Source organism: Ruegeria sp. CRTD044 (assembly GCF_059613485.1).
Window position 1 is genome coordinate 1 of the sequence record NZ_JBXWSP010000002.1, and the last position, 107,778, is coordinate 107,778.

At 62.1% G+C, this 107,778-nt stretch carries 131 protein-coding genes and 1 tRNA gene; 60 read left to right on the forward strand and 72 right to left on the reverse strand.

All coding sequences use genetic code 11. From position 1 onward, the window contains the following. The 3 genes from AC2FNL_RS00185 to AC2FNL_RS00195 form a co-directional block, all read right to left on the reverse strand. Nucleotides 1-122, reverse strand: a 122-nt coding sequence (locus tag AC2FNL_RS00185; protein WP_496819923.1) for a GTP-binding protein, incomplete at its 3' end; no start/stop codon positions are given. Nucleotides 123-238: 116 nt separating this feature from the next. After that, nucleotides 239-829: a hypothetical protein gene (locus tag AC2FNL_RS00190; RefSeq protein WP_093965311.1), complete on the reverse strand. Its 591-nt coding sequence runs from the start codon at nt 827-829 to the stop codon at nt 239-241. A 97-nt stretch (nt 830-926) separates the two neighbouring features. Next, nucleotides 927-3,275: a DNA topoisomerase IV subunit A gene (locus tag AC2FNL_RS00195; RefSeq protein ID WP_093965309.1), complete on the reverse strand. Its 2,349-nt coding sequence runs from the start codon at nt 3,273-3,275 to the stop codon at nt 927-929. Nucleotides 3,276-3,474: 199 nt separating this feature from the next. Here AC2FNL_RS00195 and AC2FNL_RS00200 point away from each other — a divergent pair, with 199 nt between their 5' ends. The 6 genes from AC2FNL_RS00200 (at nt 3,475) to AC2FNL_RS00225 (ending at nt 7,845) form a co-directional block, all read left to right on the forward strand. Further along, complete coding sequence (locus tag AC2FNL_RS00200) at nt 3,475-4,098, forward strand: SH3 domain-containing protein (RefSeq protein ID WP_254432992.1); 624 nt, start codon at nt 3,475-3,477, stop codon at nt 4,096-4,098. A gap of 68 nt (nt 4,099-4,166) precedes the next feature. Continuing rightward, nucleotides 4,167-4,994 carry an SDR family NAD(P)-dependent oxidoreductase gene (locus AC2FNL_RS00205; RefSeq protein ID WP_496831597.1) on the forward strand — a complete coding sequence of 276 codons (828 nt, stop codon included), beginning with the start codon at nt 4,167-4,169 and terminating at the stop codon, nt 4,992-4,994. A gap of 80 nt (nt 4,995-5,074) precedes the next feature. Further along, nucleotides 5,075-5,278: a twin transmembrane helix small protein gene (locus AC2FNL_RS00210; RefSeq protein ID WP_093965306.1), complete on the forward strand. Its 204-nt coding sequence runs from the start codon at nt 5,075-5,077 to the stop codon at nt 5,276-5,278. After that, complete coding sequence (locus AC2FNL_RS00215) at nt 5,279-5,851, forward strand: cob(I)yrinic acid a,c-diamide adenosyltransferase (protein ID WP_093965304.1); 573 nt, start codon at nt 5,279-5,281, stop codon at nt 5,849-5,851. Between the two features lie 306 nt (nt 5,852-6,157). Continuing rightward, nucleotides 6,158-6,916 (forward strand): electron transfer flavoprotein subunit beta/FixA family protein, encoded by a 759-nt coding sequence (locus tag AC2FNL_RS00220; RefSeq protein ID WP_093965302.1) that lies wholly within the window; start codon nt 6,158-6,160, stop codon nt 6,914-6,916. Next, entirely contained in the window at nt 6,916-7,845 is a 930-nt protein-coding gene (locus tag AC2FNL_RS00225) for an electron transfer flavoprotein subunit alpha/FixB family protein (protein WP_093965301.1), read from the forward strand. The genes AC2FNL_RS00220 and AC2FNL_RS00225 overlap by 1 nt, the downstream gene beginning before the upstream one ends. A gap of 49 nt (nt 7,846-7,894) precedes the next feature. On the opposite strand, the gene AC2FNL_RS00230 is transcribed toward AC2FNL_RS00225, so the two are convergent. Then, a complete protein-coding gene (locus tag AC2FNL_RS00230) occupies nt 7,895-8,722 on the reverse strand; it encodes a DUF6473 family protein (protein WP_496831600.1) in 828 nt (275 codons plus the stop codon). A gap of 166 nt (nt 8,723-8,888) precedes the next feature. Here AC2FNL_RS00230 and AC2FNL_RS00235 point away from each other — a divergent pair, with 166 nt between their 5' ends. Continuing rightward, complete coding sequence (locus AC2FNL_RS00235) at nt 8,889-9,764, forward strand: 3-hydroxybutyryl-CoA dehydrogenase (protein WP_496831602.1); 876 nt, start codon at nt 8,889-8,891, stop codon at nt 9,762-9,764. 56 nt (nt 9,765-9,820) lie between these two features. Here the strand turns inward: AC2FNL_RS00235 and AC2FNL_RS00240 are convergent, their stop codons facing one another. From AC2FNL_RS00240 to AC2FNL_RS00270, 7 genes are read right to left on the reverse strand one after another with little or no spacing between them, the layout of a single operon-like run. Then, entirely contained in the window at nt 9,821-10,720 is a 900-nt protein-coding gene (locus AC2FNL_RS00240; protein ID WP_170342633.1) for a lysophospholipid acyltransferase family protein, read from the reverse strand. A 41-nt stretch (nt 10,721-10,761) separates the two neighbouring features. Then, entirely contained in the window at nt 10,762-11,031 is a 270-nt protein-coding gene (locus AC2FNL_RS00245; RefSeq protein WP_093965295.1) for an HPr family phosphocarrier protein, read from the reverse strand. Nucleotides 11,032-11,048: 17 nt separating this feature from the next. After that, nucleotides 11,049-11,441, reverse strand: coding sequence for a PTS sugar transporter subunit IIA (locus AC2FNL_RS00250; RefSeq protein ID WP_093965293.1), 393 nt, complete (start codon nt 11,439-11,441; stop codon nt 11,049-11,051). After that, entirely contained in the window at nt 11,438-12,319 is an 882-nt protein-coding gene (gene rapZ / locus AC2FNL_RS00255; RefSeq protein ID WP_496831605.1) for an RNase adapter RapZ, read from the reverse strand. The genes AC2FNL_RS00250 and rapZ overlap by 4 nt, the downstream gene beginning before the upstream one ends. Further along, nucleotides 12,316-12,786, reverse strand: a complete 471-nt coding sequence (locus tag AC2FNL_RS00260) for an HPr kinase/phosphorylase (RefSeq protein ID WP_496831607.1) — start codon at nt 12,784-12,786, stop codon at nt 12,316-12,318. Before AC2FNL_RS00260 ends, rapZ begins: the two co-directional genes overlap by 4 nt. Before the next feature lie 3 nt (nt 12,787-12,789). Beyond that, entirely contained in the window at nt 12,790-14,502 is a 1,713-nt protein-coding gene (locus AC2FNL_RS00265) for an ATP-binding protein (protein WP_496831609.1), read from the reverse strand. Nucleotides 14,503-14,537: 35 nt separating this feature from the next. Continuing rightward, nucleotides 14,538-15,242 carry a response regulator transcription factor gene (locus AC2FNL_RS00270; RefSeq protein ID WP_093965290.1) on the reverse strand — a complete coding sequence of 235 codons (705 nt, stop codon included), beginning with the start codon at nt 15,240-15,242 and terminating at the stop codon, nt 14,538-14,540. Nucleotides 15,243-15,588: 346 nt separating this feature from the next. Between AC2FNL_RS00270 and AC2FNL_RS00275 the strand changes: the two genes are divergently transcribed. The 3 genes from AC2FNL_RS00275 to AC2FNL_RS00285 all read left to right on the forward strand — a co-directional run bounded on the left by AC2FNL_RS00275 (nt 15,589) and on the right by AC2FNL_RS00285 (nt 18,428). Continuing rightward, entirely contained in the window at nt 15,589-17,187 is a 1,599-nt protein-coding gene (locus AC2FNL_RS00275; RefSeq protein ID WP_496831611.1) for a phosphoenolpyruvate carboxykinase, read from the forward strand. A gap of 348 nt (nt 17,188-17,535) precedes the next feature. Then, nucleotides 17,536-17,853 carry a hypothetical protein gene (locus tag AC2FNL_RS00280; RefSeq protein ID WP_254920234.1) on the forward strand — a complete coding sequence of 106 codons (318 nt, stop codon included), beginning with the start codon at nt 17,536-17,538 and terminating at the stop codon, nt 17,851-17,853. 32 nt (nt 17,854-17,885) lie between these two features. Next, the gene (locus tag AC2FNL_RS00285) at nt 17,886-18,428 is read left to right on the forward strand and encodes a hypothetical protein (RefSeq protein ID WP_254920233.1); all 543 of its coding nucleotides are present in this window, start codon (nt 17,886-17,888) and stop codon (nt 18,426-18,428) included. A gap of 4 nt (nt 18,429-18,432) precedes the next feature. On the opposite strand, the gene AC2FNL_RS00290 is transcribed toward AC2FNL_RS00285, so the two are convergent. Continuing rightward, nucleotides 18,433-19,197 (reverse strand): sulfite exporter TauE/SafE family protein, encoded by a 765-nt coding sequence (locus AC2FNL_RS00290; RefSeq protein WP_093965287.1) that lies wholly within the window; start codon nt 19,195-19,197, stop codon nt 18,433-18,435. A 144-nt stretch (nt 19,198-19,341) separates the two neighbouring features. Between AC2FNL_RS00290 and AC2FNL_RS00295 the strand changes: the two genes are divergently transcribed. The 3 genes from AC2FNL_RS00295 to AC2FNL_RS00305 all read left to right on the forward strand — a co-directional run bounded on the left by AC2FNL_RS00295 (nt 19,342) and on the right by AC2FNL_RS00305 (nt 22,225). Next, entirely contained in the window at nt 19,342-21,033 is a 1,692-nt protein-coding gene (locus AC2FNL_RS00295; protein WP_496831614.1) for an acyl-CoA dehydrogenase family protein, read from the forward strand. Nucleotides 21,034-21,279: 246 nt separating this feature from the next. After that, nucleotides 21,280-21,807, forward strand: a complete 528-nt coding sequence (locus AC2FNL_RS00300) for a hypothetical protein (RefSeq protein WP_496831616.1) — start codon at nt 21,280-21,282, stop codon at nt 21,805-21,807. Nucleotides 21,808-21,832: 25 nt separating this feature from the next. Further along, a complete protein-coding gene (locus tag AC2FNL_RS00305; RefSeq protein ID WP_093965282.1) occupies nt 21,833-22,225 on the forward strand; it encodes an META domain-containing protein in 393 nt (130 codons plus the stop codon). Here the strand turns inward: AC2FNL_RS00305 and recO are convergent. Beyond that, nucleotides 22,209-22,934, reverse strand: coding sequence for a DNA repair protein RecO (recO, locus tag AC2FNL_RS00310; RefSeq protein ID WP_496831618.1), 726 nt, complete (start codon nt 22,932-22,934; stop codon nt 22,209-22,211). The two genes, AC2FNL_RS00305 and recO, sit on opposite strands and share 17 nt — an antisense overlap. A gap of 159 nt (nt 22,935-23,093) precedes the next feature. Between recO and trhA the strand changes: the two genes are divergently transcribed. After that, nucleotides 23,094-23,741, forward strand: coding sequence for a PAQR family membrane homeostasis protein TrhA (gene trhA / locus AC2FNL_RS00315; RefSeq protein ID WP_093965280.1), 648 nt, complete (start codon nt 23,094-23,096; stop codon nt 23,739-23,741). A 7-nt stretch (nt 23,742-23,748) separates the two neighbouring features. On the opposite strand, the gene AC2FNL_RS00320 is transcribed toward trhA, so the two are convergent. After that, nucleotides 23,749-24,078 carry a DUF1491 family protein gene (locus AC2FNL_RS00320; protein WP_093965279.1) on the reverse strand — a complete coding sequence of 110 codons (330 nt, stop codon included), beginning with the start codon at nt 24,076-24,078 and terminating at the stop codon, nt 23,749-23,751. After that, entirely contained in the window at nt 24,075-24,983 is a 909-nt protein-coding gene (gene era / locus AC2FNL_RS00325) for a GTPase Era (protein WP_496831621.1), read from the reverse strand. The genes AC2FNL_RS00320 and era overlap by 4 nt, the downstream gene beginning before the upstream one ends. Nucleotides 24,984-25,144: 161 nt before the next feature. Here era and AC2FNL_RS00330 point away from each other — a divergent pair, with 161 nt between their 5' ends. Next, on the forward strand, nt 25,145-26,527 hold the full coding sequence (locus AC2FNL_RS00330; protein WP_496831623.1) for a multicopper oxidase family protein: 1,383 nt from the start codon (nt 25,145-25,147) through the stop codon (nt 26,525-26,527). A gap of 102 nt (nt 26,528-26,629) precedes the next feature. Here the strand turns inward: AC2FNL_RS00330 and rnc are convergent, their stop codons facing one another. The 9 genes from rnc to folK all read right to left on the reverse strand — a co-directional run bounded on the left by rnc (nt 26,630) and on the right by folK (nt 33,721). Next, nucleotides 26,630-27,310 (reverse strand): ribonuclease III, encoded by a 681-nt coding sequence (gene rnc / locus AC2FNL_RS00335; RefSeq protein WP_170342656.1) that lies wholly within the window; start codon nt 27,308-27,310, stop codon nt 26,630-26,632. After that, on the reverse strand, nt 27,307-28,143 hold the full coding sequence (gene lepB / locus AC2FNL_RS00340) for a signal peptidase I (RefSeq protein ID WP_496831625.1): 837 nt from the start codon (nt 28,141-28,143) through the stop codon (nt 27,307-27,309). Before lepB ends, rnc begins: the two co-directional genes overlap by 4 nt. Before the next feature lie 32 nt (nt 28,144-28,175). Further along, nucleotides 28,176-28,622 (reverse strand): holo-ACP synthase, encoded by a 447-nt coding sequence (gene acpS / locus AC2FNL_RS00345; protein ID WP_093965271.1) that lies wholly within the window; start codon nt 28,620-28,622, stop codon nt 28,176-28,178. Then, complete coding sequence (locus tag AC2FNL_RS00350; RefSeq protein ID WP_170584928.1) at nt 28,619-29,065, reverse strand: ABZJ_00895 family protein; 447 nt, start codon at nt 29,063-29,065, stop codon at nt 28,619-28,621. Before AC2FNL_RS00350 ends, acpS begins: the two co-directional genes overlap by 4 nt. Before the next feature lie 37 nt (nt 29,066-29,102). Continuing rightward, nucleotides 29,103-29,849 carry a pyridoxine 5'-phosphate synthase gene (locus AC2FNL_RS00355; RefSeq protein WP_496831628.1) on the reverse strand — a complete coding sequence of 249 codons (747 nt, stop codon included), beginning with the start codon at nt 29,847-29,849 and terminating at the stop codon, nt 29,103-29,105. Continuing rightward, nucleotides 29,842-30,540 (reverse strand): DUF2062 domain-containing protein, encoded by a 699-nt coding sequence (locus AC2FNL_RS00360; RefSeq protein WP_170366279.1) that lies wholly within the window; start codon nt 30,538-30,540, stop codon nt 29,842-29,844. Before AC2FNL_RS00360 ends, AC2FNL_RS00355 begins: the two co-directional genes overlap by 8 nt. Nucleotides 30,541-30,556: 16 nt before the next feature. Continuing rightward, nucleotides 30,557-32,689, reverse strand: coding sequence for a RelA/SpoT family protein (locus AC2FNL_RS00365; RefSeq protein WP_093965265.1), 2,133 nt, complete (start codon nt 32,687-32,689; stop codon nt 30,557-30,559). A gap of 26 nt (nt 32,690-32,715) precedes the next feature. Next, nucleotides 32,716-33,069 (reverse strand): DNA-directed RNA polymerase subunit omega, encoded by a 354-nt coding sequence (gene rpoZ, locus AC2FNL_RS00370; protein WP_093965263.1) that lies wholly within the window; start codon nt 33,067-33,069, stop codon nt 32,716-32,718. Nucleotides 33,070-33,163: 94 nt separating this feature from the next. Further along, nucleotides 33,164-33,721, reverse strand: coding sequence for a 2-amino-4-hydroxy-6-hydroxymethyldihydropteridine diphosphokinase (folK, locus tag AC2FNL_RS00375; RefSeq protein WP_170342677.1), 558 nt, complete (start codon nt 33,719-33,721; stop codon nt 33,164-33,166). A 148-nt stretch (nt 33,722-33,869) separates the two neighbouring features. Between folK and AC2FNL_RS00380 the strand changes: the two genes are divergently transcribed. From AC2FNL_RS00380 to AC2FNL_RS00405, 6 genes are all read left to right on the forward strand, one after another. Continuing rightward, complete coding sequence (locus AC2FNL_RS00380) at nt 33,870-34,442, forward strand: LabA-like NYN domain-containing protein (protein ID WP_093965260.1); 573 nt, start codon at nt 33,870-33,872, stop codon at nt 34,440-34,442. 200 nt (nt 34,443-34,642) lie between these two features. Further along, nucleotides 34,643-35,593, forward strand: coding sequence for a 4-hydroxy-3-methylbut-2-enyl diphosphate reductase (gene ispH / locus AC2FNL_RS00385; protein ID WP_496831632.1), 951 nt, complete (start codon nt 34,643-34,645; stop codon nt 35,591-35,593). Next, nucleotides 35,590-36,042 carry a DUF3429 domain-containing protein gene (locus AC2FNL_RS00390; RefSeq protein ID WP_496831634.1) on the forward strand — a complete coding sequence of 151 codons (453 nt, stop codon included), beginning with the start codon at nt 35,590-35,592 and terminating at the stop codon, nt 36,040-36,042. The genes ispH and AC2FNL_RS00390 overlap by 4 nt, the downstream gene beginning before the upstream one ends. Further along, complete coding sequence (locus tag AC2FNL_RS00395; protein WP_496831636.1) at nt 36,039-36,623, forward strand: class I SAM-dependent methyltransferase; 585 nt, start codon at nt 36,039-36,041, stop codon at nt 36,621-36,623. The genes AC2FNL_RS00390 and AC2FNL_RS00395 overlap by 4 nt, the downstream gene beginning before the upstream one ends. Further along, complete coding sequence (gene rnhA, locus AC2FNL_RS00400) at nt 36,616-37,083, forward strand: ribonuclease HI (protein ID WP_170462023.1); 468 nt, start codon at nt 36,616-36,618, stop codon at nt 37,081-37,083. Before AC2FNL_RS00395 ends, rnhA begins: the two co-directional genes overlap by 8 nt. Then, nucleotides 37,080-37,703 (forward strand): trimeric intracellular cation channel family protein, encoded by a 624-nt coding sequence (locus AC2FNL_RS00405; RefSeq protein WP_496831637.1) that lies wholly within the window; start codon nt 37,080-37,082, stop codon nt 37,701-37,703. The genes rnhA and AC2FNL_RS00405 overlap by 4 nt, the downstream gene beginning before the upstream one ends. Here the strand turns inward: AC2FNL_RS00405 and AC2FNL_RS00410 are convergent. Genes AC2FNL_RS00410 through def (AC2FNL_RS00435) form a run of 6 tightly spaced genes read right to left on the reverse strand, consistent with a single transcriptional unit; the run spans nt 37,700 to nt 40,728 of the window. Beyond that, nucleotides 37,700-38,260 (reverse strand): DinB family protein, encoded by a 561-nt coding sequence (locus AC2FNL_RS00410; protein ID WP_496831639.1) that lies wholly within the window; start codon nt 38,258-38,260, stop codon nt 37,700-37,702. The genes AC2FNL_RS00405 and AC2FNL_RS00410 overlap by 4 nt on opposite strands. A 57-nt stretch (nt 38,261-38,317) precedes the next feature. After that, nucleotides 38,318-38,554 (reverse strand): GlsB/YeaQ/YmgE family stress response membrane protein, encoded by a 237-nt coding sequence (locus AC2FNL_RS00415; protein WP_093965248.1) that lies wholly within the window; start codon nt 38,552-38,554, stop codon nt 38,318-38,320. A 1-nt stretch (nt 38,555) separates the two neighbouring features. Continuing rightward, nucleotides 38,556-38,792: a hypothetical protein gene (locus tag AC2FNL_RS00420; RefSeq protein ID WP_005981317.1), complete on the reverse strand. Its 237-nt coding sequence runs from the start codon at nt 38,790-38,792 to the stop codon at nt 38,556-38,558. After that, nucleotides 38,792-39,712, reverse strand: coding sequence for a methionyl-tRNA formyltransferase (gene fmt / locus AC2FNL_RS00425; RefSeq protein WP_496831641.1), 921 nt, complete (start codon nt 39,710-39,712; stop codon nt 38,792-38,794). The genes AC2FNL_RS00420 and fmt overlap by 1 nt, the downstream gene beginning before the upstream one ends. Before the next feature lie 6 nt (nt 39,713-39,718). Further along, nucleotides 39,719-40,213, reverse strand: a complete 495-nt coding sequence (gene def / locus AC2FNL_RS00430; protein ID WP_170454026.1) for a peptide deformylase — start codon at nt 40,211-40,213, stop codon at nt 39,719-39,721. Then, a complete protein-coding gene (def, locus tag AC2FNL_RS00435; RefSeq protein ID WP_496831644.1) occupies nt 40,210-40,728 on the reverse strand; it encodes a peptide deformylase in 519 nt (172 codons plus the stop codon). The genes def (AC2FNL_RS00430) and def (AC2FNL_RS00435) overlap by 4 nt, the downstream gene beginning before the upstream one ends. Before the next feature lie 94 nt (nt 40,729-40,822). On the opposite strand from def (AC2FNL_RS00435), the gene AC2FNL_RS00440 reads away from it, so the two are divergent. After that, complete coding sequence (locus AC2FNL_RS00440) at nt 40,823-41,995, forward strand: MalY/PatB family protein (protein WP_496831646.1); 1,173 nt, start codon at nt 40,823-40,825, stop codon at nt 41,993-41,995. Between the two features lie 20 nt (nt 41,996-42,015). Here the strand turns inward: AC2FNL_RS00440 and AC2FNL_RS00445 are convergent, their stop codons facing one another. After that, nucleotides 42,016-42,369 (reverse strand): hypothetical protein, encoded by a 354-nt coding sequence (locus AC2FNL_RS00445; RefSeq protein WP_093965240.1) that lies wholly within the window; start codon nt 42,367-42,369, stop codon nt 42,016-42,018. Between the two features lie 214 nt (nt 42,370-42,583). Between AC2FNL_RS00445 and AC2FNL_RS00450 the strand changes: the two genes are divergently transcribed. Further along, entirely contained in the window at nt 42,584-43,573 is a 990-nt protein-coding gene (locus AC2FNL_RS00450; RefSeq protein ID WP_496831648.1) for a glutathione S-transferase family protein, read from the forward strand. Here the strand turns inward: AC2FNL_RS00450 and AC2FNL_RS00455 are convergent. Then, complete coding sequence (locus AC2FNL_RS00455) at nt 43,555-43,917, reverse strand: response regulator transcription factor (RefSeq protein ID WP_093965237.1); 363 nt, start codon at nt 43,915-43,917, stop codon at nt 43,555-43,557. The genes AC2FNL_RS00450 and AC2FNL_RS00455 overlap by 19 nt on opposite strands. A 182-nt stretch (nt 43,918-44,099) precedes the next feature. Between AC2FNL_RS00455 and cobD the strand changes: the two genes are divergently transcribed. From cobD to AC2FNL_RS00470, 3 genes are read left to right on the forward strand one after another with little or no spacing between them, the layout of a single operon-like run. Continuing rightward, on the forward strand, nt 44,100-45,065 hold the full coding sequence (gene cobD / locus AC2FNL_RS00460; protein WP_496831651.1) for a threonine-phosphate decarboxylase CobD: 966 nt from the start codon (nt 44,100-44,102) through the stop codon (nt 45,063-45,065). Next, nucleotides 45,062-45,982 (forward strand): adenosylcobinamide-phosphate synthase CbiB, encoded by a 921-nt coding sequence (gene cbiB, locus AC2FNL_RS00465; RefSeq protein WP_496831653.1) that lies wholly within the window; start codon nt 45,062-45,064, stop codon nt 45,980-45,982. Before cobD ends, cbiB begins: the two co-directional genes overlap by 4 nt. Nucleotides 45,983-45,996: 14 nt before the next feature. After that, a complete protein-coding gene (locus AC2FNL_RS00470; protein WP_496831655.1) occupies nt 45,997-47,160 on the forward strand; it encodes a lytic murein transglycosylase in 1,164 nt (387 codons plus the stop codon). Nucleotides 47,161-47,164: 4 nt separating this feature from the next. Here the strand turns inward: AC2FNL_RS00470 and AC2FNL_RS00475 are convergent, their stop codons facing one another. The 5 genes from AC2FNL_RS00475 to AC2FNL_RS00495 form a co-directional block, all read right to left on the reverse strand. Continuing rightward, complete coding sequence (locus tag AC2FNL_RS00475; protein ID WP_496831657.1) at nt 47,165-47,662, reverse strand: P-loop nucleotide/nucleoside kinase family protein; 498 nt, start codon at nt 47,660-47,662, stop codon at nt 47,165-47,167. A 45-nt stretch (nt 47,663-47,707) separates the two neighbouring features. Next, entirely contained in the window at nt 47,708-48,070 is a 363-nt protein-coding gene (locus tag AC2FNL_RS00480; protein WP_496831659.1) for a hypothetical protein, read from the reverse strand. A gap of 54 nt (nt 48,071-48,124) precedes the next feature. Next, nucleotides 48,125-51,580, reverse strand: a complete 3,456-nt coding sequence (locus AC2FNL_RS00485; protein WP_496831661.1) for a chromosome segregation SMC family protein — start codon at nt 51,578-51,580, stop codon at nt 48,125-48,127. Between the two features lie 137 nt (nt 51,581-51,717). Beyond that, the gene (locus tag AC2FNL_RS00490) at nt 51,718-52,122 is read right to left on the reverse strand and encodes a hypothetical protein (protein WP_496831663.1); all 405 of its coding nucleotides are present in this window, start codon (nt 52,120-52,122) and stop codon (nt 51,718-51,720) included. A 44-nt stretch (nt 52,123-52,166) separates the two neighbouring features. Beyond that, entirely contained in the window at nt 52,167-53,360 is a 1,194-nt protein-coding gene (locus AC2FNL_RS00495; protein ID WP_496831665.1) for an aminotransferase-like domain-containing protein, read from the reverse strand. Between the two features lie 159 nt (nt 53,361-53,519). On the opposite strand from AC2FNL_RS00495, the gene AC2FNL_RS00500 reads away from it, so the two are divergent. Continuing rightward, a complete protein-coding gene (locus AC2FNL_RS00500; RefSeq protein ID WP_093965224.1) occupies nt 53,520-54,296 on the forward strand; it encodes an FCD domain-containing protein in 777 nt (258 codons plus the stop codon). A gap of 13 nt (nt 54,297-54,309) precedes the next feature. Here AC2FNL_RS00500 and AC2FNL_RS00505 read toward each other — a convergent pair whose 3' ends face one another. From AC2FNL_RS00505 to AC2FNL_RS00540, 8 genes are all read right to left on the reverse strand, one after another. Continuing rightward, nucleotides 54,310-55,548: a glycosyltransferase gene (locus AC2FNL_RS00505; protein WP_496831667.1), complete on the reverse strand. Its 1,239-nt coding sequence runs from the start codon at nt 55,546-55,548 to the stop codon at nt 54,310-54,312. Nucleotides 55,549-55,650: 102 nt separating this feature from the next. Next, nucleotides 55,651-56,451 (reverse strand): FkbM family methyltransferase, encoded by an 801-nt coding sequence (locus tag AC2FNL_RS00510; protein ID WP_093965221.1) that lies wholly within the window; start codon nt 56,449-56,451, stop codon nt 55,651-55,653. Further along, on the reverse strand, nt 56,448-57,269 hold the full coding sequence (locus AC2FNL_RS00515) for a hypothetical protein (RefSeq protein ID WP_496831670.1): 822 nt from the start codon (nt 57,267-57,269) through the stop codon (nt 56,448-56,450). The genes AC2FNL_RS00510 and AC2FNL_RS00515 overlap by 4 nt, the downstream gene beginning before the upstream one ends. 255 nt (nt 57,270-57,524) lie before the next feature. Continuing rightward, nucleotides 57,525-58,085: a F0F1 ATP synthase subunit B gene (locus AC2FNL_RS00520; protein WP_093965218.1), complete on the reverse strand. Its 561-nt coding sequence runs from the start codon at nt 58,083-58,085 to the stop codon at nt 57,525-57,527. 5 nt (nt 58,086-58,090) lie between these two features. Further along, entirely contained in the window at nt 58,091-58,642 is a 552-nt protein-coding gene (locus AC2FNL_RS00525; protein ID WP_093965216.1) for a F0F1 ATP synthase subunit B', read from the reverse strand. Nucleotides 58,643-58,728: 86 nt separating this feature from the next. Further along, nucleotides 58,729-58,953, reverse strand: a complete 225-nt coding sequence (locus AC2FNL_RS00530) for a F0F1 ATP synthase subunit C (RefSeq protein WP_005981269.1) — start codon at nt 58,951-58,953, stop codon at nt 58,729-58,731. 69 nt (nt 58,954-59,022) lie between these two features. After that, the gene (locus tag AC2FNL_RS00535; protein WP_093965215.1) at nt 59,023-59,778 is read right to left on the reverse strand and encodes a F0F1 ATP synthase subunit A; all 756 of its coding nucleotides are present in this window, start codon (nt 59,776-59,778) and stop codon (nt 59,023-59,025) included. A gap of 2 nt (nt 59,779-59,780) precedes the next feature. Then, entirely contained in the window at nt 59,781-60,113 is a 333-nt protein-coding gene (locus tag AC2FNL_RS00540) for an AtpZ/AtpI family protein (protein ID WP_093965213.1), read from the reverse strand. A 231-nt stretch (nt 60,114-60,344) separates the two neighbouring features. Between AC2FNL_RS00540 and AC2FNL_RS00545 the strand changes: the two genes are divergently transcribed. Continuing rightward, entirely contained in the window at nt 60,345-60,680 is a 336-nt protein-coding gene (locus AC2FNL_RS00545; RefSeq protein WP_093965326.1) for an ArsR/SmtB family transcription factor, read from the forward strand. On the opposite strand, the gene AC2FNL_RS00550 is transcribed toward AC2FNL_RS00545, so the two are convergent. From AC2FNL_RS00550 to AC2FNL_RS00565, 4 genes are all read right to left on the reverse strand, one after another. Continuing rightward, nucleotides 60,677-61,090, reverse strand: coding sequence for a universal stress protein (locus AC2FNL_RS00550; protein ID WP_093965211.1), 414 nt, complete (start codon nt 61,088-61,090; stop codon nt 60,677-60,679). The two genes, AC2FNL_RS00545 and AC2FNL_RS00550, sit on opposite strands and share 4 nt — an antisense overlap. Before the next feature lie 74 nt (nt 61,091-61,164). Beyond that, nucleotides 61,165-61,434: a hypothetical protein gene (locus tag AC2FNL_RS00555; RefSeq protein ID WP_141138530.1), complete on the reverse strand. Its 270-nt coding sequence runs from the start codon at nt 61,432-61,434 to the stop codon at nt 61,165-61,167. 57 nt (nt 61,435-61,491) lie between these two features. Then, nucleotides 61,492-62,406, reverse strand: coding sequence for a DMT family transporter (locus tag AC2FNL_RS00560; RefSeq protein ID WP_093965208.1), 915 nt, complete (start codon nt 62,404-62,406; stop codon nt 61,492-61,494). Then, complete coding sequence (locus AC2FNL_RS00565) at nt 62,403-63,281, reverse strand: LysR family transcriptional regulator (RefSeq protein ID WP_496831674.1); 879 nt, start codon at nt 63,279-63,281, stop codon at nt 62,403-62,405. The genes AC2FNL_RS00560 and AC2FNL_RS00565 overlap by 4 nt, the downstream gene beginning before the upstream one ends. 121 nt (nt 63,282-63,402) lie before the next feature. On the opposite strand from AC2FNL_RS00565, the gene AC2FNL_RS00570 reads away from it, so the two are divergent. Continuing rightward, nucleotides 63,403-63,984, forward strand: coding sequence for an FMN-dependent NADH-azoreductase (locus AC2FNL_RS00570; protein ID WP_170366227.1), 582 nt, complete (start codon nt 63,403-63,405; stop codon nt 63,982-63,984). A 73-nt stretch (nt 63,985-64,057) separates the two neighbouring features. After that, complete coding sequence (locus AC2FNL_RS00575; RefSeq protein WP_496831676.1) at nt 64,058-64,798, forward strand: aspartate/glutamate racemase family protein; 741 nt, start codon at nt 64,058-64,060, stop codon at nt 64,796-64,798. Here the strand turns inward: AC2FNL_RS00575 and AC2FNL_RS00580 are convergent, their stop codons facing one another. Further along, complete coding sequence (locus AC2FNL_RS00580; RefSeq protein WP_496831678.1) at nt 64,799-65,329, reverse strand: prolyl-tRNA synthetase associated domain-containing protein; 531 nt, start codon at nt 65,327-65,329, stop codon at nt 64,799-64,801. Nucleotides 65,330-65,587: 258 nt separating this feature from the next. On the opposite strand from AC2FNL_RS00580, the gene ffh reads away from it, so the two are divergent. The 10 genes from ffh to trmD are packed head-to-tail and all read left to right on the forward strand — an operon-like array spanning nt 65,588 to nt 71,907. Next, nucleotides 65,588-67,096, forward strand: a complete 1,509-nt coding sequence (gene ffh / locus AC2FNL_RS00585) for a signal recognition particle protein (protein ID WP_170343386.1) — start codon at nt 65,588-65,590, stop codon at nt 67,094-67,096. Further along, nucleotides 67,097-67,705, forward strand: a complete 609-nt coding sequence (locus tag AC2FNL_RS00590; protein WP_496831681.1) for a GNAT family N-acetyltransferase — start codon at nt 67,097-67,099, stop codon at nt 67,703-67,705. After that, a complete protein-coding gene (locus AC2FNL_RS00595; RefSeq protein ID WP_496831683.1) occupies nt 67,702-68,253 on the forward strand; it encodes a GNAT family N-acetyltransferase in 552 nt (183 codons plus the stop codon). The genes AC2FNL_RS00590 and AC2FNL_RS00595 overlap by 4 nt, the downstream gene beginning before the upstream one ends. Then, complete coding sequence (locus AC2FNL_RS00600; protein WP_093965195.1) at nt 68,250-68,546, forward strand: chorismate mutase; 297 nt, start codon at nt 68,250-68,252, stop codon at nt 68,544-68,546. The genes AC2FNL_RS00595 and AC2FNL_RS00600 overlap by 4 nt, the downstream gene beginning before the upstream one ends. 41 nt (nt 68,547-68,587) lie before the next feature. Then, nucleotides 68,588-68,986, forward strand: coding sequence for a 30S ribosomal protein S16 (gene rpsP, locus AC2FNL_RS00605; protein WP_480729139.1), 399 nt, complete (start codon nt 68,588-68,590; stop codon nt 68,984-68,986). Nucleotides 68,987-68,998: 12 nt separating this feature from the next. Continuing rightward, nucleotides 68,999-69,634, forward strand: coding sequence for a 5,6-dimethylbenzimidazole synthase (gene bluB / locus AC2FNL_RS00610; RefSeq protein ID WP_496831686.1), 636 nt, complete (start codon nt 68,999-69,001; stop codon nt 69,632-69,634). A 6-nt stretch (nt 69,635-69,640) separates the two neighbouring features. Further along, nucleotides 69,641-69,790, forward strand: a complete 150-nt coding sequence (locus AC2FNL_RS00615; protein WP_170342739.1) for a hypothetical protein — start codon at nt 69,641-69,643, stop codon at nt 69,788-69,790. Further along, the gene (gene rimM / locus AC2FNL_RS00620; protein WP_093965189.1) at nt 69,783-70,286 is read left to right on the forward strand and encodes a ribosome maturation factor RimM; all 504 of its coding nucleotides are present in this window, start codon (nt 69,783-69,785) and stop codon (nt 70,284-70,286) included. The genes AC2FNL_RS00615 and rimM overlap by 8 nt, the downstream gene beginning before the upstream one ends. Beyond that, entirely contained in the window at nt 70,283-71,101 is an 819-nt protein-coding gene (locus AC2FNL_RS00625) for a hypothetical protein (protein ID WP_170342742.1), read from the forward strand. The genes rimM and AC2FNL_RS00625 overlap by 4 nt, the downstream gene beginning before the upstream one ends. Beyond that, a complete protein-coding gene (trmD, locus tag AC2FNL_RS00630) occupies nt 71,098-71,907 on the forward strand; it encodes a tRNA (guanosine(37)-N1)-methyltransferase TrmD (RefSeq protein WP_170342744.1) in 810 nt (269 codons plus the stop codon). The genes AC2FNL_RS00625 and trmD overlap by 4 nt, the downstream gene beginning before the upstream one ends. Here trmD and AC2FNL_RS00635 read toward each other — a convergent pair. Beyond that, nucleotides 71,904-72,707, reverse strand: coding sequence for a glycoside hydrolase family 25 protein (locus tag AC2FNL_RS00635; protein WP_170583174.1), 804 nt, complete (start codon nt 72,705-72,707; stop codon nt 71,904-71,906). The two genes, trmD and AC2FNL_RS00635, sit on opposite strands and share 4 nt — an antisense overlap. A 395-nt stretch (nt 72,708-73,102) precedes the next feature. Between AC2FNL_RS00635 and rplS the strand changes: the two genes are divergently transcribed. Beyond that, on the forward strand, nt 73,103-73,486 hold the full coding sequence (rplS, locus tag AC2FNL_RS00640) for a 50S ribosomal protein L19 (RefSeq protein ID WP_093965183.1): 384 nt from the start codon (nt 73,103-73,105) through the stop codon (nt 73,484-73,486). Between the two features lie 11 nt (nt 73,487-73,497). Beyond that, nucleotides 73,498-73,719 carry a 50S ribosomal protein L31 gene (gene rpmE, locus AC2FNL_RS00645; protein ID WP_093965180.1) on the forward strand — a complete coding sequence of 74 codons (222 nt, stop codon included), beginning with the start codon at nt 73,498-73,500 and terminating at the stop codon, nt 73,717-73,719. A 64-nt stretch (nt 73,720-73,783) separates the two neighbouring features. Here rpmE and AC2FNL_RS00650 read toward each other — a convergent pair whose 3' ends face one another. Continuing rightward, nucleotides 73,784-74,104: a Dabb family protein gene (locus AC2FNL_RS00650; RefSeq protein ID WP_093965179.1), complete on the reverse strand. Its 321-nt coding sequence runs from the start codon at nt 74,102-74,104 to the stop codon at nt 73,784-73,786. 25 nt (nt 74,105-74,129) lie between these two features. Then, nucleotides 74,130-75,017 (reverse strand): AEC family transporter, encoded by an 888-nt coding sequence (locus AC2FNL_RS00655; protein ID WP_496831690.1) that lies wholly within the window; start codon nt 75,015-75,017, stop codon nt 74,130-74,132. A gap of 218 nt (nt 75,018-75,235) precedes the next feature. Here AC2FNL_RS00655 and AC2FNL_RS00660 point away from each other — a divergent pair, with 218 nt between their 5' ends. After that, entirely contained in the window at nt 75,236-76,045 is an 810-nt protein-coding gene (locus AC2FNL_RS00660) for a division plane positioning ATPase MipZ (protein WP_496831692.1), read from the forward strand. Here the strand turns inward: AC2FNL_RS00660 and AC2FNL_RS00665 are convergent. Further along, nucleotides 76,042-77,274: an adenylate/guanylate cyclase domain-containing protein gene (locus AC2FNL_RS00665; protein ID WP_496831694.1), complete on the reverse strand. Its 1,233-nt coding sequence runs from the start codon at nt 77,272-77,274 to the stop codon at nt 76,042-76,044. The two genes, AC2FNL_RS00660 and AC2FNL_RS00665, sit on opposite strands and share 4 nt — an antisense overlap. A gap of 59 nt (nt 77,275-77,333) precedes the next feature. Then, nucleotides 77,334-77,786, reverse strand: coding sequence for a MarR family winged helix-turn-helix transcriptional regulator (locus AC2FNL_RS00670; protein ID WP_496831696.1), 453 nt, complete (start codon nt 77,784-77,786; stop codon nt 77,334-77,336). 56 nt (nt 77,787-77,842) lie between these two features. On the opposite strand from AC2FNL_RS00670, the gene hmgA reads away from it, so the two are divergent. The 7 genes from hmgA (at nt 77,843) to AC2FNL_RS00705 (ending at nt 84,466) form a co-directional block, all read left to right on the forward strand. After that, nucleotides 77,843-79,198 (forward strand): homogentisate 1,2-dioxygenase, encoded by a 1,356-nt coding sequence (hmgA, locus tag AC2FNL_RS00675; protein WP_496831698.1) that lies wholly within the window; start codon nt 77,843-77,845, stop codon nt 79,196-79,198. A 41-nt stretch (nt 79,199-79,239) separates the two neighbouring features. Beyond that, nucleotides 79,240-80,496 carry a fumarylacetoacetase gene (gene fahA, locus AC2FNL_RS00680; protein WP_496831700.1) on the forward strand — a complete coding sequence of 419 codons (1,257 nt, stop codon included), beginning with the start codon at nt 79,240-79,242 and terminating at the stop codon, nt 80,494-80,496. A gap of 10 nt (nt 80,497-80,506) precedes the next feature. After that, a complete protein-coding gene (locus AC2FNL_RS00685; RefSeq protein ID WP_005981205.1) occupies nt 80,507-81,457 on the forward strand; it encodes an MBL fold metallo-hydrolase in 951 nt (316 codons plus the stop codon). A gap of 134 nt (nt 81,458-81,591) precedes the next feature. Then, nucleotides 81,592-83,202 carry an FAD-dependent oxidoreductase gene (locus AC2FNL_RS00690; protein ID WP_496831702.1) on the forward strand — a complete coding sequence of 537 codons (1,611 nt, stop codon included), beginning with the start codon at nt 81,592-81,594 and terminating at the stop codon, nt 83,200-83,202. A gap of 5 nt (nt 83,203-83,207) precedes the next feature. Beyond that, nucleotides 83,208-83,399, forward strand: coding sequence for a DUF2783 domain-containing protein (locus AC2FNL_RS00695; protein ID WP_005981201.1), 192 nt, complete (start codon nt 83,208-83,210; stop codon nt 83,397-83,399). Further along, nucleotides 83,396-84,034 (forward strand): maleylacetoacetate isomerase, encoded by a 639-nt coding sequence (maiA, locus tag AC2FNL_RS00700; protein ID WP_496831704.1) that lies wholly within the window; start codon nt 83,396-83,398, stop codon nt 84,032-84,034. The genes AC2FNL_RS00695 and maiA overlap by 4 nt, the downstream gene beginning before the upstream one ends. A gap of 90 nt (nt 84,035-84,124) precedes the next feature. Further along, nucleotides 84,125-84,466, forward strand: coding sequence for a DOPA 4,5-dioxygenase family protein (locus tag AC2FNL_RS00705; protein ID WP_496831706.1), 342 nt, complete (start codon nt 84,125-84,127; stop codon nt 84,464-84,466). On the opposite strand, the gene AC2FNL_RS00710 is transcribed toward AC2FNL_RS00705, so the two are convergent. Next, complete coding sequence (locus tag AC2FNL_RS00710; protein WP_496831708.1) at nt 84,463-86,091, reverse strand: acyl-CoA synthetase; 1,629 nt, start codon at nt 86,089-86,091, stop codon at nt 84,463-84,465. The genes AC2FNL_RS00705 and AC2FNL_RS00710 overlap by 4 nt on opposite strands. A 222-nt stretch (nt 86,092-86,313) precedes the next feature. Between AC2FNL_RS00710 and AC2FNL_RS00715 the strand changes: the two genes are divergently transcribed. Further along, nucleotides 86,314-87,705 (forward strand): aminotransferase family protein, encoded by a 1,392-nt coding sequence (locus AC2FNL_RS00715; protein ID WP_170366190.1) that lies wholly within the window; start codon nt 86,314-86,316, stop codon nt 87,703-87,705. Nucleotides 87,706-87,825: 120 nt separating this feature from the next. Here AC2FNL_RS00715 and AC2FNL_RS00720 read toward each other — a convergent pair whose 3' ends face one another. The 6 genes from AC2FNL_RS00720 to AC2FNL_RS00745 form a co-directional block, all read right to left on the reverse strand. After that, nucleotides 87,826-88,602 (reverse strand): methyltransferase domain-containing protein, encoded by a 777-nt coding sequence (locus AC2FNL_RS00720; RefSeq protein WP_496831710.1) that lies wholly within the window; start codon nt 88,600-88,602, stop codon nt 87,826-87,828. 231 nt (nt 88,603-88,833) lie between these two features. Then, on the reverse strand, nt 88,834-89,475 hold the full coding sequence (locus AC2FNL_RS00725) for a LamG domain-containing protein (RefSeq protein ID WP_496831712.1): 642 nt from the start codon (nt 89,473-89,475) through the stop codon (nt 88,834-88,836). A gap of 244 nt (nt 89,476-89,719) precedes the next feature. Continuing rightward, on the reverse strand, nt 89,720-90,085 hold the full coding sequence (rplT, locus tag AC2FNL_RS00730) for a 50S ribosomal protein L20 (RefSeq protein ID WP_093965154.1): 366 nt from the start codon (nt 90,083-90,085) through the stop codon (nt 89,720-89,722). Nucleotides 90,086-90,099: 14 nt separating this feature from the next. Then, on the reverse strand, nt 90,100-90,300 hold the full coding sequence (gene rpmI, locus AC2FNL_RS00735; RefSeq protein ID WP_005981143.1) for a 50S ribosomal protein L35: 201 nt from the start codon (nt 90,298-90,300) through the stop codon (nt 90,100-90,102). Between the two features lie 181 nt (nt 90,301-90,481). Then, nucleotides 90,482-92,035: an alanine/glycine:cation symporter family protein gene (locus AC2FNL_RS00740; protein WP_496831715.1), complete on the reverse strand. Its 1,554-nt coding sequence runs from the start codon at nt 92,033-92,035 to the stop codon at nt 90,482-90,484. Nucleotides 92,036-92,049: 14 nt separating this feature from the next. Continuing rightward, the gene (locus tag AC2FNL_RS00745) at nt 92,050-92,487 is read right to left on the reverse strand and encodes a universal stress protein (RefSeq protein WP_093965150.1); all 438 of its coding nucleotides are present in this window, start codon (nt 92,485-92,487) and stop codon (nt 92,050-92,052) included. Between the two features lie 189 nt (nt 92,488-92,676). Here AC2FNL_RS00745 and AC2FNL_RS00750 point away from each other — a divergent pair, with 189 nt between their 5' ends. Continuing rightward, nucleotides 92,677-93,162 carry an Lrp/AsnC family transcriptional regulator gene (locus AC2FNL_RS00750; RefSeq protein WP_093965149.1) on the forward strand — a complete coding sequence of 162 codons (486 nt, stop codon included), beginning with the start codon at nt 92,677-92,679 and terminating at the stop codon, nt 93,160-93,162. A 2-nt stretch (nt 93,163-93,164) separates the two neighbouring features. On the opposite strand, the gene pyk is transcribed toward AC2FNL_RS00750, so the two are convergent. Beyond that, the gene (pyk, locus tag AC2FNL_RS00755; protein WP_170342769.1) at nt 93,165-94,610 is read right to left on the reverse strand and encodes a pyruvate kinase; all 1,446 of its coding nucleotides are present in this window, start codon (nt 94,608-94,610) and stop codon (nt 93,165-93,167) included. Between the two features lie 117 nt (nt 94,611-94,727). Between pyk and AC2FNL_RS00760 the strand changes: the two genes are divergently transcribed. The 3 genes from AC2FNL_RS00760 to AC2FNL_RS00770 all read left to right on the forward strand — a co-directional run bounded on the left by AC2FNL_RS00760 (nt 94,728) and on the right by AC2FNL_RS00770 (nt 96,177). After that, entirely contained in the window at nt 94,728-95,465 is a 738-nt protein-coding gene (locus AC2FNL_RS00760) for an N-formylglutamate amidohydrolase (protein ID WP_170342771.1), read from the forward strand. A gap of 86 nt (nt 95,466-95,551) precedes the next feature. Beyond that, nucleotides 95,552-95,791, forward strand: a complete 240-nt coding sequence (locus AC2FNL_RS00765; RefSeq protein ID WP_005981131.1) for a DUF6868 family protein — start codon at nt 95,552-95,554, stop codon at nt 95,789-95,791. 71 nt (nt 95,792-95,862) lie between these two features. Continuing rightward, nucleotides 95,863-96,177 (forward strand): DUF1244 domain-containing protein, encoded by a 315-nt coding sequence (locus AC2FNL_RS00770; RefSeq protein ID WP_496831719.1) that lies wholly within the window; start codon nt 95,863-95,865, stop codon nt 96,175-96,177. Between the two features lie 42 nt (nt 96,178-96,219). Here AC2FNL_RS00770 and AC2FNL_RS00775 read toward each other — a convergent pair whose 3' ends face one another. The 3 genes from AC2FNL_RS00775 to dgcN form a co-directional block, all read right to left on the reverse strand. Continuing rightward, a complete protein-coding gene (locus AC2FNL_RS00775) occupies nt 96,220-97,080 on the reverse strand; it encodes a D-amino-acid transaminase (RefSeq protein ID WP_496831721.1) in 861 nt (286 codons plus the stop codon). A gap of 11 nt (nt 97,081-97,091) precedes the next feature. Next, entirely contained in the window at nt 97,092-98,057 is a 966-nt protein-coding gene (dgcA, locus tag AC2FNL_RS00780) for an N-acetyl-D-Glu racemase DgcA (protein ID WP_496831723.1), read from the reverse strand. A 72-nt stretch (nt 98,058-98,129) separates the two neighbouring features. After that, entirely contained in the window at nt 98,130-99,131 is a 1,002-nt protein-coding gene (dgcN, locus tag AC2FNL_RS00785) for an N-acetyltransferase DgcN (protein ID WP_496831726.1), read from the reverse strand. A gap of 293 nt (nt 99,132-99,424) precedes the next feature. Here dgcN and AC2FNL_RS00790 point away from each other — a divergent pair, with 293 nt between their 5' ends. Beyond that, nucleotides 99,425-100,387, forward strand: coding sequence for an L-malyl-CoA/beta-methylmalyl-CoA lyase (locus AC2FNL_RS00790; protein ID WP_496831728.1), 963 nt, complete (start codon nt 99,425-99,427; stop codon nt 100,385-100,387). A gap of 56 nt (nt 100,388-100,443) precedes the next feature. Here the strand turns inward: AC2FNL_RS00790 and AC2FNL_RS00795 are convergent, their stop codons facing one another. Together AC2FNL_RS00795 and AC2FNL_RS00800 are read right to left on the reverse strand one after the other, a co-directional pair. Continuing rightward, nucleotides 100,444-101,019: a PA14 domain-containing protein gene (locus AC2FNL_RS00795; RefSeq protein ID WP_170342782.1), complete on the reverse strand. Its 576-nt coding sequence runs from the start codon at nt 101,017-101,019 to the stop codon at nt 100,444-100,446. 119 nt (nt 101,020-101,138) lie between these two features. Beyond that, entirely contained in the window at nt 101,139-101,591 is a 453-nt protein-coding gene (locus AC2FNL_RS00800) for an Lrp/AsnC family transcriptional regulator (RefSeq protein ID WP_170342784.1), read from the reverse strand. 72 nt (nt 101,592-101,663) lie between these two features. Between AC2FNL_RS00800 and AC2FNL_RS00805 the strand changes: the two genes are divergently transcribed. After that, a complete protein-coding gene (locus AC2FNL_RS00805) occupies nt 101,664-102,260 on the forward strand; it encodes a LysE family translocator (RefSeq protein ID WP_496831730.1) in 597 nt (198 codons plus the stop codon). A 121-nt stretch (nt 102,261-102,381) separates the two neighbouring features. After that, complete coding sequence (locus AC2FNL_RS00810) at nt 102,382-103,344, forward strand: acetyl-CoA carboxylase carboxyltransferase subunit alpha (protein WP_093965129.1); 963 nt, start codon at nt 102,382-102,384, stop codon at nt 103,342-103,344. Between the two features lie 4 nt (nt 103,345-103,348). Here the strand turns inward: AC2FNL_RS00810 and AC2FNL_RS00815 are convergent, their stop codons facing one another. From AC2FNL_RS00815 to AC2FNL_RS00825, 3 genes are all read right to left on the reverse strand, one after another. Continuing rightward, the gene (locus AC2FNL_RS00815) at nt 103,349-104,488 is read right to left on the reverse strand and encodes a lytic murein transglycosylase (RefSeq protein ID WP_496831732.1); all 1,140 of its coding nucleotides are present in this window, start codon (nt 104,486-104,488) and stop codon (nt 103,349-103,351) included. Between the two features lie 112 nt (nt 104,489-104,600). Continuing rightward, nucleotides 104,601-105,248, reverse strand: coding sequence for a GntR family transcriptional regulator (locus AC2FNL_RS00820; RefSeq protein WP_093965127.1), 648 nt, complete (start codon nt 105,246-105,248; stop codon nt 104,601-104,603). A 30-nt stretch (nt 105,249-105,278) separates the two neighbouring features. Beyond that, nucleotides 105,279-105,974, reverse strand: coding sequence for a M48 family metallopeptidase (locus AC2FNL_RS00825; protein WP_496831734.1), 696 nt, complete (start codon nt 105,972-105,974; stop codon nt 105,279-105,281). A 100-nt stretch (nt 105,975-106,074) separates the two neighbouring features. On the opposite strand from AC2FNL_RS00825, the gene AC2FNL_RS00830 reads away from it, so the two are divergent. Together AC2FNL_RS00830 and AC2FNL_RS00835 are read left to right on the forward strand one after the other, a co-directional pair. Beyond that, nucleotides 106,075-106,395, forward strand: a complete 321-nt coding sequence (locus AC2FNL_RS00830; RefSeq protein WP_093965124.1) for a TIGR02300 family protein — start codon at nt 106,075-106,077, stop codon at nt 106,393-106,395. A gap of 144 nt (nt 106,396-106,539) precedes the next feature. After that, nucleotides 106,540-106,615, forward strand: a tRNA-Ala gene (locus AC2FNL_RS00835). 41 nt (nt 106,616-106,656) lie between these two features. Here AC2FNL_RS00835 and AC2FNL_RS00840 read toward each other — a convergent pair. Then, nucleotides 106,657-107,658 carry an ester cyclase gene (locus tag AC2FNL_RS00840; protein ID WP_496831736.1) on the reverse strand — a complete coding sequence of 334 codons (1,002 nt, stop codon included), beginning with the start codon at nt 107,656-107,658 and terminating at the stop codon, nt 106,657-106,659. Nucleotides 107,659-107,778: the final 120 nt, after the last annotated feature.

The following is a 107,778-nucleotide window of genomic DNA, read 5'->3' on the forward strand; positions in this document are numbered from 1 at the left end:
GCCTTGAAGTCGCCGAAATACTTGGTGATTGCTGCGGTCAGCGTCGTCTTGCCGTGGTCAACGTGGCCAATCGTGCCAATGTTGACGTGCGGTTTTGTACGCTCAAACTTTTCCTTTGCCATTCCTCAGGCGCCCTTTTGCGATTTGGGGGACCCTTGGTCCCGTGGTTACATCTGCGCGCGCGAGATATTTGGTTCAAAGCGGAAAATCAAGCACATCCTGAGGGGAATCCTCAAAACTATGCCGGGTTTTGTATCGCCTGTCCGGATTCAATCGGTTGGATCAGGCCAGGGCGCAGGTCGAACCAACCGTTTTCCTTGTGCTCTTCAGCCAGCCATTCCTCGACGCGGTCCGCCACTTTCAGTGCCAAACCGCTCATCTGCTCTTCCTTGGTGCGTTCGTTGCCCGAGCCCTTCAGAGCGCTGCCACCGGTCGTATCTTCGAGGACCTGGAACTGCTTGCCCTTGGCCAGAAACTGTTTCTTGCCGACATCGTAAACGTTGACCAGGACGATCGCTGTGCTTTTGGGGTTGTAGATCACCGGAATGCCGGGAGGCGCCAGCATATAGCCTTCGAGGCTGATCCCGATGTCATACTCCTGCGAGCCCTGATAGCGACCAAGGCGGATATCGACGGCCTTCTGGATCGCTTCGGTCCATTCCTGGGGCGTCGCGTCCCGAGACACCGGCCCCTGGACGGCCTTGTCGGCAAACGCATAGTTCACGCGCAACTTGAATTCGCCCAGATCTTCCGGCTCTTCATAGAGTTGCGTCTGCGTGCAGGCGCCCACCAGGGCCAGTCCGGTAATCAGGGTCAAAATGCGCAGCATTGTCTCGTCTCGATAGGCCTGTTTTTCTTTGATCTAGCGCACCGATGCAGCTTGTGCCAAGCCGTATCGGCAGATTTCCACCGTGGTCGGCGCAAGATCACGAGAACTTGTAATCGCGCGGGAACCCATAGGGCGGTTTTTTTCCGACGCTTGCGCGCTTTGCCAGCCATTGAGACATATCTGCCTCATGCCGCGTCTTGTCGCCGCCCATTGACCATTTCAGACCGTCCTCCCAGTTGAACGTTGTCAGGTCGGACAGGCCGCCATCCAGCTCCAGCGTGCCCTGGCGCCCACGAGCCATGTTGTATTTCTGCAGACGCACGCCCTTGCCACGCGTCATCTCGGGCAGTTCGGAGACCGGGAACACCAGAAACTTGCCGTTCTGTGATACCACAGCGACGTGATCGCCCTCGATCGGCTTGCAGATCACCGCACGCTCGTCATCCTTGACGTTCAGCACCTGTTTGCCGTTGCGGGTCTGGGCCAGCACCTCGTCCTCGGGCACCATGAACCCGTTGCCAGCATCCGAAGCAACCAGAAGTTTGCGCCCCGGTTTGTGGATCAGGATGTCGACGATCTGTGCCTCGTTGGGCAGATCGACCATCAGGCGCAGCGGCTCACCCATTCCCCGGCCACCGGGAAGGTTCGCGGCGCTGACCGTATAGACCCGCCCGTTCGATGCGAAGACCAGCAGCCGGTCGGTGGTTTCCGCGTGGAAGATGAACCGCGGCCCGTCGCCGTCCTTGAACTTCAGCTCGCGGTTCAGATCGATATGGCCGGTCATGGCGCGGATCCAGCCCATCTGCGAGCAGACGACCGTAATCGGCTCTTTGTCGATCATCGCCTCAAGCGGCACGTCCTCGACCTCGCCTGCTTCGGCAAAGCGGGTGCGACGCGCGCCGCCCTCATACTCCTTGCCGAAGGTCTTCTTGGTCTCTTTCAGCTGTTCAGCGATCTTGGCCCATTGCAGACCCTCATCCGCCAGCAGATCCTCAAGTTCTGCGCGCTCTTCCATCAGTGCGTCACGCTCGCGCACCAGTTCCATCTCTTCGAGACGACGCAGGCTGCGCAGGCGCATGTTCAGAATCGCGTCGACCTGAACTTCGGACAGTTCGCCCTCGCCCGGTTTGGGCGAGACATAGTCGGCCTCGCTGGTGGCGCGCACATGATCGATGCCCCAATTCTCGCGCATCAGCGCGGCTTTGGGGTCGTCGTCATAGCGGATGATATCGATCACCCGGTCCAGATTCAGGAAGGCAACAATGAAGCCCTCCAATACCTCAAGCCGGTGGTCGATCTTGGCCATCCGGTGACGCGAGCGGCGCAGCAGCACCTCTTGCCGGTGATCGAGGAAGGCGCGCAGCACCTCCTTCATCGAACAGACCTTGGGCGTCACCCCGTCGATCAGCACGTTCATGTTCAGGCTGAACCGCACCTCGAGATCCGAGTTGCGATACAGCATGTTCATCAACACCTCGGGGTCCACGTTCTTGGAGCGCGGCTCGAGGATGAGGCGGATGTCGTCGGCGGATTCGTCGCGCACATCGCCCAGGATCGGGATCTTCTTGGTCTGGATCAGCTCGGCGATCTTTTCGATCAGCTTGGATTTCTGAACCTGATACGGGATCTCGGTGACCACGATCTGCCACTGGCCGCGGCCCAGATCCTCGACCTCGTATTTGCAACGCAGCCGGAACGAGCCGCGCCCGGTGCGATAGGCCTGCGCGATATTCTCGGCCGGTTCGACGATGACGCCGCCCGTCGGGAAATCGGGCCCCGGCACATAGTTCAGCAGCGTGTCGTCACGCGCGTCGGGCGTCTTGATCAGATGCAGGCAGGCGTCGCACAGCTCGGCAATGTTGTGCGGCGGGATGTTGGTCGCCATGCCCACGGCAATGCCTGAGGCGCCATTGGCCAGAAGGTTCGGGAACTGTGCCGGCAAGACGACCGGTTCGGTCAGCGTGCCGTCATAGTTGTCGCGGAAATCGACGGCGTCCTCGTTCAGCCCCTCCAGCAACGCCTCGGCAACGATGGTCATCCGCGCCTCGGTGTAGCGCGAAGCCGCCGGGTTGTCGCCGTCGATATTGCCGAAGTTGCCTTGCCCGTCGACCAGCGGGTAGCGGACGTTGAAATCCTGCGCCAGGCGCGCCATTGCGTCATAGATCGCGGCGTCTCCGTGCGGGTGATAGTTACCCATCACGTCACCCGAGATCTTGGCCGACTTGCGGAATCCGCCCGAGGAGCTGAGTCGCAGCTCGCGCATGGCGTAGAGGATTCGCCGGTGAACCGGCTTCAGACCGTCGCGCGCATCGGGCAGCGCGCGGTGCATGATGGTGGACAGCGCATAAGTCAGATAACGCTCGCCAATTGCCCGCCGCAGCGGTTCGGCCACCTCGCCTCCGGCGTCGGGGGCCTCCATGTTGGGGTCGTCGATCGTGTCGTTCATAGATGATGTGATACGACGCCCGGCGCGCGTGGTAAAGCAACCAAGGCATATTTTGCTGGGGACAAGTCGCGGTTTTTGCAACAGGGGGAGCCAACCCGGCGATTTCCCCCGATTTTCGACTCGGGACCCGAACTATGGTAGGATCCCAACAATTGAATGCTGCCTTTTTCTTGTTGTTATGATTACCGGGGGATGCGCCATGACGCGCCTTATGCTTGTTACTTTTGCCATGCTCGGCTGGTTCTTCTACGTCATGAGCGGTGGGTCCGAATTCGAACCGCGCGGCACGCGCGCCGAGGCACCACCCGTCGTTGCGGCGGCTGAGAAACCCGAGCCCAGGCCACTGGTCCCCTCCCCGGCAACCGAACTTGTGACGAAGGTGGCCCTGCGCCCCGCCAAGCCGTCCGAACCCAAGCCGGAACCGATCCCAGCAGCCGATGCCGTCGATACCGAGGCGTTGCTGGCGCAGATCGCCGCCGGTCTGAATTCTGATCTGTCCAGTTTCGACAATACCGGCGGTACCTTCTCGCTGGCGTCGCTGGATGAAAACGCGGCCGTCCAGGTTCTGGACACCGAGTCCGAACCGGAAGCAGCAGCCCCTGCACCGTCAGAGCCGCCGAAAGACATTCGTATCGTGTCCGGCACCCGCGTCAACATGCGCGATGGCCCCGGCACGATCTATCCGATCATCGGCAAAGCGCGGATGGGTCAGCAGGTCGAAGTTCTGAGCGAGTCCGGAACCGGTTGGCTGCGCCTGCGCGTGTTGCCCGAGCAACAGGTTGGTTGGATTTCCTCCTCGTTGATCCGAAAAAGCACAAATTGACGTGATGCCGTCATTGCCGGAGGCCGATCCTCGCAATAGTTTTTGCCGAGGACGACTTTGGGGCAGACATGCAGAAATCCATCCTCATCACCGGATGCTCATCCGGCATTGGTCTGGACGCGGCACACGGAATGCGTGCGCGCGGCTGGCGTGTGTTTGCCGCCTGCAGACATCAGCGCGATTGCGACAGGCTGAGGGCTCAAGGCTTTGACAGCCCAAGAATCGACTATACCGATGCCGAAACGATCACCTCGGGATTGGCCACTGTTCTCGAAGCAACGGGCGGCACATTGGACGCGCTGTTCAACAACGGTGCCCATGGGCTGCCCGGCGCGATCGAAGACGTGCCCACCGACGGGTTGCGCCATATCTTCGAGACCAATGTTTTTGGCTGGCACGAACTGACCCGCCAGGTGATACCCGTCATGCGTGCGCAGGGCCACGGCCGCATCGTGCAGAACTCGTCGGTATTGGGTTTGGTTGCCTTTCCCTGGCGCGGCGCCTACGTCGCCACGAAATACGCTATCGAAGGCCTGACCGACACGATGAGGCTGGAGCTGCGCGGCACCGGCATCAAAGTGGTGCTGATTGAACCCGGTCCCATCACCTCTAAACTGCGCGAGAAGGCCATCCCGGTTTTTGAACGGTTCATAGATTGGGAAAACTCGGCCCTGCGCGACAAGTATGAGGAGTCGCTGCTCAAACGTCTGTACGAAGACTCGGGCCCCGACCGATTCGAGCTGCCGGCGTCTGCGGTAACCGACAAACTTGCCCGCGCGCTCGAGGCAAAGTCGCCCAAGGCTCGATACTACGTGACCACACCGACCTATATCGCGGGTTATTTGCGCCGCATTCTGCCAACGGGTACGATTGACCGCATCCTTTCGGGTATCTGAGACGAAATTACCCGTTCGCTTTCGCGGGCCGCCCCGCTAGATGGAGCGGCAAGGATACAACAAATGCGGACGGTGAGTTCATGGACCTTCTAATGGGTGTACTTCTTTTGGCGATGGCGGCGGTCGTCGTTGTTCTGGCCATCGGCATATCCAATTTCGGCAAGGGCGGCATGGCGGCTGCCAAGAAAAGCAACAAGATGATGCGGCTGCGCATCCTGTTTCAATTCATTGCCGTGGTGCTGATCGTGCTCTACGTCTATCTGCGTGGACAGGGAGTGCAGTAGATGGTCGTTCTGAACAAGATTTACACCCGCACCGGCGACGACGGCAAAACCGCGCTTGGCAATGGCGAACGGGTTGCGAAGTATTCGGGCCGCGTGGCGGCCTATGGCACGGTGGACGAACTGAACGCCTTTGTCGGCGTGGCCCGCACCGAGGCCGAGGGCGAGGTCGACGCGGCGCTCGCACGCATCCAGAACGATCTGTTCGACCTGGGCGCTGACCTTTGCCGCCCCGACATGGAAAAAGATGCCGAGGCCGACTACCCACCCCTGCGGATCGCCCCGGCCCAGATCGATCGTCTGGAATCGGAAATCGACGCGATGAATGCGGACCTCGAGCCGTTGCGCAGCTTCATCTTGCCGGGCGGATCAAAGCTGGCGGCGCATCTGCATGTCTGCCGCACGGTCTCGCGGCGCGCCGAGCGACTGTCTGTCGAACTGACCAACATGGAACCGGTGAACGAGGCCGCGGTGAAATACCTCAACCGCCTCAGCGACTGGTTCTTCGTGGCAGCCCGTTGCGCCAACAATGGCGGCCGCGATGACGTCTTGTGGGTTCCGGGCGCGAACCGCTGAAAGCGCCACAACGTCCAGTGTGTGGCGACCGGAAGGGCGAAGCCCCCGCCCGAAAGGCGGTCGGGAACCGCTGAAACCCGAGCTTCGTGAACGCGTTTTCGCACCATCCGGCGCGGCAAAACCGCCCATCGGCTGGGTAACAATCTTTCGTTCCTTCACGTCAAAAAGCGTGAAACGCGACGTCCCCACGACATGACGTGACGATTTTGCCCTGTCCCGACGCCCCGCAAGGCGCTATCTAGGCCGACGAGAGCATTGGTGGAGTCGCATTGCGGCTTGCCGTTTTTGTAAGGAGCGTACGCAAAAATGAAGGTACTTGTGCCTGTCAAGCGCGTGATCGACTACAACGTGAAAGTTCGCGTCAAAGCGGACGGCAGCGGTGTTGATCTCGCCAATGTCAAAATGTCGATGAACCCGTTCGACGAGATTGCCGTCGAAGAGGCGATCCGCCTGAAAGAAGCCGGCAAGGCCGAAGAGGTCGTGGCCGTTTCGATCGGCGTCAAGCAGGCGCAGGAAACGCTGCGCACCGCGCTGGCGATGGGTGCAGACCGCGCCATCCTGGTGGTCGCGGCGGATGACGTCCACCAGGACATCGAACCGCTGGCCGTCGCCAAGATCCTGGCCAAGGTGGTCGAGGAAGAGCAGCCCGGACTGGTTCTGTGCGGCAAGCAGGCAATCGACAACGACATGAACGCCACTGGCCAGATGCTGTCGGCGCTGCTGGGCTGGAGCCAGGGCACTTTCGCGTCCGAACTGGACATCGAAGGCGACACCGCCAAGGTCACGCGTGAAGTTGACGGCGGCCTGCAGACCATCAGCGTCAAGATGCCGGCCATCATCACCGTCGACCTGCGCCTGAACGAGCCGCGCTATGCGTCGCTGCCTAACATCATGAAGGCCAAGAAAAAGCCGCTGGACGAAAAAACCGCCGCCGATTACGGCGTCGACGTCACGCCGCGCCTCGAAGTCGTCAAGACCGAAGAGCCGCCGGCACGCGCCGCCGGCATCATCGTGGGCTCGGTCGACGAGCTGGTCGGGAAACTCAAAGAAGCGGGGGCTGTGTAATGGCTGTACTTCTGCTTGCCGAAGTCAACAATGGCGAACTGGCGATGGACGCAACCGCCAAGGCGGTCACCGCTGCCAAGCAGCTGGGTGATGTGACCGTTCTGGCCGCGGGCGGCTCGGCCGCCGCTGCCGGCGAAGCCGCCGCCAAGATCGACGGCGTGTCCAAGGTTCTGGTCGCTGAAGACCCGTCGCTGGGCCACCGTCTGGCCGAATCGACCGCCGCGCTGATCGTCAGCCTGGCCGACGGCTATGAGCATATCGTGGCGCCCGCCACCACCGACGCCAAGAACGTAATGCCGCGCGTGGCCGCGCTGCTGGACGTCATGGTGATCTCGGACGCGTCCGGCGTCGTTGACGGCTCGACCTTCGAGCGCCCGATCTACGCGGGCAACGCGGTCCAGACCGTCAAGTCGAACGACCCCAAGAAGGTCATCACCTTCCGTACGTCGACCTTCGACGCCGCCGGCGAAGGCGGCTCGGCCCCGGTCGAGACCGTATCGGTCGGTGAAAACCCCGGCCTGTCGGAATGGGTCGAGGACAAGGTCGCCGAAAGCGACCGCCCCGAGCTGACCTCGGCCAAGGCAGTGGTGTCGGGCGGCCGCGGCGTCGGCTCGGAAGAAGACTTCAAGCTGATCGAAGCCCTGGCCGACAAGCTGGGTGCCGCGGTTGGTGCGTCGCGTGCGGCAGTCGACTCGGGCTATGCCCCGAACGACTGGCAGGTGGGTCAGACCGGCAAGGTCGTTGCACCCGATCTGTACATCGCGGTTGGCATTTCGGGTGCGATCCAGCACCTGGCCGGCATGAAGGATTCGAAGATCATCGTCGCGATCAACAAAGACGAAGAAGCTCCGATCTTTCAGGTCGCCGATTACGGACTGGTCGCGGACCTGTTCCAGGCCGTGCCGGAGCTTACCGAAAAGCTGGGCTGACGGTCCTTCTTTTCGAGAACTCAAGGCCCGCCAAATTGGCGGGCCTTTTTCATTCGAGGTCTCGGATCGCGGACAGTAAACGTTCGGCAATGGCCCGGTGCGTGGCTGGCCCGATCATATATTCCGCCATCGGTTGCTGCATCGTGCCGAACAGCATGTCCTCAAGATCATCCGAAGCACCTGAAGGGCGCACCGTCATCTTCACGGTTGCCACCCCTCCATCCGACACCCCATCAATCATAGCCTGTGTAATTGGCACCGGATCAGATACCCCCCGCACATCCAGCCCGACTGCCGCGCTGTGATCCCAGTCCAGCCACAGCAGCAGAATCCGGCTGGTGACGTTGTCCAACAGGGTGCGAAGCGCCTCTGCCCAAGCCCGCCGCAACTCGGCGGCCACCACTTCGAACCGTGCATCCGAAAAGGCCGACAACCTGGACATAAGATGCCGCACAAAATGAACGTCGGCGAAGTCAACTTCGGGGTACAAGGCGGAAAGGTCCGAGGTCGCCTCGAGCACCCGATCATTGCGTCGGAGATGAACACGGTAGAACCGGTTGGACTGGTTCAGCGCCGATGGCAGTTGCAGAACGCAAACCTCGGCGCCATTCATCAGGCTCAGAATTTCCGGATCCCGCGCCAACCCCTCGGCACCTGTGAACAGACTGCCCAGATTCAGACACTGCATTTCCAGCCGCTGCTCCAACACGGCAGGAAAGGGAGAATCGACGAACCGACCGAATGTCTCGGTGCTGCCGACGCAGGCCACATATGGTACCTGCAACGCTCGCTTTGGTCCGCGAAACCACAATTTTGACGCCCCGTACCGGCAGACGGATTCCTCGACACCAGTCGCGCCCGACTCATGATAACTCATGTCAGCCACCCATTTTCTTCACCCAATCGCCATTCTGCGGCCTTAGGTGTTTAGAAAACTCTAATGTGCGCATTTGAAGCGAATTGGACCGGTCCCAACCCCTTGCCGCGCAACCCGGACTGCCGATAATGTCCCCCCTGAACCTTGATGCGGAAGGCAGTTCAATATGGACGTGAAATCAGTCGGAGTAATCGGCGCGGGCCAGATGGGCAACGGAATCGCCCATGTGATGGCGTTGGCAGAGTATAACGTTCTGCTGAACGACATCAGCCAGGATGCGCTGGATGCTGCCATTGAAACGATCAAGGGCAACCTGGCTCGTCAGGTGTCACGCGGCAAGATCGGTGACGACGAGATGCAGGCCGCACTGCAGCGGATCAAGACCACGCTGAACCTTCCGGAGATCGGCCAGACGGACCTCGTGATCGAAGCCGCGACCGAGCGTGAGGCCATCAAGCATGCGATTTTCGAGGATCTGCAGCCGCATTTGCAGGCTCACACGATCCTGACGTCGAACACCTCGTCCATTTCGATCACAAGGCTTGCCAGCCGGACGGATCGGCCGGAGCGGTTCATGGGGTTCCACTTCATGAACCCGGTTCCTCTCATGCAATTGGTCGAGTTGATTCGCGGTATCGCCACCGACGAAGAAACCTTTGCTACCTGCAAGGCCGTGGTGGATCGGTTGGGCAAAACCGCCGCCAGCGCCGAGGATTTTCCGGCCTTCATCGTGAACCGCATCCTGATGCCGATGATCAACGAGGCCGTCTATACTCTGTATGAAGGGGTCGGCAGCGTTCAGTCGATCGACCAATCCATGAAGCTGGGCGCCAATCATCCCATGGGCCCGCTGGAACTGGCCGATTTCATCGGGCTGGACACCTGCCTGGCCATCATGAACGTCCTCCATGAAGGGTTGGCGGATACAAAGTACCGCCCCTGCCCTTTGCTGACGAAATATGTCGAGGCCGGCTGGCTGGGCCGCAAGACCGATCGCGGGTTTTATGACTACCGTGGCGAGGTTCCGGTCCCGACGCGCTAAGCCGTCAAGGGACCGAGCCGCTCGCCCGCGATATTTTCGCGCCAATGAACGGTGGATCAGGCTTGCGGTGACTGCCCCAAGGCCAGCGTGTGTTTTCTGAGCCAGGCCATGAATCCGCGCGGGTCGCGTTCGAGCAGTTTCATGTCCTCGTCCGAAATCGGCTCTCCGATTACCGGGCCGATCGGTTTGTTGCAGGACCGGACGATCTCATGCAGCAGAAGTCCCTGACGCAGAATTGCCGATAGTTTGTTGGCAATCTGGTACCAGCGTGAGTTGCTGCCGGGGAAGTAGATGGGCAGGACCTTAGCACCGGATCGCCGGATCATCTTGGCTGTGAACACGTTCCATTCGCGTTCCTGAGCGGGGCCGAACCAGGTGTCGGAAGACATCACCACCCCGGATGGGAACAGCGCGACGACACCACCGTTCTTGAGGTGCTCCATCGCTTTGCCCCGCATCTCGAGCATCTTGCTTTGGGCTTCGGGGTCATGTGGAAACGGGACCGGGATCATGAACGAGGTCGCGGCCTCATCCAGCCCGGTCAGAACCGAGCGGGTCAGGATACGGTAGTCCTGGCGCACCCGTCCGATCAACTCGGCCAGGATCATGCCGTCCACCATCCCATGCGGGTGATTGGCTACCACCACAACGGGCCCCTCTTTCGGAATGCGCGCAATCTGGTGTTCGGGCGTGGTCAGGTCGATTCCCATGATACCCAGGGCACCACCCCAGAATTTCTGGCCGCGATACTTTTCATTCTGCTTTTCGAACTTGTTGACCATGCGCAGAATGGTCAGCTTGCCTGTGCACCATTCGATCGCCTTGATGGCCGTCGAGGTCCAGGCGTCGTCAAACGAATTTGCGTAGGTCAGCGTGCGGCGGTCGTAGATTTCGCCCGCTTCCGCGGTCTCGGCCACCACCGTGTTGGTCTTGGTATCGTGCGTGGTTTCCGCCAATTCCTGGTCTTCCCGTTCTTGTTTCGTGGCAGTGCCCTGCGTCAGAAACCTTCGCCGAACTTGTCGTTCACCAATGCTTCCAGCGCGACTGCCAGCGCCTCAGCATCCGGCCCGGACGTTTCGACGTCAATAGTCGTTCCACGCGAAGCCGCCAACATCAAAAGGCCCATAATGCTGTCACCCGACGCGGACATTCCGTCTTTGGACACTTCGGCGCGGGCGTCAAACCCTTCAACCACCTCGACCAGTTTGGCTGAAGCGCGCGCGTGCAAGCCCTTTTCGTTGATTATTTTCAAGCTTTTGGTGGCCATATTCAATCGATCCGATGTCAGTCCAATGTCACATTTTGCGCATTGATGTACTTTCGTCCAGCCTCCATGGCCCTACGGACGGCGTCCCCGACCGGAAGTTGGCGGCTTTTGGCCAGTTTGATCAGCATCGGAAGGTTGGCGCCGTAAAGAATTCTGCGGTCCTGCGGCGCACAGGCGCGCAGGCTGAGATTCGAGGGGCTGCCCCCGAACAGATCGGTCACGACAACAACTCCGTCGCCGACATCCACAGCATCCGCGGCCCGGCAGATTTCGGCCTGCTTTTCCTCGCGATCATGATCGGCGTCGATCGACACTGCCACAAGGCCGGGTTGCTTGCCCACGACGTGCTGCATGGCCGCCAGGTATTCCTGGGCCAATCCGCCATGCGCCACGATTACAATTCCGATCAATCCGGCCTCACATTCAACGATCGACGTTCCATCTCGCGGTGTCTAATTGCCACCGGCTGCCCCTGCTCTGCAAGGGCTTTTGCGACCGCTTCGACCATCGCGACCGAGCGGTGTTGACCCCCGGTACAGCCAAAGGCGACCGATAGGTGCGTTTTGCCCTCGGCCTTGAAGGCGGGCAGCAGAGACAGCAACAGTTCCACCACCCGTTCGAAAAAGGCGGCATAGTTTGTGTCAGCCTGAACATAGGACGCAACCTCCGGATTGCGACCATCAGCCTCGCGCAGTTCCGGACGCCAATAGGGATTGGCCAGAAATCGGCAATCGAACACCATGTCCAGACCCAGCGGCAGCCCCCGTTTGTAGGAGAAGGACTCGATTGAAACGGCCAGATGCCGGCCCCCTTCCGCCGCGAACCAGCGTTCGACCTCGGATCGCAGCTGGTGCACGTTGAGCACGCTGGTATCGATCAGAGTGTCGGCGATCTCGCGGATCGGCTCCAACAATTCCTTCTCCTGACGGATACCGGTTTCGGGGCTGGCATCGGTTGCGACCGGATGGCGGCGCCGGGTTTCCGAAAATCGGCGCAAAAGCACTTCGTCGCTGCAGTCCAGATAAAGCGTAGACAAGTCCACCTGGCTCATCCGGCCCAGTTTGGCGACCAATTCGATAAAACCGATGGTCGAGAAATCACGATTGCGGGCATCGATCCCCAACGCCATCGGCCGGGAAGGATCCGCGCCCTCCATCAAGCGCAGCAACATGCCCATCGGCAAGTTATCGATGGCCTCATAGCCCAGATCCTCGAGCACATGAATCGCCGTCGACCGGCCCGCGCCCGACGGACCTGTCACCAGAACGATGCGCGTTTGTGCTGTCATGTGCTTGGCCATTGCGGATCGACGCGCCCCATTTTCATCAGTTGAACAAGTGCTGATGCCAAGTTGGGGACGCCAGCGGCTCGAAGCAAGGGAACAGGATGTCCCAGGACAAGAACCTGTCGCGGCTCCGGCAGTCGCTGGGCTTCCACCTGATCCAGATCCACGATCCATTCCAACGGTACGGGGCCGCAGGCCGTGGCGCGCAGGAGGCCGACGCCGCGGGCTTCGACCAATCCACGGATCTGCGGGACCGCATCCGCCATCACCCGGTCGCCCGACAGGGTTAAATTCACACGATCATCGGCGACCAGGTCCCCGCCGAAACCCATCATCTGCAATGCAAGTGCCGATTTTCCGGCCCCGGACGGCCCCGAAATCAGGGCGCCGCGGCCAGCAACGGCAACGCATGTAGCGTGCACGCTGACCGGATCATCGCTGGGCATCTCGGGAAGGCGCAAAGCGCACATCGCCTAAAGGGGAAGACCCACGACAAACCGCGCACCTTGCGGGTCCGACGTGATGTCCGCCTCGGTCGGGCGGATGTTCTCGGCCCAGATGACGCCACCGTGGGCCTCGACAATCTGTTTCGAGATCGCCAGTCCAAGGCCCGAGTTGTTGCCGAAATGCTCGGCCGGGCGCTGCGAGTAGAAGCGCTTGAAAACCTTGGTCAGGGCCTGGTCCGGAATACCGGGGCCGGTGTCTTCGACAACAACCAGAACCCGGTTTTCGCGTTGGCGCACCCAAACGCGGATCGCGTCGTTTTCCTCGCAGAAGGAGATGGCATTTGTGATCAGGTTCACGAAAACCTGCGCCAGACGGGCCTCGAGGCCGTTTATGACGATGGGCTTGGACGGCAAATCCGTGATGTAGTCGATCCCCTGCGACCGGGCATCTTCGCCCAGGTACTGACTGATATTGCCAATCAGCTTCAGAAGATCGAAGGGCTGCTCCTGCTCTTTGACCAGTTCAGCATCCAGGCGGGACGCATTCGAGATGTCGCTGACAAGGCGGTCCAACCGGCGGACATCGTGCTCGATGACGCCCAACAGTTTCTCACGTTGATCGTCGCGCTTGACCATTCGCAGCGTACCGACGGCCGATTGCAGGCTGGCCAAGGGGTTCTTGATCTCATGTGCGACATCAGCCGCGAACTGTTCGTTGGCGTCTATCCGGTTGTAGAGCGCCGTCACCATTCCCCGCAGCGCCCGGCTAAGCCGACCAATCTCGTCTGGTCGGGCGCTCAGGTCGGGGATGCGGATTCGTCCGGGATTGACCCCGGTACCACGGTCCTTGCCCATTTCGGCCGCAGCGGCCAGATCCGCCAGCGGGTTCGCGATGGTCGAGGCCAGCACAAGGCTGAGACCCACCGAGACCAGCAGGGCAACGACAAACATCTGCAGAATGCGCTCCTGCTCTTTCCGAGCCAGTGCGTCGATTTCTCCGGCGGGGCCGGCCATTGCGACAGCCCCCACAGGGGCGCCATCCAGAACGATCGGCGACGCCGCCACAATCACGGTGTCTCCGGCCGCGTCAGACACGGCGTGAACCTGCATGTGGCCGTCCAGCGCGTTTGGTATGATGTCCTGAACCCGCTGTGCCAGCGTCGGCGCCTCGGTTTCAGATCCGGTGGTGAAAACCGAATACAGACCATTCCAGACGGCGGTCAGGGCATCAGAGATCAATGTGCTGCCAGTCGGAACATCCGCTTCGGCCTGAATCAGGCCCGGCAATTCCGCCACGGTCGAGGAACCGCGAGTCCAGCCGATCAACGTGCCGGTGCTGTCATAGACGAATACTTCGCCGCCTTCGGGGATGCTCAGCCCGGCAAGGGTCGCCTTGACGTTAAGGTCAGAAGCGTCCCGCGATCCGGCAACCTGGCGTAGCTGGGCCTCGAAGACGTTGCTGACCAGTTGCGCATCGCCGATCAGGTCCCGCGCCGTTTGCTGGACCCTCTCTTTTCGGGTGTCGTCCAGGTAAAGTAGCCCCGCGACCAGGATCACCAAAGCAATCAGGTTGAACGTGATGATCTTGCGCGCCAGCGGCGAGTTGCGCAGCGTGAACAGGGTACGCCGCGATCGCCGCGCGCGCAGCTCGGCCGACTCGGGGTCTTGCGGGATGACCCAATCATCACCCAGAACGACGTCACCGTCGCGCAACTCGCTGGATTGCTCGGTGTCACGCACGAAACAAATTCACCTTTGCAGAAAGCCGGGCCGGCTTATTCCTCGTTGTAACGGTACCCGATACCGTACAGCGTTTCGATAGCCGAAAACTCGGGATCAGCCGCACGCATCTTCTTGCGTAGACGCTTGATGTGGCTGTCGATGGTCCGGTCGTCGACATAGACCTGATCATCATATGCGACATCCATCAGCTGATCGCGGCTTTTTACGAAACCGGGGCGCTGCGCCAAGGCCTGCAGCAGCAGGAATTCCGTGACCGTCAGGGAAACATCGGCTCCCTTCCAGCTGACCGCATGACGCAGCGGGTCCATGCGCAGGTCGCCGCGCTCCATCACCTTTGCGTCCCCGGTGGTTGCAGCCGACGCATCCCCGTCGGTCGCTTCCTGACGGCGCAGCAGCGCACGGATGCGTTCAACCAGAAGGCGTTGAGAGAACGGCTTTTTCACGTAGTCATCGGCGCCCATGCGCAGGCCCAGAACCTCGTCGATCTCATCGTCTTTCGAGGTGAGGAAAATCACCGGCATCTGGGTTTTCTGCCGCAGCCGCTGCAGCAGATCCATTCCGTCCATGCGGGGCATCTTGATGTCCAGAACCGCCATATCCGGCAGTTTCTTGTTGAACGCATCAAGGGCTGCCTGCCCGTCATTGTAGGTTTCGACCTCGAACCCTTCGGCCTCGAGCGTCATGGATACAGACGTCAGAATGTTCCGATCGTCATCCACCAGTGCAATCTTAGACATCGGGCTGCCCCTTTACCTGCTCACTCACGATATATTTTTGCTTTTTGTAGGGCATTCTTGGCTTTTTTAAGGCCGCGAATCAATCCGGATGTACGAATCGCGCCACATTGTTCACGATCCTGCGACAAAAAGGTCGTCCTGCGCTTCCGAAAGTGCCCGGGTTTTCCGACCGGAAAATCTTGGTTGCGCTAAACCCGGCCTTGGTTGCGCTAACTGTGCCAAACCGTCCTGTTCATGCCCTAAACGGCCGTGATATGAGGCCCTTATTCGTCGGACTAACCGGCACTACGCCTCATGAGCGCAGACGGCCCCAACCGCCGCAGCGCCGCCACAGGAGAAGACACGAATGACATTTGGACGGGTAAACCCGCAGTTCCGCCTCGAAGATCAAGGCATCGAGGGGCTGGGCAATGTCTATTACAACTTGATGGAGCCGGCGCTGATTCAGAAAGCGCTCAAGCGGAATGAAGGCACGCTGGGCAATGGCGGAGCGTTTCTGGTGTCCACCGGCAAGTTCACGGGCCGGTCCCCCAAGGACAAGCACGTTGTCCGGACCGAAAGCGTGGCGGAAAGCATCTGGTGGGAAAACAACGCGGAAATGAGCTCCGATGGCTTTGACGCGCTGTACGCCGACATGCTGGCCCATATGAAAGGCAAGGACTATTTCGTTCAGGATCTGGTTGGCGGCGCGGATCATGCCTATGCGATCAATGTGCGCATGGTTACGGAACTGGCCTGGCACAACCTTTTCATCCGGCACCTGCTGCGTCGCCCGGACCGCGAGGACCTGGACGAATTCATCGCAGACTACACCATCATCAACTGCCCCAGTTTTCAGGCGGACCCGAAAAAGCACGATTGCCGCAGCGAAACGGTGATCGCGCTGAACTTTGACCGCAAACTGATTCTCATCGGCGGCACAGAGTATGCGGGCGAGAACAAGAAATCCGTGTTCACGCTTCTGAACTACCTGCTGCCGGAAAAAGGCGTGATGCCGATGCACTGCTCGGCCAACCATGCGGTGGGCAACCCAGTCGACACCGCCGTGTTCTTCGGCCTGTCCGGCACCGGAAAGACCACGCTTTCGGCTGATCCGGCGCGTGTTCTGATCGGCGACGACGAGCACGGCTGGTCGGATCGCGGGACCTTCAACTTCGAAGGCGGATGCTATGCCAAGACCATAAATCTGAGCGCCGAAGCGGAACCCGAGATCTACGCGACCACGTCGAAGTTCGGCACGGTGATCGAGAACATGGTCTTCAATCCCGAGACCCTGGAACTGGATTTCAACGATGACAGCCTGACCGCGAACATGCGGTGCGCCTACCCGCTGGAATACATCTCGAACGCCTCCAAGACGGCGCTGGGCGGGCACCCGAAAAACATCATTATGCTGACCTGTGATGCCTTTGGCGTCCTGCCTCCGATCGCCCGGCTGACCCCGGCGCAGGCGATGTACCACTTCCTGTCGGGCTTCACCTCGAAGGTTGCCGGAACCGAACGCGGCGTGACCGAGCCGCAGCCGACCTTCTCGACCTGCTTCGGCGCCCCGTTCATGCCGCGCCGCCCCGAGGAATACGGCAAGCTGCTGCGCAACAAGATCGCCCAGCACGGCGCGACATGCTGGCTGGTCAATACCGGCTGGACCGGCGGCGCATACGGCGTTGGCAGCCGGATGCCGATCAAGGCCACGCGTGCCCTGCTGACCGCCGCATTGGACGGGTCGCTGGCCGATGCCGAGTATCGCAAGGACGCCAATTTCGGCTTCGACGTTCCGGTGACGGTCCCTGGTGTGCCCGAAGTTCTGCTGGATCCGCGCCGCACATGGGACGATCAGGCCGCATTCGACCGGCAAGCCGAAAAGCTGGTGCAGATGTTCGCCGAGAACTTTGAACAGTACCTGCCCTTCATCGACGAAGACATCAAAGCGGTCGCAATCGGTTGAACCGACATGCAGGGGCGCGGTTGCGGGCCCCTGCGCGCACAATAACGGGTCCTTGCAGTTATTTGTTCTTCCTGCAGTTGTAATGTGACATTGGCATGAACAAATTCGTTGCCCGCCTAAAAATCATGCAGTAAATCAAGGACCCATTACAAGGAAATAGCCCGGCGCAAAATGCACCGGGCCGAGACTGAAAAAACCTTTGGGCAGCTCGCGCGCGGACACTCACACTCGCAAGATGAGCAGCCTAATCAAGGCGGTAGTGTATTATCAAGGGGATGGGTGTCAACATGAGATATGCCGCGCGATAGGCGACTATCATGGGTCATTTGACCAAGCGGATATCAATTCGTGGCACTGGTAAAATCAGGAATGGAAATGACCGAGATCTCGAAACTGGCGGAACTGCGCAAGTTGATGCAGAGCATGGAACGCACGTTGGGGCTCGAAGAGCTTTCTCCGGTAGAGCGTGACATTTATTACGCGGCCGAAGAGCTGTCGAAAGACACGCGCGAAGTCCGGACCTATGGCCTGATCGAGCACACACTGGTGCAAAGCGTTTCGCGCCCGACCTTCTTCCGCGCCCTCAAGTCGCTGGTACAGAAGGGCTACTTGTCCCAAAGCGGAAACGCCAACCGGGGACGGTATGTCGTCAACGCCCCGCGTTGACCGCTGAGCAGACCTAAAAGAAGCATGGCATTATGCGATCGTGGGCCTCTGACACGTTTTTTGCTTCGTTGGCCTATATCGGCGCATCGTTTCTGACCTTTTGGGTTCTGATGCCCATGCAGAACGTGTTCTTTCCAGAGTACCCCAGCCGCGCCAGCCTGTTATTTCTTCCGCACGGCGTGCGGGTCCTTGCGGCGTGGCTCTTGGGGTGGCGTGCGATACTTGCCATGCTGCCCGGTGTCTTTCTGGTTTTCGCGACACTCGGTGGCTCGGACGTTTTCCTGACAAGCCGCCTGCTGGCCATTTTGATCGCGGTCACGACGGCCCCGGCCATATTCTATTTGTTGAAATGGCTGGGGTGGGATCTGTTTCCCGCCGCTGATCGGGCGCCCTGCTGGGCCTGCATCATGGGGGTCGGGGTCATCACGTCAATCCTGGTGTCCGGCCTGACCAACCTGGCTTTTGGCAGCGCGACGGCCGAGTACTTTGCCTTTTTGATCGGCGATCTGTCGGGGCTGCTGTTCTTGATGTTCGGACTGTTTTTTGCCTTCCGCTATTTTGAGCCCAAGGGTTGAGCTTTCAACCGAACACCCCCCTGCGCAGCAAGTTCGCACCTGCGATCATCAGAACCAACAAAGTCGCCTTGCGGAACGTGGCCTGATCAATCCGATCATGCATCCGCAACCCCAGCCACATGCCGGCCAAAGCCGGAAGGGTCAGTGCAGCCGAGAACGGCACGGTTTCAGCCCGCAACACGCCTGATCCAATATGCGCCACGACCAGAGCCAAAGCTCCCAAGCCATAGATCACGCCCTGAATGCGCAATTGTTCGGATTTGGGGGTATTCAGCGCAGTCAGATAGGCAACGGTCGGAGGTCCCCAAACGGCTGATATGCCGCCAATGAACCCGGTAACCGCACCGACCGCGGCCTCGATCTTTGGCGATTGCTCAGACAGGCTCAGTTTCACGCCCAGCAGTTGGATCGTGGCAAAGAACGTGACGGGAATTCCGATCATCAGAAGGAAAGCCTGCGATGGAACCAAGCTGATCAGCTGAGCGCTCCCCAGCAGAAAGACCAGCCCGACGGAAAGAAAGACCCGGAACTGCCGGATCGAAGACATCGCTGCCGCGCGTCCTTCTCTCAAGGCCTGGATCCCGTTCGTCACAACCGTTGGCAGGATCAGCCCGGCCAGCGCAAGCTGGGGCGGCAGCATCATGCTGAGCCCTGAAATCAGGACCATCGGCATGGCGAAACCGACCATGCCTTTCACCGCTCCGGCCAGAAAGGCGACCGCGAACGCAAGGCAGAGTTCGGGCAGGGACATCAAAGAAAACAGATCCATTTCCCCTACATATCACCGCAGAATTTCTCTGCACCGCAAAATTCGTTACGTAATTTTTGGACTTTTTCGACGCTATTTGTGTATTTTTGTTGCGCTGCACGTGCAGCATGATATGACCAGACGACCCAGCAAAGGACGTGATTCATGGCCCATGACGGACAAGATATGACGAACATGACTTCTCAGCCGGTTCTGCCTGATCTTCTGACCCGGACGGGGGCCGCGCTGCCAGCGGTTCAGTCCGTCTTTGACCGGGCGCGCGATGCGGTGCGCGAGATGGTCTCGGCCGAGGGTCGCGTCTCGGGCGCTTTGGTCGAGGCGAACCAGACCGCCGCGCATGGGCTGGCCTGGCTGGCCACATACAACCAGTCGCTGCAGCAGATGCAGAAATGGGCCGAGGCGCTGGACGCCCAGGGCAAGTTCGGCGAGATGGAGCAGTTGCTGCACCAGATCGCCTTTGGCGAATATCTGCACCAGGTCGCCGGCGGCATCCCGATGAACCAGGGCGAGGTCGTGCGCCTGCAGGATCTGGGGCTGGGTTGGGATGCGCTGTCGGGCTTCCAATGCGCCGAGGTGCAAACTCTGATGGCACGTGCCAACAGCCAGGCCGCGCGCAGCCGACTGGTTCAGCTGATGCAAGACCAATCCGGGGCCACCATGTTCGGCGCCTCGGGCCTGGACGAAGAGCTCGAGATGATCCGCGAGCAGTTCCGCCGCTATGCGCTGGATCGGGTCGAGCCAAACGCCCATGAATGGCACCTGAAGGACGAGCTGATCCCGATGGAAATCATCGAGGAACTGGCCGAGATGGGCGTATTCGGCCTGACCATCCCCGAGGAATATGGCGGGTTCGGCCTGTCCAAGGCGTCGATGTGCGTCGTCTCCGAAGAACTGTCGCGCGGTTACATCGGCGTCGGCAGCCTGGGCACCCGGTCCGAGATCGCGGCCGAGTTGATCATCGCGGGCGGCACCGACGACCAAAAGGCCCAATGGCTGCCCAAGATCGCCAGCGCCGAGATCCTGCCCACCGCCGTGTTCACCGAACCCAACACCGGCTCGGACCTTGGCAGCCTGCGCACCCGCGCGGTCAAGGACGAAAACGGTGACTACAAGATCACCGGCAACAAGACCTGGATCACCCATGCCGCACGCACCCATGTTATGACACTGTTGGCACGCACCGATCCCGAAACCACCGATCATCGTGGGTTGTCGATGTTCCTGGCCGAAAAGACGCCCGGCACCGACGACAACCCCTTCCCAACCCCCGGCATGACCGGCGGCGAGATCGAGGTGCTGGGCTATCGCGGCATGAAGGAATACGAGCTGGCCTTCGACGGGTTCCACGTCAAGGGCGAGAACCTGCTTGGCGGTGAGGAAGGCAAGGGCTTCAAGCAGCTCATGGAAACTTTCGAATCCGCGCGTATCCAGACCGCCGCCCGCGCCATCGGCGTGGCCCAAAGCGCACTGGACATCGCCATGCAATACGCGCGGGAGCGCAAGCAATTTGGCAAGGCCCTGATCAACTTCCCGCGCGTGTCGGGCAAGCTGGCCATGATGGCGGTCGAAATCATGATCGCGCGCCAACTGACCTATTTCAGCGCCTGGGAGAAGGACAACGGCCACCGCTGCGACCTCGAGGCCGGTATGGCCAAGCTGCTGGGCGCGCGCGTCGCCTGGGCCGCGGCCGACAACGGGTTGCAGATTCACGGCGGCAACGGCTTTGCCCTTGAATACAAGATCAGCCGGGTGCTGTGTGACGCCCGCATCCTGAACATCTTTGAAGGTGCCGCCGAGATCCAGGCGCAAGTCATCGCGCGGCGTCTGCTGGCCTGAGCGCCCGCCCGTCGCGGTTTCCCCAACTTGACCCGGCCCAGCGCCGGGTCTTTTCTTTTCTGGCAAGCCAAAAGCGCCGAGTGACCAGATCTGCCCTGATTATTTCACCCAACCGGACCCGCCGGACACATTGGCCGGGAAAATTCCCCCTTGGGTCCCGGCACAGGTTTCGGCTAAGTAGCGGTCGAACCGCATCATGCTGCGCCGCGGCTACGCAGATGCCGAACCTATCTTTGCGGAGTGACCATGGCGCGCCTTCTGATCCTTGTTCTTGGCCTGTTGCTTGCAGGATGCAGCACGCCGTCCGGCACGACCTCGGGCGATGTTGCCGGTCTGACCCGCGCCATTCAGAACCTCGGCCCTGATGTCGATCCGCAGGAAGCGGCCCGCGCGGCGCAGATCGCCCATGACTATGCGCTGCAGCTGAGGACCGAGTACCGGGTCACCGACCCGGCGATCATTCACAACGCCAAGGTCATCAACGGCTTTCGCGAACGCGGGCTGTGCAATGACTGGGCCGAGGACATGCTCAAGCGGCTGCGGCAAGAGAATTTCCGCACGCTGGACCTGCACTGGATCACCTCGCCGCCAACCCCGTTCCGCATCATCCACCATTCCGCCGCGATCAGCGCCAGGGGCGACGGCCCCTATGACGCGATCGTGCTGGACGGCTGGCGCAACGGGGGTGACCTGTTCTGGGCGCCGGTGCGCGAGGACACGCGCTATAACTGGCGCCCTCGGATGGAGGTACGCGCCGAACTGCTGGCGCAATGACGCCAAGTCGCGATAGAAAGCCCTCATGCTGCGTCTGATCCTGATCCTGCCCGCCCTTGCCCTGTTGCAATGCGACCGCGACGAAAGTGTCGCCGCCTACGGCGCGGCCGACCGCACCTGGGTGCTGCAGGAAGTCAACGGCCAGCCCTATGAGGCCAGCGCCCTGCTGCGCTTTCCCGAAGACGGCAGGATTGCCGGAAACGCACCCTGCAACAGCTACTCGGGCACATTGACCGCGCCCTATCCGTGGTTCGAAATCACCGACCTGACCGCCACCCGTGCCGCCTGCGCCGGGCTTGAGGCCGAAGGATTCTATTTCGCCGCGCTGCTGGCGATGACGCAGTCCGAGGTGTCGGGCGACGTGCTGATCCTGCGCAACGAGGACGGGTACGAGATGGTTTTCAAAGCCGCCGAGTGAACTGATCCACAAAGCGGTCGCGGGCCTCGGGCAGCGGCGTGTGACCCAGCGATGGCGCCACGCGATGCGCCAGGAAATAGCCGGTCGTGCGCAGCCCGGCGGCGATCTCGCCATCCGGGGCGGCCCCCTGCCCGCGCAGCACCGGCGGCAGAGGCAGCAGCCGGTCGGCCCAATCCCCGGCGCCTTCGGCACTGACCGCCCGGCCGGTCTTAGGCGAGACATAGGCCAGCCCTTCGGTGGTGCCGGTCACGGCGCAGCGGGTCAGGTCCAGCCCAAAGCCCAGTTCTTCAAGCAGGGCCAGCTCCCAGCGCAGGTAAGCCAGCGGCCAGATCTCGTCCTGGCCCAGCAGATCCATCAGCTGTTCCGTCTGCCAATAGATGCCGGGGTGCGGTTCGCGTTCGGGCAGGCAGAAGGACAGCAGCGCCACGACCGCGTTCAGCCCCGACAGCGCCAGCCGCCCCGAAAACGCCGCCGCCGCGCGCGAGCGCAGCGGCTCGACCTGGAAGGTGCCGATATGTTCCTGCAATCGCGCCCGCCACAGCACGTCCAACTGCGCGCCGGGTTGCAGGATGGGCGCGATCTTGCGGCTGGCACCCCCGCGCACCACGCCCGCATGTCGGCCATGGGTTTCGGTGAACACCTCGATGATGGCCGCGGTTTCGCCGTGGCGGCGGGCGGTCAGAAGAATGCCATGGTCGCGCCAGTCCATGCGGGGCCCTTGGGTTGCCTTGAGGTCGCGTCGGACCGCGACGGTAGAGCGCGGCGCGGCAAGAAGCAAATTCAATCGAAGGACGCCGACTGACGTGTCGGAATTGTGGACTTGGACCCAGGGCGATATTACCCAGAACAGGCAGCCACGAGACCAGACATGACCGACGCGACCTTTCCCAGTTTCAACCCTGCCTTCCGCCGCGCGGACATGACGGTGCATTCAGTGGGCCTGGCGTTGATCTTGATTGCGGGCGGCTTGCTGGTGGCTAAGGCGGCAACCCATCTGCAAGCCGCGCTGGTGGCCGCCGTCGTGGTTTACGTCCTGTGTGCGCTGGCGTCGAACCTGGCGTCCTGGGCCTATCACTTTCTACCGCTGCACGAGCAGCGAACACTGCTGCGGCGCATCGACCACGCCGCGATCTATCCCAGCATTACGGGCACCTTCACGCCATTCTTCGTTCTGGCTGGCACGCCCTGGACCCTGGGTCTGCTGGTGGTGTGCTGGGCGCTGACGGCGGTGGCGGTCTGGAACAAGATCACCAACGAGACGGTGAAATCTCGCTGGTCAACCGCATCCTATCTGGGGTTGGGCGCGCTGGGGCTGCTGGCCCTGCCCGACCTACGGGGCGTACCGGTGGCGACGTTGTGGTGCATTCTGGCCGGGTCCGGCTGCTATGTGATCGGAACCGCGTTCTACGCCCGCAAGACGCTGCCCTACCGCTACGCGATCTGGCATATCTGGGTGAACCTGGGCGGGATCGCCATGTTCGCGGGCGTCTGGCTGGCGCTGTCGCCTTTGTGGTAAGGCAGCCCTAGTCCAGCCCCTCTTCGTTCAACAGATGCCGGCCTTGCCGGTCTTCGACCTCGATCACCCAGAGGTCGGGGTCAAAGCTGCGCTGACGGGCGATGGCCTCGTCCACCTCGGCCTCGGGACCTTTGGCCAGCTCGATCCATTTGCGCGCGCCGCTGAGCAGGTCGAAGCTGCGCTGAAAGGCGGTGGCATTTCCGTCGAGCGTGTTGAGCTTGACCAGAACCGCGCCGGCAGTGTCGTCGCCATGGCTTACGACGTAGGCGGGGATCTCGTGCAGGCGCAGCCGGGCCAAGTAGGCGTGGACCCAGAACTCGGCCGTCAGCCGGGTCATGCGTTGCCGTCTTTGAAATCCAGCCCCATTTCCGAGTAGCGCTCGGCCTCTTCCAGCCAGTTGGGCCGGACCTTCACCTGCAGGAACAGGTGGACCTTGCGATCAAGGAATTCCTCCAACTCGGCCCGGGCGGCCTGGCTGACGGCCTTGATCGTCTCGCCGCGCTTGCCCAGCACGATGCCCTTGTGGCCGTCGCGCATGACATAGATGATCTGGTCGATCTTGGCCGAACCATCCTTGCGCTCTTCCCAGTTCTCGGTCTCGACCGTCAGCTGATAGGGCAGTTCCTGATGCAGCCGCAGGGTCAGCTTCTCGCGCGTGATCTCGGCCGCGATCATGCGCAGCGGCAGATCGGCGATCTGGTCTTCGGGGTAGAGCCAGGGGCCTTCGGGCAGATGCTGTGCCAGCCAGACACGCAGGTCCTCGACGCCGTGGCCCTTCTCGGCCGAAATCATGAAGGTTTCGGCAAAGGGGAAGCGGTCATTCAGGTCGCGGGTAAGAGACAGCAGCGCGGGGGCTTCGACCCGGTCGATCTTGTTGATCGCCAGCGCCACCTTGCGGCCCTGCGCGATCTCGGACAGGCCATCCAGGATGCGCTCGACGCCTTCGGTGATACCGCGATGCGCTTCGACCATCAGCACGATGATGTCGGCATCGGCCGCGCCGCCCCAGGCCGCCGCGACCATCGCGCGGTCAAGCCGGCGGCGGGGTTTGAACAGGCCGGGCGTGTCGACGAAAACCAGTTGCGATTCGCCCTCCATGGCGACGCCGCGAATGCGCGCGCGCGTGGTCTGCACCTTGTGCGTCACGATCGAGACCTTGGCCCCGACCATGCGGTTCAGAAGGGTGGATTTGCCTGCATTGGGCTCTCCGATCAGGGCGATGAATCCGGCGCGTGTCGTCATTGTGTGGTGATCCTGTTTTCAAGTGCGCATCCCTATCGCAGAAAGGCACAGCGGGCCAGAGGCATTTGTCGCATTGCCGGGCCGGTACGGGAATGGCAGGATAGGCGCACAGGCCAAGCCGATCCCAGCCAGGCCGCAGACCCGCATCTTGAGGATCAGGCATGAGACGACGGGAGTTTCTTTTATCGGGCGGCGCCGCAATGGGGGCCGCAGGCTTGGGTGGACTTGCATTCGCGTCCAATAGCTCCGATCAGGAACTGGTGGTTCAAAGCGCCAGCTACATGTTTCGGGACCAGCCTACGCAAGGAATGGTCAGCCTGAGCCCCGACGCTCCTCCGCCCATCCATTTTGGACGTCAGGGTGAAGCGATGAGACTGACGGTCAAAAACACTCTGTCCGACTATACCTCGATGCACTGGCACGGGATGCGCATCCGCAATGATATGGATGGCGTGCCTTATCTGACGCAGATGCCGCTGGGAGAGAACGAAAGCTTCACCTACGAGTTCACACCCCCAGATGCCGGAACCTACTGGTATCACCCGCACTGCATGACGATGGAGCAGATGGCGCACGGTCTGACCGGAGTGATGGTCATCGCCGAGCCTGAAGACGTCGGGTTCGACAGCGAGCAAGTGATCAACCTGCGGGACTTTCGCCTGGACGAGAGGGGGGCATTTCTGCCCGCCTACACCCAGCGGGGCGCGGCCAGAGCCGGAACTTTCGGCAATTTGCAGACCGCGAACTGGCACCAGCACCCAATCTATGATCACGCAGCCGGCAGCCTCGTGCGGCTGCGACTGCTCAATTCGGACACGGCCCGGATCTACAAGTTGCACCTAACGGACGGAAACGCGCAGGTCATCGCGTGGGACGGTCACCCGGTCACCGCCGAACTACCGATGCCGAGTGCCGACGATCCCCTGCTGTTGGGCCCCGGTCAGCGTGTGGATTTTGCCGTTGCGATGCCAGACGGCGAAGGGGCACAGGTCGATCTTGTGGCCAAACTGCCCGGTCAGCCCTTGAGGACGATGGCCAGCCTGCGATCGGTCGGGCAATCCGCGAGTCGAGACCTGAGAGAACTGAAGCCTTTGCCGAAGAACCCGGTCGCCCTGCCCGATCTCAGCAACGCTCAGGTGCACGAATTCGTCTTCGGATGGACGCCAGAAGGTGAACTGCCGGACAATGGGTTCTGCGGGTCTCTTGGATACAATTTCTGGTCCATCAACCGGGTTCCCTGGTCCGGAGATGCTTCCTCGGATGTCGGGCCATTGGCGACGCTGGAACTGGGCAAAAGCTACGTCTTGAGGCTGCGCAATGTATCTCCGAACCTGCATCCGATCCATCTGCATGGACTCGTCTTTGTGCCGTTGCGATCAAACCTGCGAGAGTTGCCGCCGCTGATGACGGACACCATGCTGTTGTTGAAGGACGAGGTCGTGGAAATCGGGCTGGTCGCAGACAATCCGGGTGACTGGGCCTTTCACTGCCATGTGATCGAACACCAGAAGACCGGGCTGACCGGGTTCCTGCGGGTCGTTTGAGCCGCAAGGTCTAGCCGTTGCAGACGCGGTTCGTGATAGGTGGCCAGCCATCGCGGACATTCCCGGACAGATGAAGAGCAGGTAACGCCGCGATCGAAGAGATCAGCTTGTCAGACGATCCAGCAGAGCCTGCGCGGCCGCCTGTTCCGCCTGACGTTTGGAACCGGCCGTTGCTTGGGCCTCGGATCCGTCCTGCAGCCGGGCCGCGATGGTGAAAACGGGGGCGTGATCCGGACCGCTTCGTGAAATCTCGACATAGGCGGGCGGTTTCTGCCCGCGCGCCTGCGCCCATTCCTGAAGCGATGTCTTGGCATCGCGCGCATCCGCTTCGACCGTGTGAATCCGGTCACCCCACAGCGACAGGATCACTTTCTGCGCGGCCTCAAAACCGGCATCGCGATAGACCGCAGCGATAACTGCCTCCATGGCGTCGCCCAAAAGCGCCTGCTTGCGGCGCCCGCCCGACAGCATCTCTGACCTACCCAGCTTCAGAACCGCGCCGATATCGATCTGGCGGGCAACGTCGGCACAGGTTTCCTTGCGCACCAATGCGTTGAAACGGGGGGCCAGTTGGCCTTCAGTGGCCTTCTGGTCCGCTTCGAGCAAGGCGGTGGCCATCACAAGCCCCAGCACACGGTCACCCAGAAACTCGAGCCGCTGGTTGTCCGGACGTGTCGAAGACGAGACCGAACCATGGGTCAATGCCCGAACCAGTAGTTCAGGGTTGGAGAACCTGTGTCCAAGGCGTTTTTCGAACGCCTTCATGTCGGCCGAAAGCTTCAATTGACCGCCTTGAAGAACCGGTCACCGCGCCAGGTCCAGAAGAACAGCATCGAACGCCCGGCGGACGAGAACATGATGCGGTCGGCTCGACCGATCAGGTTTTCATAAGGAACGTAGCCGACGCCGCCTGCGACCTGTGGCACGCGGCTGTCACTGGAATTGTCACGGTTGTCGCCCATGAAGAAGTAGTGCCCTTCCGGCACGGTGTAGACACCCGTGTTGTCGGTACTCTGATTGCCGATATTCAGGATTTCATGCGACACGCCGCCCGGCAGCGTTTCGATCATCCGGGTCTTTTCACAGGTACCGCCGACGCCGACCGGGCCATTTTCACAGCGCGGCCGAAGGCGCTGAGGCCCTTGCGGCTCGGCGATTTCGGTAAAAGTGCCATCCCGGGTCTGCTTGGCTTCGGTGCCGTTGATGTAAACCACGCCATCCTTGATCTGAATTTTGTCTCCGGGCAAGCCGATCAGGCGCTTGATGTAGTCGCGCCCCGAAACCGGATGGCGGAACACGATGACGTCGCCACGCTCGGGCTCGCCGCCCAGCAGTCGGGTATTGTCGCCCCCCATCCAGCCGCAGATGTCTTCGGCATCGACATCGAGGCCGACGCTAGGGATGATCAGGCTGGGGCAGGACGCGTAGGAATAGCCGTAGGCCATCTTGTTGACGAACAGGAAATCACCGATCAGCAGCGTGGGTTTCATCGACCCCGACGGAATCCAGAACGGCTGAAAGAACAGAGTGCGGAAAACGCCCGCGATCAGCAGGGCATAGACGATTGTCTTGATCGTCTCCCAGATGGCGTTTCCGGATTTGGCTTGCTCGGCCATACTGCTCTCCAGTCCTTGCTCGGCTCGGGGGGTTACATGCGGCGCGGTCGCGGGGGTGTCAAGGCCGCCGCGTCGGGATCACCAAGCGGGCGGGCCTCGATCACCACGAAGGCCTGCGCCCATGGATGATCGTCGGTCAAGGTGACGTGGATGATCGCCTCGTGTCCTTCGGGCGTCATTTCCTTCAACCGTTCCGCGGCCCAGCCGGTCACATGCATGACGGGCTGACCGGTGCGCAGATTGGTGACAGCCATGTCCTTCCAAGCGATGCCCATGCGCAGCCCCGTGCCCAGCGCCTTGGAGCACGCCTCTTTCGCGGCCCAGCGCTTGGCGTAGGTTCCGGCCGTATCCCGCCGGCGCTCGGCCTTGCGCTGCTCGGTCTCGGTGAAGACACGGTTGCGGAACCGGTCACCGAACCGATCGAGCGTGCCCTGAATGCGCTCGATATTCGCAAGATCCGTACCGATGCCGAGTATCATGAGTTCGACTCTTTCTTTGCCCTTTCAAGAGCCTTGAACGCCGACCGGGCGCCCACCCACAGGAATAGCCGCGAAATGAGAAATGCCACGACAAAGGTGATCGTGAAACCGATCACCAAAAAGTTCACCGGGATACCGGCCAATCCCTCGGACATGCCCGGAACGACAAGAAAGAACAGCCCAGCCATGACAAGGTTGGTCAACATGCCGACGACGCCCATCCATAGTGCGGCGCTCCACATGTCGCCGCTGCCCGGCATGGTCTGGTGCGTCTGAACCTGTCGGTGTCCTTCGAAAGTCGCGGCGGCCAAAAAGGGGATGAACGGCAGGAAACTGCTGGACAAGTCAATTCCGAACACCGCCGAAACGCCAAACAATACAGCCGGGACCGCAATCGATGTGATTACGAAGACGACAAGAAACCTGGGAATGTTCAAGCGCATCGGGAGATCCAGAAGAAGGAGGCTTCAAGGCAGCGGATCATTGGCGCGCCTCATCCATCAGGCGGCGCATTTCCTGAATCGCTGGGGTGAGACCCCGGAAGATGGACTCGCCGATCAGGAAATGGCCAATGTTCAACTCGCGCACTTCGGGGAAGGCGGCAACGGGCTGGACCGTGTCATAGGACAGGCCATGGCCGGCATGCACTTCGAGGCCCAGCGAATGGGCAAAGGCAGACATCTTGCGCAGCGCCTCCAGTTCGCGTTGCGCGTCGTCCACCCGACCCTCGGCATGGGCGTCGCAATAGGCACCAGTGTGCAGCTCGATCACTTCGGCGCCGATGCGATGGGCGGCCTCGATCTGCTTGGGGTCTGCGGCGATGAAGATCGACACCCGGCAACCGACGTCACGAAGGGGCGCGATGAAATGCGCCAGACGGTTTTCCTCACGCGCGACTTCCAGGCCACCTTCGGTGGTACGTTCCTCGCGCTTTTCGGGGACGATGCAGACCGCGTGCGGCTTATGGCGCAGAGCGATCTTCTGCATCTCAGCCGTAGCCGCCATTTCAAAGTTCAGCGGAACCGACAGAACCTCCATCAGCCCGTCGATATCGGCATCCGAGATATGCCGCCTGTCTTCGCGCAGGTGCGCGGTGATGCCGTCGGCCCCGGCCTCTTCGGCAAGCTTTGCGGCGCGAAGCGGGTCGGGATAGGCGCCGCCACGGGCGTTGCGCACGGTGGCGACATGGTCGATATTCACGCCCAGGCGCAGAGGGGTGTCAGACATCCTTCGAATCCTTTTTTCTCGCGTCGCCCGAGCCTATCGGGTTTGGTCGGGGAACGGCAGAGCTTGCTTCGGCCAAGCGTTTGATTTCTTCGAACTTCGCCTTGATCTTTGCGCGGCGCCGCATCTGATAGGTTCGGATCACCGGCAGGCTGATATAGGTGCAGATCACGCCAGCCACGATGCCGGGAATGATGCCGCCAATCATGTAGGGAAAGAACACGTCGTCATAAAATTGGGACAGCCCGTGCCAATCAGCGACACGATCGGAAAACATCGCCAGGAAGTTATCCTTGAGGTCCCCCATCGCGCTGGCAAATTTGCCCATCAGTCCCTTGGTGTCACCCTCTTCGTATTCGGTGCCCAGCAGGAAATGCCCAGTTTGCAGGCAGACCACGCCGATCGGAACGTAGGTCAACGGGTTGCCGAAGAACGTGCCGCTCAACGCGGCAAGGATGTTGCCGTTCAGCAGCCGGGCCAAGACCGCGGCAACCAGAAAATGAAGGCCGTAGAAAGGAGTGAAGGACGCGAACACCCCGGCCCCGACCCCACGGGCAATGCGCTCGGGCGAGTCCGGAAGACGACGGACACGGTGTTTGACATAGTGGAAGGCGCGGGTCCAACCGCCGCGAGGATAGACCAACTCGGACAGGACCTGGAGTACCGAGCGGCGATCACGGCGCTTGAAAACCACTCCTGATCACCCCTTCTCAGCCAGCTGCGACCGCAGCGCTTGTCATGTCCCGGTACCGTTCGACTGCAGCCACGTCACTTTCCGCCTCGAGCATCAGCATCAGCGAATGCAGCTGTTCAAGATCCCGCACCTCGATACTGATCAGCAGACGATAGAAATCAGGCTTCCGGTCCACGAATTCCAGGTTCGAGATATTGGCCTTTTTCTCGCCGATCAATGTGCAAATACGTCCCAGCACGCCGGCGTCATTACCGATGGTCAGTTCCAACGTGGCGCCGTAAGCGGCCGGATGCGTGCCGGTATGCCAGTGAAGATTCACCCACCGTTGCGGCTGATCCTCGAATTCGGCAAGGCGATCGCAATCGATGGAATGCACCACCACGCCCTTGCCCCGAGACGTGATGCCCACGATGCGTTCGCCCGGCAAAGGCTGGCAGCAAGGCGCGCGTTCAAACCCCTGCCCCGGCTCAAGCCCGATCACGGCGCGACGCAAGGGGATTGCTTCGCCCTCGTCGCGGGTCAGGTCGGGATAGACCGCGGCCACCACATCATGGGCGGTCAGTTCGGCACTGCCGACGCGGGCCAGCAACTCATCGCTGTTCTTGATGCGCAGGTGTTTGGCGGCGGTTTCCAATGCCTTGTCGGTCGCCTTGCGGCCGACATGCTCGAACCCCGCGCGGACCAGTTCGCGCCCCAGTTTGATGAACCGTTCACGGTCAACCTCGCGCAGGGCGCGGCGGATGGCGGTGCGGGCCTTGCCAGTCACCGCAATCTCGAGCCACGTAACCTGCGGGGTCTGGCCGTCGGCGGTGATGATGTCGACCGATTGGCCATTCTTGAGCCGCGTCCACAGCGGCACGCGAATACCGTCCACCTTGGCCCCGACACAGGCATGGCCGATGCGCGTATGGATCGCGTAGGCGAAATCGATCGGGGTCGCACCACGCGGCAGTTTCACCACATCGCCTTTGGGGGTGAAGCAGAAGACCTGGTCCGAATACATCTCGAGCTTGACCGCCTCGAGGAAATCTTCGTGGTCTTCCTCGGTATCGAACTGCTCGGTCAGGTTGGCGATCCACTTCGCCGGATCGACCGCAAAGGGGTTTTCCGTCCGCACACCGTCACGATAGGACCAGTGCGCGGCAACACCGGTCTCGGCGACGTCATGCATCTGACGGGTACGGATCTGCACCTCGACCCGCTTGCCGTCACGGCCCGAGACCGTTGTATGGATCGACCGGTAGCCGTTCGATTTCGGCTGGCTGATATAGTCCTTGAACCGTCCCGGCACCGCGCGCCAGCGCTGGTGGATGGCCCCAAGGGTGCGATAGCAGTCTTCTTCGGTCTGGGTGATGATGCGGAAGCCATAGATGTCGGACAAGCGAGAGAAGCCCTGATCCTTCTCCTGCATCTTGCGCCAGATCGAATAGGGTTTCTTGGCGCGACCAAAGACTTCGGCCTCGATCCCCGCTTTCTCAAGCTCGTGCCGCATGTCACCGGTGATCCGGTGAATCACGTCACCGGTTTCGCGCTGCAGCGTGATGAAGCGGCGGATGATCGACTGGCGGCCTTCGGGATTGAGGACGCGGAACGCCAGGTCCTCAAGCTCTTCGCGCATCCACTGCATACCCATCCGGCCGGCCAGCGGCGCGTAGATGTCCATCGTTTCGCGCGCTTTCTGCACCTGCTTTTCGGGGCGCATTGCCTTGATCGTGCGCATGTTGTGCAGCCGGTCGGCCAGCTTGACCAGGATCACCCGCAAGTCCTTGGACATGGCCATGAACAGTTTGCGGAAGTTTTCCGCCTGCTTGGTTTCGCGACTGGAGAGCTGCAGGTTGGTCAGCTTGGTGACGCCGTCCACAAGCATCGCCACCTCGTCGCCGAACAGCTCGGCGATCTTGGAATAGCTGGCCTTGGTGTCCTCGATCGTGTCGTGCAGCAGCGCGGTGATGATCGTGGCATCGTCCAGACGCTGTTCGGTCAGAATGGCGGCGACTGCGACGGGATGCGAAAAATAGGGCTCGCCCGAATGCCGGAACTGCCCTTCATGCATCTGCAGTCCGAACTCGTAGGCCCGGGCGATGCGATCTGCATTTGTCTTGGGGTTGTAGTTGCGGACCAGCGCAATCAGGTCTTCAACAGAAATCATCCGGTCCGCACCTTCGCTTGCAGGGCTTACCCCTGCCCCTGGGCCTCCATCAGGGCACGCAGGAGTTTCTCTTCGGACATGTCGTCATCTGCCGGCTTGTCCGACTCTGCACCCATCAACAGCGCCATCTGATCTTCTTCGGGCTCGTCGACCTCGATCTGGGTCTGGTTGGCCTCGATCAGACGTTCACGCAGCTCGTCCGCCGTCTGGGTTTCTTCTGCAATCTCGCGCAGAGACACGACGGGGTTCTTGTCGTTGTCACGGTCAACGGTGATCGATCCGCCAGTCGAAATCTCGCGCGCACGATGGGCGGCAAGCATCACCAGTTCGAACCGGTTCGGTACCTTGTCTACGCAGTCTTCGACCGTCACGCGGGCCATGAGGCGCTCTCCACAAATGAATCCGTGTCAGGAAGGGGTTTATCTAAGCGCGAATCTCTGCCTTGACAAGCGGGAAATGCCCAGCATTGGCGGCTCAGAGAGGGGTTACGGCGGCAACCTCGTCCGCAGGCAGCTGTCCGATCATTTCCCGGACGGTCAAATCCAGCACCGGATGGCGCCAATCGGGCGCGACGTCAGCCATTGGAACCAGCACGAATGCCCGGTCCTGCAGGCGCGGGTGCGGCACTATCAGTTGTTCGGGCGCGGATCGCACCTGCTGGTCCATCGGCAAATCCAACCAGCGGCGGTATCCGTCCAGGTCCGGCAGAACGCGGTCGTCCCAGCAGACAAGATCAAGATCGAGTGTGCGCATACCCCAACGCTGAACCCTGGCGCGGCCGAACTCGGCCTCGACCTCGTGCAGCAGGTCCAGAACACCGCGCGGATCCAGTTCCGTCTCGATCACAGCGGCTGCGTTCACGTAGTCCGGGCCGGCGCCCGCAGGGAAGCAGGGGGTCGAAAACAGCCGGCTTTTGGCCCGAATCACCAGCCCCTTGGCCTCCATGACCTCGAGAGCCTGCGCGAGTGTCACCTTGGGCCCGTTTCCTCTCAAGGTGAGATTTGCCCCCAACGCCACGACCACTTTTGACATGGATTTGACCACTTTTATCCCCGTATTCCGTTCAGAGAATACTTGCGATACAGGTCAAATAGCCTATTTTAAAGGCATCAATGCGCGAATTTATTTTTTTCACTCACAGACACCTCCGCGCGTTGAGCGATACCGGAAGGACAAATTAATGTTTTACAAGGACGAACGGCTTGCGCTGTTCATCGACGGCTCGAATCTGTACGCCGCCGCAAAAGCACTGGGGTTTGACATCGATTACAAGTTGCTTCGCCAGGAATTCATGCGTCGAGGCAAGCTTCTCAGAGCCTTCTACTACACAGCGCTGCTAGAAAACGACGAATACTCACCGATCCGTCCGCTTGTCGATTGGCTGCATTACAATGGCTTCACCATGGTGACCAAGCCGGCCAAGGAATACACCGACAGCATGGGGCGCCGTAAGGTCAAGGGGAACATGGACATCGAACTGACTGTCGATGCCATGGAGCTTGCGCCGCGCGTGGATCATATCGTGCTGTTTTCGGGTGATGGGGATTTCCGCCCGCTGATTGCCAGCCTGCAACGTCAGGGCGTGCGCGTTTCGGTCGTCTCGACCATCCGCAGCCAGCCGCCGATGATTTCGGACGAGTTGCGTCGACAGGCCGACAATTTCATCGAGCTTGACGACCTGCGCGACGTGATCGGACGCCCTCCACGGGACGTGTCCGATGAACCGCGCACGGTAGCCGTCGCAGGAAAATAAGAACTCCGCCATCCACCACTCACACATGTGGAGCAATCGCGCGGTCAGGACTTTTTGTCCTGGCCGCGCTTCTTTAATCAAGAACCCGTGCTCAAACGGGTATTGGCTAACAGGACTTCATGTCAGCATGATGACAAAGCTGTCCTGACTGGACCAACAGGTGGAAAAGCCTTACCTGTCCCTTTCAAGGAGACAGACGCATGACCAAGCCCCCCCTGACCCTGTATCTGGCCGCCCCGCGCGGGTTCTGCGCCGGTGTGGACCGCGCGATCAAAATCGTGGAAATGGCCTTGCAGAAATGGGGCGCCCCGGTCTATGTCCGGCACGAGATCGTGCACAACAAGTTCGTCGTAGACGGGCTGCGCGCCAAGGGAGCCGTCTTTGTCGAAGAGCTGGACGAATGCCCCGATGACCGGCCGGTGATCTTTTCCGCCCACGGCGTGCCCAAGTCGGTGCCCGCCGCCGCAGCCGCGCGCGAGATGATCTATGTCGACGCCACCTGCCCGCTGGTGTCCAAGGTCCATATCGAGGCCCAGCGCCACGCCGAGGCCGGGTTGCAGATGATCATGATCGGGCACAAGGGCCACCCTGAAACCGTCGGCACCATGGGCCAGCTGCCCGAGGGCGAAGTTCTGCTGGTGGAGACGGTTGACGATGTGGCCAGGGTGCAGGTCCGCGACCCTGAAAAACTGGCCTTCGTCACCCAGACCACGCTGTCGGTGGACGACACGCGCGACATCGTGGCTGCGCTGCAGGACCGGTTCCCGGCCATCGTCGGCCCGCACAAGGAAGACATCTGCTATGCCACCACCAACCGCCAGGAGGCGGTGAAAACCGTCGCACCCAAGTCAGATGCGCTGCTGGTGGTGGGCGCGCCCAACTCCTCGAATTCGCGCCGCCTGGTCGAGGTGGCGTCCAAGGCGGGCTGCACCTATGCCCAGCTGGTGCAGCGGGCCTCCGACATCGACTGGCGCGCGCTCGACGGGATTTCCAGCATCGCCCTCACCGCCGGGGCTTCGGCGCCCGAGGTCCTGGTGAACGAGGTGATCGACGCCTTCCGCGATCGCTATGACGTGACCGTCGAAACCGTCGAGACCGCCACCGAGAATGTCGAGTTCAAGGTGCCCCGCATTCTGCGCGTGCCCGCATGAGCGGCATCCCCCGCGCACCATTGATTCTGGGCCTGGCCGGTCTGATCCCCTTTGTCTGGGGCGCGCTGACCTACCTGAGCGGAGACCTGAACGACTGGGGCAGCCGCGCGCTGGGTCCCCGGTTCGTGGGGCCCTATGTGCAGCTGTTTTATGGCGCGGTAATCCTCAGCTTCATGTCCGGCGTTCTATGGGGTTTTTCCACCAAGACCGCGGGCAGCCGGGCGGCTCTGTGTTATGGGCTGTCGGTTCTGCCGGCGCTGTGGGCGTTCTTCACCACCGGCGGCGGGCCGGTCGACGCGGGTACCAACCTGATGATCGGCTTTGCCGGGCTGCTGGTGCTGGACGCGCTGTTCTGGTCTTGGGGCCTGACCCCGCGCTGGTGGATGAAACTGCGGCTGCTGCTGAGCGCCGTTGTACTCGCCTGCCTGGCCGTTGGAGTATTCCTGTGAGCGACAAACGAACCATCGACGCCTACACAACCCGTGTGGACGACTATCTGAAAGTGCCGCTGCCGCCCGAACAGATCGAGGCGCGCGCAGCATTCGCGCAGGCGGTCGGCGACGGGCTGGTGCTGGATCTGGGGTCGGGTCCGGGTTCGGACAGCGGTTTCTTTCTGCGCCAGGGGCTGCGGGTTCGGGCGCTGGACGCCACACCGGCCTTTGTCGAACACGCCCGCGCAAATGGCGTGGACGCGCATCTGGGCACGTTCGACGACGTGACCGAAACGGCCGAATACGATGGGGTCTATGCCAGCTTTTCCCTGCTGCACGCCCCGCGCGCCGATTTCCCGCGACACCTGGCCGCCATCCACCGGGCCCTTAAGCCGGGCGGCGTGTTCTTTCTGGGCCTCAAACTGGGCACCGGAGAGCATCGCGACGAACTGGACCGCTACTACACCTATTTCTCGCGCCCCGAGATCGAGACCGCGTTGATCGAGGCCGGGTTCGTCATTGACCGTGTCACCACCGGTATGGGAAAGGGGCTGGCCGGATCGTATGACGGTTTCATTCTGGTGCTGGCCCATGCCTGATCTGTTTGCCTATACCGATGGCGCCTGTTCCGGCAATCCCGGCCCCGGAGGCTGGGGCGTGCTGCTGCGGGCGATGGATGGAGAAACCGTCCTGAAAGAGCGCGAGTTGAACGGCGGCGAAGCCGAGACCACCAACAACCGGATGGAGCTGCTGGCCGCGATCAGCGCGCTCGAGACACTGGAGCGGCCCTCGAAAATTACCATTGTAACCGATAGCGCCTACGTGAAAAACGGGGTGACCGGCTGGATTCACGGGTGGAAGCGCAACGGCTGGAAGACCGCAAGCAGGAAACCCGTCAAGAACGTGGACCTGTGGCAGCGGCTGGACGAAGCCCAACAGCGCCATGACGTGACCTGGGAATGGGTCAAGGGCCATGCTGGCCACCCCGAAAACGAACGCGCAGATGAGTTGGCGCGCGCAGGCATGGCCCCGTTCAAGCCGAAAAAGGCCCGCACATGAGCGGGCTGGCCCTGCTGGACTATGCCTCGGTTCTGGTCTTTGCGCTGACCGGGGCGCTGGTGGCCAGCCGGGCACAGCTGGATCTTGTGGGGTTTGCCTTCATCGCCTGTCTGACGGCGGTGGGCGGTGGCACGGTGCGTGATCTGCTGCTGGATCGGCACCCCGTCTTCTGGGTGGGCCAACCTGACTATATCCTGATCGCGGTGGCGGCGGCGGTGGTCGTGTTCTTCACCGCGCATCTTGTCGAAAGCCGCTACAACTGGTTGGTCTGGCTGGACAGTTTCGCGCTGTCGATCGCCGTGGCCGCGGGAACGGGCGCGGCGCTGGCGCTGGGTCAGTCGGGCGTGATCGTGGTGTTGATGGGTGTGACCACCGGCTGCCTTGGCGGGCTGATGCGCGACGTGGTCTGCAACGAGGTGCCGCTGGTGCTCAAACAGGGCGAGCTTTATGTCTCGTGCGCTTTCACCGGTGCGATGGTGGCCGTGGTGGCCACCCGTCTGGGGCTGGAGACGCTTCTGGCGCTGGGCCTGTGCGCGCTGTCCTGCTGGGCGCTGAGGGCCGGATCGCTCCTGTTCGGCTGGCAGTTGCCGGTCTACAAGGCGCGCCCGCCGCGGAGCTAAAGGCCCTGCCAGACCTCTTCCTCGGTCAGGTTCAGAGATGTGAAATCCTCGGCCCGCAGCGATCTGTCAGCCTCCCACTCCATGAAGAACTCATCCAGTTGCGGCGGAGCGATCATAGTGCCCGAAAGCATCGAATGGACTTGTCCCCGATGATGAATCTGGTGCTGCAGCAAGTGCAGGATCGTGCGGTCGTACCGCTCGACTTGGACCACGTCCCCACGTGGAATCCTGACGCGTGCAGTTTCATCCAAAACCTTCTCATCGCGGCAAACATCCACAAAACGTTGGTCGATGGCGCGCTGGTGCGCCGAAAGCTCGGGCAATTCGGGATAGGGAGTTTCCGGGTCGAAGGCGTTCAATCCCATTGGCCGGCCTTCCAGTGCGGTGACGTAGAAAAGATCAACCGTGTAAATGTGATTGAGAGTCTCGATGATGGACGGGAAGAAACCAGTACGGTGCTTCGCCAGTTCCTCGGGGGGCACTTGCGCGCAAGCCTCCAGAATTCGGTGGTTGGCCCATGCGTTGTTATAAGCTTGTGGCAAGAAATAGTTTTTCATTTCCGATGCCTAGTTGATTGCCAAAGCACTGTCTAGCGTGGCCTGCGACCTGCCGCATTAACGCCGGAAATAGGTCTTCCAGAGCCAGATCAGCAGCAGCGCGCCCAGCACCGCGCCGACGAATCCGGGCATCCAGCCCATGACCGTCAGCAAGGCGCGCATGATCAGCCCGCCCACCACGGCCCCGGCGATGCCGATCAGCAGGGTGGTGGGGATGTCCGCCTCGATCCGCATCAGGCGGGTGGCCAGAAATCCGGCCGCGGCGCCGATGACGATCAAGGCAAGGACGGGCATCTCATTTCCTCCAATGCGTGGGCACGATGATCAAGGCCCCCACCGACGAGATCACCGCATCCAGCCCCGGCGGTCCAAAGCTGATACCGAACATGATGCGGATGAAATAGAACAGGAACGCCCCACCCACGCAGATGATGATGGATTGCAGATAACCGTTGTGGGTAAAGCCCGTCACCTCGGACAGATAGCCGACGATGCCGGCAATCACTACGGTGCCCATCATCACCATGAACATCAGGACGTCTCCGAGTCGAGGCGGGTTCCGGCCGGGATCGGCCAGCCCCGCAGAAAAGTTTCCCTATCCTGCGCCGCCTTGCCCGCCCGTTGCAAGCGCAGCAGCTCGACCGCGCCGGTGCCGCAGGCCACGCGCAGCGCGTCGTCCAGCACCTCGCCCGGCACACCCTGCCCGTCCGACAGGCGCGAGGCGAGCAGCTTGACGCGCTCGCCCTCGATCTGAGTCCAGGCGCCGGGAAAGGGCGACAGGCCACGAATCTGGCGATCGACATCGACGGCGGGGCGCGACCAGTCCACGCGGGCCTCGGCCTTGTCGATCTTGGCGGCATAGGTCACGCCGACCTCGGGCTGCGGTTCGGGGGTCAGCTCGGGCAGGCGGTCCAGTACCTGCACGATCAGATCGGCGCCCATCGCCGACAGGCGGTAATGCAGCTGGGCGGTGGTTTCCTCGGGTCCGATCGGGGTGGCCTGACGCAGCAGGACGGGGCCGGTGTCCAGACCGGCCTCCATCTGCATGATGCAGATGCCGGTCTCGGCATCGCCCGCCATGATCGCCCGGTGGATCGGCGCGGCCCCGCGCCAGCGCGGCAGCAGGCTGGCGTGGATGTTCAGGCAGCCATGCCGGGGCGCGTCCAGAATCGGCTGCGGCAGGATCAGCCCATAGGCCACGACCACCGCCACATCGGCCTTCAGCGCGGCAAAGGCGGCCTGTTCCTCGGGCGATTTCAGCGTGGTGGGATGACGCACCGGCAGGCCCAGCGCCTCGGCGCGGGCATGCACCGGCGTGGGCCGGTCCTTCTTGCCGCGACCGGCCGGGCGCGGGGGCTGGCAATAGACGGCGACGATCTCGTGCCCGGCCTGCACCAGCGCATCCAGCACCGGCACCGAAAACTCGGGCGTTCCCATGAAGATGACGCGCATGCCGCCTTACCCCGCCTTTTTCGCCTTGCGCAGCAGCATGTCGCGTTTGACCTTGCTGAGACGGTCAAAATACATCCTGCCGTTCAAATGGTCGATCTGGTGCTGCACGCTGGTGGCTTCGATGCCGACGAAATCGCGTCGGTCAATCTCGCCTTTTTCATTGAGGAATCGGACCGTCACCGCACGCGGACGTTTGATCTTGGCCGACACGCCCGGCAGGTTCGGGCTCGCCTCGTCATGCTCGCGCAGCTCGATCGAGCTGTGCAGGATTTCGGGGTTGGCCAAGCGCACCGCGCGGCCACGCTCGGTCGAGCCGTCCACGACCGCCAGCCGCAGCATCACACCGATCTGGGGCGCCGCCAGGCCGACGCCGGGCATCGCCTCCATCGTGTCGATCATGTCGTCCCAGATGGCGCGGATCTCGTCGGTGATCTCGGTCACCGGCTCGGCCTTGGTGCGCAGGCGCTTGTCGGGCCACGGCAGGCAGGGACGGACGGTCATGCGCGGGCCAGCTCACGCTTGAGCTTGACCATCTTGCGCGTGATCATCTGCCGTTTCAGCGGCTTGAGATAGTCGATGAACAGCTTGCCGTTCAGGTGGTCGATCTCGTGCTGCACGCAGGTGGCCCAGAGACCGTCGAAGGTTTCGCGCTGCGCGTTGCCGTTCTGGTCCATCCAGGCGACCTCGACCTCGGCCGGGCGGGTGACCTCGGCGAACTGATCGGGGATCGACAGGCAGCCTTCCTCGTAGACACTGGTTTCGTCCGAGGCCGAGATGATCTCGGGGTTGAACATCACCAGCGGGCGGGGAGTGGCGCCTTCCTCCTTGACGCAATCCAGCACGATCAGCCGTTCCAGCACGCCGATCTGGGGCGCGGCCAGCCCGATGCCCGGCGCCTCATACATGGTTTCCAGCATGTCGTCGGCCAGCGCGCGCAGCTCGTCTGACAGGTCGTCCACGGGCGCACAGACCTTTTTCAGGCGGGGATCAGGATGGATCAGGATGTTGCGTTTCATGGGGCTGATTTAGGTCATCGCGCGCGTGGCCGCAACGCCCCCCTTGCGCCGGGCGAATTTCCCGATAGCTTTCGGGCCAACGAATGGAGCAGACATGACTTTCAACGACCTGATCGACCGCCGGGGCACCTTCAGCTCGAAATGGGACAAGATGGAGAAACTCTATGGTGTCTCGCCCGAGGACGGGCTCGCCATGTGGACCGCCGATTCCGACTATGCCACCGCGCCCTGCGTGATTGAGGCGGTGCGCCGCGCGGCGGATCACGGGGTGTTCGGCTATTCCTGGCAGCACCCGGCCTATCTGCAGGCGGTGCAGTGGTGGATGCAGAACCGCCACGACTGGGCGATCGACACCGATTGGATTCTGACAACACAGGGTCTGGGCAACGCCATCGCGCTGAGCCTCGACGTGTGGAGCGAACCGGGTGACGGGGTCGTGATCTTCACGCCGGTCTACCACGAGTTTGCGCACAAGGTGAACAAGACCGGCCGCCGGGTGGTGGAATGTCCGCTGGTGCGGGCCGGTGACACCTATGCGATCGACCTGGACGACGCTCAGTCGCGGCTGGACGGGTCGGAAAAGCTGTTGCTGTGGTGCTCACCACAGAACCCGTCCGGGCGGGTCTGGACACCGGACGAGCTGCGCGCGGTGGCGGCCTTTGCCGAACGCAATGGGTTGATCCTGATCTCGGACGAAGTGCATCACGATCTGGTCTATCCCGGGCATACATTCGTACCGATGGACGTTGCCGCGCCGGATGCACGGCCCTGGACGGTGACGCTGACTGCACCGTCCAAGACCTTCAACATCGCCGGCCAGCGCACCGGCAACATGATCATTCCCGACGACAAGCTGCGGGCGCAAATGCGCCACCGGCTGAACACGCTGGACTACGACCCCAGCGCATTGGGCGTGGCGATAATCACCGCAGCCTACTCACCCGAGGGCGCCAAATGGGTGGATGCCCAGATCGACCACCTGAACGGCAATCGCGCGCTGTTCGATGCTGCTATTTCCGAGATCCCCGGCCTGTGGTCGATGCCCCTGCAGGCGACCTACTTGGCTTGGGTGGATTTCTCGGGCACCGGAATGGACCACGCCGAATTCGTGCGCCGTCTGCGCGATGATGCGCGGATCGCAACGTCATCCGGTCCGGGGTTTGGAACGGGAGGCGAGACCTTCGAACGGTTCAATCTCGCCACTCAGCGGGCGCGGGTCGAGGACGCGTGCGCCCGTTTGAAACTTGCTTTTTCCGACCTTCAATAAGGCCGTGCGAACGGTCTGCCCTAGTCGTCTTTGCCGAGAAGGGCGATTGGGGCATCCGGCGCGCGATAGAAATCCAGTGGCGCCTTGTCCGCCGCGACGGTGCTGCGCTTGAACTCATATCGCATCTGGCCGCCGTCTTCCTCGTCAGCGACGATCAGGCATTGATACAGGTGGTTGGCGCCGTCAAAAATATCGACCAGTCCACGCAGACGCGGTGTTGTCTCGGCCTCGACGGCGAAACCATCCTTCCACAATTTGAGGATTCTGTAGGTATTGTCGCCCATTTCCACCCGCAGGCGGCTGGACTTCTTGAGCGATGCGATTCGGGCCGCATCCAATTCGGCGCTAATTTCTTTGGAAACATAAGTACTCATCAAAATTCCCCCCAAGCTATGCCATCTATTGTGGGGGTATCTTCGTAAAAATCCAGTGAAGTCCGACCGTTGACGCGGACCTGTGGGCGATTTGTTGCACAGCCATCCCGGGCGGCACTGTGCGACTGCGCAGAGATGCTGCGCGCCGTCGGCGATGTGAACTGCGGCGCTGTCGCACTAAGCTTTGTCCGGACACGGAAACGGAGGATCCAAGATGGGCCTGTTGGTCGACGGCACCTGGCACGATACCTGGTATGACACGAAATCCACCGGCGGAGCGTTCAAACGTTCGGCTGCCCAGTTTCGAAACTGGATAACGGCCGATGGCAATTCAGGTCCCTCGGGCAAGGACGGTTTCAAGGCCGAAGCCGGGCGATATCACCTGTATGTCAGCCTGGCCTGCCCTTGGGCACACCGGACGTTGATCTTCCGCCAGATCAAGGAACTTCAGGACCTGATCACCGTCTCGGTGGTTCATCCGGACATGCTGGACCGCGGTTGGACTTTCCAGACCGACGATCACGGCGCCACCGGCGATGCTTTGTATGGGCTGGACTTTGCCTATCAGGTCTACACACGCGCCGACCCGAACTACTCGGGCCGGGTGACGGTGCCCATCCTGTGGGACAAGGTGCAAGAGACCATCGTGTCGAACGAAAGCTCGGAAATCATCCGCATGTTCAATTCGGCCTTCGACGAAATCACCGGCAACACCGACGACTACTGGCCCGCCGAGATGCGCGACGCGATCGAAGAGGTCAATGCGCGGGTCTATTCAAACGTGAACAACGGCGTCTACAAATCCGGCTTTGCCACCACGCAGGAGGCCTATGACGCGGCCGTGCACCCCCTGTTCGACACGCTGGGCTGGCTGGAAGACCGGCTGTCCACGAACCGATACCTGATGGGTGATCGCCTGACCGAGGCCGACTGGCGCCTGTTCACGACCCTGATCCGGTTCGACCCGGTCTACCACCTGCATTTCAAGTGCAACCGCAGGCGGCTGATCGACTATCCCAACCTGTGGGCCTACACGCGCGAACTGTATCAATGGCCGGGCGTGGCGGGCACGGTGAACCTGCACCATATCGTGCGGCACTATCACTACAGTCACGACAGCATCAATCCGCACCGGATCATCCCGATCAACCCCATCCTGGACTATTGGGAGCCGCACGGACGCGATCAGCGCCCCGCAGCGTAATGCTCGACCATCGCCGCCAGATCCTCGGGCGGCGTTCCGCTCTGGACATAGGCGCAGGCGTTGGGGCTGTGCGCAAAGATCGACCCGTCGGAAAAGAACGTGGTGTTGGTGACGAAAATCACCCGGGCATCCGGGCGGCGATAGCTGGCGAAATCGGCGACAGCCAACGCGCTGCCTGAATCCAGAACCAAGTCCAGGATTATGATGTCGAAGGGCGTGCCATAAAGTGCAAGGATCGCTGCCTCCTGGCTTTCGACCAGAGTAACCTCGGCCCCCTGCCGTTCCAGGTGCCGCTGCCAGACCCGACCCAGATCGGGGTTACTCTCAACAATCAGAACTTTCATTTGCAACAACCTCGGCACTTGATAAGGTGAGTGGTGCCGACCCCCATAAGCTGTGATCACGTTATTTCGTTAACAAAGGGTTAACGGCCGCTCCAGCCCTCCTCTATGAACCGGATTTGCTTGTAAAAACGGCGTAAATCCGCTTGAAGCGGGGTAAATTCGGCGTTTTGGACGATTCCGGCATGACTGACCGCACTGACGACTTGAACCCACGCGGCAAGCGTGACCACGGCGGTGGGTTGGACGACGCCATTGCTCGCCACGGCGGCGCGCGAGCGGAATGGATCGACCTGTCGACCGGGATCAACCCGCACCCCTACCCGGTGGCGGACCTCACGTCCGAAGACTGGACCGCCCTGCCCGACCACGGGGCCTTTGCCCGGCTGAGCGATGCGGCCCGCCGGTTCTGGGGTGTGCCGGACGGCGCGGCGATTCTTCCCGCGCCGGGCGCTTCGGCCCTGATCGCGCGGATCCCGGCGCTGGCCCCCGTTGGTGCAGTCCAGATCACCATGCCAACCTACAACGAACATGCCGCCGCCTTTGCCGCGCAGGGCTGGACGGTGCAGCCCGGCGGCCCGACGCAGGCGCGGGTGTTCGTGCATCCCAACAATCCCGACGGCCGGATCTGGCAGGCCGAGGACGCCGATGCGCCGCTGACCGTGATCGACGAAAGCTTTTGCGACGTGACGCCCCAAGCATCTCTGATCCGTCTGTCCGAGCGCCCCGGCGTGATCGTCCTGAAAAGCTTTGGCAAGTTCTGGGGTCTTGCGGGCCTGCGGCTGGGCTTTGCCATCGGGCATCCCGACCTGATCGCGCGACTGAACGATCTGACCGGCCCATGGGCGGTGTCCGGCCCGGCCCTGCGCATCGGCACGCAGGCCTTGAATGACACGGCCTGGGCCGAGGCCACACGCGCCCGACTGGCCCGTGATACGGAACGGCTGGATACGCTGATGACCGGCAAGGGCGCGCATTTGGTCGGCGGAACCACGCTGTTCCGCCTGTATGACGTGGACGATGCCGCCGTCTGGCAGGACCGGCTGGCACAGGCCCATATCTGGAGCCGCATCTTCCCCTATTCTGATCGGTTCCTGCGGCTGGGCCTGCCGCCCGAGCATGGCTGGTCGCGGCTCGAGGCGGCGCTGTGAGCACCGCGCTGACGCTGGCCCTGGCGATGCTGCTGGACGCCGCATTGGGCGAGCCCGATTGGCTGTGGTCGCGCCTGCGGCACCCGGCGGTGCTGATGGGCAACGCCATCGGCTGGTTGGACCGCCGCCTGAATCACGGCACGCATCGACGGGCCAAGGGCGTGTTCGTCGCCCTTCTGCTGGTCTTGGGCGGCTGGGTGGTCGGTGCGGCGCTGGCGTCGCTTGGTTGGGCGGTCGAGGTCGTAGTCTGCGCGATCCTGTTGGCACAGAACTCTCTGGTGGCGCATGTCCGCGCCGTGGGCGTCGCGCTGCGGCAGTCCCTGCCCGAGGGCCGCGCAGCGGTGGCAATGATCGTGTCGCGCGACACCTCGCAGATGACCGAGGCACAGGTGGCGCGCTCGGCCATCGAGAGCGCCGCCGAGAACCTCAGCGACGGGGTGATCGCCCCGGCTTTCTGGTTCCTGCTGGGCGGCCTACCGGGGTTGCTGGTCTACAAGGCGGTGAACACCGCCGACAGCATGATCGGGTACCGCAACGACACGTACCGAGACTTCGGGTGGGCCGCCGCCCGGCTGGACGATCTGCTGAACCTGATCCCGGCGCGGCTGACTTGCCTGATGATCATGGCCCTGTCGGGACAGTGGCGCCAATGGCGGGCCATCGTCGCGGACGCGCAGCGCCACATTTCGCCCAATGCCGGCTGGCCCGAGGCCGCCATGGCCCGCGCGTTGGACGTGGCACTGGCCGGGCCGCGCAGCTATGACGGGCAGATGCGCGATCTGGCTTGGGTCAACGGCGAAGCCCGGCGCACGATCGGCGCAACGGAGGTTTTCCGCGCATGCGGGATCCTTTGGCAGGTTTGGGGGCTTGCGTTGGCCGGACTGACGGTGTGGGTTGTTCTGAACACGGTTTTCTGAGGATGGTTTTCGTCATGCGCTTTGTCTCGGGCCTTATGGCCGCTTGCCTGTTCGCCGCCCCGGCCCTTGCCCAATGCGGCGGCGGCTTCAACGCCTTCGTTCGCGGACTGAAGGCCGAAGCGGCACAGCAGGGGTTCGACACGGCCACGGTCGATGCGTTCTTCAACGGTGTGCAGCAGGACCCCAAGGTGCTGAAGGCCGACCGGGCGCAGGGCGTGTTCCAGAAACCGTTCATCGAGTTCTCGCGCCGCCTGATCTCGCAGGATCGGATCAGGCGCGGCCAGGCGATGGCGCAGAAATACGATGCCGTTTTCGACCGGATTGAGGCCGAATACGGTGTGTCGCGCGGGGTCCTGCTGGCCTTCTGGGCGTTCGAGACGGATTACGGCGCGTTTCAGGGCGATTTCAACACCCGCAATGCGCTGGTGACGCTGGCCCATGATTGCCGCCGCCCCGAACTGTTCCGGCCGCAGATCTTCGCCGCGATCGAGCTGTTCCGGAACGGAGACTTCGACCCGAACCGCACCACGGGCGCCTGGGCGGGCGAGATCGGCATGGTGCAGATGCTGCCCCATGACATTCTGGAAAACGGCGTGGACGGTGATGGCGACGGGCATGTTCGGTTGAAAACGTCGGCCCCCGACGCGCTGATGTCTGGGGGCAAGATGCTGTCGCATCTGGGCTGGCAGCCAGGTCAGCCCTGGCTGCAGGAGGTCACCGTGCCCGCACAGATGGACTGGTCGCTGAGCGGGCCGGGCAAACCGCGCCCGGTCTCGGACTGGCAGGCGATGGGCGTGCAGGCGCGCAGCGGGTCGCTGGCCGACCTGCCGGCCTCGCTGATCCTGCCGCAGGGGCGCAAGGGTCCGGCCTTTCTGGCCTATCCGAATTTCGATGTCTATTTCGAGTGGAACCAAAGCTTTGTCTATGTCCTGACCGCGGCCTATTTCGCCACCAGGCTCGAAGGCGCGCAAGTCTATGCCGCGGGCAACCCCGATCCGGGCCTGACCGGCGCCCAGATGAAACAACTGCAGGCGAGACTGCAGGCGCGCGGGCATGACGTGGGCAAGATCGACGGCATCTTGGGGGCCGGTACGCGCGCTGCAGTACAGGCTGAGCAGGCCCGGCTGGGCCTGCCCGCAGATGCCTGGCCGACAGTTGATTTGCTAAACCGACTTTAGACGCTCAATCCGTTGGGTCGTGGAATACCAGCGTGAATCCTTCCTCAGGCGTGGGTTCCGCGTAATGCTTGGAAAACCGGCGGAACTGCTCTTCGGTCGCGGCAAAGGCGTGGTCGCCCGCTGCGTTTCGTGCTTGCAGTCGGGCCAGACAAACGGTGTCGGGCGTGGTCAGCACATGCATCTGATGCGCCGTATCGGTCTGATCCAGAATTTCGCGCATCCAGGCGCGGGTTTCGACCGTGTTGGCCGGGAAATCCAGAACAACCGACATGCCCGCTTCAAGCAGAGTGGTGACATGCGGACCCATCGCCGCCCGCAGACGCGTGGAACAGCGCAGATAGTCGGCACCTGTCACCATCTGATCGGCAAAAAGCGGCTTCAGCCAGGCGTCCTCGGAAATCAGAACTGTGCCGGGCTTCCTCGCGAGCTGGGCGGCAAGCGTCGATTTTCCTGCGGCGATCTTTCCGCAAAGCATGTGCAGGGTCGGAGCGTGTCGGGTCATCGGTCGATTCCTGGTTAGGCACGGCGGGTGAAAGGCAGGCCCCGATCACTCGGGTCGCACCGGGTAACGTTCACCTTTTTCGGTGATCAGGATCAACCGACCATTGTTCCGCACGTACAGATCGCAGCGGTCGAACCCGTTGCGGTACTGCACACAGATGCTGCCATCAGCGGCGATCGAGTAGGTTCCGAAGGCCGTTCCGCCGCCATTGACCGCCGAATAAGTATAGGAATAGGCCCCACCGGCCGAGTATTTCGACTGCCCGTCGTCATAGAAAGTCAGCGTCTGCCCAGCCAACGCGTCCAGTTCAGCGGGGCTCAGGGGGATATCACCGGGGCGTATGGCCCATTCGGCAGCCCAAAGCGGCGAGGCGGCGCAGGCCGCGGCGATCAGCAACAGGTGTTTCATGCAGCCAGCCTAGCCCGGCCCGGCCCGTTCGCGGAATAACGTTGCGGTGAGCGGTCAGGCGACCATCTGCTCGGCCTTCTTCAAATCGACCGAGACCAGTTGGCTGACGCCCTGCTCTTGCATGGTCACGCCGAACAGACGGTCCATCCGGGCCATGGTCACCGCGTGGTGGGTGATGATCAGGAACCGCGTGTCGGTCTGGCGGCACATCTCGTCCAGCAGATCGCAGAACCGGGTCACGTTGGCATCGTCCAGAGGTGCGTCGACCTCGTCCAGAACGCAGATCGGCGCCGGGTTGGCCAGGAACACGCCGAAGATCAGCGCGGTGGCGGTCAGGGTCTGTTCCCCGCCCGACAACAGGCTGAGGGTCGACAGCTTCTTGCCCGGCGGCTGGCACATGATCTCGAGCCCCGCATCCAGCGGGTCGTCGCTCTCGACCATCACCAGATTGGCCTCGCCGCCGCCGAACAGATGCTTGAACAGCATGGCGAAATTGGCGTTGACCTGTTCAAAGGCAGTCAGCAGGCGCTCGCGGCCCTCGCGGTTGAGGCTGGCGATGCCGCTGCGCAGCGCCTTGATTGCCTCTTCCAGATCGGATTTCTCGCTGTTGAGCGTGTCGAACTCCTCCTGAACCTCCTTGGCGTCCTCCTCAGCGCGCAGGTTCACCGCACCCATGGCATCACGCTGACGCTTGTGGCGGTTCACCTCAGCTTCCAGGGCATCGGCGGCGGGCATGTCGTCGGGGTTCACGTCCAGCTGGTTCAACAACTGGTTCGGGGTCAGTTGCTGATCCTCGGCGATGCGCTCGGCGGCGGCGGCGACACTTTCCTTGGCCGCCTCGAACCGCGCCTCCGCCGCGGCGCGGGCTTCGCGCGCCTCCGAGGCCTTGCGCTCGGCCTCGCGCTCGGCCAGCACGGCCTCGCGTTGCAGCGCTTCGGCCTGGGCCAGCTTGTCTGCGGCCTCAGCGCGGCGGGCCTCGGCGGCCTCGATCATCTCGTTCAACTCTTCGCGCGCCTCGGCGATCTCGGCGGGCGCGGCCATCGCCTCGGTCAGTTCTTCCTCGGAACTGGCTTTGCGCTCGGCCAGCTCGGCGATGCGCTTCTCGGCGGTTTCCAAACGGTGTTTCCAGCCACTCAAGTCCTTGGCCACCTCCTGCGCGCGGCGGGTGCGGGCCTCGCCCTCGCGGCGCAACTCATCATGCGTCGAGCGATGCGTCAGCATGGTGATCCGCGCGGCCTCGACCGTCTGCTTGATGTCCTCGACCCGTGCGCGGGCAGTGTCCAAATCGCCCAGCTCGGCCAGGGCGGCCTCGGCCTCGCGCAGCTGGGCACGGGCCGCCATCGCATCCTGCTTGTGGCGGTCGACCGCAAGCGTCAGGTTCTCCAGCTTGCCCTGCGCCAGGTTGCGGTCGGCCTCGGCCCGGCTGAGCGCGCGGGCGGCCTCGGCCATGCGTTGGTCGGCGGCGCGGCGGGCCTCGCGGGCGCGGCGGTCGGCCTCGGTCACCTCGGTCAGTTGCCGCGACAGAGCCTCATGCGCGGCGCGGGCGCCGTCGGCCTGCGCCTCGACCCGCGCCAGCTGCTGTTTCAGCGCCTCAAGCTTGTTGAGCTGCTCGAGCCGCAGCGCCGCGGCGCTGGGGGCATCCTCTGCCCAAGCGCGGAACCCGTCCCAGCGCCACAGATCGCCGGAGCGCGACACCAGCCGCTGGCCGGGTTTCAGCAAGGGTTGCAGCCGCGCGCCCTGATCCGCGTCGATCAGGCCGATCTGCGCGATGCGACGGCTGAGGCAGTCCGGCCCCGAGACGTGCAGCGCCAGCGGCTCGGCCCCGTCCGGCAACGGTTGATCGGCGTCATAGCCCGGCACCTGCACCCAGCCTGACGGGCCATCGCCTTCGACCAGCGGGGCGCGGAGGTCATCCGCCAACGCGGCACCCAGCGCCTTTTCAAAGCCCGGCTCGACCCGCAGCAGGTCCAGCACCTGCCCGCCCTCGGCGGTGTCGCGCTCAACCAGCTTGGCCAGCGCAGTGGTCTCAGCCCGGATAGCCCCCAGCTCGCCCTCGGCCTCGGAGCGTTGTGCGCGGGCCTCGGCCTCGCGCGCCTGCGTTTCACCGCGCAGCTCGTCGGCGGCGGCCAGCGCTTCCTCGGCGGCTTCGGCGGCCTCGCGCGCCTCTTCCTCGGCGGCTTGCGCGGCCTCAAACGCTCCGTCGGCGCGGGTCAGCGCGGCGCGGGCCTCGGCGACGGCCGCACGGGCCTTTTCCTCTTCGGCCTCGGACCGTGCCAGCGTTTTGCGGCTGTCCTCGACCAGGCGCTGCGCCGATTGGTGACGCGCGACCAGGCGAGCGGTGTCCTCGGTCTCCTGCGCCAACAGATCCTCACGCTCCTGCAGAACCGCGGCGGCTTCGCGGGCGATTTCGGCAGCTTCGGCCAGCTTGTCGTCATGGCCCTCGGCGGCCTTGGCCAGTTCGCGGGCTTCCCATTCCAGCCGCTCGATCATCTCACCAGCGTCGCGGTTCAAACCGGTTTCACGCTCGATGTCGCGGCCCAGTTGCTGAATGCGGGCGGTCAGGGTTTCGATGCTCTGGCGCGCGCGGGTTTCTTGATCGGACAGCTGATCGCGCTGCACCTGCTGGCGCTGCAGCACGGCGGCGGCGATGGCCTCCTCCTCGCGCAGCGGCGGCAGGGTTTCTTCGATCTCGGCGCGTTTCGCGCTTGCGGCGCGGGCCTCGGCCTCGGCGCGCGCGGCTTCGGTGGTGCGGTCGCGCAGACGCTCTTCGGCCTGCTGGCGGGCCATGTCGGCCTCTTTCCAGCGGCGATACAGCAACATGCCCTCGGCCTGGCGCAATTGCTCGCCGATTTCGCGATACCGCGCGGCCTGACGGGCCTGGCGCGCCAGCTGCGCCAACTGCGTGCCCAACTGTTCCAGCACGTCATCGACGCGGGTCAGGTTGGCCTCGGTGCCCTTGAGCTTCAGTTCGGCCTCATGCCGGCGCTGGTACAGACCCGAGATGCCGGCGGCCTCTTCCAGAATGCGGCGGCGGGCGCGGGGTTTGGCGTTGATCAGCTCGGCGATCCGGTTCTGCCCCACCAAAGCGGGCGAATGCGCGCCGGTCGAGGCGTCGGCGAACAGCATCTGCACGTCGCGGGCGCGCACGTCCTTGCCGTTGGCCTTGTAGGCGCTGCCCACGTCGCGGGTGATGCGGCGCACGATCTCGATCTGGTCGCTGTCATTGAACCCGGCCGGGGCCAGACGTTCCGAGTTGTCCATGGTCAGGACGACCTCGGCGAAGTTGCGCGCCGGACGGGTGGCGGCACCGGCAAAGATCACGTCCTCCATCGCACCGCCGCGCATCGATTTGGGGCGGTTCTCGCCCATCACCCAGCGCAGCGCCTCGAGCAGGTTGGACTTGCCGCAGCCGTTGGGCCCCACCACACCGGTCAACCCGTCCGCGATGATCAGATCGGTCGGATCGACGAAGCTTTTGAAGCCGGTGAGTTTGAGTTTGGTAAAGCGCAAAGGCAGATTTCCATGATTCCCGTTCCTTGAAAGTCTGGACAAGGGAATGCCCGCGAGTCAACGAAGTTGCGCAGGATATGGGATATTGGGCCGAGTTATCCACAATATCTTGCTGATTTGGGCGGAATTGCGCGGAGTCAATAAGGCGAACACTCGAACACCTGGCATCCGGTGTCCGACCCGCTTTCATAGGTTCCGAAGTCGATGCATTCATAGTTGGTCGGCGTGACCGCAGCCAGCAACAGCCGGTCCGACGCCCTGCGGTCGCAGGCGAGGATGCCCACGGTCACCGCCGCGTCGCCCAATACATCGGCGACCGGACAGCCCGAGACCTGCGCCATGGCCAATGCGGCCCGATCCCGGACCGGCCCCAGCCGCGGGGCATATTGGCTGTTGACGCGGACCGCCTCGGCCAGGTCGCCGCGCAGGCGCACGTGGAACACGCTGCCGTTCACGGCCACGCGGGTCGCTGGCAGGTCGCGGAAATGGGGCGTACCGGCCGAGCAACCGGCCAGCAACAGCAAGGCGAGGAACCGGATCATGCCGCAGCTTTGCGGCAAAATGGTTAACGAAAGCTTTCCCGAACTTACCCGTGCAGGACCGCGCCCAACCGGGCAATACCCTCGGCAATCGTGGCCTCGTCCGAGTTGGAGAAACTCAGCCGGATCGTGTTGGCGCCGCTGCCATCGGGGTGAAAGGCTTGGCCGGGCACAAAGGCGACCTTGACCGTCTCAAGCGCGCGGGCCAGCAGCTGCGCGCCATCCGAGCCGGGCGGCAGGGTTAGCCAGATGAACATGCCGCCCTCGGGCCGGGTCCATTGCACGCCTTCGGGCATGTGCCGATCCAGCGCCGCCAGCATCGCGTCGCGGCGCGCACCGTAGGTTGCGCGCACTTTCGGGATGTGGCTGTCGAAACAGGTTTGGGCCACTTGGTGCACGGCCATCTGGTTGATGGTGGCCGAATGCAGGTCGGCGGCCTGTTTCATTAGCACAAGCTGCGCGATGACTGGCCGCGCCGCCACGACCCAACCCACCCGCAGTCCGGGCGACAGGGTCTTGGAAAAACTGCCGCAATAGATGGTCCGGCAAGCTTGGAGATCGCCTTTCCGCTCCAGTTCCAGCGCGAGGATCGGCGGTATCGCTTGCCCGTCATAACGCAGGGCCTGATAAGCGCCGTCCTCGATCAGGGCGCAGTCCAACTCCTCGGCCAGATCCAGAAGGGCCTCGCGCCCCTGCCGATCGACGGTCTCACCGGTCGGGTTTGCAAAATCGGGAGACAGATAGGCGTATTTGACCGTCCCCGGCCCCGCCGCGGCCCGGTATTGCGCCGCGCCCGCATTGCCGCCTTCGCGCAACCGGTCAAAGCGTGGTTCATAGGCGTTGAAGGCCGCCAAGGCGCCCAGGTAGGTCGGCCATCCGACCAGCGCCGTGTCGCCGGGCGACAGAAACAGTTTACCCAGATAGTCGAGCGCCTGCTGCGAGCCCGAGGTGATCAGAACGTCGTCGGGGCCGCAGTCGATGCCGATCTGGCGCATGTGGCCGGCGATCCATTCCCGCAGCGGCATGTAACCTTCGGACACGGAATACTGCAATGCCTGAGCCCGGCTGTCAGCGCCAAGCGCCTGTTGAAATGCCTGAGAAAACGCCTCGGCCGGAAACAGCGCCGGGTCCGGGATGCCGCCGGCAAAGGAAATGATGCCGGGTTGATCCAGCAGTTTCAGCAATTCGCGGATTTCAGACGCCTTCATTCGCGCGGCGCGCGTTGCAAATAACTGGTGCATGGGCCGAGCCTCCTCCGCTGGGTCGGACTGACGCTATGACCTCTGCGCTTAAAGTCAATAATGCTGACCTAGTGTTTCAGCCAATGTGATCGCGGCCCGTTCTTGCGCGGGCCGGGCATGTGTGGTCATATGATTTGACCAATTTTCAGCGATGATCCGATGCCCTTTCAGAAAGTCCAGACCGAGAAACTGTCCCTGGCCGTCGTCAAACAGATCGAACTGCTGATCCTGCGCGGGATCCTGCGCCCCGGTGAGCGCCTGCCGTCCGAGCGCGAGTTGGCCGACCGGCTGGGTGTGTCGCGCCCGTCGCTGCGCGAGGCGATCTCGCAACTGCAGGAACAGGGCCTGCTGACTGCCAAGGCCGGTTCGGGCATCTATGTGGCCGAGGTTCTGGGCTCGGCCTTTTCGCCCGCGCTGATCCGTCTGTTCAGCAGCCATGACGAGGCCGTGTTCGATTACCTATCGTTCCGGCGCGACATGGAAGGGCTGGCGGCCGAACGCGCCGCGCGTCTGGGCTCGGACAGCGACCTGAAGGTGATCCAGGCGATTTTCGACAAGATGGAGGCCGCCCATGCCCGCAACGCGGCCGATGACGAGGCCCATCTGGACGCGCAGTTCCACATGGCCATCATCGAGGCCAGCCACAACGTGGTGATGCTGCACATGATGCGGTCGATGTTCGATCTGCTGCGGCAGGGCGTGTTCTACAACCGCCAGATCATGTTCCACCAGCGCACCACACGCGACGCTATCCTGAACCAGCACAGGGCAATCAACGCAGCCCTTCAGGCCCGCGACCCCGAAGCCGCCCGGCAGGCGGTGGAACAGCATCTGAGCTTTGTCGAACGCTGCATGGAAGACCAGCAGAAGGCCCGGCGCAACGAACTGATTGCGCGCCAGCGGCTGGAACATGAGGTTGGCAACTTGGGCGGTTGAGGCCCTCTGCCTCTCACTGCACCTTCAACCCCAGCGTTTCATAAAGGCGCCTGTATTGCTCGGCCACGATTGGCATCGCATAGCTCTGCAGGGCATGTTTGCGCGCAGCATTCCCGTCGCGCTTCTGCCCTTGAGCCTCGCAGGAACGCTGATCATCAATCACCCCCTTTAGGCAATCCGCCAAGTCCCGCGCATCAAACGGTTTGGCCAGCTGCCCGCACCCGGGGTTCGGGACCAGATCGGGCAATCCACCGATCTTGAACCCGACGATCGGAATACCGCATGAAAGCGCCTCGACGCCGGTGTTGGGCAGGTTGTCTTGTCGGGACGGCAACGCAAAAACGTCCGCGCACGCGTAAACAGACCGCAGTTCCTCGGGCACTGAATGTTGTCCAGTGAAATGAGCCGGAAAGGGCAGATCGACCTCATGCGCATCCGCGCCGAATATCAGAACCCGGATATCAGATCTTTCCTGTTTCAGGATCGACAGAGCTTCCTTGAGGTGCCGAAATCCTTTGCGCGGATCGCTGTCGCCCCCCATGGCCCCAAAACCGATGACAGCAGAATCGCGTGGCAGACCCAATCGGTCTCTTGCCGCGTCTCGGTCGGTGGGGCGCCAGACATCGGTGTCGATTGCGTTGGGAATGACTGAAACGGGCCAGTCCTGCGTCAAGGTGCTTTGCCGGGCGCAATCCGCCAGCCAGCGGCTGGGTGCAACAAGATGGAACGGCCGCGTCCAAAACCGCTGTTTTCTCTTCCAGACACGGCGGTTCAGCCTGCTCGCTCGGCTATCCTGCTCGGTCGCGTAACCGTTTTTCCAGGCATCGCCCTCAGAGTAGTGCTCCACCCCACAGAACGGCCACATGTCATGCATGGTCCATACAACTGGATGACACAGGTTTCCGATCTCGCGGATCGACATCAGATCCGAGTTGACCCAGTGCAGGTTCAGAATTTGCGAGGACTGTTGGTTCAGGTACTGCGCCAAGCCCGAACGGACCTGACCCAGCGAGATCAAACCCGAGAAATCCGCTTCATGCCTGCGCCGGATACCGCGCGCCATTTCCCGTTGAATCATTCGTCCCAGACCCTTGGCTGGCTTGAACGTGGTGATGCCTGGCCCTTCCTGACCTCGCGCAACGGTCATGGTTGAGTTCACGCCGCTGGCGTTTAGGGCCATATGCAGCCGGTGCGCCGCAATCGCCGCGCCCCCCTCGGAACTACTGAAACTGATGTGGTTTACCTTGAGCACCGCGACTCCATTTGTCCGGCGTAGAATCTGGTCGCGAGCCCCAGAGTCACGACGCTTTGTTCCGCCCGTTTTCTAGCGCATGAAATACTCGAAAGAAGCACGTCAGGGCTGTTTCTCGTGCAGGTACAAATAGTCGGTACTGCCATTTCCATAGACGCAGACATACCCTGCCGCCCTCAGTGCCTTGTCTGCGGCATCAACCCGCTGAAAGGCTTTCTTTCCGGGCCGGTTGAGTTCGTCGTATTCGACGCAGATCTGCCGGGGCCGCAGCCCGTCTGCCAGAATCTGCTCAAGAACTTCGACTTCCGCACCTTCTATGTCGAGCTTCAACAGCTGGACTTCCTCGATTGGAATTGCGTGATCGTCCAGTATTTCCCGCAATGTATCGGCCTGAACCATCAGGTGATCGGTATCCTGACGATAATCGTTCTGGAAATTCACGATCGAGTGCGACACATGCTCGGGGTTCTTGGGAAGAAAAAAACGCAGTGTCTCGTTGCGGCACCAAAGGGCGCGATCGACCATTATCAGGTTGTCTTCACTGCAGGTGCTCAGGTCGTAGGCTTCAACGGGCTGTGAACCACCTGAAACGTAGCCCGTTTCACCCACTTGGCCGAAACGCTTTTTCATCGCGCCAAAATGGGCCACGGCCCGAGGTGTCGGATCGATGATCACGACCCTTGCGCTGTAGCGGTTCGCAAACTCGACGTCGAAGGACGCGTCCTCTCCAAGACCAGCGCTGACGATCGTGCAACCCTGCAGACTCTCGTCCTCGAGGAAAGTCCAGCCACCATAGTCAGAGCCGAGTGTGACCAGGCGCAAACCGTGCCTGGCCCGAACCGTTTGCAGCCTGTGGCGCTTGTAGCGCTTTTCGCGAAGCCAGTTTCCTATGCGCTCTATCATCTTTCCCTCTTGGACATGAGCCTGCCGACAAACCTGTTGAGCTTGCGCCTGATCTTTTGCAGTTTGCCGGGTTTGGTCAGGTAATACAGTTTCACCTGCTCCACCGCATCGGTATTTTCCGAGATCTGGTCAGGTAAGCCCGGCGAAAGGTTGGAGTTCAGGCGGCTGCGCGTGTAGGATTTGTTCACCACACCATGACTGCCGGATCCATCAAAACCGATGTTCTCGACATAGGAAAAATATGGGGACAGGCACAATCCGCGATTCCGGAAAATGGTCGCGTACCAGAAAACCGCCCATGTCTTCAACTCGCCGGTCTGGTTCGCCAGAACCTGCGACCAATAGTCCTGTGCCCCGTCGAGGTTGAAGCGGACGATGTCTGCGTCTGAAAACTCATCCACCAGCGCGTCAGGGTCGCGGCTGTAATGCGCCCAACGGTCCGCCCAGGTTGCCCATCCCCAGCAGCTCATGAAACGCCACAGATACGCGCCCTGCGCTCGGCGAAAGGCAGGCACGTCCTCATTGTACCCGGCTATATGCCAGACATCCGGAGTATCCCTGTAGCGCTCCAGGGCAAGGTTCATATAATGCAGAAAGGCTGGCGACGTGAGGATATCATCCTCGAGAATGATCGCACGGCCATGCTCGGCCATCATCTGCGAAACACCCTCCTCGATCGATACGGCCAGCCCTGCATTCTGGTCACGTCGGCGCAGCTCGATACTGGCGAAGCCCTGCTGCGTTTCGGCGACCTGCGCAACGGCGTCGACAATCGGTTTCTCGGCATCATTGCGGGGACCGTCGATGAATACGGTCACGGATGTCGACGCTGCCAAGGGCGATTGCGCCAGGGCATCCAACGTCCGTCGCGTATGTTCGGGTCGGTTGAACGCAAACACGCACACAGGGGCGGGATCAACAATCTTGGTATGTCCGGATGTCATCGTACCTCACCGAAACGCCACAAGCTGACTGCCCTGAATCAACAGACTATGACGCGGGCTACAAGCAAAAAACCCGAAAGCGGACAGCTTTCGGGTTTTGGAGATTGCGATTGGCTCGTGCCGAACAGCTCAGTGCAGCTTGTCACCGACCTCGGAGATCGCCGAGTCAATCAGCTTGTTGGCTTGCGCCGCAGTCATCTGCTTGGCCAACACGGACTTGGCAGCCGCAACGGCCGCAGTAACAGCCTGGTCGCGCACTTCCTTCACTGCCGAGGCCTCGGCCGATGCGATTTGATCCTGCGCGGCAGCCAGACGACGCGCGATGGATTTCTCCAGATCCGCCTTTGCCTGTTCGGCAGCCAGAACCGAATCTTCCTTCGCCGCGGCCACGATGGCTTCGGCCTGAGTCTGCACTTCGCGCTGCTTGCGTTCGTATGAGGCCAGCAGGCTGCGCGCTTCTTCATGCAGGGCACGGGCCTCGTCCAGCTCGGCCTTAATGCCTTCGGCACGGTTGTCCAGCGCCCCGCCAATCATCGAGGGAACCTTGAAATAGAACAGGACCGCGATAAAGACGATGAAGCCCAGCGTCACGACGAAATCGGTGTTCGCCAGCGAGAAGAACGGACCGCTTGCGGCCAGCGCCGGGCTGGCGAAGCCTGCGGTCAGGATAAGAGCAAGTGTATTCCGCATGTCACTTATCCTTTCATCTGCGCGCTGATGGCACTGCTGATGGCTTTGGCATCCGCCTCGCCGCCCAGCGCAGTCACCAGTTCGGCCGCCGTATCGTTGGCAACCTGTTGAATGCTTTCCAGCGCTCCGGCACGGATTTCGGCAATTGCCTTCTCCGATTCTGCCGCCTTGGCCGCGATTTCCGCGTCTGCCTTGGCAATCGCGTCATCCAGGTCCGCCTGGATTTCGGCGCGCGCTTCGGCTGCGATCCGCTGGGCCTCGGCACGGGCATCGGCCAGCGCCTTGTTATAGGCCTCTTCGGCCTCGACCGCCTTGGCCTTCAGATCTTCGGCCGCAGCCAGGTCATTTGTAATGGTCCCCTGACGCTCGGCCAGGATCGCCGCGATGCGCGGCAGGGCCACGCGGGACAGGACCAGAAAGATGACGACCAGCGTAATGACCAGCCAGAAGATCTGGTTGGGGAACCAATCGAAGCAGAGCTGCGGCATCCCGATGGCCGAGCCATGGGAATCGACGCATTTGCCGACTGCTTCTGCAGCTATGGGTTCTGTCGCCATGATGTCCTCCGTCGGAACGTTGTCTTTACAACAGGTGGGCCGCTATGGCTTGGGCCCACCTGCGCGTAAGGATCAGGTTCCGCAGATTAAACGGCGAACATCAGCAGCAGCGAGACCAGGAATGCGAAGATCCCCAGGGCTTCTGCGAATGCGATACCAATGAACAGAGTTGCGGTCTGCGAAGCAGCCGCCGAAGGGTTGCGCAGAGCGCCGGCCAGGAAGTTGCCGGCCACGTTGCCCACCCCGATTGCGGCCGCGCCGGAACCGATTGCTGCCAGGCCTGCGCCGATGTGTGCGAGATCGCCTTCCATGATGTATCTCCTTACGAATTGGAAGTTTCGATTTTGGGTTATCGTTCCTGTGCTCAGGGTCGCCCCTGATCAGTGATGCGGATGCAGAGCGTCCTTCAGATAAACACAGGTCAGAATGGTGAATACGTAGGCCTGGATGAAGGCCACCAGGACCTCGAGGCCGTACATTGCGGTGATCGCCAGAACCGATACGGGCGAGATCACGGCGACCGCGGCGAAGCCGGCGAAAACCTTGATCACGGCGTGGCCGGCCATGACGTTACCCGCAAGACGAATGGAGTGGCTGACCGGGCGCACGAAGTACGAGATCAGCTCGATGATCGCCAGGATCGGGCGCAGCGCCAGCGGCGCGCTGGACACCCAGAACAGGCTCAGGAAGCCGGCGCCGTTCTTGACAAAGCCCAGAACGGTCACGGTCAGGAACACGGCCAGCGCCAGCGGAATTGTGACCGCGAAATGCGATGTCGTGGTAAACGAGGTCGGGATCAGGCCGAGGAAGTTCGCTGTGACGATGAACATGAACAGGGTCATGACATACGGGAAGTACTTGACGCCTTCCTTGCCACAGATGTCTTCCAGCATCTTGTAGATGAAGCCGTAGGCCAGCTCGGCGATCGACTGCATGCGGGTCGGGACGATGGCGCGCTTCGAGGTACTCAGCACCAGCAGGCCGATGATGGCCAGAACCGCGAAGAACAGCCACAGGGTCACGTTGGTGGGCGTGTACCAAGCCATCTCACCGCCGAAAAGCGGCTTGACGATGAACTGGTCCATCGGATGGAAAACCAGGCTGCTGCCTTCTGCTGCGGTGGTCTCGGTCGCCACGTTCAGTCCCTCTCGTCCTTCTCGGCCTGTGTCGAGGCCGCCTGTTTCTCTTGAGCTTCTTGCGCGCTGCGGAGCATGACCTTCACGCCCGCGACAAGGCCCAGCAATGTGAACAGCACCAGGAAGATCGGGATCGTCCCGAACAGGCTGTCCAGCCCGTACCCGATGCCAAATCCGATCCCCAGACCGGAAACCATCTCGATGACCATCCGCCAGGCCAGCTCGCCCCCGGATATGTCAGCGTCCGCACGAGGTTTCGGCGCTTTGGCCTTTTTTGCCGCGTCGATCTTGGCCTCAAGCTGCGTCAGGCGCTGCTTTGGGTCGTCATCGGTCACGGGCGTTTCCCTCGCACAGTCTTGGCGCAGTTGCTAAGCGGCCTCGCGCGCAGAGTCAACGCTGTTGATGGCTCCAATTGACGCAGCTTAAGTCTATGTTTTCAAATGAATTTTATGGACACGCTCTGACTGACGATCGGGCCGCGAACAAACCATGCCGCTGGAAACATCGGATTCCGCATATTCAACCAAATGGTTGACCAAACTTTCCCGCTGTGGTTCAGCGGGATCATGTCCGATGACCTCGATACCGTCTTTGCGGCCCTGGCCGACCCCACGCGGCGCGCGATACTGGCGATGCTGCTCGAGGATGACATGGCCGTCACCGACGTGGCCCAGCCGTTCGAGATGTCGCTGGCGGCGATCTCGAAGCACCTTACGATCCTGACCCGAGCCGGGCTGATCAGTCAGGAAAAGCGTGGCCGGGTGAAATGGTGCAAGCTGGAACCCGACGCCCTGCGCGCGGCCTCGGTCTGGATGCAAGGGTTCGGGCAGTTCGAACCCGTGAATCTGGATGCGTTCGAGCGGTTCCTGGAAAACCAGCTTTCCGCGGGTGATGAGGCCTAGCGCACCACGAAGACCGACATGCTGGCATGTTTGGCCAGGTATCCGGCATGGCTGGACAGGATGAAGTCGGTAATCCGCGGCGCGTGGGTGCCCACCACGATCAGGTCGGCACCGATCTCTTCAGCGGTGCGGGCCAGGTCACCATCCACCTCGACCGCCACATCCACCGAATGAATGTTGCGGAAATCAACTTGCGCTCCGCTAGCTTGGGACAACTCGTCCGCCAGATCGGACAGATGGTCCTTGATCGCGGCTTCCGTTTGCGTGGGGTCGCCGGGCTGATTGCTTGTCACGCTGACGATGGTGATCCGCGCCCCCTGCCACCGGGCGACCTGTGCCGCAACCTCGGCCGCTTTGCGCACTTCGGGTGGCAGATGCAGATCGACGGGAAACATTATGTGTTTGAACATCAGTCGCTCCTTTCACGCCGACAGCTTAGCGGGTTTGACATAACCGGCCCTTGATGTGGCTCAATCCAAGAGGATCAGCCTTGCTGGCTGTACTCGACCCCTGTGACCACACCGCTGGGATCGGCGCGGCACAGCCATGGGGCCTGAGCGCCGGCCACTGCGACCTGTGTGACGGTCCCCGCCGGCTCGGCAGTTGTCGACAGAGCCTGGACATCCGCGGGGCTCCGGTTGGCCTCAGCAGCCACCAATGCCTCGCAGCTGGCTTGAAGGGTTGAATTGTCGGCGGTGTCCTGCGTACACCCAAAAACCAGCATTAGCGTGGCCGAGGCAATCAATCTGTGCATGTTCCGGTCCTTTCGGAGTTTGCCTCACCCTGACACGAACGGGCGCTTTGGCAAAGGTCAGTCCGGCGCGGTTTGTTGCCGAGCCATCCCCAAGTCATCCCCTTTCAGCAACAGCAGCAGGGCAAGGATCGTCAGCCCTATTCCCACCAGGACCAGAAGGCCCGGCGCCGGCTGGCCCAGCGCGATCTGCCAGATGATCACCCAGCTGGGCGTCAGGTAGGTATAGGCCATGACCTTGGCCGATGGCAGCAGCAGCGTGGCGTATTGCAACAGAACGAAGGTGGCCGCGCTGGCGCAGATGGCGACGTAGAACAGGCCGATCCAGACGATCGCCGGCAGGTTGGCCCAGTCGGTCGCGCGGATGTCGGACCAGCCGAACACCGTCAGCACCGCGCATCCGGCCACCAGCGTGCCAAAGGTGAACACGACCGGCGGCTCGCCCCGGTTCAGCTTGCGCACCATGGGCGTATAGATCGCATGTGCCACGCAGCCCCAGAAATAGATGATCTCGCCCTGCCCGATCTCAAAGGCGCGAAAGGCCAGCCAATCGGCGCGGAACACCACCCACAGCGCGCCAACCGCGCCCACGCTCAATGCAAGGGCCATGTGCGAGGTGGTGATCTGGCGCAGCAGGACCCAACCCGCCACCGCCGACAGGATCGGCGTCAGGGTAAACACCGCCGCCGCGCTGACCGGCGGCGCGGTCTTCAGCCCGTAGAACATCAACACGAAATAGGCCGAGAACAGCCCGCCCAGCACCAGATAGCGCCACGGCGCGCGCGCCGCGCTGCGCGGCAGGCCGGTCGTCATCATCGCCGCGATGCCGATCACCACGCCGGCAATCGCGAACCGCGCGGCGTTCAGCGCCGCCGGCGCGATCTCGTTGGCGATCATCGAACCCAGCGAGAAACTGCCCGCCACCAGCGCCGAGAACACCAGCATGGCCAGATGGCCACGCGCCTGCGGGCTCATGGCAGCCAGTCCTTGGCCTGCTCCTTGAGGAATTTCAGAAAGGTCTGCACCTTGTTGGTGCGGTGCAGATCCACATGGGTCACCAGCCACAGGTTGCCGGCCCATTCCGGCAGAGGCTCCATCACCTCCTGCAACTGCGGATGGCGGGCGGCTTCCCACCGGGCCATGAAGCCGATCCCTGCCCCGGCCAGAACCGCTTCGGCCACGGTGAAGTTGTTGGAGCAGCGGAAGGTGATCGCCTCGGCCGGGACATTGGCGCGCAGCCAGCGCGAAAAAGGCGCGCGGCTGTTTTCGTCATCCGCCCCGACGAAGGCGTGGTTGGGGAAATCCTCGACTCCCGCGGGCAGGCCGCGCCGCGCGATATAGTCCTGACTGGCATAAAGCCCCACCTCTTGCGTCATGAAGGGCTGCACCACGTTGTCCGGCTGATCTGGGGCCGCACCGGCACGGATGGCCACATGCGCCTCGCCATATTCCAATCGGAACAGGCGGTCGCCGGTCAGATAGCGCACGATCAGGTCGGGATGGTCCTGCTGGAACGCGGTCAGCGTGGGCACCACCAGCGGCGCCAGCGAGGCCAGCGAAGTCACCACCAGCTCTCCCGAAACATCGCCTCCGCGCCCCTTCAGCCGCCCGACCAGCTGGTTGAACTGATCCTCGGTGGCCTGGGCCACGCGCAGCAGATCCTCGCCCGCCTCGGTCGGGGTGTAGCCGCGCGCGTGGCGCTGGAACAGCTTGACCTTCAGCCGGGCCTCGATCGCGTCGATATGGCGGATCACCGTGGCGTGGTGCACCCCCAGAACCTCGGCCGCGCCGCTGACCGTGCCCATGCGCGCAACCTGATAGGCGGTGCGGACCTCGTCCCAATTGTCCATGACAAAACCAATTCTGTGCAATTTCCAACAATGCCTGTTGATTTATCCCAGTTTCGTTCGCTCACGCAATATTCATATTGGGCTCAGACGCAAAATCCGAACCCTGAGAAGGACCCACGCCATGACAAAGACCATCCTGCATATCGACGCCTCGGCCCGCCGCACCGGCTCGGCCACCCGCGACCTGTCGGCCCGCATCGTCCAGCACCTGGGCGCCAGCCGCATCATCCGCCGCGACCTGGCCACCCCCCTGCCCTTGCTGACCGAGGACTGGATCACCGCCAACTTCACCCCCGCCGATCAACGCGACGCCACCCAGCGCGACCTGCTGGCCCTGTCGGACGAGTTGGTCAAGGAGCTGCAGCAGGCCGATACGGTGGTGATCGGGTTGCCGATCTACAATTTCTCGGTGCCGGCCGCCTTCAAGGCCTGGATCGACCTGGTCGCCCGTGCGGGCCTGACGTTCTCATATACCGAGAATGGCCCCAAGGGCCTGCTGGAGGGCAAACGCGCCATCCTCGCCATCGCTTCGGGCGGTACCGCAGTGGGGTCCGAGATCGACTTTGCGACCGGATACGCCCGCCATGTTCTGGGCTTCATCGGCATCCATGACGTGGATGTGGTGGCCGCTGACCGCATGGCGCTGGACCCGGAAGCAACTCTGAGCAACGCGCAGAAAGCCGTGGCCGAACTGGCCGCCTGATCCAGCCACTGGCCATCCTTGGTCAAACCGTCCAATCTGTCCCCGAGCGGGATCGGCAGATTGGACGGTTGTCATGAAGAAGATCGGAATTCTGGGCGGGGTCGGCTGGGCGTCGACAATAGACTATTACCGCGCCATCGCCGAGGGCGCCGGGCGCCATTTTGCAGACCGTGGGCACGGATCGCCGCTTCCTGTTCCTCCGATGACCATAGAATCCGTCACCCAGGCTAAAACCCGCGCATTGCGCGGAACCGCCGACGACGAAGCAAGCTGGTCCGCGTTCGATGCCGTCTTCCGCGAAGCACTGCTGACGCTTGAAAAGGCGGGATGTGATTTCGGCATCATCGCCTCGAACACACCCCACGCCCGTTTGCATTCGATCCGGCAGGGCGTGACCATGCCGATCCTGAGTATCTTTGATGCAACCGCCGTGGCCACCAAAACGACAGGCGCAAAAAGCGCGCTGGTTCTGGGAACCTCGGTCACGATGCAAGCGCGCCACTATGCGGAACGGCTGGCGGCTGAAGGCATCACAGCCAATGACCGACTTCCAGAGGACCAGATCGCGGAAATGCAGGCCATGATCGACACCGAATTCTATGGCGGTGCCTCGGCCAATGCCCGCCACCGTCTGCTGGCATTATGCAACCGGCACGCCGCCCCCGGAACCGCGATCCTGCTGGCCTGCACCGAATTGCCGCTGGCCTTTCCCCAACATCTTGATGACCCGGTTTTCGAGGCCGACGGGCACCTGTTCGTCAATCCCTCGGCCGCCCATGTCGCCGCCGCGTTGAAAGAGGCGCTGAGCGATTGATCAGGGCAGCCAGGTGACCTCGCACCCAATCCGGTCGAAGAAGGCCATCAGATCGTCGCGCGCCATGGCCACCGTCCGGTCGTTGACCAGCGGATGCATATAAATCACGTCCGCATGCTGCGCCGCGTCGTCCATGAAGAACCGCACATCGTTGCCCACGCCGTTGATCATCGCCAGCGGGCTGACCGCGCCGGGACGGATGCCAAGGTTCTGCATCAGCCGATCCGCCGACCCGAAGGACAGGTTGCCCACCCCCAGTTCGGCGCCCAGCGCCTTGAGGTCGATCTCGCGGCTCTGCTCCAGCGTCACCAGGTAGTTCCGCTTTTTCTTGTCGCGCAGATACAGGTTCTTGAGCCGCAACGCGTTTTCGCCCGGCACCATGAACTGATCCTCAACCGCCTTCGACTCTTCGACCGTCCGCAGCGGGACGTGGCTGTGCAGGCGATAGGGCAGCCCCCAATCGTCCAGCTGCGCCAGCAGTGCATCGGAACTAAGCGGCAACGTGTCCTGAAAGGCAGATGAGGCGTCCATGGTCTTCTCCCGAATAGCGCAGCAGTCATGGCCGACGGGGCAAGACGATGCAACCCGGCAAGCGCGGATGGTTGACTCGGGTGGCCAATGGGCCTAAACGCCAACGCAACATCCGGAAGCGTCTGTTCTTCCGGTCCCTTGAGTCGTTCAGGGATCGCCCCCCACCAGCGAGTTTCGCCCGTGGGGGCGTTTGTGCATTGACCCGTCTGCCCCTATCTATGGGGCGCCAACCGACAACCGGCGAAGGAGGCCGAAGGCATGTTTGAAAATCTATCCGAACGCCTCTCTGGCGTCTTTGACCGGCTGACCAAACAGGGCGCCCTGTCCGAGGAAGACGTCAAGACCGCCCTGCGCGAAGTTCGCGTGGCGCTGCTTGAGGCTGATGTGTCGCTGCCGGTGGCGCGTGCGTTCGTCAAGAAGGTGCAGGAACAGGCGACCGGCCAGGCGGTGACCAAGTCGATCACGCCGGGCCAGCAGGTCGTCAAGATCGTGCATGACGCGCTGGTCGATACCCTGCGCGGCGAGGAAGACCCCGGCAAGCTCAAGATCGACAACCCGCCCGCGCCGATCCTGATGGTCGGCCTGCAGGGCTCGGGCAAGACGACGACCACCGGCAAGCTGGCGAAACGTCTGAGAGAGAAAGAGGGCAAGAAGGTCCTGATGGCCTCGCTGGACGTCTACCGCCCGGCGGCAATGGACCAGTTGGCGGTTCTGGGCACCCAGATCGGGGTGGACACCCTGCCGATCGTGCCGGGCCAGAAACCGGTGGACATCGCCAAGCGCGCCAAGCAGCAGGCCACGCTGGGCGGCTATGACGTCTACATGCTGGATACCGCGGGCCGTCTGCATATCGACGAAGTGCTGATGGACGAGGTCGAGCAGGTCCGCAACGTGGTCGACCCGCGCGAGACCCTGCTGGTGGTCGACGGCCTGACCGGTCAGGTCGCCGTCGAGGTGGCCGAGGAGTTCGACGCCAAGGTCGGCATCTCGGGCGTGGTCCTGACTCGGATGGACGGCGACGGGCGCGGCGGCGCGGCACTGTCGATGCGCGCGGTCACCGGCAAGCCCATCCGCTTCGTGGGTCTGGGCGAGAAGATGGATGCGCTGGAAACCTTCGAGCCCGACCGCATCGCGGGCCGAATCCTGGGTATGGGCGACATCGTGGCCCTGGTCGAAAAGGCCCAGGAGACCATGGAGCTCGAGCAGACCGAGCGCATGATGAAGCGCATGATGAAGGGTCAGTTCAACATGAACGACCTGAAGATGCAGCTGGAGCAGATGATCCAGATGGGCGGCATGCAGGGCATGATGGGCATGATGCCGGGCATGGGCAAGATGGCCAAGCAGATGGATCAGGCCGGACTGGACGACCGGATCCTGCGCCAGCAGATCGCCATGATCCAGTCGATGACCAAGAAGGAACGCGCCAACCCCGCGCTGCTGCAGGCCAGCCGCAAGAAACGCATCGCGGCCGGTTCGGGCATGGAAGTCAGCGACATCAACAAGCTGCTCAAGATGCACCGGCAGATGTCGGACATGATGAAGAAGATGGGCAAGATGGGCAAAGGCAAGATGCTGAAACAGGCCATGAAAGGCATGTTCGGCAAAGGCGGGCCCAGCCCCGAGGACATGGCTGCGGGCATGGACCCCAAGGCGCTGGAAGCCGCAGCCAAGGCGATGGGCGGCAAGATGCCCGGCGGCATGCCCGGCATGGGCGGCGGCATGGCCCTGCCCCCCGGCCTGAGCGGGTTCGGAAAGAAGAAATAAGTGACCGCGCCCGTCGCATATCCCTGGGAGGCTCCGGCCACTGGCCCCGCTGCCGCTCTGTCGGCGCGGCTGGCTGCGGACTTGCCGCGGCTGGAGACTGCGCGGCTGGTGCTGCGCGCGCCGCGGATCGGGGATTTCGACACCTATGCCGACATCCTGATGTCGGACCGCGCCAAACACATGGACGGCCCGTTTGACCGGCAGGCGGCTTGGCTAGATTTCTTGCAATACGTCGCGGGCTGGCTGCTGCGCGGCGCGGGAATGTGGGCCATCGAGGACCGCTCGGGCGGTCAGGTTCTGGGGTTCGTGTCGGTCGGCATGGAATTCGGCGACCGCGAACACGAGCTGGGCTATCTGCTGACCGAAGCCGCCGAGGGGCGTGGCTTTGCAACCGAGGCGGCCGAAGCCGCCCGCGACTTTGCGCTGGGTCCGCAGGCCCTGCCGTCACTGGTCAGCTATGTAGACCTCGACAACGCGGCCTCGGTCCGCGTGGCCGAGCGCCTGGGCGCCCAGCGCGACCTACAGGCCGAGGCCGGGTTCGACGAGCCGGTTCTGGTCTATCGCCACCTGCCCGGCGACGAAGATGGCGGGATGGAGGCCTACGCATGACGACCTTCGCCATCCCGACCCTTGAGACCGAGCGCCTGATCCTGCGGGCGCCGAATCTGGACGATCTGCCGGCGATGACAGCCTTCTACGCGACCGAGCGCAGCCACATGGTGGGCGGGCCAAGGGATGCGGCGGGCTGCTGGAACGGACTGGCGAACCGGCTTGGCCACTGGGCGCTGCGTGGCTATGGCCTGTGGCACCTGACCGAAAAGTCCAGCGGTTCTTTCGTGGGCTGGACCGGCATGATCTATGTGCCGGGCTGGGACGAACCCGAGCTGGGCTGGACCCTGATGGAACAGGCCGAGGGCAAGGGTCTGGGCTTTGAGGCCGCGCAGGCCGCCCGCGACCACGCGGCGCGCCATCAGGGGCTGAACGGCGTCATCAGCTATATCGCCCACGCCAATGACCGCTCGCGCGCTCTGGCGGAGCGCCTCGGTGCGACCTACGAGCGCGAGGGCGAAGTGCTGGGCAAGTCCGCGCAGATCTGGCGGCACCCGAAACTCGACACGTCAACGACCGATCTGACCACCGAAAGGACCGGCCAATGAACAATCCCGTGACGCGGGCCGCGGCCTTGCTGAAAGACCACCGCGACAGCATCGACCGGTTGGACGCGATCCTGGTCTATACGCTGGCCGAGCGGTTCAAGCACACGCAGGCCGTTGGCAAGCTCAAGGCCGAACACGAACTTCCCCCGTCCGATCCCTCGCGCGAGGCCGCGCAGATCGCACGACTCGAAGACCTGGCGAAAGAGGCGGATCTGGACCCCGATTTCGCCAAGGCTTTCCTGAATTTCATCATTCAGGAAGTCATCCGACACCACAAGAAACACCAGAAATAGCCGGAGCTTTCCGGCCAACGCCATCCAAAGGAGATACCACAATGGCAATGAAAATTCGTCTGGCCCGTGGCGGCTCGAAAAAGCGCCCCTTCTACCGCATCGTCGCAGCGGACAGCCGCATGCCGCGTGACGGCCGCTTCATCGAGAAGCTGGGCACCTACAACCCGCTGCTGCCGAAAGACAGCGAAGAGCGCGTGAAGATGAACATGGAGCGCATCCAGTACTGGCTGGACCAGGGCGCGCAGCCGACCGACCGGATCGCCCGCATGCTGGAAGCCGCCGGCGCCAAGGAAAAAGCCGAGCGCAACAACCCTCAGAAGGGCACCCCGGGCAAGAAGGCCCAGGAGCGCGCCGAAGAGAAAGCCGCCAAGGCTGCTGAAGCCGCAGAGGCTGCTGCCGCTCCGGCCGAAGAAGAAGCTGCTGCTGCTGCAGAAGAGTAAACAGGCGGGCGCGTGCAGGATCAGGCTTTCACCGAAGATTTCCGCACGCAGTTTGATCTGTTGATGCGGCTCCGGCGCGATGTACGCCGGTTCCGCACCGAAGCGGTGAACGAGGCAGTGCTGACGCGCTGCCTCGACGCGTTTCAGCTGGCCCCTTCGGTGGGGCTGAGCGAACCGTGGCGCTTGATCCGCGTCGAAAGCCCAGCGGCCCGGACCGCGGCGCTGGAGAATTTCATGGTGGCCAATGACGCGGCGCTGGCGGGTTATTCCGGTGACCGGGCGCAGCTGTACAGCCAGCTGAAACTGTCGGGCATGCAGGAGGCGCCGGTGCAGCTAGCGGTGTTCTGCGATGACGCCACCGACAAGGGCCAGGGGCTGGGCGCAGGCACCATGCCCGAGATGCGCCGCTATTCGGTGGTCTCGGCCGTCACTTTGTTCTGGCTGGCGCTGCGCGCGCATGGCCTGGGGCTGGGCTGGGTTTCGATCCTCGATCCCGACCGGCTGGCCCGCGACCTGTCGGTGCCCGAAGGCTGGCGGCTGATCGGTTATTTCTGCGTGGGCTGGCCCGAGGACTGCTCGGACACGCCCGAACTGGAAACCCATGGCTGGGAGTGCCGCCGCGGCAGCCTGCCGGTGGAAACGCGGTAGGGTGGCATGTTTGGATTGATACGCCTTCCCATCCTGCTGCTGATCGCCTTTATTGTGGGCGTGTTCTTTGAACGCAACAATCAACGCGAAGCCTGCGGCGAAATCGGTGTCTGGGAAAGTGGAATATGCGTGACAACGGAAATGCCCAATGACTGATCTGATCTGTGTCGGCAGCATCGCCGGGTCCTTTGGCGTACGCGGCGAGGTCCGCCTGAAAAGCTATTGTGCGGTACCCGAGGATATCGAGACCTACTCCCCCCTGACCGACGAGAGTGGCGCCCAGCGCTATCCGCTGATCATCACACGCGCGATCAAGAACGGATTTGCCGCGCGTCTGGGCGGGGTCGAAACCAAGGAACAGGCGGACGCCCTGAAGGGGCTGCGCCTTTATGCCCGGCGCGAGCAGTTGCCATCGCTTCCGGATGACGAATTCTATCACGCCGACCTTTTGGGGCTTGAGGTTTATGACACCGGCGGAACCCTGTTGGGGCGGGTCAAATCGGTGCAAAACCACGGCGCCGACGACCTGCTCGAACTGCACGGGCCGGGGCTAAAATCGACTGTATTCCTGCCATTCACCAAGGCCGCCGTACCCACAGTTGACCTTGAGGCCGGGCGTATCGTCGCCGACCCTCCCGAGGGCCTGCTGTGACGCGGCGCATCCTGCTGCATCTGGGCCTTCACAAAACCGGCACGACCGCCGCGCAATCCTTTCTGTTCGAGAACCGAGCGCTGATCTGGCCGCGCCACGCATTGGTTCTGCCCTATGTCACCCGCAAATCCGGGTTATCCGAAGCCGCCACGCGCCATTCGCTGTATGGGACATTCGGTACGCTGTCCGAATTCGGCAATCGCTGGCGCGAACTTCTGGCGACGCTGGATTTCGGGGAAAAGCGCGGGCTGATCCTGAGCGAGGAGAACTTCTCGGGGCTTCGCCCCAGCCGCAATCTGGTTGTGGGATACGCCGAAGCCCCTGATCTGGCCGCCTGCGTGGTCGATACGCTGCGCAACCGGCTTGTCGGGTCGGAACTGGACATCACCGTCTATCTCTCGTTGCGCCAGCGCGGTAGTTGGATCCGCAGCCTCTGGGCCCATGATCTTCAGCGCACGCGGCTTGTGCAGGATTTTGACACGTTCCGCGAGAGGCTCGAAGAGCTCCCTTCACTGCAGCAGACTGCGGACGCCGTTCGTGATCGGCTGCCCTCGGTTCGAGTGCAGACCGAATGGCTGGAAGACCTACGTGAGCGCAGCTTTGGCCCCGGAACACCTTTTGCCGAGTTCCTGGATCTGCCGCCCGAAAAGGCCGCCCTGCTGGTCAAGCCCACTCGGTCAAACCCGGCATTGCCGCGAGAAGCGCTATCCGAAATGCTCGAGTTGAACCGATCGGGGCTGGACGAGGCGGCGCTGGTCAGACAGAAAGCGCGCATCGTCGAACGCGCCCAAAACAGCCTGACCACGAACACATGACGAACAAACCTGCAAAGTCACATGGCCGCAAGGCTATTCGCCCCACGCTGAAACCGCGTGAGCTGCTGACGCCCACGCCGGACCTGCATGGCGTGTGGAAGGCCAAGGTGATCACGCTGTTCCCATCTGCCTTTCCCGGCGTCTTGGGCGAAAGCCTGACCGGCAAGGCGCTGCAAGACGGGCTATGGCAACTGGAAACGGTAGATCTGCGGCAGTTCGGGGTCGGCAAGCATCGCAATGTCGACGACACGCCCGCAGGCGGCGGTGCCGGCATGGTGTTGCGGCCGGATGTACTGGGGGCCGCGATCGATCACACGATGGATGGGGTACAGGGCAACTGGCCGCTGATCTACCTCAGCCCGCGCGGGCGCCGGATGGATCAGCGCATGATGCAGAACTTGGCCCGTTGCGATGGCATAACCCTGTTGTGTGGCCGCTTTGAAGGCGTTGATGAACGGGTTTTGGAGCACTACGGCATCCAGGAAGTCTCGCTGGGCGATTTCGTCATGACCGGAGGCGAAATTGCCGCGCAGGCGCTGATCGACGCCACCGTGCGACTGCTGCCCGGGGTTCTGGGAAACCAGGCCTCGACCGAGGAAGAGAGCTTTTCGTCCGGCTTGCTGGAACATCCACAATACACTCGGCCAGCCGAGTGGAACGGGCGCGAGATCCCACCGATCCTGATGTCCGGACATCATGGTCGCATCGCCGAATGGCGTCACCAGATGGCGGAAGAGATTACCCGCGCGCGCCGCCCGGACCTGTGGGATGCCTACCTGAAGGCGCGCGGGGAAGCCGACGACTAGGGTGCGCCCGCCTTCCATCGCGCCCAGATATCAGGCGAGCCATTGAAGGCGTTGATGTCCACCCGCCCCTGCACGCCGGGAACCAAACCGGTACCCGTATACTGCCAGAACCGCCAGACTGCCTTGGGATAGACATTGCGCGGATGCCCCGCGACCGAGCGCAGCCAGAACTCGGTCTTTGGCAGCCGTCCGATACCTGTGTCCTCGTAGAAATCGACCGTGGTGTAGACGATCGGCCGGCGGCCGTAATGTCGCTCCAATATGTCGAGGAACCTTTCCGCCTCGGCCCGCACCGTCTTGCCATCGGGGCGCAGGGTGCAGGTTTTGGAATGGGGGGTCCATTCCATGTCCAGCACATGCGGCAGGTCGGCCCCTCGTGGAACGTTTCGAATGAACCAGCGGGCCTGCTCGGCCGCGGGGCGGCAGAAGTAGTAATAGTGATATGCCCCCCACGGAACCCCTGCCGCACGAGCGCCCTGACTGTGATCCTGGAACATCGGATCGGCCACGTCGCCCCCTTCGGTCGCCTTAATGAACACGAAACTGACCCCCGAGGCCTTGGCCTGACGCCAGTCGATCGGTCCCTGCCAGCGCGAGACGTCGAGCCCATGCACGGGATAGTGCTCGGGCCGCCGCCGCTCCCAGTCATGCGGGTCGGCATCCGCAAAGGCTGGGTACAAAACCGAAGGTCCGGAAAGGCCCGCGACCATCGGTTGGTCTACGATTTGGGGCGCCGGCGCACGACGCCCGCAAGACATCAGTGCCAGCGCTAGAACCACGCAGAAAATCGCTTTGCTCATCCTGTTGCTCTGCCTCTAAACCCGCCCTTAAATTATGACCCAGAATGCCCGATCCCCGGCACAAGGCAACGCCGCGGTACAAGTGACGGCGGATTCCCACCAAATCCACCGCGATTTGGCCTGAAAACCGGCGATTTGGGCTTGATATACACGTCCGACTTCCCTAAACGGGCGCAATCCGGTGCCGCCTTTCGGGCGACTCTGGTGTTTTGGGTTGATCGCAGGAACGCACCTGCCCTTCTTCGGATCAGGGAAGCTGTGGAATAACCCGGACCAAAAGGAACATTCGACCTGACCTCTGGCGGGCTGCAGATCGCGGGACCCGGAGAAGACCAAGAGCTCTCAGATCGTGCCCAACTTCGTGGACCAACCACGAGCAGATAGGAGTAACTGCGATGGACCTGATCGCACAGCTTGAGGCGGAACAGATTGCCGCCCTGGGGAAAGACATCCCCGACTTCAAAGCCGGTGACACCATCCGTGTCGGCTACAAGGTGACCGAAGGCTCGCGCACCCGTGTGCAGAACTACGAAGGCGTCTGCATCGCGCGCAAAAACGGCGACGGCATCGCCGGATCGTTCACCGTTCGCAAGATCTCGTTTGGCGAAGGCGTGGAGCGTGTGTTCCCGCTGTATTCGACCAACATCGACAGCATCACCGTTGTCCGTCGTGGCCGCGTCCGTCGCGCCAAACTGTACTATCTGCGTACCCGTCGCGGTAAGTCCGCTCGTATCGCAGAAGTCACCAACTACAAGCCCAAGGCTGGCGCCGAGGCGTAAGGAGCGGAAAGATGAAAAAAGACATCCATCCCGACTACCACATGATCGACGTCAAACTGACCGACGGCACCGTGATCCAGATGAAATCGACCTGGGGCGCCGAAGGCGATCAGCTGGCCCTGGAAATCGACCCCTCCTCGCACCCCGCGTGGACCGGTGGCTCGTCGCGCCTGATGGACGCCGGCGGTCGCGTGTCGAAGTTCAAGAAGAAGTACGAAGGCCTGGGTTTCTGAACCAGCGCCTTTGCGGAATTTCCAAGGCCGTCCCCATGGGGGCGGCCTTCTTCGTTGGCCGCTTCTATTGCGCGTCCGGAACGTCGAGGTCAAAGACGATGATCCCGTCAGCACCATTCTGACACAGATCACACAGCTGACCGCCCAACCGCCGGTGTGTCGGGTGTTCGGCGTAAGCCTGCACGGCGTGTCGATCCGCAAAGCGGATCACGAACCCATCGCGATAGTCCTGCGACTTTCCTTCGAAATCGAGATTGGGGCCGCTTTCAAAGGCCAAGACCCCCTCCAGGTCGGCGCATAGCTCGGCCAAGCCGGTCAGAACGGCGCGGCGCGCGCCCTGCGGTGCATCTGATCGGAAAGTGAAGAACACGCAGTGCAATATCATGATGTCGGTTCCTGGTTGGGCAAAGTCAGATCCAGTAGGCCAAGGCGAGTGGCAGCACCAGGATCGTCGTCAGAGTTGAGACCATGATGTACCCGGCCACTTCCGGGCCATATTCTGGAACATGCTGGTCGATGAACAGGTATGTCGCAACCGAGGACGGCATCAGGCAGCACAGGATCAACGCTCCGCGTTCGACCCCGGTAAAGCCGAACAGCCAGACAAGCGTGGTGGCAATCCCGGCGGCCAGAACGAGATGCAGACCTGTCAGAATAACCGCCCGGCCAAGGCTGCCCGTCCGAAGCGTGGCCAGCGTGTGACCCAGTGTCAGCAACATCAGCGGGATCGACAGCCCGCCCAGAATGTCAAAGGATTTGGCGATCGGTTGCGGCAGGGTAGACCCCGTAGCCATCAGCGTCAGCGCGATGATAACCGCATAGATGATCGGAGATGTTGCAAGCTTGCGCGCCGAGAACTCTCCGGCCGGGATCCACATGCCGACCGTGAAAATACTCACCAATACCACGACGACAAAAGCCATCGTATAGGCCATGCCCGCATCGCCCAGTGCCAGCAAAGTGATCGGCAATCCGATATTGCCCACATTGCCATGCATCAGCGGGGTCAGAAACGCCCGCACCGGCCAACGCAACAGCCGCAACGCCAGAAATCCGAGCACGCCGAACGCCGCAATGGCGAGGGCAGCAGCAGCCATCATGTCCAGAAACGTGGCAATCTGGATCTTGGTGGCGGACAGATGAGAGATGATCAGTGTCGGATATCCCACCTTCGAGACAATCCCGCCGATCAACTTGTTGTCGAACGGTGCGCGCGCGACCGCCAGCCCGTACCCCACACCGGCACAGATCAGCACCGGCAGAACGATGTTCAATACGTTCAGGAATACGTGCTCCAAACCGGGTCCTTGCGTCCAAGTCAGTTTACAGACTGTGGCGACGGACGCCCCGTTTGGCAACATCCAAGCGTCAAGCGGCGGGTATCGCGAAAAAATCCAATTTAGACACTGATATTGTCCCGCAGACCCTACAGGACCGCTTTTCTTCGCGGATCACACAACATATAGTGGGTTCAAACAACGTGTAGGCAAACACGGCGCGACTTGGGAATACAGGTATGGCACATATCATCGTTGTGGGGAACGAAAAGGGCGGCGCAGGCAAGTCGACGGTTTCCATGCATGTTGCAACCGCGCTTGCGCGTTTGGGAAACAAGGTCAGCACCCTGGATCTGGACCTGCGGCAGCGCAGCCTGGGCCGCTACTTCGAGAACCGCCGCAATTTCCTGTCCACGGAAAAGCTGGAACTGCCCAGCCCGCGCCACCATGACCTGCCCGAGATCGACGCAAGCAAGCTCAAACCCGGCGAGAACATCTATGACCACCGTCTGTCCGCTGCCGTGGCCGAGTTGGAGAGCGACAGCGATTTCATCCTGATCGACTGCCCCGGCTCCCACACTAGGCTGAGCCAGGTGGCCCATTCGCTGGCCGACACGCTGATCACGCCGCTGAACGACAGTTTCATCGATTTCGACCTGCTGGCCCGGATCGACTCGAAGGGCGAAAAGATTCTCGGCCCCTCGGTCTATTCCGAGATGGTCTGGAACGCGCGGCAATTGCGGGCGCAGGCCGGGCTGAAACCGATCGACTGGGTCGTGGTGCGCAACCGCGTGGGCACCCAGCGCATGGTCAACAAGGAAAAGATGCAGCGCGCCATCGAGATGCTGTCGAAACGGATCGGCTTCCGCGTCGCCTCGGGCTTTTCCGAGCGTGTGATCTTTCGCGAACTGTTCCCGCGCGGGCTGACCCTGCTGGACCTCAAGGATATCGGGGTGAAACAGCTCAACATTTCGAACATCGCAGCGCGGCAGGAGTTGCGCGACATGATGCGCGAACTGAACTTGCCCGGGGTCGAGATCGACTTCTAAGCCGTCGGCGCGAAGATCGTGAACAGCTCTTTGGGTTCGGGCACGCCGCGCAGCATGTAGCGCCCGACCGAGATCAGGTCCTGTTCGCAGGGCTGAGCGGCGCGGGCCACGTCATCCGAGATCAGAATACGCCGATCCAGCGACCGGTGCATGCCAGCAATACGCGCGGCCTGGTTCACCGCCGGGCCAATCACGGTGAAATCCAGCCGGCTTTCAGCACCGATATTGCCATACAGGATTTCGCCCGAATGCAGAGCAAGGGTGAAATTGGCGACCGGCAGGCCGGCGGCGGCCCGTTCCGCGTTGAGCTCGGCCATACGCGTCTGCAGAACACCAACAGCGGCCAGCGCGGCGCGGGCGTCCTCGTCGATCTCGCCCACGTCGAACATGGCCATCAGGCCGTCGCCCATAAATTTCAGGATATTGCCGCCACAACCCTGAACGACCTCGACCGCCACGGCCAGATAGTCGTTCAGCATCGCGATGATGTCCGACCCCGGAAGGCGTTCGGCCAGGCCGGTAAAGCCCTCGAGGTCGAAATTCCAGATCACAGCGTCGATCTGCTGTAGCGACCCGCGCCGGATTTCACCCGACAGTACACGGTGGCCAGCATCCCCGCCCAGATAGACACGCAACAGATCCTGCGCCATCTTCCGGTTCGCGGCCGATTTCAAGGCGAGGCCCAGATGCGGCAGGGCATATCGGATAAGATCCAGATGCATTTCGTCGAACCCCTCGGCGTGATCCGTCGCCCAAGACATCAGAACCCCCTCGGGCATCTGGTCCAGCGCGATCCGGCGCTCGGGTTCGACCTTCTGCAAAACCAGCCCGGATGCGAAATAGTCGGTGGCGCCCCTCTGGTGCAGTTCGTTGAGAAACGGAAACCGGCTGGGTTCGTTCTGGTCCTTCAACCTCTCGCGCAGTTCCTTCGCGCCGGTCTGCAGCATCTCGTAAAGCGGGCTGTTCACCCATTGTGCGGGCGGTACCTCGGTGTGTTCGTAATTCTCGACGCTGCCCCCTTCGTCACGGTACCAGTTGAAGCCGGTACCGCCATAAGTGGGGTGATAGGCGCTCTGGGCGGCGTGAAACCGCATCAGGGGAACGCCCGCATCCACAAGCCGCAGGCAATAGCCTTCCAGTATTTCCGACTGTTCGGCCCCCTCCAGCCCCCGGTCCAGCAACCATCCGATCAGGTTTTCGGCGTAGGCTTTGGGGTCGGTGGATGGCATCTTGGGGCTCCGTCTGGTCTGCACCCCACTTGGGGGTTGCGGGGCCAGATTACCAGAGGTCAGTCCATCCCGGCCAGCCGCCGCAGCATCATCCGCAACAGGGCCGCCTCGCCTGTGGTGAACATGCCCGCCAGCCGGGCGTCATAGTCGCGGGCGATGTCGCGCAATTCGCGGTACACCGTCAGACCGGCGGGGGTCAGGGTCAGCCGCTCCATCCGGCGGTCGTTTTCGTCGCGGGTGCGCCGCAGGTATCGGCGCTGTTCCAGCTTGTGCACCGCGCGGCTGATCTTGGTCTTGTGCATCTTGGCACGTTCCCCGATCTGCTTGGCGGTCATCTCTCCGTAATTGCCCAGGTGGAACAACACGCGCCATTCGGTGCGCAGCATCCCATAGCGGTTCTTGTAGACCTTTTGAAAATCCAACGAGCTTTCCTCGGCTGCCTGGTTGAGCAGGAAGGGCAGGAAATTTCGCAGGTCGAAGTCATCTTTTTCGGAGGAATCTGGCTGTGTCATGGTTGTTAGTTACAAAATCAACTATTATTCGACAAGCAGCAAACGGAGGAACCCCGATGAATCGTCCGACTGACCCGCACGCTCTGACCCAAGCCAGCACGCCCGTTGGCACCCACGCAGGCTATATGCCCGGCTTTGGCAATGACTTCGAAACCGAGGCGCTGCCCGGCGCTCTGCCGCAGGGCATGAACAGCCCGCAGAAATGCAACTATGGCCTTTACGGCGAACAGCTCAGCGGCACCGCCTTCACCGCCAACCCGCCCGAGCGCACCTGGTGCTATCGCATCCGGCCGTCGGTCAAGCATTCCCACCGCTATGAAAAGATCGACCTGCCCTATTGGAAAAGCGCCCCGAATGTCGATCCAGACGTGATCAGCCTGGGCCAGTACCGCTGGGACGCGGTGCCTCATTCCGACCAGCCGCTGACCTGGCTGACCGGCATGCGCACCATGACCACCGCCGGGGACGTGAACACTCAGGTCGGCATGGCCAGCCACATCTATCTGGTCACTGAATCGATGGTCGAAGACTATTTCTTCTCGGCCGATTCCGAGCTGCTGGTGGTGCCGCAGGAAGGCCGCCTGCGCTTTGCGACCGAGCTGGGCATCATCGACCTGGAACCCAAGGAAATCGCCATCATCCCGCGCGGCCTGGTTTACCGTGTCGAGGTGCTGGAAGGTCCCTGCCGCGGTTTCGTCTGCGAAAACTACGGCCAGAAATTCGAGCTGCCGGGCCGCGGCCCGATCGGCGCCAACTGCATGGCCAACCCGCGTGACTTCAAGGCGCCTGTCGCGGCGTTCGAGGACCGCGAGGTGCCCTCGACCGTGACGATCAAGTGGTGCGGCCAGTTCCACACCACCAAGATCGGCCACAGCCCGCTGGACGTGGTGGCCTGGCATGGCAACTACGCGCCCTACAAATACGACCTGCGCACCTACTGCCCGGTCGGGGCCATCCTGTTCGACCACCCCGATCCGTCGATCTTTACCGTGCTGACCGCGCCTTCGGGCGTGCCGGGCACCGCGAATATCGATTTCGTCCTGTTCCGCGAACGCTGGATGGTGATGGAGGACACGTTCCGCCCGCCGTGGTACCACAAGAACATCATGTCCGAGCTGATGGGCAATATCTACGGCCAGTATGACGCCAAGCCGCATGGCTTTGTGCCGGGCGGCATGAGCCTGCACAACATGATGATCCCGCATGGCCCCGACAAGGAAGCCTTTGAAAAGGCATCCAACGCCAATCTGGGGCCGGACAAGTTGGACAACACCATGTCCTTCATGTTCGAGACCCGCTTCCCGCAGCACCTGACCGCCTTTGCCGCGAACGAGGCGCCGCTGCAGGATGACTACATCGATTGCTGGACGGATCTGGAAAAGAAATTCGACGGCACGCCCGGCAAGAAATGACACCGGTGGCCCACGGCCACCGCACTGCACAAGGAAACGCAATGCCATTGATGAAATCCTGGGTGGCCTCGGCCAATGACGCGAACCACCCGTTTCCGCTGAACAACCTGCCCTATGGCGTCTTTTCGACTGCAGGTTCCGAGCCGCGCTGCGGCGTGGCCATCGGGGACATGATCCTCGACGTGTCCGCCGCCGAGGCCGAGGGGCTGATCACTTTGGGCGACGAGCCGCTGTTCGATCTGCCCTTCTGGAACCCGCTGATGGAACAGGGTCCGGCTGTCTGGGCCGCGCTGCGCGAGCGGCTGACCGCCCTGCTGGCGAAAGGGTCGAAAGAACAGGACAAGGTCGAACCGCTGCTGGTTCCGCAGGCCGAGGCCCATTTTCACATGCCTTTTGCCGTCAGCGAATACACCGATTTCTATGCGGGCAAGCACCACGCCACCAACGTCGGCACCATGTTCCGCGGCCCGGAAAACGCGCTGCCACCCAACTGGTTGCACATCCCCATCGGCTACAATGGCCGCGCTTCGTCTGTGGTAGTCTCGGGCACCGATATCCGCCGCCCGTGGGGGCAGTTGAAATCGCCCGACCATGACCGCCCCGCCTTCCTGCCCAGCCGCCGTTTCGACATCGAGCTGGAGATGGGCGCCATAGTCGGCACCCCGTCCGACGGCCCGATCACCGTGCAGGAGGCCGACGATCATATCTTTGGCTATGTCCTGCTGAACGACTGGTCTGCGCGCGACATCCAGGCCTGGGAATACCAGCCGCTGGGCCCGTTCCAGGCCAAGGCGACCGCCACCTCGATTTCGCCGTGGATCGTGACCAAGGCCGCGCTGGACCCTTTCCGCTGCGACACGCCCCCGCGTGAGGTCGAACTGCTGGACCACCTCAAGGATTGTGGTCCGATGCTCTATGACATCGAGCTTGAGGTGACGATGGCGCCCGAGGGCAAACCGGCGTCCACCATCGCCCGCACCAATTACAAGGAAATGTATTATTCCTCGGCGCAGCAACTGGCGCATCACACCACCTCGGGCTGCCCGATGAACGTGGGCGATCTGCTCGGCTCGGGCACGATCTCGGGGCCGACGAAGGACAGCCGCGGCTCGCTTCTGGAACTCAGCTGGGGCGGCAAGGAACCCATCACGCTGGAGACCGGCGAAACCCGCAGCTTCATCGAGGACGGCGACACGCTGACCCTCAAAGGCGCCGCCCGGGGCGATGGCTACACGATCGGCTTCGGCGATTGCACCGGCACGGTGCTGCCCGCCCTTGAAGACCCATACGCACGATAAGGAGCGCCAAATGGCAAAGGCATTCGCGTCCCAGGGGGACATGACCGAAAAGAAGATCTCGTTCACCGAGGTGGGCGAAGGGCTCTATGCCTTCACCGCCGAGGGCGACCCGAACTCGGGCGTCATCATCGGCGATGACAGCGTGATGGTGGTCGAGGCCCAGGCCACGCCGCGCCTGGCGCAAAAGGTGATCGACTGCATCCGGTCGGTGACCGACAAGCCGATCACTCATGTGGCTCTGACCCATTACCACGCGGTCCGCGTGCTGGGCGCCAGCGCCTTCGGCGCGCAGCAGATCATCATGTCGGACATGGCCCGCGCCATGGTCGTCGAGCGCGGGAAAGAGGACTGGGATAGCGAGTTCCAACGCTTTCCGCGCTTGTTCGAAGGGCATGAAAGCATACCCGGCCTGACCTGGCCCACCACCACCTTCAACGACACGATGACGGTCTATCTGGGCAACCGCCGGGTCGATCTGATGCATCTGGGCCGGGCACATACGGCTGGTGACATCGTCATCCACGTGCCCGACCAGAACGTGATGTTCACCGGCGACATCGTCGAATACCACTCGGCCTGCTATTGCGGCGACGGGCATTTCAGCGACTGGGGCGACACACTGGATCAGATCCAGTGGTTCGACGTCGATGCCATCGCGCCGGGGCGCGGCGATGCGCTGGTCGGCAAGGAAATGGTGAACGCCGCCATCGAGAACACCCGCGATTTCGTCGAAAGCACTTATCGCCCGGCGGCCAAGGTGGCGGCGCGCGGCGGCAGCCTGAAAGAGGCCTGGGACGCAGTGCGTGCGGAATGCGATCCGAAATTCTCGGACTATGCCATCTATGAACACTGTCTGCCCTTCAACGTGGCCCGTGCCTATGACGAGGCGCGCGGCATCGATACCCCTCGCATCTGGACCGCCCAGCGCGATCTCGAGATGTGGGAGGCCCTGCAGGGCTGAGAAATGGCCCGGCGACTTGATCCAGATCGTGTTGCCGGCCTGAAAACGATGCAACCATGGAGGAGAGCCATCGGCGCCCCGCGCCGGTGGGCAGGGATTGTGCGCCACGCGCACAGAACTTGGGGAGAGAGCCCATGAACAAGATTTTTGAACAGCCGCTCTATGCCTATGCCCGCAGCCCCGATCAGGATGCCCCCGCCCCGGTGCGGCATCAGGTGATCGTGATTGGCGCGGGTCCGGTCGGGCTGGCCGCCGCCATCGACCTGGCCCAGCAGGGCGTCGAGGTGGTGGTGCTGGACGACAACGACAAGGTCAGTTTCGGCAGCCGCGCCATCTGTTTCGCCCAGCGCACGCTGGAAATCTCCGACCGACTGGGTTGCGCCCGGCCGATGGTGGACAGGGGCGTGCTGTGGAACACCGGCAAGGTGTTTTTCGACGACCGAAAGGTCTATGAATTCAACCTGCAGCCCGATGAGGGGTACGCCCATCCGGCCTTCATCAACCTGCAGCAATACTACTTTGAGCAGTTCATGGTCGAACGGGTCCGCGCGTTGCAGGCCCAGGGCGCGCCGATCGAGATCCGTGGCCGCAACAAAGTCGAGGCGATCGGTACCCATGACGACCACGTCAAACTCGAGGTGGAAACGCCCGAGGGGTCGTACACCGTCGAAGCCGACTGGCTGATCGCCTGCGACGGGGCCAATTCGCCCACCCGCCGGATGCTGGGGCTGGATTTCGTGGGCCGGGTGTTCGAGGACAACTTCCTGATCGCCGACGTGATCATGGAGGCCGATTTCCCGTCCGAGCGCTGGTTCTGGTTCGACCCGCCCTTCAACCGCGGCCAGTCGGCGCTGCTGCACAAACAGCCCGACAATGTCTGGCGCATCGACCTGCAACTGGGCTGGGACATCGACAAGGAACGGGAAAAGCGCCCCGAAAACGTGATCCCGCGCCTCAAGGCGATGCTGGGCGAGGATGTCCAGTTCGAGCTGGAATGGGTCAGCATCTATACCTTCCAGTGCCGCCGGATGGAGAAATTCCGCCACGGCCGCGTCCTGTTTGCCGGCGACAGCGCGCATCAGGTCAGCCCCTTCGGCGCGCGCGGGGCCAATTCGAGCCTGCAGGACACCGACAACCTGTGCTGGAAACTGAAGATGGTCCTTGACGGCACCGCCCCCGACAGCCTGCTGGACAGCTATGATGTCGAGCGCATCCACGGCGCGGACGAAAACATCCTGAACTCCACCCGCTCGACTGATTTCATCACGCCGAAATCGGAAATGTCACGCATCCTGCGCGACGCGGTGCTGGACCTGAGCGAACATTATGAGTTCGCCCGCCCGCTGGTGAATTCCGGGCGGTTGAGCGTGCCCTGCACCTATGACGGCTCGCTGCTGAATTCGGCCGATGCGCTGAATGGTCCGGCCGAAACGCGCCCCGGCTCGCCCTGCCCCGATGCGCCGCTGGGGGATGCGTTCCTGTTGCCCAAGCTGGCGGGCAAGTTCACCCTGCTGACCATCGACGCCGAAGCCCCAGACAGGATCGAGGAAGAGGGTGTGACGGTCGAGCGGCTGGCGCTGTCGGTCAAGGACGACCGGACGCTGGCGCTAAAGCGGCGGTATCTGGGCGACGCGGAAGGTGCGGTCTATCTGATCCGGCCCGACCAGCATGTGGCGGCGCGGCGCGACAGCTATGAAGACAACGCGTTCCGGCATGCGATCCGCCGGGCCATCGGCAAGGAGTAGGCACAATGGATGAACTGATCCTCACCCCGAATATCGACGGCGCGGATGATTTCTATGCCGATCTGCTGGCCGCGCACGACGGTCTGGACAAGGCCGAAAGCGATGCGCTGAATGCGCGGCTGGTGCTGGTGCTGGCCAACCATATCGGCGACCGGGCCATCCTGAAACAGGCGATCGACGCAGCCAAAGCCCGATGAGCGACGTCGTCCTGTATGACTACTGGCGGTCCTCGGCCAGCTACCGGGTGCGCATCGCGCTGAACCTGGCCGGGATCGCCTATCGCGCGCAGACCGTCGATCTGGTCAAGGACGAGCAGACCGCGCCCGCGCATCTGGCGCGCAACCCGCAGGGCTTTGTGCCCGTGCTCGAGATCGACGGCGTGCAACTGACCCAGTCGCTGGCCATTCTGGACTATCTCGACCGGACGCGGGGCCTGAACCTACTGCCGGACGAGCCGGTTGCGCGGGCCAGGGCGCAGGCGCTGGCCCATGCCATCGCGGTCGATCTGCACCCGGTCTGCAACCTGAAGGTCGCCCGCCACGCCACGCAGCTGAGCGGCAGACGGGGCGACATGCCCGGCGACTGGATGCGCCATTTCATCCGCCCCGGTCTGTTGGCCTTCGAGGCGATGCTGGAAGGGTTCGAACAAGCCCCCTATTGCACGGGATCAACGCCCGGGCTGGCCGATCTGTGCCTGATCCCGCAGATGTACAACGCCCGGCGCTGGCAGGTCGATCTGTCGGACATACCGCGCATTCTGGCGGTCGAGGCGGCCTGTGCCGACCACCCCGCCTTTGCAGCGGCCCACCCGGACGCCCACGCGCCGGGCTGAGCCGCGCACAGGGTCTGTTTGCCGATGCGTCTGTGCACCGGCGCCGATCGGGCCTAGCCTTGTGCCGGAAACCACCGCACGAGGCCCCCGATGCCACAGATCACCGGCTATCACGCCCATGTCTATTTCGACGCCGAAACGCAGGACACCGCCCGCCGTGTCTGCGAGGAGGCTGCACGCCTGCTCCCCGTCCAGATGGGCCACATGCACAGCCGCAATGTCGGCCCTCACCCCCGCTGGAGCTGCCAGCTGAGCTTTGCCGCCGATGCCTTCGACAAGGTGATACCGTGGCTGATGCTGAACCGGCAGGGGCTGACCGTGTTCACCCACCCCGAAACCGGCGAGCACCTGCCCGACCACCGCGACCGGGCGATCTGGATGGGCGAGATGCTGGATCTGGACCTGTCGATCTTTGACCGGCAGGGCGCCTAGCCCAGCGCCCGCGCCTGTTCCCTGAGCTTGAATTTCTGGATCTTGCCCGTCGATGTCTTGGGAAGCGGCCCGAACACCACCGTCTTGGGTGCCTTGAAATGGGCCATGTGGTCGCGGCAAAATGCGATCAGATCGGCCTCGGTCGCCTCGGCGCCCGGCTTCAGTTCGACAAAGGCGCAAGGCGTCTCGCCCCATTTCTCGTCCGGTTTGGCGACCACGGCGGCCTCCATCACGGCGGGGTGCTTGTAGAGGATATCCTCGACCTCGACCGACGAGATGTTCTCGCCCCCCGAAATGATGATGTCCTTTGACCGGTCCTTCAGCGCGATATAGCCGTCGGGATGCGTCACCCCCAGATCGCCCGAGGCAAACCAGCCGCCGCGGAACGCTTTCTGCGTGGCCTCGGGGTTCTTCAGATACCCTTTCATCACGATGTTGCCCTGCATGAAGATCTCGCCCATGGTCTCGCCATCGGCCGGCACCGGCTCGAGCGTTTCGGGATCAGCCACCATCAGCCCCGACAGGGCAACGTATTTCACCCCCTGCCGCACCTTGAGCGCGGCGCGCTCCTCGGCGGGCTTGTCGTTCCATTCGTCCTTCCAGGCGCACACGACCGACGGCCCGTAGGTCTCGGTCAGGCCATAGACATGAGTGACTTCGATGCCCATCCCCTCCATCGCCGCGATCACCGCGGCGGGCGGCGGGGCACCTGCGGTCATCACCTTGATCTCATGATCGAAATCCTTGAGATGATCGGGCGCGTTGGCCAGCATGTTCAGAACGATGGGCGCGCCGCAGAAATGGGTCACGCGCTCGTCGCTGAAGGCGCGGTAGATCGGCTCGTCCCGCACCGCGCGCAGGCAGACGGACGTGCCCGCGTTCGCGGCCATGGTCCAGGGGAAACACCAGCCGTTGCAGTGGAACATCGGCAGCGTCCACAGATAGACCGAATGCTGCGGCATGCCCCAGGTCAGGATGTTCGACGTGGCATTCAGCGCCGCGCCACGGTGGTGATAGACGACACCCTTGGGGTTGCCCGTGGTGCCAGAGGTGTAGTTCAGCGTGATCGCGTCCCATTCATCGGCGGGCAAAGACCAGTCGAAATCCGGGTCGCCCTCGGCCAGCAGATCGTCATAAGTCAGCGCGCCAAGCTTCTCACCGCCATCGAAACTCGGATCCTCGATGTCGATCACCAGAATGCCGTGATCCACCTGCTCCAGCGCCTGCTTCACCTCGCCCGAGAATTCGGGATCGACCAGCAGCACCTTGGATTCGGCGTGGTTCAGGATAAAGGCGATGATCGGGGCATCGAGCCTTGTGTTGATCGTGTTCAACACCGCGCCTGCCATGGGCACGCCAAAATGCGCCTCGTACATCTCGGGGATGTTGGCGGCGATGATCGATACCGTGTCGCCCGCGCCCACCCCACGCGCGGCCAGCGCACTGGCCAACTGGCGGCAGCGCGCATAGGTCTGCGCCCAGCTATGGCGCCGGTCACCATAGACCACGGCGGGATAGTCAGGGTAAACGGCCGCGGTCCTCTCGATATAGCTGAGCGGGGACAGGGCCGTAAAATTTGCCGGGCCTTTGTCCAGATCGCGCTGATAAATGCTGTGGGTCGCCATCCGCCTCTCCTCCCCAAGTCGTCGGATTTTTCGTATTGAGCACAAAGGTTGCCGCAAAACAAACCCGTAAAAATACGCGAGGCGAATATACTGGAGCTACGTGATCGGGTAATCTGGCCCTACTGCGTACCGGGCTTTCGGGCTGATCTGCGGTATCTGGTTCATCCGCGCCCGCCGGGCATCGTGATTCCCGCGCGTCGCGTCTTACTGAAAGGACATGTCATGGACGGCACGTTCAACGAAAACGATCTTTCCCGCGTGGTCGAGGCCGACCGCGCCCATATCTGGCACCATCTGATCCAGCACAAGCCGTTTGAGACGAACGATCCACGCATCATCGTCGAAGGCAAGGGCATGCGCGTCTGGGATCAAAAGGGCAAGGAACACCTGGATGCCGTCTCGGGCGGCGTATGGACGGTGAACGTGGGCTATGGCCGCGAATCCATCTGCAAGGCCGTCTACGACCAGCTGATGAAGCTGTGCTACTTTGCGAACTCGGCGGGCTCGATCCCCGGGGCGCTGTTTGCCGAAAAGCTGATCGAGAAGATGCCAGGCATGAGCCGGGTCTACTACACGAACTCGGGGAGCGAGGCGAACGAAAAGGCGTTCAAGATGGTCCGCCAGATCGCCCACAAGAAGTACGGCGGCAAGAAGACCAAGATCCTGTACCGCGACCGCGATTATCACGGCTCGACCCTGGCGGCGATGTCGGCGGGCGGTCAGGACGAGCGCAACGCGCAATACGGCCCCTTTGCACCGGATTTCGTGCGCGTTCCGCACTGCATGGAATACCGCAAGCACGAATTGGACGGCGCACCCGAAGAGAACTTTGGCGAATGGGCCGCCGATCAGATCGAAGCCGTGATCCTGCGCGAAGGCCCCGACACCGTAGGCGCGCTGTGCCTTGAGCCGGTGACCGCCGGCGGCGGCGTGATCGAAGCGCCCGAGGGCTATTGGCAGCGCGTGCAGGAGATCTGCAAGAAATACGACATCCTCCTGCATATCGACGAGGTCGTCTGCGGCGTGGGTCGCACCGGTACCTGGTTCGGGTACCAGCAATACGGCGTGAAACCCGATTTCGTGACCATGGCCAAAGGCGTGGCCTCGGGCTATGCCGCGATTGCCTGCATGGTGACCACCGAGGAAGTCTTTGACATGTTCAAAGACGATGCCGCGGACCCGATGAACTATTTCCGCGACATCTCGACCTTTGGCGGCTGCACCGCTGGGCCGGCGGCGGCGATCGAGAACATGCGCATCATCGAAGACGAGAACCTGCTGGGCAATTGCGCCGCGATGGGGGATCGCATGATGGGCAACCTGCAGGCACTGATGGACAAGCACAAGGTCATCGGCGACGTGCGCGGCAAGGGCCTGTTCCTGGGGGCCGAACTGGTCGCGGATCGCGCGTCCAAAGAACCGGTGGACGAAAAGCTGGCCCAAGCGGTCGTGGCCGATTGCATGGCACAAGGGGTAATCATTGGCGTGACCAACCGCTCGGTCCCCGGGCGCAACAACACGCTGTGCTTCTCGCCCGCTTTGATTGCCACGGCGGACGACATCGACCAAATCACCGACGCGGTTGATGGCGCGCTGGGGCGTGTGTTTGGGTAAACCCAGCGCAGGATAAAAGACCAAGTGAAACCGGCGTTCTTCGCGCCGGTTTCTTTTTTGATCTCCATTCGCTCAGGCAATAGCCTTTGTTTGATTCAATCAGCGCATCCAGACCAAAGTCTAGGACTTGCGTCCGCTGATGACAAAATGGGTTAGCGAAAAGAAAAACCGGCCCTTCGCGGCCAATGATCTCTGCTCATCCGCCCACGCTTTGGCTTCCTGATCCGGGACGAGCTTGTTGGACTCGGCGAACCTTTTCATCAGTGTGATCATCATATTGGCCAGCCCATCTGGCCGGAGTTCGTTATCGCAAATCGTGATCGGCGTGACGCTTTCGACAGTGAAACCCACGTCTCTCAAAATCGGTGGCAGTAGAGCGGGCACGTCTCTTCCGACAAAGTGCTTGTCCCAGGCTTTTATCATCCGATCCATTCTTGCCGGATCATCACTGTACCAAACCAGACTGTCGAAATGGATGTCGCCCACGACAAGCAGACCACCCGTCCTGAGACAGCGATGGGCCTCCGCCACCGCGGCGGCAATGTCATTTAAATACTCGTAAACCTGAACCGACACCGCCTTGTCGAGTGAGGCGTCCTTGGCCGGAAGTTGGCCTGCCTCACCCTCCATGATCTGGACCCAGTCATATTGATGGCAGCGGTTTTTGGCGGAACTCCGCATCGCCTCACTTGGGTCGATGCCCAAAACACGCCCGGTCGGACCAACCGCCCGCGCGAGCTCTGCTGTCAAAAGACCATTTCCGCACCCAACGTCCGCGATGATATCACCCGGGGCTGGTCGCAACGCGTCAAAAGACCCTCGCCGCCGTCGGGTGACATCGGCACCTTGATACACGCTATCGAGTAGACGCGTTGTTGCTGCATCAAATTCAAGCATGGCACTTGCAAAACCAATGTTGGTCAATTCAGCACGTGCAAGCCTAGCGGTTTTTGGCCCGGATGTCTGCCTGCGCAAAAAGCCGGCACTCAGGCACCAAAAAAGCCGCCCCTAGTCGGGCGGCCTTTCTCTCACTGTTTAGCGAATGAGGATCAGGAGGCCAGAGGGGCAAGTACCCTCGCGAGGACACCACCCAACGGTTCCAGTTCGCGCGACCTGCGTTTTTGGGCGTCAGTTGGCTCTTTTGATCTCAACTTCATCAAATTCGAAACGACCAGTTCCAAAGGCTGCCAGGCCTATCCCTGCCCGAGCGCCCTGGCCGGGGTTCGAGGACGTTCGCTTTGAAAACAGCGTTTGAACGACCTTGGTTCCGTTGGCATAGAAAACCACGTGCGCCCCTCGGACCTGGAAGGTCAGCTTGTTCGGGGCGCCGACACGTATCGCGTCATGTCTGTCTGCGTGTACCAGCCGCAATTGGCGGCCGTCCTTTTGCAGTACGTGATAGCGCCCTTTGTCGTCCACAGTGAACGCCACGTATTTCCCGGACTTTCCGCTGCCAACCAGAATGCCCACACCGCTTTTGCCGCTGAACTCTCCGTCCACCACGGCAGAGATTACCATGTCCTGCGTGCTCTCCAACGAATCCGAGCCGGGAAACTTCACCCACGCCACGTCGTTGAACTGAAGGCTGCGCGCATCCTGTCTGTTCTCCATGACGAATTTTCCATCGGCCACATAAACGGCCCAGGGCGGCTTGGCCGATTGAAAGTCGATCTGCCCGCCCAGCATGAGCGTCGTGTCGTCACCATCAAAGGTTTCAACCAATACGTCAGGAAGGTCAGGTTCGGTGATCGTGTCCTGCGATCTTGCCACTGTCGGGTGGCAGATCACCACTGCAGTCAAGACAAGAAGGGCTTGGGTAAGTCTTTGGCAAATAGGCATTTCAGTATTCCGCATTCAATTCATCAGTGAAACTTAACAGATGATTACATCAAATGCGTGTAGTGACCATAACGGAATCCCATACTTGGTTTACGCGAAATCCAATCTGGTCGATCCAAAGAAAAAAGCCGCCCCGAACGGGACGGCCTTTCTTTCACTGTCTCTCGAAAGAGGATCAGGCAGCCAGAGCGGCCTGTGCCTTGGCGACGATCGCGCCGAACGCTTCCGGCTCGTGCACGGCTAGGTCGGCCAGGACTTTGCGGTCCACTTCGATGCCGGCCAGGTTCAGGCCGTTGATGAAGCGGGAATAGGTCAGAGCTTCGTCATGCGAACGAACAGCGGCGTTGATGCGCTGGATCCACAGAGCACGGAAGTTGCGCTTGCGGTTCTTGCGGTCGCGGGTTGCGTACTGGTTGGCCTTGTCGACGGCCTGACGGGCAACCTTGAAGGTGTTCTTGCGGCGGCCATAGTAACCTTTGGCGGCCTTGATGACCTTCTTGTGACGGGCGTGAGTTACGGTTCCACCTTTAACGCGGGACATATCGGTATCTCCTCTTAGCGGTCGTAGGGCATGTAGCCCTTGACGATCTTGGCGTCGGGGGCGGACAGGGTGGTGGTGCCACGGGCGTCGCGGATGAACTTTTTGGTCCGCTTGATCATGCCGTGCCGCTTGCCGGCCTGACCGGCCATGACCTTGCCGGTCGCAGTCACCTTGAAGCGCTTCTTGGCGCTCGATTTGGTCTTCATCTTGGGCATTTCCGTCTCCTTTCAGGGTTCGGTCCGAAACGCGACTCGGCATGCCACATCGGCCGGTCGCGCGATCAGATGCGCCGTTTACGCAAGTTCGGTCATGCTGGCAAGGGGTTTTTGACCCGTTCGGGTGCTTTTTGCACCGGGGTCGGGAACCGGGGCAGCAGGGCCGCCCCGGTTGGTGTCATCAGTCGGCGAACTTGCGGATTTCGCCGCTTTTCAGTCGCGCGCTGTACGAGGCCAGTTCCTGACGCACCACTTTCATCAGGAAGTAGAGCGCAAAGACGTTGACCACGGCCATGGCAAAGATCGCCGCATCCGAGAAGTCGATCACCGGGCCCAGGTTGGCCGCAGCCCCGATCACCACGAAGACGCAGAAGATGATCTTGAACACCAGTTCCTTGGTGTGGCCCTCGCCGAACAGATAGGTCCAGGCCTTGAGGCCGTAATAGGACCAGCTGATCATGGTCGAGAAGGCGAACAGGATCACCGCGATGGCCAGGATGTAGGGGAACCAGCTGAAGGCGCTGCCGAAGGCGGCCGAAGTCAGGCTGACACCGGTGTTGCCATTGACGGTTGCGATCGCGGTGCCCGCTTCGTTCAGCACGTACAGGCCGGTTGCCGGGTCGATCACCAGCTGCTGGGTGATGATGATCACCAGCGCGGTCATGGTGCAGATCACCACGGTGTCGATGAACGGCTCGAGCAGTGAAACAAAGCCCTCGGTGATCGGCTCTTTGGTGCGAACGGCCGAGTGTGCAATGGCCGCCGAACCCACGCCTGCCTCGTTCGAGAAGGCGGCGCGTTTGAAGCCCTGGATCAGAGCACCGACCATGCCGCCGGCCACGCCCAGACCGGTGAAGGCACCAGCGAAGATCTGACCGAAGGCCCAGCCGATCATGTCAGCGTTCATGATTATGATGACCAGCGCAGTGGCGACGTACAGGATGCCCATGAACGGCACGACCTTCTCGGTCACGCGGGCGATCGACTTCAGGCCGCCCACGATGACCATGAACACCACGGCCGCGAAGACCAGGCCGGTGATCCAACCGGGATAGTCACCGACGATGCCCGCGATCTGCTGGTGCGCCTGGTTGGCCTGGAACATGTTACCCCCGCCCAGCGCGCCAAGGATACAGAAGATCGAGAACAGGACCGCCAAGATCTTGCCGCCGGGCAGACCCAGTTCGGCAAAGCCCTTGGACATGTAGTACATCGGGCCGCCCGAAACGGTGCCGTCTTCGTACTCGTTGCGGTACTTCACACCCAGCGTACATTCGGTGAATTTCGACGCCATGCCCAGAAGGCCGGCGAGGATCATCCAGAAGGTCGCACCGGGTCCGCCGATGCCGACTGCCACCGCGACGCCCGCGATGTTGCCCAGGCCGACCGTGCCGGACAGCGCCGTTGCCAGCGCCTGGAAGTGACTGACCTCGCCCGCATCGTTGGGGTCGGAATAGTCACCTTTCACCAAGCTGATCGCATGGCTGAAGAACCGCATCTGCACAAAGGCGAAATACAGCGTGAACACCGTTGCGGCCACGACCAGCCACATCACGATCCAGGGAAAGCTCGTCCCGGGAAAAGGTGCGAAGATGAAGCTGACGAAAGGACCCGTCAGATCTGCGAAGGCCTGGTTGATCTTTTCATCCAGACCGGGGGCCTCCTGCGCAAGCGCGGGGTTGGCCAGCAGGGCCGCGGCCGCACCGGACAGGCCCAGGGTTTTGATCGATTTCATGTCTGCTCCTCCCGTCAGTTCACGACTGTGACCGGAACGTCGGCGTGCATGACCAGATTCTGGGTCGAACTGCCGAAGATTCGCTTTTTGATGCCGTCAGCCGAGGATCGTCCCACAACGATCTGCGATCCGCCGTTTTCGACCGTGATCGCGTTCAGCGTTTCGGCCACATCGCCATGGCGGACAATACCGCGGGCGCTGAAGCCTGCGGCCTTCAAGGCCTCGACGGCGGGTTCCACCACGCGGCTGGTGGCAAGCGCGATCTCCTCTTCGCGCCGCTTGTGCCGCAGGGCGTTTTCCTCGGGAGTTTGGAAAGTATAGGGCGACCATTCGATGACATAGGCAACCAGCAGTTCACACGATCCAATCCGACTTGCCAGATCCTTGGCAAAGCCGACCGCGCGATCTCCGGTCTCTGTCCCGTCCAGTCCTATGACAATTTTCGTTGTCATCTCGTTCCTCCGTTTTTGTTGATTTGGCCGGGGCCCGTGCCCCCGGCAGGGCAGCCGGAACCTGGAACTCGTTTTACAAGACTGCCCTTCGGTCAAGTATCAGGAAAAATCACTAGGAAAAGGAGATTTTTTCGGTCTATTTTCAGGAAAATATGCCGCCAGACCTCAAAAACGCAGGGAAATTGCCTGATGGACAGGGATTTGGATAAGATCGATCAACGGATATTGGCCGAGCTCGAGGCCAATGGACGCCTGCCAATAGTCGAACTGGCGGCCCGAGTAAACCTGACCAACACGCCGTGTTCCGAGCGGGTGAAACGGCTGGAAAAGAGCGGGTACATCACCGGCTACAGCGCGGTGATCGACAAAGAGAGGCTGGGGCTGGGGCACTTGACGGTGGTGCAGGTTTCGCTGACGGCCACAGCCGAACACTCGCTGGACCGTTTCAACGAAGCCGTGCGACGGGTACCTGAAATCGAAACCTGCCTGATGGTCGCCGGATCATTCGACTACATGCTGACCGTTCGGACACGCGACATCGCGCATTTCCGAACGGTGTTGGGCGACAAGATCAACAAGCTTCCGGGGATACACCAGACAAGCTCGTTCACGGTGATGGAGACCGTAAAAGAGCCTGTCGGCGCCAAAGCAAGACCCGGCGGACCGGGTGGCTGATCCTATTCGGGATCCGTCGAGTAGATCAGTCGCTCGTCGCAGGGTGCGACGCGCAGGATGTTGGTCGAGCCTGGCACGTTGAACGGGACACCGGCGGTCACCACGATCTGATCCGAGGCGCCGGCAAACCCGCTGGCTCGCGCCGCGCGCGCCGCATTGACCACGGCGCTTTTGAACCGCTCGAGCTCGGGCGTCATCACGCAGTGACAGCCCCAGCTGAGACACAGACGCCGCGCGGTGCCCCGCAGCGAAGTCATGGCGATGATCGGGACACCGGGACGCTCGCGGGCGGTGAGCAGTGCGGTGGTGCCGCTTTGGGTAAAGCAGCAGATCGCCTTGATGTCGGTCTTTTCGGCGATTTCACGGGCCGCGGCCACGATGCCGTCGGCAACGGTCGTTCCCTTGGTCTGGCGCGAAGCGTCGATGATCTGTTTGTAGGTTGGGTCGGCTTCGACCTCGATCGCGACCTTGTTCATGGTCTGAACGGCCTCGATCGGATACGAGCCCGCGGCCGACTCGGCGCTCAGCATGATGGCGTCGGTTCCCTCATATATGGCGGTGGCGACGTCCGACACTTCGGCGCGGGTGGGCATCGGGCTTTCGATCATGCTTTCTAGCATCTGGGTCGCAACGATAACCGGCTTGGCGGCAGCGCGGCACTTTCGGACCAGTCGCTTTTGAATCGGAGGCACGGCCGAGACCGGGAGTTCGACGCCCAGATCGCCACGGGCGACCATGATGCCGTCCGATGCGTCGAGGATTTCGTCAAACGCCTCGACCGCCGCGGGTTTTTCAATCTTGGACAGGATAGCGGCGCGACCGTCAGCCAGGGCGCGCGCTTCGTACACGTCCTTGGCCCGCTGAACGAAGCTCAGCGCAAGCCAGTCGACACCCAGCTGACAAACGAACTCCAGATCGTCGCGGTCCTTCTCCGACAGGGCTGCCAGCGGCAGCACCACGTCGGGCACGTTCACACCTTTGCGGTTCGAGATGGTCCCGCCGATTTCAACTTTGCAATCCGCGAAATCGGGGCCGCATTTCTCAACCACAAGCCGGATCTTGCCGTCGTTGACCAGCAGATGCGCCCCCGCTTCCAACGCCTGAAAAATCTCGGGGTGCGGCAGGCAGACCCGGCTGACATCGCCCGGAGTTTCGTCCAGATCCAGACGGAACGCGGCACCTTCGACCAAGTCCTCTGCATCATTCGCAAACACACCGACCCGCAGTTTCGGGCCCTGAAGGTCCGCCAGAATGGCGATCGGGCTGTCGAGGTCCTTTTCGATCTGACGGATGATCCGGTGGCGTTCACGGATTTCGTCGTGGCTGCCATGGCTCATGTTCAGGCGGAAAACATCGGCGCCGGCCTCGTGCAGAGCACGGATCATATCATAGTCGTTGGACGCCGGTCCCAGCGTCGCCACGATTTTCACATTTCTCAGGCGTCGCATCGATCTTGCTCTCCTTGATGGTCGAATGTTACCGCAAACAATAGTCGGTTTGCTTATTGCGCAATTCCCTTTCCGAGGCAACTGTCCTACACCTGCGGCAAACAAGATGACAGGCTCATGACATACACTCCGTTTTACGTGCACGGGGCGGATCGCCCGTCCCGCTGGCTGATCACGTGCGACCATGCCACCAACATCGTACCGCCGCAGATCAACGGCGGTGACCTTGGCCTTCCGCGTGAGGACATGGAGCGCCACATCGCCTATGACGTGGGCGCCTACGAGGTATCGAAACATCTGGGCGAGATCCTGAACGCGCCGGTGATTGCCGCCAATTTCTCTCGGCTGGTGATCGACCCGAACCGGGGCGAGGACGACCCGACCCTGTTGATGAAGCTGTATGACGGGTCGATCATTCCGGCCAACCGTCACGCCGACGCCGCCGAGCGCGAACGGCGCCTGAACCTGTGCTATCGCCCCTATCACGAAGCGCTGGCCAAGATGGCCGCCCTGCCCCACGCCGTAATCGTGTCGATGCATTCCTTCACGCGCCAGCTGCGGGGCCGCCCGCCGCGCCCCTGGCATGTCGGCATCCTTCACACCGAGGACGAGCGGTTCTCGGCCCCGCTGATCGAACGCCTGCGGGCCGAGGAGGATCTGTGCGTCGGCGTCAACGAACCCTATACCGGAGTGCTGCCCGGGGATGCGATCGACCGGCACGCCACCGCCTTTGGCCGCCCCAACGCACTGATCGAGCTGCGCAACGACCTGATCGCCGATCATGCCGGGCAGCGCGCCTGGGCCGAGCGGCTGGCGCCGATCCTGCAGGACGCGCTGGCCGCAAGCGGTCTGTAACGCTGGAAAAATCCGCGACCAAACGACGCCCATGCTCTTGCGCGGCGCACAGGCGGTCCCCATTTTTGGGCTGAAAGGAGGCCGTCATGACACCTGAAACCCTGACAGCCTTTTTCGGCTGGATGACCGTTCTGAACTTTGCGGTCCTGCTGCTGTCGACCCTGATGGTGGTGGCCCTGCAGGACCGCATCGCTGCCATTCACGGCCGCATGTTCCAGATGGAAAAGGCCGAGGTCAGAAAGGCCTATTTCAAGTATCTTGCGAACTACAAGATCCTGACCCTGATCTTCTGCCTGATGCCCTGGATTGCCCTCAAGCTGGTCTGAACCGGCGCGCGTTGTGCAATGGCCTCGGGCTTGCTAGGTCTGGATCAAATCCCACGAACCGGAGCCCACCCATGGACCCCCAGACCGAGATTGAACTGCAGGCCGCCGCTTTCCGCCGCCTGCAAAAACACCTGATGCAGGACCGCACCGACGTTCAGAACATCGACATGATGAATCTGGCCGGGTTCTGCCGAAACTGCCTAGCGCGGTGGTATCAGGAGGCCGCCAATGAAAAAGGCATCGAAATGGGCAAGGATGAAGCCCGCGAAATTTTCTATGGCATGACCATGGATGAGTGGAAATCCAGATACCAGACCGAGGCCAGCCCCGAGAAACAGGCGGAATTCAAGGTCGCGTTCGAGGGGAACGTCGGCAAAAAAGACTGACGCCAAAACAAAAAGGCCCGCCAGATCGGCGGGCCTTTGCATTCAGATCGCTGCCTTTAGGCTTTCGTCCAGATAGATCTCGCGCAGGCGCGTGGCGATCGGGCCGGGTGTGCCGTCGCCCAGCGCTACGCCGTCGATCTCGACCACAGGCATTACGAAAGCGCTGGCCGAAGTGGTAAAGGCCTCGTCGGCCTCCTTTGCTTCGTCGATGGTGAACAGGCGCTCCTCGACTTCCATCTGCGCCTCGGCCGCCATGCGCAACACCGCCTTGCGGGTGATCCCGTGCAGGATGTCGTTCGACAGCGGGCGGGTAACGATCTTGCCGTTCTTGACGATATAGGCGTTGTTGCTGGTGCCTTCGGTGACATACCCGTCTTCAATCATCCAAGCATCGTCGCACCCAGCGGCCTTGGCCATCATCTTGCCCATGGACGGGTACAGAAGTTGCACCGTCTTGATGTCGCGGCGGCCCCAGCGGATATCCTCGATCGAGATGATCTTGGCCCCTTTCTTCGCCGCCGGATTGTCAGCCAGACCGGGCTTGTTCTGAGTGAACAGAACCAGCGTCGGCTTGGTGCCGGCCGAGGGAAAGACGAAATCGCGGTCGCCGTCGCTGCCTCGGGTGACCTGCAGATAGACCAGCCCCTCGGTGATGCCGTTCAGCTCGACCAGCTTGCGGTGGATTTCAAGCAGCTCGCCCTTGCTGCAGGGTTCGGCCATCTGCAATTCGTCCAGCGACCGCTTCAGGCGCACCGCGTGACCCTCGAAATCAATCAGCTTGCCGTCCAGCACGCTTGTCACCTCATAGACGGCATCCGCCATCAGAAAGCCTCGGTCGAAGATCGAGACCTTGGCTTCGGTCTCGGGCAGGTATTCGCCGTTCACGTAAACGGTACGGGTCATGTTCGTCTCCATCAGCCCCAGAGTTCCGCCTCGGGCGGGTGTACTCCGGCATCGTCAAAAATCAGCGGGGTGTCGCGGTCTTCGGCCAACAGAAGCGGGCCGTCAAGGTCCGTCACCAGCGCACCCTGCGCCACCAGTGTCGCAGGCGCCATCGCCAAAGAGCTGCCGACCATGCAGCCCACCATGATGCCATAGCCCTCGGCCTGCGCCGCGCGGCGCAGCTCCAGCGCCTCGGTTAGACCGCCGGTCTTGTCCAGCTTGATGTTGATCACGTCATATTTGCCCCTCAACCCGGGCAGGCTGGCGCGATCGTGGCAGCTCTCGTCGGCGCAGACCGGCACCGGACGATCGAGTCCGATCAGCGCCTCGTCATCTCCGGCGGGCAGCGGCTGTTCGACCAGCGCGACGCCCAACCGCACCAGATGCGGCGCCAGATCCGCATAGACCTCAGCCGACCAACCCTCGTTGGCATCCACGATGATCTTCGCATCCGGCGCCCCGGCCCGCACGGCCTCGAGCCGCGGCATGTCGTCGGGCGTGCCCAGCTTGATCTTCAACAGCGGACGATGCGCGTTCTTCGCCGCCTGCGCCCGCATGGCGTCGGGCGTGTCCAGCGACAGGGTATAGGCGGTGATCTCGGGCTTGGGCGCGGGCAGGCCGGCCAGTTCCCAGGCGCGCTTGCCCGCCCGCTTGGCTTCAAGGTCCCACAGGGCGCAATCCACCGCATTGCGCGCGGCCCCGGCCGGCAGTAGGTCCATCAGCGACTGGCGCGTGAATGCTTCTGGCAAAGCGCGGATCTCGGCCTCGACCGACTCCAGCGTTTCGTCATACCGGGCATAAGGCACACATTCGCCCCAGCCCTGATGCGCCCCATCCGTCAGGCGCACCGTCAGTACCTTGGCCTCGGTCCGCGACCCGCGCGAGATGGTGAACACCTGCGCCAACCGGAACACATCACGAGAGACGTCGATTTGCACGCGCCCACTCCTTACTCTTTGCAGTTTCCAGGGCCGGAGGCGGGCACCCCCGCCATCGGCGCCCCGGTTGGATCACATCGCGGCCAGCGCGTCCACCAGCTTGCCCGCGCCGAAACGGTACGGATCGGTCGTCGGCAGGCCCATCTCGGCCTCGACCTTGGCGATGTAGGCTTTCGCGTCCTCCTCGCTCAGGTGCTGGGTGTTGATCGACACACCCGCGACCTGGCAGGCAGGGTTGGCGACGCGCGCCAAAGGCAGGGCCGTGTCGCGCAGCTGTTCCAGCGTCGGCAGGGAATATTCCGGCAGACCGCGCATATGGGTGCGGGTCGGCTCGTGGCACAGGATCAGAGCATCCGGCTGACCGCCATGGATCAGCGCCATGGTCACGCCGGAATACGAGACATGGAACAGCGACCCCTGCCCCTCGATGTGATCCCAGTGATGGGGATCGTTCTCGGGTGTCAGGTATTCGACGGAACCGGCCATGAAATCGGCCACCACGGCGTCAAGCGGAACGCCCTGCCCGGTGATCAGAATGCCGGTCTGGCCGGTGGCGCGGAAGGTCGATTTCATCCCGCGCCTGCGCATCTCGGCATCCATCGACATGGCCGTGTACATCTTGCCCGCAGAACAATCGGTGCCCACCGCCAGACAGCGCTTGCCGCTGCGTTTGCGCCCGTTGGCGATCGGATAACCCACCGTGGGCACGCGAACGTCATGCAGGGTGCATCCATGGGTCTGGGCCGCGGCCACCAGATCGCCTTCGTCGCGCAGCAGGTTGTGCAGGCCCGAGGCCAGGTCATAGCCCATTTCCAGCGCGGCGATCAGGACCTCTTTCCAGGCCTGGCTGATAACGCCACCGCGGTTCGCGACACCGATCACCAGCGTCTTGGCGCCGGCGGCCTTGCCTTCGGCCAGGGTCATGTCGGTCAGTCCCAGATCGGCCTTGCAGCCCTCCATCCGCAGCTGACCCACGGCGTTTTCCGGGCGCCAGTCCCGAATGCCGATCGCGACCTTGGCGGCCAGTTGGTCGGGGGCATCTCCCAAAAACAGCAAATACGGTGTCTCGATCATCGCGCGCTCTCCTTTTCTTGCGCCCCAACCTATTGAAGGCCGTCAACGAGCGTTTCTCGTTTTCCTCCAACCTCCCGCACGTCGACCGGAGAATTTTGCAAGATTCTCCCGAATGGCGCAAAAAGCTTCGAAACTTTCAAAATGATGAAACTTTGACCGCCGCGTTCCGGGGGTTGCGCACAGCTTTCTGCAACAGCATTGCCGCAACTGCACAATCAGGCTTGCGCAGGGACGCGCAATTTAATACCCAATTGCCAACTGAAATCGCAATTTCATTACTCAGCGAGGTGCCGATGAGCTTTCGTATCCAACCCGCCGCCCCGGCGCGACCAAACCGCTGTCAGCTGTTCGGCCCCGGATCCAACACCAAGCTGTTCCCCAAGATGGCCGCCTCGGCCGCGGACGTGATCAACCTCGACCTCGAAGATTCGGTGGCCCCGTCCGACAAGGAGACCGCCCGCGCCAACGTGATCGAGGCGTTGAACACCGTGGATTGGGGCAACAAGTACATGTCGGTGCGCATCAATGGGCTGGATACGCCCTATTGGTACCGCGACGTGGTGGACCTGCTGGAACAGGCCAGCGACCGGCTGGATCAGATCATGATCCCCAAGGTGGGCTGCGCCGAGGATGTCTATGCGGTTGACGCTCTGGTCACTGCGATTGAACGCGCCAAGGGCCGCACCAAGCCCATCAGCTTCGAGGTCATCATCGAATCCGCCGCCGGCATCGCCCATGTCGAGGAAATCGCGGCCTCCTCCCCGCGCCTACAGGCCATGAGCCTGGGCGCGGCCGATTTCGCCGCCTCGATGGGAATGCAGACCACGGGAATCGGCGGCACGCAGGAAAACTATTACATGCTGCGCGAGGGCCAGAAATACTGGTCGGACCCGTGGCACTGGGCGCAGGCTGCGATCGTGGCTGCCTGCCGCACCCACGGGGTGCTGCCGGTCGACGGACCGTTCGGCGACTTCTCGGACGACGAAGGCTACATCGCGCAGGCGCGCCGCTCGGCGACGCTGGGCATGGTCGGCAAATGGGCGATCCACCCCAAGCAGATCGCGCTGGCCAATCAGGTTTTCACCCCGTCGGACGAGGCGGTGACCGAAGCGCGCGAGATCCTGGCTGCGATGGAGCAAGCCAAGGCCAATGGCGAAGGCGCCACGGTCTACAAAGGACGGCTGGTGGACATCGCCTCGATCAAGCAGGCCGAGGTGATCGTGGCGCAGGCCGAGCTGATCGCCGCAAACGGCTGATGGGGACTTAAAAAAAGGCGCTCGTTCCGAGCGCCTTTTCCTGACTTCGGTTGGCCTCAGCGGCCGAACACGTTGTTTGGTGTCCAGGTAAACTTCTCACCCTGCTTGCCGGATTTCATCATCAGGCAGGACGTTCCCAGCTTCTGGAAATAGATGATCTTCAGAGGGTACCAGCCCGCCTTTGGAACTTCGACCTCGGTGCGCTGGTTGGCTTCACACCCCTGAATCCCGGTGACACGGCCGATCTGCTGACCACCGACATAGGCCTCGAGCCCGTCATTGGACCAGGTTTCGAGTTCGTAAATGCCTGGAGAATCAAAGCGCATGTACCCGGTGATTTCAGCGGCAACATTGTAGGGGTCCGTGAACGTCAGAACCGGCTCGCCCTTGTTGGTGTCGGCATAGTCCAGCCCGCGCAGTGGCTTGCCCGGCTTGGCCTTGGACAACACGCTTTTGGCCTGGCTCAGATCGCGGATCTTTCTCTGAGTACCCTGCCCAACATATTTCACGTTCAACCCCGCCTTGGGATTGGGTTGCGGGTTGGCGGGCTGCAATTTCAAAGGCGCGGCAAATGCGGCACCGGCGACAATCGCCACCAAGGCCGCCAATGCGCCTGTCCGAACAAAACTCATGATCGTGTCTCCCTGACATCGCGCACTGTTCGATCTGATGCCGAATTTCTGGCGCTTTCAGGCCGACGATATTCCGGGATACACATGCCTGCAAGGCCCTAGCGGCAGTGGGCTCAAGCTCAGGCCCGCAGGTCTTTCGGGGATCCCATGACCACGTAGGACGTGATCGAGGTGACATGGGGCAACGTGCCCAATACGTCGGTATGGAAGGTCTTGTAGGCCGACAGGTCGGCGCATTCCACCCGCAGCAAGTATTCGATCGTACCGGTGATGTTGTGGCATTCGACCACTTCGGGCGCCAATTGCACCGCTTTTTCAAAACCTTCCTGAGCGGCCTTTGTATGCTCACCCAGTCCGACGCCGATATAGGCGACAAAACCGACGCCCATCGCCGCAGGGTTCAAAACGGCGCGATACCCGCTGATGACGCCGGACCGCTCAAGCTCTTGCACCCGGCGCAGACAGGCTGACGGCGAAAGCCCTACGCGGTCCGCCAGTTCAAGGTTGCTGATCCGGCCATTTCGGGCCAGCTCTTGCAATATTTGCTGATTCTTGAGGTCAATATTCGCCATTTATTGCAAGCTTTATGCAATCGAGAACGAAATCGCAATTTCATTTGAGCAAACCTGGGCGATCTTTGCGCCATGACTTACGACATCCTACTTGCGCTGGTCGCGTTTGCCTTTGTCTCGTCCATCACGCCGGGGCCGAACAATCTGATGCTGATGGCCTCAGGGGCAAATTTCGGGTTCCGGCGGACAATCCCCCATATGCTGGGTATCGGCTTGGGCTTTACGCTGATGGTTTTGTTGGTCGGCGCAGGATTGGTGCAGGTGTTCGAGGCCTATCCCGTCAGCCACGTGATCCTCAAAATCGCGTCGGTGGCCTATCTGCTATTCCTCGCGTGGCGAATTGCCAATGCGGCTCCTGCCAAGGGCCCGAGGCACGTCGGACGGCCCATGACGTTTCTGCAGGCGGCAGCGTTTCAATGGGTGAACCCCAAAGCCTGGGCCATGGCGCTGACGGCAACGACGGCCTATGCCCCGGGCCAGACCCTGCAAGCCATTGCGCTGGTTGCCCTTGTATTCGGCTGCGTGAACTTGCCATCTGTCAGCACTTGGACGGTTCTGGGCCAGCAGATGGCACGCGTGCTGACCAGCCGGCGACGTCTGACCGTGTTCAACTGGTCGATGGCGGCTCTTCTGGTGATTTCGTTGTACCCTGTGCTGTGGCCAGGCTGAGGTCGCAGGCACGCGTACCATGTCGACGCGCGCGGGGAAACGCACCCCGACACGCGGTGCCGAGTTGCATCCGGGGCGACCTCGGGTCATATAGCGGAGAACTTTCGCGTTGAGAGGCGTCATGACCCAGTATCTGGATTTCGAAAAACCGCTGGCCGAGATTGAAGGCAAAGCTGAAGAGCTGCGCGCCCTGGCCCGCGCCAACGAAGAGATGGACGTAGCGGACGAAGCCGCCGCGCTGGACGCCAAGGCGGCCAAGCTGCTGGACGAGTTGTACAAGGACCTGACGCCCTGGCGGAAATGCCAGGTGGCCCGCCATCCCCAACGTCCGCACTGCAAGGATTATGTCGAGGCCCTGTTCACCGAATTCACCCCGCTGGCTGGCGACCGCAATTTTGCCGACGATCTGGCGGTCATCGGCGGCCTGGCACGGTTCAATGACCAGCCGGTGATGGTGATCGGGCATGAAAAAGGCTCGGACACCAAATCTCGGATCGAGCGCAACTTCGGCATGGCCCGCCCCGAAGGCTATCGCAAAGCCGTGCGCCTTATGGAAATGGCTGGTCGGTTTGGCCTGCCGGTAATCACCTTGGTGGATACCGCCGGCGCGTATCCGGGCAAGGGCGCCGAAGAGCGCGGGCAGTCCGAAGCTATCGCCCGTTCAACCGAGATGTGTCTGAAAATCGGTGTTCCGCTGGTGTCTGTCATCATCGGCGAAGGCGGCTCGGGCGGCGCGGTGGCTTTTGCCACGGCCAACCGGGTGGCGATGCTGGAGCACTCGATCTATTCGGTGATTTCGCCCGAGGGCTGCGCGTCGATCCTGTGGAAAGATGCCGAAAAAATGCGCGAGGCCGCCGAGGCGCTGCGCCTGACCGCGCAGGACCTTCAAAAGCTGGGCGTCTGCGACCTGATCATCCCCGAACCCAAAGGTGGCGCGCATCGCGACCGCCCGGCCACGATCGAATCCGTGGGCAGGGCGATCGCCAAGATGCTGAAGGATCTGAACGGCAAGGATGCCGCCGCGCTGATCAAGGACCGGCGTCAGAAATTCCTGGACCTGGGGTCCAAGGGACTGGCGGCCTGATCCGTCAACCACCCAAAGAGCGCAACAAGCTGACCGAGGGCACGCCCGTAACGGGCAGGCCCTTGGCTTGCTGATACGCGGTGATGGCCGCGGTGGTGTTCTTGCCGATCACCCCGTCAGCGCCTTGCGTGTCATACCCGGCAGCAGTCAGACGACGCTGCAACTCTTTGCGATCTTCCAGCGTCAGGCCGGTTTCGTCGGGCCCGAAAGACGCCTGAAAGGGTGCGCCATCGGCGATCCGATCCGACAGGTGCCCAACCCCGATCGCGTAGCTGTCCGAGTTGTTGTAGCGTTTGATCACCTGGAAATTGCGGAACACCGCTATGCGCGGCCCGGGTTTCTGCGGCTGCAGAATTGCAACCGGCGTGCCCGAATTTGCCGCCGCAGATCCGACCTCACCCCCCCAAGGCTGGCCCCGAACCCAACCCGCCCGCGACAGGTAGGCAGCCGTCGAAGCCAGCGAGTCTGTCGGATCGTTGGACCAGATGTCGCGTCGGCCGTCTCCTGTGAAATCCACGGCGTAGGCCAGATACGAGGTCGGGATGAATTGCGTATGCCCCATGGCACCGGCCCAGCTGCCGGTCATGTTGGCCGGCGACGTGTCACCGTTTTGAAGGATCTTCAACGCCGCAATCAGCTGGCTTTCGAAGAACGCCCCGCGACGCCCGTCATAGGCCAGCGTGGAAAGGGCCGAAATAACGGGCACATCGCCCCGCCGCTGCCCATAGCGGCTTTCCAGCCCCCAGACCGCCACCACGACCTCTTTGTCGACGCCATAGCGCGACTCGATCTGCGTGAGGGTGGCGTTGTGGCGTTGCAGCATCTGCTTGCCGGTACTGATCCGCTCGTCTGACGCGGCGATGGCCAGATAGTCTTCGAGCGAGCGCTTGAACTCGACCTGGTTGCGGTCGCGTTCGATCACATCTGGTAGGTAACCGGCCCCCTGAAACGCCCGGTCGATCGTCGCTTGCGAAATACCCTGCCCCGCCGCGCGCGCCTTGAAACTTGCCACCCAGGAATCCCAGCCGGCATTGGGCACTGCCCGCATTCGCGACGCGGTTGTTCCGGTTGGCGCGGACCCGCCCGCGCAGGCGCTCAGGAAAACTGCACCGAGACCCAGTGAGAATGTCCGTCGATTGATCATGGCTGAAATCTGCTCTTATTTGTTGTTGGCAGCAGCGTAGCGCAGCAAATGCCTTGAGGCTAGCTTCGCAACCGCCGCCCGTTTGGATTTTTCACTTTGGGCAAAGGCCCGCTCAGCTGACCAGCAGGCGCAGACCCTGGGTCACATCCGATCGCACCGCCAACCGCAAACCCGGCTCGTCCCCAGCCTTCAGAGCGGCGATGATCAGCTTGTGATAATGCGGCGGTTCGGTCCGTCGCAGGCGGCCATAAAGAGCGCGCATGGTCGGACCAAGCTGCAGCCAGACGGTTTCGGCCATCGCTAGCATGGCCGGAGCCTGCGCACGCAGATAAAGCGTGCGGTGAAACTCGAGGTTCGTTCGGATGTAGCCGACCGCATCACGCTTGGTCACCATTTCGGCCACGGTCATGTTGATGCTCTGCAACCGGTCGATCAGAGCCATATGCGCCCGAGGCAGCGCACGGCTGGCCAGCTCGACCTCCAGCAAGGCCCGCAGCGCGGCCAATTCTTCGATCCGGTCGTTGCTGAGTTCGGGCGTGGAGACCCGACCCGAGTTGGACAGAAAGAGCGCCCCTTCGGCGGCCAGACGGCGCACGGCTTCGCGCGCCGGCGTCATGGACACACCGAACTCCTTGCCTATGCCGCGCAATGTCAGCGCCTGACCGGGCGGGATTTCTCCATGCATGATTCGAGACCGCAGGGCGCGGTATACCTGATCATGGGTCGCGATCTGGGAGTCGGAGCTGCGGGTGGTCAACATGCCCTCATGTGATCACAAATCCCCGTGAGGTCAACCGGCGGGCGCATCGAACCTGTAACGGTGCAGTTCGGCCCCATTGTCGCGCAGCCAGTGCCGGGCCGCTTTGTACGGGCCGAACAGCCGCTCGACCTGCGCCCAGAACGCCGCCGAATGGTTCATCTCGGCCAGATGCGCGACCTCATGAGCCGCGACATAGTGCAGGATTTCAGGGGGCGCCAGGATCAGCCGCCACGAAAACATCAACCCTCCCGCTGCACTGCACGACCCCCACCGCGACCGTGTATCGCGCAACGTCAGGCTGGAGTAGTCCCGCCCCAGCATGGCTGCATAGTCGTCGCAGGCTTCGGTCAAGCGATCACGCGCCAGCTCTTTCAAAAAGCGGGCGAGGCGCCGCGCCTCGGCCCCTTCGGGCACCGCAACCCGATCGGCATGCAAACTGACCCGGCGCCCCTCCGCCGGCACGATTCGCCTTGGCACACCTTCGACCGGCAGGGTTTCACCGAAGCCGACTGACGCCGGAACGGGCCGCGCGCCCAGATGCTGGCGGATCCAGTCCTCCTTTGAGCGCGCAAAGCCGACCGCCTCGGATTCGGACACGCCCTTCGGATAAGTCAACGTAACCCGGCCATCCAACTGGGAAATACGCAAGCTTATGCGGCGTGCCCGCGCCGATTTGCGCAAGGTCAGCGCAACGGGAGGCTGTCCGGGCAATGAATGTCGCCCCATGGTGCGATCTCCTTGGCGCAAAGGCTTTGACAGTACCCGCCGCATGTGGCAGGTGACCTGAATCGTTGATACGACTCACCTGATATCAAGGGGAATTGACATGCCCAAGGAAGAATGGGGCGTAAAGCGCGTTTGTCCGACCACTGGCAAGCGGTTTTATGACCTGAACAAGGACCCGATCATCAGCCCCTATACCGGCGAGATCGTGGAATTGGAAACCGGCAAAAGCCGGATGATCGCAGCCGACGCCGAAGATGCAGCGTCGGTCAAGGCGCGCGAAGCCACGTCCAATGACGAACTGCTGGACGATGATGACGCAGTCGATGTCGATCTGGACGACGATCTGCTTGAGGACGACGACGAGGACAACGTCTCGTTGGACGACATCACCGACGTCGCGTCGGAAGACGAAGACTCGTGATCCGGCCGGGGCGGCGCAGGCTGCCCCGCGCCCCGATGCACCCCGTGCGCCGCGCATCTTTTTTCACCGAATCCGATTTTTTGGTCTTGCACTCGCGCACGTCGTTTCATAAACGTCCGTCCACCGCACAGGCGGTACCGGAAAGGGGCCTTAGCTCAGTTGGGAGAGCGCTTGCATGGCATGCAAGAGGTCAGGGGTTCGACTCCCCTAGGCTCCACCAAATCCTCTCCCATTGCATCCAGTCCTCCCCCCGGGCTGCACCTACGCCGATCCGATGCCCGTGGTTCTTGCCAGTATGTCCACGCCCTGCTGTTTCCAGAAATGCAGAAGGTCGATGAAGATCCAGTTCTCGGCCAGCTTGTCGCCTGCGCGGCGATAGATGTCGATCACTCGAAACTCACCGTGCGTTTGGGTCGCGGGCATGCCCATGAACCCTCCGGTAGGAATAGCCGTGAAGTTCGGCCAGCCAAAAAACCCGCCGTAGTGACCTTCGGCCAGCCGGCAGACATGTTTGGTCTTTGACCGCTCGGCGAATGCCGCGCGGAAGGGACCGGCATGTTGCTTGCCATACCGATCAATCGTGTAGGTGGCGCCAATTCCCTCGGGTCCCCACCAGATCATGTCGTCATGCCAGGTGCGGCTCAGCTCTTCGCTCAGGGTCAGGCCACTTTTCCACTGGCCCAGATCGGAAATCATGGCGTTGATCAGCGCCAGAGTCTGCTCCCCTTCTTCGACCGGTTGATCCGCGCCAAGGATACCGTCGTGAGTCAGGGGCCCGGGCTGTACAAGATGGGCTGCGGTTTGGGGCGGAAACGGGTTCTGACCGGCCTGCACCATCAGATGCGGGATATCGAAATACATCGCGGTCTCGACGATCTTGCCGTCTTGCACCTTGTTGAACTCGCAATAGCGCAGGAATGCCATTTTGCCTGTCGGTCGAATGCCCAACCAGGAGTGGTCGAACAGACCCATCAGATGGCCCATGGAAACCACCCAGACCTCGCGCTCGTCGGTCAGCGAGTTGCAACCCGCAAAGAAAATGTCCTGACGCCGCTGCATGCGTTTGAGGCTGTTTCGCAGCGGGGCCCAGAAGTTTTCCGCTACGTCGTGGACCCCCGAAATCTGACCGAACGGGTGAAAGCCGCGCCACAGCAGATTCGGCGCACAGAATCGCCCTATGACATCTGACAGCTTGTCGTTGGTGGCCAACTGCAGGTCCTCATAGAACGCCTTCACCAGATCTTTCTCTTTTTGAAAGCTCATCTGTTTTTCATTGTTTTGCAGCATATTACGCCTGTTTCTGCCCGGGGGTGAATCACTGATTTCCGGCATATTTGCATACGTATGCAAAAATGTCTTGCCAGAATTGGTAAACCAAGAATA

Coding starts and splice junctions, on each gene's coding strand:
- AC2FNL_RS00745 (WP_093965150.1), bottom strand. CDS start 92,487: ATGACAACGAAAATTGTCATAGGACTGGACGGGACAGAGACCGGAGAT.
- AC2FNL_RS00765 (WP_005981131.1), top strand. CDS start 95,552: ATGACACCTGAAACCCTGACAGCCTTTTTCGGCTGGATGACCGTTCTG.
- ispH (WP_496831632.1), top strand. CDS start 34,643: ATGACCAAGCCCCCCCTGACCCTGTATCTGGCCGCCCCGCGCGGGTTC.
- AC2FNL_RS00260 (WP_496831607.1), bottom strand. CDS start 12,786: ATGTGCGCTTTGCGCCTTCCCGAGATGCCCAGCGATGATCCGGTCAGC.
- AC2FNL_RS00415 (WP_093965248.1), bottom strand. CDS start 38,554: ATGCCCGTCCTTGCCTTGATCGTCATCGGCGCCGCGGCCGGATTTCTG.
- AC2FNL_RS00740 (WP_496831715.1), bottom strand. CDS start 92,035: ATGAAATCGATCAAAACCCTGGGCCTGTCCGGTGCGGCCGCGGCCCTG.
- AC2FNL_RS00355 (WP_496831628.1), bottom strand. CDS start 29,849: ATGTCTGACACCCCTCTGCGCCTGGGCGTGAATATCGACCATGTCGCC.
- AC2FNL_RS00690 (WP_496831702.1), top strand. CDS start 81,592: ATGAACAAGATTTTTGAACAGCCGCTCTATGCCTATGCCCGCAGCCCC.
- AC2FNL_RS00750 (WP_093965149.1), top strand. CDS start 92,677: ATGGACAGGGATTTGGATAAGATCGATCAACGGATATTGGCCGAGCTC.
- AC2FNL_RS00290 (WP_093965287.1), bottom strand. CDS start 19,197: ATGGATCTGTTTTCTTTGATGTCCCTGCCCGAACTCTGCCTTGCGTTC.
- AC2FNL_RS00760 (WP_170342771.1), top strand. CDS start 94,728: ATGACATACACTCCGTTTTACGTGCACGGGGCGGATCGCCCGTCCCGC.
- AC2FNL_RS00525 (WP_093965216.1), bottom strand. CDS start 58,642: ATGGCGACAGAACCCATAGCTGCAGAAGCAGTCGGCAAATGCGTCGAT.
- AC2FNL_RS00560 (WP_093965208.1), bottom strand. CDS start 62,406: ATGAGCCCGCAGGCGCGTGGCCATCTGGCCATGCTGGTGTTCTCGGCG.
- AC2FNL_RS00350 (WP_170584928.1), bottom strand. CDS start 29,065: ATGCGCTTGAACATTCCCAGGTTTCTTGTCGTCTTCGTAATCACATCG.
- AC2FNL_RS00285 (WP_254920233.1), top strand. CDS start 17,886: ATGCGATCGTGGGCCTCTGACACGTTTTTTGCTTCGTTGGCCTATATC.
- rplT (WP_093965154.1), bottom strand. CDS start 90,085: ATGTCCCGCGTTAAAGGTGGAACCGTAACTCACGCCCGTCACAAGAAG.
- AC2FNL_RS00480 (WP_496831659.1), bottom strand. CDS start 48,070: ATGAAACACCTGTTGCTGATCGCCGCGGCCTGCGCCGCCTCGCCGCTT.
- AC2FNL_RS00500 (WP_093965224.1), top strand. CDS start 53,520: ATGCCCTTTCAGAAAGTCCAGACCGAGAAACTGTCCCTGGCCGTCGTC.
- AC2FNL_RS00545 (WP_093965326.1), top strand. CDS start 60,345: ATGTCCGATGACCTCGATACCGTCTTTGCGGCCCTGGCCGACCCCACG.
- AC2FNL_RS00600 (WP_093965195.1), top strand. CDS start 68,250: ATGAACAATCCCGTGACGCGGGCCGCGGCCTTGCTGAAAGACCACCGC.
- AC2FNL_RS00225 (WP_093965301.1), top strand. CDS start 6,916: ATGGCTGTACTTCTGCTTGCCGAAGTCAACAATGGCGAACTGGCGATG.
- AC2FNL_RS00815 (WP_496831732.1), bottom strand. CDS start 104,488: ATGATCAATCGACGGACATTCTCACTGGGTCTCGGTGCAGTTTTCCTG.
- AC2FNL_RS00595 (WP_496831683.1), top strand. CDS start 67,702: ATGACGACCTTCGCCATCCCGACCCTTGAGACCGAGCGCCTGATCCTG.
- AC2FNL_RS00660 (WP_496831692.1), top strand. CDS start 75,236: ATGGCACATATCATCGTTGTGGGGAACGAAAAGGGCGGCGCAGGCAAG.
- AC2FNL_RS00200 (WP_254432992.1), top strand. CDS start 3,475: ATGACGCGCCTTATGCTTGTTACTTTTGCCATGCTCGGCTGGTTCTTC.
- AC2FNL_RS00320 (WP_093965279.1), bottom strand. CDS start 24,078: ATGACCCGGCTGACGGCCGAGTTCTGGGTCCACGCCTACTTGGCCCGG.
- AC2FNL_RS00455 (WP_093965237.1), bottom strand. CDS start 43,917: ATGAAAGTTCTGATTGTTGAGAGTAACCCCGATCTGGGTCGGGTCTGG.
- AC2FNL_RS00635 (WP_170583174.1), bottom strand. CDS start 72,707: ATGAGCAAAGCGATTTTCTGCGTGGTTCTAGCGCTGGCACTGATGTCT.
- rpoZ (WP_093965263.1), bottom strand. CDS start 33,069: ATGGCCCGCGTGACGGTCGAAGACTGCGTAGACAAGGTACCGAACCGG.
- rapZ (WP_496831605.1), bottom strand. CDS start 12,319: ATGACAGCACAAACGCGCATCGTTCTGGTGACAGGTCCGTCGGGCGCG.
- AC2FNL_RS00695 (WP_005981201.1), top strand. CDS start 83,208: ATGGATGAACTGATCCTCACCCCGAATATCGACGGCGCGGATGATTTC.
- AC2FNL_RS00650 (WP_093965179.1), bottom strand. CDS start 74,104: ATGATATTGCACTGCGTGTTCTTCACTTTCCGATCAGATGCACCGCAG.
- fmt (WP_496831641.1), bottom strand. CDS start 39,712: ATGCGCGTCATCTTCATGGGAACGCCCGAGTTTTCGGTGCCGGTGCTG.
- AC2FNL_RS00365 (WP_093965265.1), bottom strand. CDS start 32,689: ATGATTTCTGTTGAAGACCTGATTGCGCTGGTCCGCAACTACAACCCC.
- AC2FNL_RS00215 (WP_093965304.1), top strand. CDS start 5,279: ATGGTCGTTCTGAACAAGATTTACACCCGCACCGGCGACGACGGCAAA.
- AC2FNL_RS00205 (WP_496831597.1), top strand. CDS start 4,167: ATGCAGAAATCCATCCTCATCACCGGATGCTCATCCGGCATTGGTCTG.
- AC2FNL_RS00270 (WP_093965290.1), bottom strand. CDS start 15,242: ATGTCTAAGATTGCACTGGTGGATGACGATCGGAACATTCTGACGTCT.
- AC2FNL_RS00195 (WP_093965309.1), bottom strand. CDS start 3,275: ATGAACGACACGATCGACGACCCCAACATGGAGGCCCCCGACGCCGGA.
- trhA (WP_093965280.1), top strand. CDS start 23,094: ATGACCGACGCGACCTTTCCCAGTTTCAACCCTGCCTTCCGCCGCGCG.
- AC2FNL_RS00235 (WP_496831602.1), top strand. CDS start 8,889: ATGGACGTGAAATCAGTCGGAGTAATCGGCGCGGGCCAGATGGGCAAC.
- AC2FNL_RS00670 (WP_496831696.1), bottom strand. CDS start 77,786: ATGACACAGCCAGATTCCTCCGAAAAAGATGACTTCGACCTGCGAAAT.
- rnhA (WP_170462023.1), top strand. CDS start 36,616: ATGCCTGATCTGTTTGCCTATACCGATGGCGCCTGTTCCGGCAATCCC.
- AC2FNL_RS00300 (WP_496831616.1), top strand. CDS start 21,280: ATGGCGCGCCTTCTGATCCTTGTTCTTGGCCTGTTGCTTGCAGGATGC.
- AC2FNL_RS00840 (WP_496831736.1), bottom strand. CDS start 107,658: ATGAGCTTTCAAAAAGAGAAAGATCTGGTGAAGGCGTTCTATGAGGAC.
- AC2FNL_RS00705 (WP_496831706.1), top strand. CDS start 84,125: ATGCCACAGATCACCGGCTATCACGCCCATGTCTATTTCGACGCCGAA.
- AC2FNL_RS00220 (WP_093965302.1), top strand. CDS start 6,158: ATGAAGGTACTTGTGCCTGTCAAGCGCGTGATCGACTACAACGTGAAA.
- def (WP_496831644.1), bottom strand. CDS start 40,728: ATGAAACGCAACATCCTGATCCATCCTGATCCCCGCCTGAAAAAGGTC.
- AC2FNL_RS00420 (WP_005981317.1), bottom strand. CDS start 38,792: ATGTTCATGGTGATGATGGGCACCGTAGTGATTGCCGGCATCGTCGGC.
- AC2FNL_RS00390 (WP_496831634.1), top strand. CDS start 35,590: ATGAGCGGCATCCCCCGCGCACCATTGATTCTGGGCCTGGCCGGTCTG.
- AC2FNL_RS00820 (WP_093965127.1), bottom strand. CDS start 105,248: ATGTTGACCACCCGCAGCTCCGACTCCCAGATCGCGACCCATGATCAG.
- AC2FNL_RS00795 (WP_170342782.1), bottom strand. CDS start 101,019: ATGAGTTTTGTTCGGACAGGCGCATTGGCGGCCTTGGTGGCGATTGTC.
- AC2FNL_RS00295 (WP_496831614.1), top strand. CDS start 19,342: ATGGCCCATGACGGACAAGATATGACGAACATGACTTCTCAGCCGGTT.
- recO (WP_496831618.1), bottom strand. CDS start 22,934: ATGGACTGGCGCGACCATGGCATTCTTCTGACCGCCCGCCGCCACGGC.
- AC2FNL_RS00710 (WP_496831708.1), bottom strand. CDS start 86,091: ATGGCGACCCACAGCATTTATCAGCGCGATCTGGACAAAGGCCCGGCA.
- AC2FNL_RS00305 (WP_093965282.1), top strand. CDS start 21,833: ATGCTGCGTCTGATCCTGATCCTGCCCGCCCTTGCCCTGTTGCAATGC.
- AC2FNL_RS00470 (WP_496831655.1), top strand. CDS start 45,997: ATGCGCTTTGTCTCGGGCCTTATGGCCGCTTGCCTGTTCGCCGCCCCG.
- rpsP (WP_480729139.1), top strand. CDS start 68,588: ATGGCAATGAAAATTCGTCTGGCCCGTGGCGGCTCGAAAAAGCGCCCC.
- AC2FNL_RS00405 (WP_496831637.1), top strand. CDS start 37,080: ATGAGCGGGCTGGCCCTGCTGGACTATGCCTCGGTTCTGGTCTTTGCG.
- dgcN (WP_496831726.1), bottom strand. CDS start 99,131: ATGATCGAGACACCGTATTTGCTGTTTTTGGGAGATGCCCCCGACCAA.
- rplS (WP_093965183.1), top strand. CDS start 73,103: ATGGACCTGATCGCACAGCTTGAGGCGGAACAGATTGCCGCCCTGGGG.
- AC2FNL_RS00330 (WP_496831623.1), top strand. CDS start 25,145: ATGAGACGACGGGAGTTTCTTTTATCGGGCGGCGCCGCAATGGGGGCC.
- lepB (WP_496831625.1), bottom strand. CDS start 28,143: ATGGCCGAGCAAGCCAAATCCGGAAACGCCATCTGGGAGACGATCAAG.
- AC2FNL_RS00810 (WP_093965129.1), top strand. CDS start 102,382: ATGACCCAGTATCTGGATTTCGAAAAACCGCTGGCCGAGATTGAAGGC.
- AC2FNL_RS00530 (WP_005981269.1), bottom strand. CDS start 58,953: ATGGAAGGCGATCTCGCACACATCGGCGCAGGCCTGGCAGCAATCGGT.
- AC2FNL_RS00490 (WP_496831663.1), bottom strand. CDS start 52,122: ATGATCCGGTTCCTCGCCTTGCTGTTGCTGGCCGGTTGCTCGGCCGGT.
- AC2FNL_RS00245 (WP_093965295.1), bottom strand. CDS start 11,031: ATGGCCACCAAAAGCTTGAAAATAATCAACGAAAAGGGCTTGCACGCG.
- AC2FNL_RS00475 (WP_496831657.1), bottom strand. CDS start 47,662: ATGACCCGACACGCTCCGACCCTGCACATGCTTTGCGGAAAGATCGCC.
- AC2FNL_RS00720 (WP_496831710.1), bottom strand. CDS start 88,602: ATGCTTGAATTTGATGCAGCAACAACGCGTCTACTCGATAGCGTGTAT.
- AC2FNL_RS00230 (WP_496831600.1), bottom strand. CDS start 8,722: ATGAGTTATCATGAGTCGGGCGCGACTGGTGTCGAGGAATCCGTCTGC.
- AC2FNL_RS00800 (WP_170342784.1), bottom strand. CDS start 101,591: ATGGCGAATATTGACCTCAAGAATCAGCAAATATTGCAAGAGCTGGCC.
- AC2FNL_RS00805 (WP_496831730.1), top strand. CDS start 101,664: ATGACTTACGACATCCTACTTGCGCTGGTCGCGTTTGCCTTTGTCTCG.
- trmD (WP_170342744.1), top strand. CDS start 71,098: ATGACGAACAAACCTGCAAAGTCACATGGCCGCAAGGCTATTCGCCCC.
- AC2FNL_RS00380 (WP_093965260.1), top strand. CDS start 33,870: ATGTTTTACAAGGACGAACGGCTTGCGCTGTTCATCGACGGCTCGAAT.
- AC2FNL_RS00445 (WP_093965240.1), bottom strand. CDS start 42,369: ATGAGTACTTATGTTTCCAAAGAAATTAGCGCCGAATTGGATGCGGCC.
- def (WP_170454026.1), bottom strand. CDS start 40,213: ATGACCGTCCGTCCCTGCCTGCCGTGGCCCGACAAGCGCCTGCGCACC.
- AC2FNL_RS00770 (WP_496831719.1), top strand. CDS start 95,863: ATGGACCCCCAGACCGAGATTGAACTGCAGGCCGCCGCTTTCCGCCGC.
- AC2FNL_RS00555 (WP_141138530.1), bottom strand. CDS start 61,434: ATGCACAGATTGATTGCCTCGGCCACGCTAATGCTGGTTTTTGGGTGT.
- AC2FNL_RS00210 (WP_093965306.1), top strand. CDS start 5,075: ATGGACCTTCTAATGGGTGTACTTCTTTTGGCGATGGCGGCGGTCGTC.
- AC2FNL_RS00520 (WP_093965218.1), bottom strand. CDS start 58,085: ATGCGGAATACACTTGCTCTTATCCTGACCGCAGGCTTCGCCAGCCCG.
- AC2FNL_RS00410 (WP_496831639.1), bottom strand. CDS start 38,260: ATGAAAAACTATTTCTTGCCACAAGCTTATAACAACGCATGGGCCAAC.
- acpS (WP_093965271.1), bottom strand. CDS start 28,622: ATGATACTCGGCATCGGTACGGATCTTGCGAATATCGAGCGCATTCAG.
- AC2FNL_RS00495 (WP_496831665.1), bottom strand. CDS start 53,360: ATGCACCAGTTATTTGCAACGCGCGCCGCGCGAATGAAGGCGTCTGAA.
- rpmI (WP_005981143.1), bottom strand. CDS start 90,300: ATGCCCAAGATGAAGACCAAATCGAGCGCCAAGAAGCGCTTCAAGGTG.
- AC2FNL_RS00565 (WP_496831674.1), bottom strand. CDS start 63,281: ATGGACAATTGGGACGAGGTCCGCACCGCCTATCAGGTTGCGCGCATG.
- AC2FNL_RS00510 (WP_093965221.1), bottom strand. CDS start 56,451: ATGATAGAGCGCATAGGAAACTGGCTTCGCGAAAAGCGCTACAAGCGC.
- hmgA (WP_496831698.1), top strand. CDS start 77,843: ATGAATCGTCCGACTGACCCGCACGCTCTGACCCAAGCCAGCACGCCC.
- AC2FNL_RS00190 (WP_093965311.1), bottom strand. CDS start 829: ATGCTGCGCATTTTGACCCTGATTACCGGACTGGCCCTGGTGGGCGCC.
- era (WP_496831621.1), bottom strand. CDS start 24,983: ATGACGACACGCGCCGGATTCATCGCCCTGATCGGAGAGCCCAATGCA.
- AC2FNL_RS00790 (WP_496831728.1), top strand. CDS start 99,425: ATGAGCTTTCGTATCCAACCCGCCGCCCCGGCGCGACCAAACCGCTGT.
- rimM (WP_093965189.1), top strand. CDS start 69,783: ATGACTGATCTGATCTGTGTCGGCAGCATCGCCGGGTCCTTTGGCGTA.
- AC2FNL_RS00440 (WP_496831646.1), top strand. CDS start 40,823: ATGACTTTCAACGACCTGATCGACCGCCGGGGCACCTTCAGCTCGAAA.
- AC2FNL_RS00580 (WP_496831678.1), bottom strand. CDS start 65,329: ATGGACGCCTCATCTGCCTTTCAGGACACGTTGCCGCTTAGTTCCGAT.
- maiA (WP_496831704.1), top strand. CDS start 83,396: ATGAGCGACGTCGTCCTGTATGACTACTGGCGGTCCTCGGCCAGCTAC.
- pyk (WP_170342769.1), bottom strand. CDS start 94,610: ATGCGACGCCTGAGAAATGTGAAAATCGTGGCGACGCTGGGACCGGCG.
- cobD (WP_496831651.1), top strand. CDS start 44,100: ATGACTGACCGCACTGACGACTTGAACCCACGCGGCAAGCGTGACCAC.
- AC2FNL_RS00615 (WP_170342739.1), top strand. CDS start 69,641: ATGTTTGGATTGATACGCCTTCCCATCCTGCTGCTGATCGCCTTTATT.
- folK (WP_170342677.1), bottom strand. CDS start 33,721: ATGTCAAAAGTGGTCGTGGCGTTGGGGGCAAATCTCACCTTGAGAGGA.
- ffh (WP_170343386.1), top strand. CDS start 65,588: ATGTTTGAAAATCTATCCGAACGCCTCTCTGGCGTCTTTGACCGGCTG.
- rpmE (WP_093965180.1), top strand. CDS start 73,498: ATGAAAAAAGACATCCATCCCGACTACCACATGATCGACGTCAAACTG.
- AC2FNL_RS00775 (WP_496831721.1), bottom strand. CDS start 97,080: ATGACCCGTACCGTTTACGTGAACGGCGAATACCTGCCCGAGACCGAA.
- AC2FNL_RS00275 (WP_496831611.1), top strand. CDS start 15,589: ATGACATTTGGACGGGTAAACCCGCAGTTCCGCCTCGAAGATCAAGGC.
- AC2FNL_RS00830 (WP_093965124.1), top strand. CDS start 106,075: ATGCCCAAGGAAGAATGGGGCGTAAAGCGCGTTTGTCCGACCACTGGC.
- AC2FNL_RS00665 (WP_496831694.1), bottom strand. CDS start 77,274: ATGCCATCCACCGACCCCAAAGCCTACGCCGAAAACCTGATCGGATGG.
- fahA (WP_496831700.1), top strand. CDS start 79,240: ATGCCATTGATGAAATCCTGGGTGGCCTCGGCCAATGACGCGAACCAC.
- AC2FNL_RS00685 (WP_005981205.1), top strand. CDS start 80,507: ATGGCAAAGGCATTCGCGTCCCAGGGGGACATGACCGAAAAGAAGATC.
- AC2FNL_RS00825 (WP_496831734.1), bottom strand. CDS start 105,974: ATGGGGCGACATTCATTGCCCGGACAGCCTCCCGTTGCGCTGACCTTG.
- AC2FNL_RS00575 (WP_496831676.1), top strand. CDS start 64,058: ATGAAGAAGATCGGAATTCTGGGCGGGGTCGGCTGGGCGTCGACAATA.
- AC2FNL_RS00550 (WP_093965211.1), bottom strand. CDS start 61,090: ATGTTCAAACACATAATGTTTCCCGTCGATCTGCATCTGCCACCCGAA.
- AC2FNL_RS00715 (WP_170366190.1), top strand. CDS start 86,314: ATGGACGGCACGTTCAACGAAAACGATCTTTCCCGCGTGGTCGAGGCC.
- AC2FNL_RS00450 (WP_496831648.1), top strand. CDS start 42,584: ATGGGCCTGTTGGTCGACGGCACCTGGCACGATACCTGGTATGACACG.
- AC2FNL_RS00570 (WP_170366227.1), top strand. CDS start 63,403: ATGACAAAGACCATCCTGCATATCGACGCCTCGGCCCGCCGCACCGGC.